This is a genomic window from Pseudomonas sp. OIL-1 (genome assembly GCF_010669185.1).
Lineage (GTDB): Bacteria > Pseudomonadota > Gammaproteobacteria > Pseudomonadales > Pseudomonadaceae > Halopseudomonas > Halopseudomonas profundi.
In genome coordinates this window covers 3,387,410-3,501,810 of the sequence record NZ_CP048629.1, presented here as the reverse complement: position 1 = coordinate 3,501,810, position 114,401 = coordinate 3,387,410, and the positions used below count along the sequence as shown (strand labels likewise).

At 57.3% G+C, this 114,401-nt stretch carries 109 protein-coding genes (2 of these 109 running past the window's edge); 79 read left to right on the top strand and 30 right to left on the bottom strand.

Annotation, left to right across the window (positions count from 1 at the left end; translation table 11 throughout):
• From G3M63_RS16245 to G3M63_RS16235, 3 genes are all read left to right on the top strand, one after another.
• On the top strand, positions 1-188 hold the final stretch of the coding sequence (locus G3M63_RS16245) for a L,D-transpeptidase (RefSeq protein ID WP_150298969.1). Its footprint begins 298 nt before the window's first position; 188 of the gene's 486 nt are visible here — the last part of the coding sequence; the start codon falls outside the window, past its left edge; its stop codon occupies positions 186-188.
• A gap of 76 nt (positions 189-264) precedes the next feature.
• Positions 265-1,251: a beta-N-acetylhexosaminidase gene (gene nagZ / locus G3M63_RS16240; protein ID WP_150299335.1), complete on the top strand. Its 987-nt coding sequence runs from the start codon at positions 265-267 to the stop codon at positions 1,249-1,251.
• The gene (locus tag G3M63_RS16235) at positions 1,251-1,991 is read left to right on the top strand and encodes an S-methyl-5'-thioinosine phosphorylase (RefSeq protein WP_150298968.1); all 741 of its coding nucleotides are present in this window, start codon (positions 1,251-1,253) and stop codon (positions 1,989-1,991) included. The genes nagZ and G3M63_RS16235 overlap by 1 nt, the downstream gene beginning before the upstream one ends.
• A gap of 922 nt (positions 1,992-2,913) precedes the next feature.
• On the opposite strand, the gene G3M63_RS16230 is transcribed toward G3M63_RS16235, so the two are convergent.
• Together G3M63_RS16230 and mfd are read right to left on the bottom strand one after the other, a co-directional pair.
• Positions 2,914-3,468 carry a CsiV family protein gene (locus G3M63_RS16230; RefSeq protein WP_150298967.1) on the bottom strand — a complete coding sequence of 185 codons (555 nt, stop codon included), beginning with the start codon at positions 3,466-3,468 and terminating at the stop codon, positions 2,914-2,916.
• A complete protein-coding gene (gene mfd / locus G3M63_RS16225; protein ID WP_150298966.1) occupies positions 3,465-6,950 on the bottom strand; it encodes a transcription-repair coupling factor in 3,486 nt (1,161 codons plus the stop codon). Before mfd ends, G3M63_RS16230 begins: the two co-directional genes overlap by 4 nt.
• A gap of 163 nt (positions 6,951-7,113) precedes the next feature.
• On the opposite strand from mfd, the gene G3M63_RS16220 reads away from it, so the two are divergent.
• From G3M63_RS16220 to sthA, 10 genes are all read left to right on the top strand, one after another.
• Positions 7,114-8,559 (top strand): glyceraldehyde-3-phosphate dehydrogenase, encoded by a 1,446-nt coding sequence (locus G3M63_RS16220; protein ID WP_150298965.1) that lies wholly within the window; start codon positions 7,114-7,116, stop codon positions 8,557-8,559.
• A 364-nt stretch (positions 8,560-8,923) separates the two neighbouring features.
• Complete coding sequence (locus tag G3M63_RS16215; protein WP_150298964.1) at positions 8,924-10,261, top strand: Na(+)-translocating NADH-quinone reductase subunit A; 1,338 nt, start codon at positions 8,924-8,926, stop codon at positions 10,259-10,261.
• Positions 10,262-10,264: 3 nt separating this feature from the next.
• Entirely contained in the window at positions 10,265-11,479 is a 1,215-nt protein-coding gene (locus G3M63_RS16210) for an NADH:ubiquinone reductase (Na(+)-transporting) subunit B (RefSeq protein WP_150298963.1), read from the top strand.
• The gene (locus G3M63_RS16205; RefSeq protein ID WP_150298962.1) at positions 11,469-12,245 is read left to right on the top strand and encodes a Na(+)-translocating NADH-quinone reductase subunit C; all 777 of its coding nucleotides are present in this window, start codon (positions 11,469-11,471) and stop codon (positions 12,243-12,245) included. Before G3M63_RS16210 ends, G3M63_RS16205 begins: the two co-directional genes overlap by 11 nt.
• A 1-nt stretch (position 12,246) precedes the next feature.
• Positions 12,247-12,918, top strand: coding sequence for an NADH:ubiquinone reductase (Na(+)-transporting) subunit D (locus tag G3M63_RS16200; protein WP_150298961.1), 672 nt, complete (start codon positions 12,247-12,249; stop codon positions 12,916-12,918).
• A gap of 6 nt (positions 12,919-12,924) precedes the next feature.
• Positions 12,925-13,533, top strand: a complete 609-nt coding sequence (gene nqrE, locus G3M63_RS16195) for an NADH:ubiquinone reductase (Na(+)-transporting) subunit E (protein WP_150299334.1) — start codon at positions 12,925-12,927, stop codon at positions 13,531-13,533.
• Between the two features lie 15 nt (positions 13,534-13,548).
• A complete protein-coding gene (nqrF, locus tag G3M63_RS16190; protein WP_150298960.1) occupies positions 13,549-14,772 on the top strand; it encodes an NADH:ubiquinone reductase (Na(+)-transporting) subunit F in 1,224 nt (407 codons plus the stop codon).
• A gap of 1 nt (position 14,773) precedes the next feature.
• On the top strand, positions 14,774-15,796 hold the full coding sequence (locus tag G3M63_RS16185; RefSeq protein ID WP_163983780.1) for an FAD:protein FMN transferase: 1,023 nt from the start codon (positions 14,774-14,776) through the stop codon (positions 15,794-15,796).
• A gap of 3 nt (positions 15,797-15,799) precedes the next feature.
• Entirely contained in the window at positions 15,800-16,033 is a 234-nt protein-coding gene (nqrM, locus tag G3M63_RS16180; protein WP_150298958.1) for a (Na+)-NQR maturation NqrM, read from the top strand.
• A 54-nt stretch (positions 16,034-16,087) separates the two neighbouring features.
• On the top strand, positions 16,088-17,485 hold the full coding sequence (gene sthA, locus G3M63_RS16175) for a Si-specific NAD(P)(+) transhydrogenase (RefSeq protein ID WP_150298957.1): 1,398 nt from the start codon (positions 16,088-16,090) through the stop codon (positions 17,483-17,485).
• 36 nt (positions 17,486-17,521) lie between these two features.
• Here the strand turns inward: sthA and G3M63_RS16170 are convergent, their stop codons facing one another.
• From G3M63_RS16170 to G3M63_RS16160, 3 genes are read right to left on the bottom strand one after another with little or no spacing between them, the layout of a single operon-like run.
• On the bottom strand, positions 17,522-18,250 hold the full coding sequence (locus tag G3M63_RS16170) for a glycerophosphodiester phosphodiesterase family protein (protein ID WP_163983779.1): 729 nt from the start codon (positions 18,248-18,250) through the stop codon (positions 17,522-17,524).
• Positions 18,251-18,254: 4 nt separating this feature from the next.
• Positions 18,255-18,554: a phosphodiesterase gene (locus G3M63_RS16165; RefSeq protein ID WP_306110140.1), complete on the bottom strand. Its 300-nt coding sequence runs from the start codon at positions 18,552-18,554 to the stop codon at positions 18,255-18,257.
• Positions 18,551-19,132: a PilZ domain-containing protein gene (locus tag G3M63_RS16160; RefSeq protein WP_150298955.1), complete on the bottom strand. Its 582-nt coding sequence runs from the start codon at positions 19,130-19,132 to the stop codon at positions 18,551-18,553. Before G3M63_RS16160 ends, G3M63_RS16165 begins: the two co-directional genes overlap by 4 nt.
• 94 nt (positions 19,133-19,226) lie before the next feature.
• On the opposite strand from G3M63_RS16160, the gene G3M63_RS16155 reads away from it, so the two are divergent.
• Positions 19,227-20,471 carry a lipoprotein-releasing ABC transporter permease subunit gene (locus tag G3M63_RS16155; RefSeq protein WP_150298954.1) on the top strand — a complete coding sequence of 415 codons (1,245 nt, stop codon included), beginning with the start codon at positions 19,227-19,229 and terminating at the stop codon, positions 20,469-20,471.
• Positions 20,464-21,150 (top strand): lipoprotein-releasing ABC transporter ATP-binding protein LolD, encoded by a 687-nt coding sequence (gene lolD, locus G3M63_RS16150; protein WP_150298953.1) that lies wholly within the window; start codon positions 20,464-20,466, stop codon positions 21,148-21,150. Before G3M63_RS16155 ends, lolD begins: the two co-directional genes overlap by 8 nt.
• A 327-nt stretch (positions 21,151-21,477) precedes the next feature.
• On the opposite strand, the gene G3M63_RS16145 is transcribed toward lolD, so the two are convergent.
• Positions 21,478-22,002, bottom strand: a complete 525-nt coding sequence (locus tag G3M63_RS16145; RefSeq protein ID WP_150298952.1) for a DUF2062 domain-containing protein — start codon at positions 22,000-22,002, stop codon at positions 21,478-21,480.
• Positions 22,003-22,101: 99 nt separating this feature from the next.
• Between G3M63_RS16145 and G3M63_RS16140 the strand changes: the two genes are divergently transcribed.
• From G3M63_RS16140 to murB, 8 genes are all read left to right on the top strand, one after another.
• Positions 22,102-24,354 (top strand): DNA internalization-related competence protein ComEC/Rec2, encoded by a 2,253-nt coding sequence (locus tag G3M63_RS16140; protein WP_163983778.1) that lies wholly within the window; start codon positions 22,102-22,104, stop codon positions 24,352-24,354.
• 80 nt (positions 24,355-24,434) lie between these two features.
• Positions 24,435-25,109, top strand: a complete 675-nt coding sequence (locus G3M63_RS16135) for a MotA/TolQ/ExbB proton channel family protein (protein ID WP_150298950.1) — start codon at positions 24,435-24,437, stop codon at positions 25,107-25,109.
• A gap of 2 nt (positions 25,110-25,111) precedes the next feature.
• Positions 25,112-25,543, top strand: a complete 432-nt coding sequence (locus G3M63_RS16130) for a biopolymer transporter ExbD (RefSeq protein WP_150298949.1) — start codon at positions 25,112-25,114, stop codon at positions 25,541-25,543.
• A 5-nt stretch (positions 25,544-25,548) separates the two neighbouring features.
• On the top strand, positions 25,549-26,547 hold the full coding sequence (gene lpxK / locus G3M63_RS16125; RefSeq protein WP_163984310.1) for a tetraacyldisaccharide 4'-kinase: 999 nt from the start codon (positions 25,549-25,551) through the stop codon (positions 26,545-26,547).
• A 20-nt stretch (positions 26,548-26,567) separates the two neighbouring features.
• A complete protein-coding gene (locus tag G3M63_RS16120; protein WP_150298948.1) occupies positions 26,568-26,753 on the top strand; it encodes a Trm112 family protein in 186 nt (61 codons plus the stop codon).
• Between the two features lies 1 nt (position 26,754).
• Positions 26,755-27,513 (top strand): 3-deoxy-manno-octulosonate cytidylyltransferase, encoded by a 759-nt coding sequence (kdsB, locus tag G3M63_RS16115; protein ID WP_371923472.1) that lies wholly within the window; start codon positions 26,755-26,757, stop codon positions 27,511-27,513.
• The gene (locus G3M63_RS16110; RefSeq protein WP_163983777.1) at positions 27,513-27,995 is read left to right on the top strand and encodes a low molecular weight protein-tyrosine-phosphatase; all 483 of its coding nucleotides are present in this window, start codon (positions 27,513-27,515) and stop codon (positions 27,993-27,995) included. The genes kdsB and G3M63_RS16110 overlap by 1 nt, the downstream gene beginning before the upstream one ends.
• Positions 27,995-29,035 carry a UDP-N-acetylmuramate dehydrogenase gene (gene murB, locus G3M63_RS16105; RefSeq protein WP_371923590.1) on the top strand — a complete coding sequence of 347 codons (1,041 nt, stop codon included), beginning with the start codon at positions 27,995-27,997 and terminating at the stop codon, positions 29,033-29,035. The genes G3M63_RS16110 and murB overlap by 1 nt, the downstream gene beginning before the upstream one ends.
• Positions 29,036-29,598: 563 nt before the next feature.
• On the opposite strand, the gene rne is transcribed toward murB, so the two are convergent.
• On the bottom strand, positions 29,599-32,985 hold the full coding sequence (rne, locus tag G3M63_RS16100) for a ribonuclease E (RefSeq protein ID WP_163983775.1): 3,387 nt from the start codon (positions 32,983-32,985) through the stop codon (positions 29,599-29,601).
• Between the two features lie 537 nt (positions 32,986-33,522).
• On the opposite strand from rne, the gene rluC reads away from it, so the two are divergent.
• The 3 genes from rluC to sppA are packed head-to-tail and all read left to right on the top strand — an operon-like array spanning position 33,523 to position 36,189.
• On the top strand, positions 33,523-34,500 hold the full coding sequence (rluC, locus tag G3M63_RS16095; protein ID WP_163983774.1) for a 23S rRNA pseudouridine(955/2504/2580) synthase RluC: 978 nt from the start codon (positions 33,523-33,525) through the stop codon (positions 34,498-34,500).
• Positions 34,493-35,176 (top strand): HAD-IA family hydrolase, encoded by a 684-nt coding sequence (locus G3M63_RS16090; RefSeq protein ID WP_163983773.1) that lies wholly within the window; start codon positions 34,493-34,495, stop codon positions 35,174-35,176. Before rluC ends, G3M63_RS16090 begins: the two co-directional genes overlap by 8 nt.
• 2 nt (positions 35,177-35,178) lie before the next feature.
• On the top strand, positions 35,179-36,189 hold the full coding sequence (sppA, locus tag G3M63_RS16085; protein ID WP_371923470.1) for a signal peptide peptidase SppA: 1,011 nt from the start codon (positions 35,179-35,181) through the stop codon (positions 36,187-36,189).
• A 9-nt stretch (positions 36,190-36,198) separates the two neighbouring features.
• Here sppA and G3M63_RS16080 read toward each other — a convergent pair whose 3' ends face one another.
• Positions 36,199-36,777 (bottom strand): nucleoside triphosphate pyrophosphatase, encoded by a 579-nt coding sequence (locus G3M63_RS16080; protein ID WP_150298942.1) that lies wholly within the window; start codon positions 36,775-36,777, stop codon positions 36,199-36,201.
• Positions 36,778-36,967: 190 nt separating this feature from the next.
• On the opposite strand from G3M63_RS16080, the gene G3M63_RS16075 reads away from it, so the two are divergent.
• The 16 genes from G3M63_RS16075 (at position 36,968) to G3M63_RS16000 (ending at position 54,731) form a co-directional block, all read left to right on the top strand.
• Positions 36,968-37,489 carry a YceD family protein gene (locus G3M63_RS16075; RefSeq protein ID WP_163983772.1) on the top strand — a complete coding sequence of 174 codons (522 nt, stop codon included), beginning with the start codon at positions 36,968-36,970 and terminating at the stop codon, positions 37,487-37,489.
• Between the two features lie 19 nt (positions 37,490-37,508).
• Complete coding sequence (gene rpmF / locus G3M63_RS16070; RefSeq protein WP_150298940.1) at positions 37,509-37,691, top strand: 50S ribosomal protein L32; 183 nt, start codon at positions 37,509-37,511, stop codon at positions 37,689-37,691.
• Positions 37,692-37,756: 65 nt separating this feature from the next.
• The gene (gene plsX, locus G3M63_RS16065; protein ID WP_371923469.1) at positions 37,757-38,767 is read left to right on the top strand and encodes a phosphate acyltransferase PlsX; all 1,011 of its coding nucleotides are present in this window, start codon (positions 37,757-37,759) and stop codon (positions 38,765-38,767) included.
• A 79-nt stretch (positions 38,768-38,846) separates the two neighbouring features.
• Positions 38,847-39,794: an ACP S-malonyltransferase gene (gene fabD, locus G3M63_RS16060; RefSeq protein WP_163983771.1), complete on the top strand. Its 948-nt coding sequence runs from the start codon at positions 38,847-38,849 to the stop codon at positions 39,792-39,794.
• Positions 39,795-39,796: 2 nt separating this feature from the next.
• Positions 39,797-40,540 (top strand): 3-oxoacyl-ACP reductase FabG, encoded by a 744-nt coding sequence (gene fabG / locus G3M63_RS16055; RefSeq protein ID WP_163983770.1) that lies wholly within the window; start codon positions 39,797-39,799, stop codon positions 40,538-40,540.
• Positions 40,541-40,732: 192 nt separating this feature from the next.
• Entirely contained in the window at positions 40,733-40,969 is a 237-nt protein-coding gene (gene acpP, locus G3M63_RS16050; RefSeq protein ID WP_150298936.1) for an acyl carrier protein, read from the top strand.
• Positions 40,970-41,164: 195 nt separating this feature from the next.
• Positions 41,165-42,406, top strand: coding sequence for a beta-ketoacyl-ACP synthase II (gene fabF, locus G3M63_RS16045; RefSeq protein ID WP_163983769.1), 1,242 nt, complete (start codon positions 41,165-41,167; stop codon positions 42,404-42,406).
• 8 nt (positions 42,407-42,414) lie between these two features.
• The gene (gene pabC / locus G3M63_RS16040) at positions 42,415-43,239 is read left to right on the top strand and encodes an aminodeoxychorismate lyase (protein ID WP_163983768.1); all 825 of its coding nucleotides are present in this window, start codon (positions 42,415-42,417) and stop codon (positions 43,237-43,239) included.
• Positions 43,236-44,312 (top strand): endolytic transglycosylase MltG, encoded by a 1,077-nt coding sequence (gene mltG / locus G3M63_RS16035; protein ID WP_163983767.1) that lies wholly within the window; start codon positions 43,236-43,238, stop codon positions 44,310-44,312. The genes pabC and mltG overlap by 4 nt, the downstream gene beginning before the upstream one ends.
• 143 nt (positions 44,313-44,455) lie before the next feature.
• Entirely contained in the window at positions 44,456-45,082 is a 627-nt protein-coding gene (gene tmk / locus G3M63_RS16030) for a dTMP kinase (RefSeq protein WP_163983766.1), read from the top strand.
• A gap of 263 nt (positions 45,083-45,345) precedes the next feature.
• The gene (locus G3M63_RS16025) at positions 45,346-47,097 is read left to right on the top strand and encodes a hypothetical protein (RefSeq protein ID WP_163983765.1); all 1,752 of its coding nucleotides are present in this window, start codon (positions 45,346-45,348) and stop codon (positions 47,095-47,097) included.
• A gap of 4 nt (positions 47,098-47,101) precedes the next feature.
• Positions 47,102-49,159 carry a tyrosine-type recombinase/integrase gene (locus tag G3M63_RS16020; protein ID WP_163983764.1) on the top strand — a complete coding sequence of 686 codons (2,058 nt, stop codon included), beginning with the start codon at positions 47,102-47,104 and terminating at the stop codon, positions 49,157-49,159.
• Positions 49,149-50,126 (top strand): hypothetical protein, encoded by a 978-nt coding sequence (locus tag G3M63_RS16015; protein ID WP_163983763.1) that lies wholly within the window; start codon positions 49,149-49,151, stop codon positions 50,124-50,126. The genes G3M63_RS16020 and G3M63_RS16015 overlap by 11 nt, the downstream gene beginning before the upstream one ends.
• 2 nt (positions 50,127-50,128) lie before the next feature.
• The gene (locus G3M63_RS16010; protein WP_218573623.1) at positions 50,129-51,436 is read left to right on the top strand and encodes a site-specific integrase; all 1,308 of its coding nucleotides are present in this window, start codon (positions 50,129-50,131) and stop codon (positions 51,434-51,436) included.
• Between the two features lie 80 nt (positions 51,437-51,516).
• The gene (locus G3M63_RS16005; RefSeq protein ID WP_163981504.1) at positions 51,517-51,771 is read left to right on the top strand and encodes a BPSL0761 family protein; all 255 of its coding nucleotides are present in this window, start codon (positions 51,517-51,519) and stop codon (positions 51,769-51,771) included.
• Positions 51,772-51,914: 143 nt separating this feature from the next.
• Positions 51,915-54,731 carry a DNA methyltransferase gene (locus G3M63_RS16000; protein ID WP_218573622.1) on the top strand — a complete coding sequence of 939 codons (2,817 nt, stop codon included), beginning with the start codon at positions 51,915-51,917 and terminating at the stop codon, positions 54,729-54,731.
• A 797-nt stretch (positions 54,732-55,528) separates the two neighbouring features.
• Here the strand turns inward: G3M63_RS16000 and G3M63_RS15995 are convergent.
• Genes G3M63_RS15995 through G3M63_RS15985 form a run of 3 tightly spaced genes read right to left on the bottom strand, consistent with a single transcriptional unit; the run spans position 55,529 to position 57,630 of the window.
• Positions 55,529-56,515, bottom strand: coding sequence for a hypothetical protein (locus G3M63_RS15995; RefSeq protein WP_163983762.1), 987 nt, complete (start codon positions 56,513-56,515; stop codon positions 55,529-55,531).
• The gene (locus tag G3M63_RS15990; protein WP_163983761.1) at positions 56,493-56,849 is read right to left on the bottom strand and encodes a MazG nucleotide pyrophosphohydrolase domain-containing protein; all 357 of its coding nucleotides are present in this window, start codon (positions 56,847-56,849) and stop codon (positions 56,493-56,495) included. The genes G3M63_RS15995 and G3M63_RS15990 overlap by 23 nt, the downstream gene beginning before the upstream one ends.
• A gap of 1 nt (position 56,850) precedes the next feature.
• A complete protein-coding gene (locus tag G3M63_RS15985; protein ID WP_163983760.1) occupies positions 56,851-57,630 on the bottom strand; it encodes a hypothetical protein in 780 nt (259 codons plus the stop codon).
• Positions 57,631-57,978: 348 nt separating this feature from the next.
• Here G3M63_RS15985 and tmk (G3M63_RS15980) point away from each other — a divergent pair, with 348 nt between their 5' ends.
• The 6 genes from tmk (G3M63_RS15980) (at position 57,979) to G3M63_RS15955 (ending at position 63,031) form a co-directional block, all read left to right on the top strand.
• A complete protein-coding gene (gene tmk, locus G3M63_RS15980) occupies positions 57,979-58,605 on the top strand; it encodes a dTMP kinase (protein WP_163983759.1) in 627 nt (208 codons plus the stop codon).
• The gene (locus G3M63_RS15975; RefSeq protein ID WP_371923467.1) at positions 58,598-59,593 is read left to right on the top strand and encodes a DNA polymerase III subunit delta'; all 996 of its coding nucleotides are present in this window, start codon (positions 58,598-58,600) and stop codon (positions 59,591-59,593) included. Before tmk (G3M63_RS15980) ends, G3M63_RS15975 begins: the two co-directional genes overlap by 8 nt.
• Positions 59,594-59,680: 87 nt before the next feature.
• Positions 59,681-60,034, top strand: coding sequence for a PilZ domain-containing protein (locus G3M63_RS15970; protein ID WP_150298932.1), 354 nt, complete (start codon positions 59,681-59,683; stop codon positions 60,032-60,034).
• 2 nt (positions 60,035-60,036) lie between these two features.
• Positions 60,037-60,813: a TatD family hydrolase gene (locus G3M63_RS15965; RefSeq protein WP_150298931.1), complete on the top strand. Its 777-nt coding sequence runs from the start codon at positions 60,037-60,039 to the stop codon at positions 60,811-60,813.
• Between the two features lie 375 nt (positions 60,814-61,188).
• On the top strand, positions 61,189-61,833 hold the full coding sequence (locus tag G3M63_RS15960; RefSeq protein ID WP_150298930.1) for a TetR/AcrR family transcriptional regulator: 645 nt from the start codon (positions 61,189-61,191) through the stop codon (positions 61,831-61,833).
• A gap of 208 nt (positions 61,834-62,041) precedes the next feature.
• Complete coding sequence (locus G3M63_RS15955; RefSeq protein WP_178101067.1) at positions 62,042-63,031, top strand: amidohydrolase family protein; 990 nt, start codon at positions 62,042-62,044, stop codon at positions 63,029-63,031.
• Positions 63,032-63,081: 50 nt separating this feature from the next.
• Here G3M63_RS15955 and G3M63_RS15950 read toward each other — a convergent pair whose 3' ends face one another.
• Positions 63,082-64,758 (bottom strand): carboxylesterase/lipase family protein, encoded by a 1,677-nt coding sequence (locus G3M63_RS15950; RefSeq protein ID WP_163983758.1) that lies wholly within the window; start codon positions 64,756-64,758, stop codon positions 63,082-63,084.
• A gap of 227 nt (positions 64,759-64,985) precedes the next feature.
• Here G3M63_RS15950 and G3M63_RS15945 point away from each other — a divergent pair, with 227 nt between their 5' ends.
• The 6 genes from G3M63_RS15945 to rmuC all read left to right on the top strand — a co-directional run bounded on the left by G3M63_RS15945 (position 64,986) and on the right by rmuC (position 72,146).
• Entirely contained in the window at positions 64,986-65,885 is a 900-nt protein-coding gene (locus G3M63_RS15945; protein WP_163983757.1) for a radical SAM protein, read from the top strand.
• 278 nt (positions 65,886-66,163) lie between these two features.
• Entirely contained in the window at positions 66,164-66,748 is a 585-nt protein-coding gene (locus G3M63_RS15940; RefSeq protein ID WP_163983756.1) for a DUF4823 domain-containing protein, read from the top strand.
• A 14-nt stretch (positions 66,749-66,762) separates the two neighbouring features.
• Entirely contained in the window at positions 66,763-67,356 is a 594-nt protein-coding gene (locus G3M63_RS15935; RefSeq protein ID WP_163983755.1) for a DUF1285 domain-containing protein, read from the top strand.
• 244 nt (positions 67,357-67,600) lie between these two features.
• Complete coding sequence (locus tag G3M63_RS15930; RefSeq protein WP_150298925.1) at positions 67,601-69,754, top strand: adenosylcobalamin-dependent ribonucleoside-diphosphate reductase; 2,154 nt, start codon at positions 67,601-67,603, stop codon at positions 69,752-69,754.
• A 50-nt stretch (positions 69,755-69,804) separates the two neighbouring features.
• Complete coding sequence (locus tag G3M63_RS15925) at positions 69,805-70,506, top strand: NrdJb (protein WP_150298924.1); 702 nt, start codon at positions 69,805-69,807, stop codon at positions 70,504-70,506.
• Between the two features lie 86 nt (positions 70,507-70,592).
• Positions 70,593-72,146, top strand: a complete 1,554-nt coding sequence (gene rmuC, locus G3M63_RS15920; protein WP_163983754.1) for a DNA recombination protein RmuC — start codon at positions 70,593-70,595, stop codon at positions 72,144-72,146.
• A 198-nt stretch (positions 72,147-72,344) separates the two neighbouring features.
• On the opposite strand, the gene rnk is transcribed toward rmuC, so the two are convergent.
• Entirely contained in the window at positions 72,345-72,752 is a 408-nt protein-coding gene (gene rnk / locus G3M63_RS15915; protein ID WP_150298922.1) for a nucleoside diphosphate kinase regulator, read from the bottom strand.
• Positions 72,753-73,146: 394 nt separating this feature from the next.
• On the opposite strand from rnk, the gene G3M63_RS15910 reads away from it, so the two are divergent.
• From G3M63_RS15910 to G3M63_RS15880, 7 genes are all read left to right on the top strand, one after another.
• On the top strand, positions 73,147-73,392 hold the full coding sequence (locus tag G3M63_RS15910; RefSeq protein WP_150298921.1) for an acyl carrier protein: 246 nt from the start codon (positions 73,147-73,149) through the stop codon (positions 73,390-73,392).
• Positions 73,393-73,512: 120 nt separating this feature from the next.
• The gene (locus G3M63_RS15905; protein WP_163983753.1) at positions 73,513-74,862 is read left to right on the top strand and encodes a TAXI family TRAP transporter solute-binding subunit; all 1,350 of its coding nucleotides are present in this window, start codon (positions 73,513-73,515) and stop codon (positions 74,860-74,862) included.
• A gap of 85 nt (positions 74,863-74,947) precedes the next feature.
• Positions 74,948-75,865, top strand: a complete 918-nt coding sequence (locus G3M63_RS15900) for a MoxR family ATPase (protein ID WP_150298919.1) — start codon at positions 74,948-74,950, stop codon at positions 75,863-75,865.
• A complete protein-coding gene (locus G3M63_RS15895; protein WP_163983752.1) occupies positions 75,835-76,824 on the top strand; it encodes a DUF58 domain-containing protein in 990 nt (329 codons plus the stop codon). Before G3M63_RS15900 ends, G3M63_RS15895 begins: the two co-directional genes overlap by 31 nt.
• Positions 76,821-78,845, top strand: coding sequence for a DUF3488 and transglutaminase-like domain-containing protein (locus tag G3M63_RS15890; RefSeq protein ID WP_163983751.1), 2,025 nt, complete (start codon positions 76,821-76,823; stop codon positions 78,843-78,845). The genes G3M63_RS15895 and G3M63_RS15890 overlap by 4 nt, the downstream gene beginning before the upstream one ends.
• Positions 78,846-78,892: 47 nt before the next feature.
• Entirely contained in the window at positions 78,893-79,360 is a 468-nt protein-coding gene (locus tag G3M63_RS15885) for a DUF3429 domain-containing protein (RefSeq protein WP_150298916.1), read from the top strand.
• Positions 79,361-79,448: 88 nt separating this feature from the next.
• Positions 79,449-80,177 carry a YebC/PmpR family DNA-binding transcriptional regulator gene (locus tag G3M63_RS15880; protein WP_150298915.1) on the top strand — a complete coding sequence of 243 codons (729 nt, stop codon included), beginning with the start codon at positions 79,449-79,451 and terminating at the stop codon, positions 80,175-80,177.
• A gap of 394 nt (positions 80,178-80,571) precedes the next feature.
• Here G3M63_RS15880 and G3M63_RS15875 read toward each other — a convergent pair whose 3' ends face one another.
• The 4 genes from G3M63_RS15875 to G3M63_RS15860 all read right to left on the bottom strand — a co-directional run bounded on the left by G3M63_RS15875 (position 80,572) and on the right by G3M63_RS15860 (position 82,441).
• Positions 80,572-80,913, bottom strand: coding sequence for a zinc ribbon domain-containing protein YjdM (locus G3M63_RS15875; RefSeq protein ID WP_163983750.1), 342 nt, complete (start codon positions 80,911-80,913; stop codon positions 80,572-80,574).
• A gap of 122 nt (positions 80,914-81,035) precedes the next feature.
• Complete coding sequence (locus G3M63_RS15870) at positions 81,036-81,620, bottom strand: extensin family protein (RefSeq protein WP_256669845.1); 585 nt, start codon at positions 81,618-81,620, stop codon at positions 81,036-81,038.
• Between the two features lie 145 nt (positions 81,621-81,765).
• Entirely contained in the window at positions 81,766-82,158 is a 393-nt protein-coding gene (locus G3M63_RS15865) for a hypothetical protein (protein WP_163983749.1), read from the bottom strand.
• Positions 82,159-82,234: 76 nt separating this feature from the next.
• Positions 82,235-82,441 (bottom strand): DUF3185 family protein, encoded by a 207-nt coding sequence (locus tag G3M63_RS15860; RefSeq protein WP_150298912.1) that lies wholly within the window; start codon positions 82,439-82,441, stop codon positions 82,235-82,237.
• Positions 82,442-82,675: 234 nt separating this feature from the next.
• On the opposite strand from G3M63_RS15860, the gene G3M63_RS15855 reads away from it, so the two are divergent.
• Both G3M63_RS15855 and G3M63_RS15850 read left to right on the top strand, forming a co-directional pair.
• Positions 82,676-83,842 (top strand): hypothetical protein, encoded by a 1,167-nt coding sequence (locus G3M63_RS15855; protein WP_163983748.1) that lies wholly within the window; start codon positions 82,676-82,678, stop codon positions 83,840-83,842.
• Positions 83,843-84,119: 277 nt separating this feature from the next.
• Complete coding sequence (locus G3M63_RS15850) at positions 84,120-85,040, top strand: DUF389 domain-containing protein (protein ID WP_163983747.1); 921 nt, start codon at positions 84,120-84,122, stop codon at positions 85,038-85,040.
• 90 nt (positions 85,041-85,130) lie between these two features.
• Here the strand turns inward: G3M63_RS15850 and G3M63_RS15845 are convergent, their stop codons facing one another.
• The 8 genes from G3M63_RS15845 to G3M63_RS15810 all read right to left on the bottom strand — a co-directional run bounded on the left by G3M63_RS15845 (position 85,131) and on the right by G3M63_RS15810 (position 92,320).
• Positions 85,131-85,616 (bottom strand): SgcJ/EcaC family oxidoreductase, encoded by a 486-nt coding sequence (locus G3M63_RS15845; RefSeq protein ID WP_150298909.1) that lies wholly within the window; start codon positions 85,614-85,616, stop codon positions 85,131-85,133.
• Between the two features lie 203 nt (positions 85,617-85,819).
• Complete coding sequence (locus G3M63_RS15840) at positions 85,820-86,122, bottom strand: hypothetical protein (protein WP_150298908.1); 303 nt, start codon at positions 86,120-86,122, stop codon at positions 85,820-85,822.
• A 59-nt stretch (positions 86,123-86,181) separates the two neighbouring features.
• A complete protein-coding gene (locus G3M63_RS15835) occupies positions 86,182-86,502 on the bottom strand; it encodes a DUF2845 domain-containing protein (RefSeq protein WP_163983746.1) in 321 nt (106 codons plus the stop codon).
• Positions 86,503-86,532: 30 nt separating this feature from the next.
• The gene (locus tag G3M63_RS15830) at positions 86,533-87,033 is read right to left on the bottom strand and encodes a pilin (RefSeq protein ID WP_150298906.1); all 501 of its coding nucleotides are present in this window, start codon (positions 87,031-87,033) and stop codon (positions 86,533-86,535) included.
• Positions 87,030-87,878: a hypothetical protein gene (locus G3M63_RS15825; protein WP_163983745.1), complete on the bottom strand. Its 849-nt coding sequence runs from the start codon at positions 87,876-87,878 to the stop codon at positions 87,030-87,032. Before G3M63_RS15825 ends, G3M63_RS15830 begins: the two co-directional genes overlap by 4 nt.
• Before the next feature lie 262 nt (positions 87,879-88,140).
• Positions 88,141-88,392, bottom strand: a complete 252-nt coding sequence (locus G3M63_RS15820) for a YgdI/YgdR family lipoprotein (RefSeq protein ID WP_256669844.1) — start codon at positions 88,390-88,392, stop codon at positions 88,141-88,143.
• Positions 88,393-88,517: 125 nt separating this feature from the next.
• Entirely contained in the window at positions 88,518-91,112 is a 2,595-nt protein-coding gene (acnB, locus tag G3M63_RS15815) for a bifunctional aconitate hydratase 2/2-methylisocitrate dehydratase (RefSeq protein ID WP_150299324.1), read from the bottom strand.
• A 347-nt stretch (positions 91,113-91,459) separates the two neighbouring features.
• The gene (locus G3M63_RS15810; RefSeq protein ID WP_163983744.1) at positions 91,460-92,320 is read right to left on the bottom strand and encodes a universal stress protein; all 861 of its coding nucleotides are present in this window, start codon (positions 92,318-92,320) and stop codon (positions 91,460-91,462) included.
• A gap of 328 nt (positions 92,321-92,648) precedes the next feature.
• Between G3M63_RS15810 and G3M63_RS15805 the strand changes: the two genes are divergently transcribed.
• The 3 genes from G3M63_RS15805 to G3M63_RS15795 all read left to right on the top strand — a co-directional run bounded on the left by G3M63_RS15805 (position 92,649) and on the right by G3M63_RS15795 (position 96,046).
• The gene (locus tag G3M63_RS15805; RefSeq protein ID WP_256669843.1) at positions 92,649-93,227 is read left to right on the top strand and encodes a tRNA-(ms[2]io[6]A)-hydroxylase; all 579 of its coding nucleotides are present in this window, start codon (positions 92,649-92,651) and stop codon (positions 93,225-93,227) included.
• A gap of 397 nt (positions 93,228-93,624) precedes the next feature.
• Positions 93,625-94,464 (top strand): ABC transporter substrate-binding protein, encoded by an 840-nt coding sequence (locus G3M63_RS15800; RefSeq protein WP_163983743.1) that lies wholly within the window; start codon positions 93,625-93,627, stop codon positions 94,462-94,464.
• 130 nt (positions 94,465-94,594) lie between these two features.
• On the top strand, positions 94,595-96,046 hold the full coding sequence (locus tag G3M63_RS15795; protein ID WP_256669842.1) for a PLP-dependent aminotransferase family protein: 1,452 nt from the start codon (positions 94,595-94,597) through the stop codon (positions 96,044-96,046).
• 43 nt (positions 96,047-96,089) lie between these two features.
• On the opposite strand, the gene G3M63_RS15790 is transcribed toward G3M63_RS15795, so the two are convergent.
• On the bottom strand, positions 96,090-97,031 hold the full coding sequence (locus G3M63_RS15790; RefSeq protein ID WP_150298901.1) for a LysR family transcriptional regulator: 942 nt from the start codon (positions 97,029-97,031) through the stop codon (positions 96,090-96,092).
• Positions 97,032-97,203: 172 nt separating this feature from the next.
• Here G3M63_RS15790 and G3M63_RS15785 point away from each other — a divergent pair, with 172 nt between their 5' ends.
• A complete protein-coding gene (locus G3M63_RS15785; protein WP_163983742.1) occupies positions 97,204-98,412 on the top strand; it encodes an acyl-CoA dehydrogenase in 1,209 nt (402 codons plus the stop codon).
• Between the two features lie 72 nt (positions 98,413-98,484).
• Here G3M63_RS15785 and G3M63_RS15780 read toward each other — a convergent pair whose 3' ends face one another.
• The 4 genes from G3M63_RS15780 to aat form a co-directional block, all read right to left on the bottom strand.
• Positions 98,485-99,552 (bottom strand): AI-2E family transporter, encoded by a 1,068-nt coding sequence (locus G3M63_RS15780; protein WP_163983741.1) that lies wholly within the window; start codon positions 99,550-99,552, stop codon positions 98,485-98,487.
• 231 nt (positions 99,553-99,783) lie between these two features.
• Complete coding sequence (gene infA, locus G3M63_RS15775) at positions 99,784-100,002, bottom strand: translation initiation factor IF-1 (protein WP_080050557.1); 219 nt, start codon at positions 100,000-100,002, stop codon at positions 99,784-99,786.
• A gap of 217 nt (positions 100,003-100,219) precedes the next feature.
• Positions 100,220-100,927: an arginyltransferase gene (locus tag G3M63_RS15770; RefSeq protein ID WP_150298898.1), complete on the bottom strand. Its 708-nt coding sequence runs from the start codon at positions 100,925-100,927 to the stop codon at positions 100,220-100,222.
• 54 nt (positions 100,928-100,981) lie between these two features.
• Positions 100,982-101,671, bottom strand: coding sequence for a leucyl/phenylalanyl-tRNA--protein transferase (gene aat / locus G3M63_RS15765; protein WP_150298897.1), 690 nt, complete (start codon positions 101,669-101,671; stop codon positions 100,982-100,984).
• A gap of 226 nt (positions 101,672-101,897) precedes the next feature.
• Here aat and G3M63_RS15760 point away from each other — a divergent pair, with 226 nt between their 5' ends.
• From G3M63_RS15760 to G3M63_RS15705, 12 genes are all read left to right on the top strand, one after another.
• Positions 101,898-104,300 carry a DNA translocase FtsK gene (locus tag G3M63_RS15760; protein ID WP_306110139.1) on the top strand — a complete coding sequence of 801 codons (2,403 nt, stop codon included), beginning with the start codon at positions 101,898-101,900 and terminating at the stop codon, positions 104,298-104,300.
• 20 nt (positions 104,301-104,320) lie between these two features.
• Positions 104,321-104,959, top strand: a complete 639-nt coding sequence (gene lolA, locus G3M63_RS15755; RefSeq protein WP_163983739.1) for an outer membrane lipoprotein chaperone LolA — start codon at positions 104,321-104,323, stop codon at positions 104,957-104,959.
• Positions 104,943-106,289, top strand: coding sequence for a replication-associated recombination protein A (locus G3M63_RS15750; protein ID WP_163983738.1), 1,347 nt, complete (start codon positions 104,943-104,945; stop codon positions 106,287-106,289). Before lolA ends, G3M63_RS15750 begins: the two co-directional genes overlap by 17 nt.
• The gene (gene crcB, locus G3M63_RS15745) at positions 106,286-106,657 is read left to right on the top strand and encodes a fluoride efflux transporter CrcB (RefSeq protein WP_150298893.1); all 372 of its coding nucleotides are present in this window, start codon (positions 106,286-106,288) and stop codon (positions 106,655-106,657) included. Before G3M63_RS15750 ends, crcB begins: the two co-directional genes overlap by 4 nt.
• 40 nt (positions 106,658-106,697) lie before the next feature.
• Positions 106,698-107,981, top strand: coding sequence for a serine--tRNA ligase (gene serS / locus G3M63_RS15740; RefSeq protein ID WP_163983737.1), 1,284 nt, complete (start codon positions 106,698-106,700; stop codon positions 107,979-107,981).
• A gap of 98 nt (positions 107,982-108,079) precedes the next feature.
• Positions 108,080-109,492, top strand: coding sequence for a siroheme synthase CysG (cysG, locus tag G3M63_RS15735; protein ID WP_163983736.1), 1,413 nt, complete (start codon positions 108,080-108,082; stop codon positions 109,490-109,492).
• 43 nt (positions 109,493-109,535) lie between these two features.
• Complete coding sequence (gene corA, locus G3M63_RS15730; RefSeq protein ID WP_163983735.1) at positions 109,536-110,600, top strand: magnesium/cobalt transporter CorA; 1,065 nt, start codon at positions 109,536-109,538, stop codon at positions 110,598-110,600.
• A gap of 70 nt (positions 110,601-110,670) precedes the next feature.
• Positions 110,671-111,384 carry a type 1 glutamine amidotransferase gene (locus G3M63_RS15725; RefSeq protein ID WP_163983734.1) on the top strand — a complete coding sequence of 238 codons (714 nt, stop codon included), beginning with the start codon at positions 110,671-110,673 and terminating at the stop codon, positions 111,382-111,384.
• The gene (locus G3M63_RS15720) at positions 111,371-111,892 is read left to right on the top strand and encodes a lipocalin family protein (RefSeq protein WP_218573620.1); all 522 of its coding nucleotides are present in this window, start codon (positions 111,371-111,373) and stop codon (positions 111,890-111,892) included. The genes G3M63_RS15725 and G3M63_RS15720 overlap by 14 nt, the downstream gene beginning before the upstream one ends.
• 180 nt (positions 111,893-112,072) lie before the next feature.
• Positions 112,073-113,746, top strand: a complete 1,674-nt coding sequence (locus G3M63_RS15715) for a carbon starvation protein A (protein WP_163983733.1) — start codon at positions 112,073-112,075, stop codon at positions 113,744-113,746.
• The gene (locus G3M63_RS15710) at positions 113,746-114,027 is read left to right on the top strand and encodes a cory-CC-star protein (protein WP_163983732.1); all 282 of its coding nucleotides are present in this window, start codon (positions 113,746-113,748) and stop codon (positions 114,025-114,027) included. The genes G3M63_RS15715 and G3M63_RS15710 overlap by 1 nt, the downstream gene beginning before the upstream one ends.
• Before the next feature lie 22 nt (positions 114,028-114,049).
• Positions 114,050-114,401, top strand: the 5' portion of a protein-coding gene (locus tag G3M63_RS15705) for an ArsA family ATPase (RefSeq protein WP_163983731.1). 656 nt of this gene lie beyond the right edge of the window; only the first 352 of its 1,008 coding nucleotides appear in the window; its start codon is at positions 114,050-114,052; its stop codon lies beyond the right edge, outside the window.

The window sequence follows — 114,401 nt, the reverse complement described above, 5'->3', positions numbered from 1 at the left end:
AACAGCCTGGTTTCAACCGTGGCGGTACCTGCGACTCTCAGCGACGCTACATTTATCTTCACGGTACCGGCGATGACCAACCCATGGGCGTACCCTTGTCACACGGCTGCGTGCGGCTGCGCAATAGCGATATCATCGAGCTTTTCGACATGACTCCGGTCGGTTGCAAGGTCCAGATTGAAGAATAAGCCCCCGCAGCGTTCTGGTCGCTGCCATCAACCCCTTAGCTAGGCAGGAGTAATAGGATTGAATCAAGGTTCCCTGATGCTGGACGTCGCAGGTACCTGGCTGACTGCAGCCGACCGCGACATACTGAGACAGCCGGAAGTCGGCGGCATCATACTTTTTGCCCGTAATACCGAATCGCCAGTGCAAGTGCGCGAGCTGGTCAGAGCCATTCGTGCGGTGCGTCCGGATATGATCATCGCTATCGATCAGGAAGGCGGGCGGGTACAGCGTTTGCGTAATGGTGTATTGCGACTGCCAGCGTTAGGTGACGTGGCTGCGTTACCAGAACAGCACGCTGAACAGGCAGCCGCCGCAGCGGCCTGGGTCATGGCTACGGAAATGCTTGCGTGCGGAATCGATATCAGTTTCGCTCCGGTGCTTGATCTTGACTACGGGCGCAGCGCGGTTATCGGTAACCGCTCGCTGGGCGGGGATCCGCAGGCGGTAATCCGGTTGGCCACAGCATATATAAGCGGCCTCAGGCAGGCCGGCATGGCGGCGACCGGTAAGCATTTCCCCGGCCATGGGTGGGCTGAAGCCGATTCTCATTTTGCGTTACCGGTCGATGAGCGCTCGGAAGAGGAAATCCGGGCGTCAGATCTGAGACCCTTTGCAGCATTGGCCTCCCAGCTGGACGGAATCATGCCTGCTCACGTCGTGTATCCCGCTGTAGATGAACTACCAGCCGGCTTTTCGCGGCGGTGGCTGCAGGACATTCTGCGCGCCGAGATGGCTTTCGAAGGTGTCATCTTCAGCGATGATCTGACCATGGCTGGCGCCCATGCGGTGGGCGGGATGAGCGAGCGTGTCGATGCGGCGCTGCATTCTGGCTGCGATATGCTGTTGGTATGCAACGATCGTGGCGCTGCCGAGCAGGCGCTGGTATATGCGCAGCAGATTGGCGTACAGCCGCCGGGCAATCTTGAGCGAATGCTCGCTCGTCGACTACCCGGCGTAGAGTACAAATCGTCTCCGATATGGCTGCAGGCAACCAGCTTGCTGAAACGCCTGGAGCTGCTCTGATGGATAGCGTCGCGATCATAGGTGGTACCGGGCTTAGCCAACTGGCTGAGCTGCAGGTAACCGCCGAACTGGATCCATCGACTCCGTTTGGTCGAGCGTCGGGGCCGGTTATAAAAGGCTTGTTGGCTGGCCGCGAAGTGCTGTTTCTGGTTCGTCATGGTAATCCGCATCGTCTGCCGCCTCACAAAATCAATTACCGAGCCAACATCTGGGCCTTGAAAGAGGCGGGTGCCGATGCAGTCATCGCGGTAAACGCTGTCGGCGGCATACACAGTGCGATGGGTTCGGGGCACTTTTGTGTGCCTGACCAGTTGATTGATTACACCTGGGGGCGTGACAGCAGTTTTTTCGAGGTGGATCTCGAGCAGGTCACGCATATCGACTTCAGCTATCCCTACGACGAAAGCCTGCGGAAGAAGCTGGTCGGCGTAATGGCGCGCCAGTCGATTGCTCATAGCCCGCATGGCGTGCACGCGGTGACGCAGGGCCCACGTCTGGAAACCGCAGCGGAGATACGTCGGCTTCAGCGCGATGGCTGCGATATCGTGGGGATGACCGGCATGCCGGAAGCGTCTCTGGCCCGTGAGCTGGGGTTGCCGTATGCCTGTCTCGCGCTGGTCGTCAATCCCGCCGCCGGAACGCATCCGGAGTTGATCAGTATGGAGTCGATGGGGCAGGTGGTGGCCGATGGTATGGAGCAGGTCAAGAATATTCTGACTCGCGTGATCACTGAGGCCTGACTTTTTGTGTGTTCCGAGATAGCTTTCGCGAGAGCCGGGCGATTATGAGTTTGAGTTCGGAGTTCTGAGTTAGCTTCCGCGAGCCGACAGGGCTGCGCTGACGCGCTGCAAGTACGTTCTTGTAAGCTCGGCGATGACATCCCTGTCATCGAACGGTCATCGCAGCCCTGTCGTCTCGCTCCGCCGTGGAGATTCGCGTTGCCAGATGGCCAGTCTAAGTGTTTTCAAACTCTCAGCCGCACCAATGCCTGAACAAGCCCGCCAGCTGTCAGGGTAGAGCAAGTGTTGAAAAACAGGGATGTTTTCACCAAGCCCCAAGGATGGGTTTACGGCGTCTTGCGAAATCCTGGTAGCTGGCGGGCGATTGGACCCTGCCTATCAGCGCAGCTTTCAAGAGTTCGTAAACGAACCAGGGTGACGTGGAAGTCACTGTCGAGTGGCTAAGTGGAGTTGGGCTCCGCGAGCCGGCAGGGCTGCGCTGACACGCTGCAAGTACGTCCCTGTAAGCTCGGTGATGACATCCCTGTCATCGAACGGTCATCGCAACCCTGTCGCCTCGCTCTGCCGTGAAGATTTGAGTCGCTGGGCAGAAACCCAGAAAAGGGTTTTGAACTCTGCCTCACACCGACGCGAGATCAAGCCCGCCAGCTGTCAGGGTGGAGCAAGTGTTGAAAACAGGGATGTTTTCATCAAGCCCCCATGGATGGGTTGACGGCGTCTTGCGTAGCCCTGGCAGCTGGCGGGCGATTGACTTCGGAATGAATCGGTGAGGGGCTGCGGGCAATCCCCCCTAACAACCCCCCTTTGCAAAGGGGGGAACCAGGCTGTGCTGTCAGGTAGTTTGATGTTTGGGTCATGCTGAGTCTAATCAGACTTACCGCAACATGCCCATTGCTTGCTGGTTAGCAACTTCAGATCGGGCCTAGCGGCTAACGATAATCAGCATCCCCAGGCTTTGGTGATCCAGGTAATGAACCTCGTCAGGGCGCAGGCGGCGGCTCTGTTGCAGGCGTTCGCTGACCGGTTGACTGTCCGTCGAACTTGTTTCGTGGTTGACCCAGAAAGCGACGTCGGCCTCCAGAGTGTTAGCGCGGCTCAGGCTGACGACGCCCTGTACCGGATAAAGATCGAAGCCGGTCAGGTCGTCGCCCTTGGTCACCGCTACAGGCGTGCCGGCTGGCTGGGTCCAGGCTTTGTGAAACAGAATCCTGGAGCCCTGGGCGGACAGTTTTCGCGCCTCGTTGGCCAGGCGATGGCGGGACTCGTCGATAGGGCGCACATTGCTGCGGGTGGTGCTGTCCAGTTCTGCGGCGTCCGATTTCCAGTCCAGCTCGGGTCCGGGGCCCTCGACGATGCCGCTGCCAGGCTGAGTAAATAACACGACTTCGACGATGTAATCCTGCGCGCTGGCCAGCGATGTCACGCTGAACAGCAGCAGGAACAGCAGAGCATGCAGGGGAGAGGCGGGTCTGGTCATTTGCGTTTTCCTTTGGCTTGCGGTTCGGCTGGCGGTTTCTCAAGCCGTTCAATAAGCGCTTCGACTGTGTTGAGCCGCAGCTCAGCGTTGGCCATTGGCGCGCTGAAGCGAAACATTGTCGCGCCTTCCAGTCGATATCGCTGCGGATTGTCCTGTATCAGGCGCACCAGCACCAGTGGATCAACTGAGGTTTCGGCCGCAAATTCGAGCCTGCCGTGCTCCGCGCCCACATCTACCTTGCAGATGCCTAGCGGCTCGCAGCGCAGTTTGAGCGAGGTTATCCGGAACAGGCTCTTGACCGGGGCAGGCAGCAGGCCGAAGCGATCTATCATTTCTACTTGCAGATCGCGTAATGCGTCTTCGTCGTTGGCATTGGCGATGCGTTTGTAGAGAATCAATCGCGCGTGAACGTCAGGCAGGTAATCGTCCGGTATCAGCGCCGGGAGACGCAAATTTATATCCGGTCCGCCACCGAGCGGTTGCTCCAGCGAGGGTTCCTTGCCGTTCTGGATTGCCTTGACTGCGCGTTCCAGCATATCCATGTAGAGCGTGAAGCCAACCGCTTGGATCTGGCCGCTTTGCCCGTCACCAAGCAGTTCACCTGCGCCGCGTATTTCCAGGTCATGGGTTGCCAGGGTGAAGCCGGCACCCAGATCCTGAGCCATGGCAATGGCCTCCAGACGCTTCTCCGCATCGCCAGTGACTTTCCTGCCGGCGGGGGTGAGCAGGTAGGCGTAGGCCTGGTGATGGCTGCGGCCGACGCGGCCACGCAACTGATGCAGTTGCGCCAGGCCGAATTTGTCCGCGCGTTCGATGATGATTGTATTGGCGCTGGGGACGTCGATACCGGTCTCGATGATGGTCGTCGTGACGAGGATGTTGAAGCGGCGGTGATAGAAATCGCGCATCACCTGCTCCAACGCACGCTCCGGCATCTGGCCATGGCTCACGCCAATACGCGCTTCAGGCACCAGCTCAGCCAGGTCGGCAGCGCATTTCTCGATGGTCTGCACTTCGTTGTGCAGATAGTAGATCTGCCCACCACGCAGCAGTTCGCGGAGGATCGCCTCCTTGAGCACGGCTGGCTGTTGCTGCATGACGAAGGTCTTTACAGACAAACGGCGTGCTGGTGGCGTAGCAATGATCGACAGGTCCCGCATGCCGGACATGGCCATGTTCAGCGTACGCGGGATCGGGGTGGCTGTGAGGGTCAGGATGTCCACTTCGCTGCGCAGCTTCTTGAGTCTTTCCTTCTGGCGCACACCGAAGCGGTGCTCTTCATCAATAATCACCAGACCCAGATCCTTGAACCTGATGTCTTCCTGCAGCAGCTTGTGCGTGCCGATCATGATGTCGACCTTGCCTTCGCCGAGTTCGGCGACCGCTGACTTCATCTCCTTCGCGGACTTGAAACGCGACATGACCTCGACCTTGACGGGCCAGTCGGCGAAGCGGTCGCTGAAGCTGTTGAAATGTTGCTGAGCCAGCAGCGTTGTGGGTACCAGCACCGCTACCTGTTTGCCGCTATGTACCGCAACAAACGCAGCCCGCATGGCGACTTCGGTCTTGCCGAAGCCGACGTCGCCGCAGACCAGGCGATCCATTGGCTGGCCGCCGGTCATATCACTGATGACGGCCTCGATGGCCGCCTGCTGATCAGCGGTTTCCTCAAACGGGAAGGTGTCAGCGAACGCCTCATAGTCATGCTCTGGCTCGCTGAAACTGAAGCCCTTGCGCGCTGCCCGTCGAGCGTAGACATCGAGCAATTCGGCCGCTACATCACGTACCTGCTCGGCCGCCTTGCGTTTGGATTTTTGCCATTGCTCGGAACCCAGCCGATGCAGCGGTGCGTTCTCGTCTTCGGAGCCGGTATAGCGGGCAATCAGGTGCAGGTTCGATACCGGCACATACAGCGTCGCTTCGTCGGCGTAGAGCAGCTTGAGAAACTCGGCTTCCTGATCCTCAACCGTCAGGTTGACCAGGCCGCAATAGCGTCCGACACCGTGATCGATATGCACCACCGGAGCGCCTTCGCGCAGCTCGGTGAGGTTGCGGATGACCGCGTCACCCAGGTCGGTAACTTTGCCACGACGCCTGCGCTGCATGACACGTTTGCCGAACAGCTGCGTTTCGGATATCAGCGCGACTGCAGGAGCATCGACGACGAGCCCCTGATCAACCGGCGCTACGATGATGCCGATTACGCTCCCCGCTTGAACGAACCCATGCCAGGTTTCGAACTGTTCCGGTTTGATGTCGATGCGAGACAGTAGCTCAAGCAGCGCTTCACGGCGCCCGGCGGAATCGGCAGCGAACAATACGCGGCCAGAGAAGCCGTTCAGGAAGGTTTCCAGCTCTGCCAGGGGGCGCTCGCGTTTGTTGTCCAGCGGCAACTCCGGTGGCGGCTGACAGGGCAGGTTGCTGCGTCCGGCGCCGGGTTCCAGCTCTTCGGTGTGGCAGACAACCCGGGGATAACCTTTAACCTGGGCGAAGCAGTCTTCTACGGTGAGAAACAGCTCAGCGGGCGGAAGCAGAGGTCGGGTCGGATCCAGGCTCTGATCCTGATGGCGTACGCGTACGTCATTCCAGAACTGCTCGGCGCTCGCTTCGATGCCCGGCTCGCTAAACAGCAGGGTGTTCTCGGGCAGATAGTCGAACAGTGTGCCGAGTTCTTCGAAGAACAGCGGCAGATAATATTCGATGCCTGGCGGGATCAAGCCTTCGGACATGTCCTGGTACAGCGGCACCTTGCGATGATCAATTTCGAAGCGTTCACGAAAGCGTGCGCGAAAGCCGGTGAGGGCAGACTTGTCCAGCGGGAATTCGCGGGCTGGAAGCAGGTGGATCCGCTCCACCTTGTCGATCGAGCGCTGGGTTTCCGGATCGAAGGTGCGAAGCGTCTCGATTTCGTCGTCGAACAGGTCAATTCGGTAGGGCAGTTTGCTGCCCATCGGAAACAGATCCAGCAGTGCACCGCGCACAGCGTAGTCGCCGTGCTCGTAAACTGTGTCCACACAGCGGTAACCGGCTGCATCAAGGTTCATGCGCATGCGATCGATATCGAGCTGCTGGCCGGTTTCCATCATCAGCACCGAGCCGCCCAGGAACGGACGCGGCGGAATGCGGTGGAGCAGGGTAGTCATGGGGACGACGAGAATCCCCTGATTGACCTGCGGCAGTTGATAAAGGGTTTTCAGACGCTGGGAAATAATGTCCTGGTGCGGCGAGAAGCGATCATAGGGCAGGGTTTCCCAGTCAGGAAAAGTGAGTACCGGCAAATGGGGCGCAAAGAAACGCAGCTCACGGTCGAGGCGATCCGCCATTGCCGTATCGCGCGTTATCACCAGGCTCAGGCCCTGGTGCCGGCTCGCTGCTTCTGCAATGGCCAGCGCGCGCGCTGCGCCGTCCAGCCGGCCCCATGCAACTTTGCCACTATTAACGTTGAACTTTTCGAGGGGTAATATCGTCTGACTGCCGGGCATGCTTGGGGTCCATCAGGAAAAGCGCTAGTGTAACGCCGTCTGGTACGGTCTGTCCGACATGGTCTGCCCTGTCTCCGGCTTTTTCCAAGGATGATTGCCTCTCCTGCCCGCTAAACGCATAATATTGGCCCTCTTTAGCTCCCAAGACCTGGAAGGAAACGCCGTGACTCAAGCCCAATACGATCAATGCCTGGAAGCCTGGACTGAACGAGAAGCAACCGCTGAGGCGATGATTCCGCTGATCGGTCGGCTGTACCGCGAGAACAACGTGGTCACCTCAATCTATGGCCGGGGTCTGGTGAACCGGTCTGTTATCAGCCTGCTCAAATCCCACCGTTTCGCCCGCCAGATTGATGATACAGAGCTATCGGTCCACGACACCTTCCCTGTCATCAAGGCCCTGCTGGATCTGGATCTGGGGCCGGCTTCGATTGACCTTGGCCGACTGGTAAACAAATTCCGTGACGCTGGCGGCGATAACCTGGAAGCTTTTCTGAAGGATGAGCTGGCTGCGGTAATCGGTAAGAAAGGCGAGCGGCGTGAAGGGCGCGATGTCGTGCTGTATGGTTTCGGTCGTATCGGTCGCCTGCTCGCACGCATCATGGTCGAAAAGACCGGCGCTGGGGACGGCCTGCGTCTGCGTGCGATCGTCGTGCGCAAAGGCGCCGCCAACGATCTGGCCAAGCGCGCCAGTCTGCTGCGCCGCGATTCAGTCCACGGTTCCTTTCAGGGCACCATCACCATTGATGAAGAGAGCAACACGCTCACCGCCAACGGCAACGTCATCCAGATCATTTATGCCAGCGATCCGAGCAGCGTCGTCTATACCCAGTACGGCATCAAGGACGCCATCGTTGTCGACAATACCGGCGTGTGGCGTGACGAAGCAGGTCTGTCGCAGCACCTGAAGTGCCCGGGTGTATCCCAGGTCGTGCTGACCGCGCCGGGCAAAGGCGATCTGAAGAATATTGTTCATGGTATCAACCATGCCGCAATCACGCCTGAAGACAAGATCATTTCGGCTGCGTCCTGTACCACCAACGCCATCGTGCCGGTGCTCAAGGCAATCAATGACAAGTACGGCATTGAGAATGGTCACGTCGAGACTGTGCATTCCTACACCAATGACCAGAACCTGATCGACAACTTCCATAAAGGCAATCGCCGTGGCCGTAGCGCCGCGTTGAACATGGTCATCACCGAAACAGGTGCCGCCAAGGCCGTGGCCAAGGCGCTACCCGAGCTGTCAGGCAAGCTCTCCGGTAATGCGATCCGGGTGCCGACGCCGAATGTTTCCATGGCGATCCTGAACCTGAATCTGAAAAGCAGTACCGATCGTGACGAGGTGAATGATTACCTGCGTTACATGGCGTTGCACTCCGACCTGCACAAGCAGATTGACTTCACCAACTCTCAGGAAGTGGTTTCGACCGACTTCGTGGGCTCGCGTCACGCAGGGGTAGTGGATGCTGAAGCAACCATCTGCAATGACAATCGTGTGATTCTGTATGTCTGGTATGACAACGAATTCGGATACAGCTGTCAGGTTGTGCGGATTCTGGAAGATATGGCCAATGTGAATCCCCCGGCATTTCCGTCGAAGGGTTAAATATCGGCTAGACAGAAAAGGCGCTTCGGCGCCTTTTTTGTTGCTCATTTTCAAGTGCCGTCCACACCATGTCATCCGAATGGCGCCGTGCTGTAGCGGCTCTGTCTTGATGGCGTCCGAGCCTTCTGCAGCAACCCAAATGCGACTGATTGTCACTGCGCCCGGATGAAGCAGATACCCCGAAATATTCAAGTGCTTGAGTAGCTTTGGTTAGGCAGGATCTTTATACTTAGCGGGATTTTTGGTGGGGGTTTGCTGCCGTCTTGCTTTGATTCCGCGTCTGTCTTCAGCGCCATATCGTCGGGTTTCCCGGTTCGGTAGCGGCACACCCTTATAGATTCCAACCAGTGATTAGGCTATTCGTATGATAAAAATCAAACGGGGCTTGGACTTGCCAATCACCGGGTCGCCCGAGCAACGTATTGACGATGCCCGTCAGGTACGTAGCGTGGCCGTAATCGGCTTCGACTACCACGGTATGAAACCTACCATGGAAGTACAATTGGGTGACCGGGTCAGATTGGGACAGATCCTGTTCAGTGACAAGAAAACACCTGGAGTGGTGTATACCGCTCCTGCCAGCGGCGTCATAAGCGCCATCAATCGTGGCGAGAAGCGTGTTTTGCAGTCTGTCGTGATCGATGTAGAAGGCGATGACGCCGTCGAGTTCGATGCGCACGAAGCCGCAGCCCTGGGCACCCTTGATGGCGAAAAGGTTCGTCAACAGCTGATCAATTCAGGCATGTGGACAGCCCTGCGGACGCGACCTTACAGCAAGGTCCCCGAAGTGGACGCAACGCCCAGTTCGATTTTTGTCACAGCCGTCGACACCCATCCTCTGTCAGCCGATCCGGCTGTCGTGCTTGCCGATCAGGCTGAAGCCTTCGAAAACGGTCTCAAGGTGCTTTCCCGGATTGCGCGCGTCTGGCTGTGCAAGGCCGGCGATGCATCGATCCCCGGCGAAAATGTTGAAGGTGTCCGCACAGAGAGCTTTGCCGGGCCGCATCCGGCGGGCCTTCCCGGTACGCATATCCACATGCTTGATCCGGTCAGCGAGAATCGCCAGGTCTGGCATATCAATTACCAGGACGTGATCGCGGTCGGCAAGCTGTTTACTGAAGGCCGACTCTGGACTGAGCGTGTTATCGCGTTGGGCGGCCCTCAGGTAGAAACCCCGCGTCTGCTGAAAACCCGTCTGGGGGCGAACCTTGACGAGCTGACCGCTGGTGAGCTCAAACCCGGCGCTAATCGCGTTATTTCGGGTTCGGTGTTTGGCGGTCGTCATGCGCGTGGCCCGGTCAGTTATCTCGGTCGTTACCATCTGCAGGCATCCGTGCTGCTGGAAGGCACTGATCGGCAGATGCTGCATTACTTGCGTGCCGGTAGTGACAAGCACTCTGTGATGAACATCTTTTTGTCCAAGCTCAGCCCGTCGAAGCTGTTCGACATGACTACCACCACCAATGGCAGTCCCCGCGCCATGATCCCGGTGGGCAACTATGAACAGGTCATGCCGCTGGATGTCCTGCCGACCCAGCTGTTACGTGCACTGATCGTAGGGGACACAGAAGTCGCCCAGCAGCTCGGTTGTCTGGAGCTGGATGAAGAAGATCTGGCGCTGTGCAGTTACGTGTGTGCCGGTAAGTACGAATACGGCCCGATTCTGCGGGACAACCTAACCCGCATCGAAAAGGAGGGTTAAGCCATGGGTCTTCGTGCATTGCTCGACAAGATCGAGCATAACTTCGAAAAGGGCGGCAAACACGAGAAGTACTACGCGCTGTATGAAGCGGTGGATACTTTCCTGTATCGCCCGGGTAGCGTTACCCGGACAACTTCTCATGTGCGTGACGGTCTCGACCTCAAGCGCATGATGATCACCGTCTGGCTGTGTACTTTCCCGGCGATGTTCTACGGGATGTATAACGTCGGCTTTCAGGCCAACAGCATTTATGCTGAAAACCCTGAAATGCTCGGTATGCAGGATAGCTGGCGCATTGCGCTGATCCAGCTGTTCGCCGGATTCGACCCGGCCAGCCTGTGGGACAACTTCGTGCATGGTGCGGCGTACTTCCTGCCTGTGTATGCGGTGACCTTTATAGTCGGTGGCTTCTGGGAAGTCGTATTTGCCTCTGTCCGCAAGCATGAGGTCAACGAAGGCTTCTTCGTCACATCGGTCCTGTTCGCTCTGATTCTGCCACCGGATATCCCGCTGTGGCAGGTTGCGCTGGGCATCAGCTTCGGTGTGGTTATCGGCAAGGAAGTGTTTGGCGGAACCGGCAAGAACTTCCTCAACCCTGCGTTGACCGGTCGCGCTTTCCTGTTCTTTGCGTACCCTGCGGAAATTTCCGGTGATGCGGTATGGACTGCGGTTGATGGCTATGCCAGCGCCACTGCACTGAGCGCCATGGCGATGGGTGGTATAGAAGCAGTCGTTGGCCAGGGCATTACCTGGTGGGATGCATTCCTGGGTGATATCCACGGTTCGATGGGTGAAACCTCGGCTCTGGCCATCTTCATTGGCGGCGCGGTGCTGCTGATGACGCGGATCGCCAGCTTCCGGATCGTCGGTGGTGTGATGCTTGGCATGATCGCGACCAGCATGCTGTTCAACGTGCTGGGCTCGACGACCAACCCGATGTTCGCAATGCCCTGGTACTGGCATCTGGTCACTGGTGGGTTTGCCTTCGGCATGATCTTCATGGCTACCGATCCTGTGTCCGCGTCCATGACCAATACCGGCAAGTGGGTATTCGGTGCCCTGATTGGTTTGATGGTGGTGCTGATTCGGGTAGTGAATCCAGCATTCCCGGAGGGCATGATGCTCGCGATTCTGTTCGCCAACCTCTTTGCTCCCCTGATCGATCACTTCGTCGTTCAGGCCAACATCAAACGGAGGCTTGCACGTAATGTCCAGTAAAAAAGAATCCGTCAGCCGTACCATTATCGTCGCGCTGCTGGTCTGTCTGGTGTGCTCGATCGTGGTGTCGGTCGCCGCAGTGTCGCTCAAGCCTGTGCAGGTAAAAAACCAGTTGCTCGACAAACAGCGCAACATTCTGCTGATCGCCGGTCTGCTGGAAGAAGGGCCGAGCGTGGCTGAACAGTTCGAGCAGGTCACTGCGCGTCTGGTTGACCTGCGTACCGGTGAGTTCAGCGATGCCCAGGAGCCTTTGACGTACGATCAGCAAGCCGCTGCACGGGATCCGAATCTGTCGCGGGCGCTGGAAGCACATGAGGATGTCGCCAGCATCCGTCGTCGCGAGCATTACGCTACGGTGTACATGATCGAGAACGAAGACGGCATCGAAACCATGATCCTGCCAATCCATGGCTATGGTCTTTGGTCCACTCTATACGGGTTCCTTGCACTGGAGGGCGACCTGAACACCATCCGCGGTCTGGGTTTCTATCAGCATGGTGAAACCCCCGGGCTAGGTGGCGAGGTGGACAACCCCCGTTGGCGCGAGCTGTGGAAAGGCAACGTCGTATATAACGAGGAAGGCGAGGTCGGCGTACAGGTAGTCAAGGGTACCGTCGATGGCAGCGATCCGCGTCGTCAGTACAAGGTTGACGGTCTGGCAGGCGCCACGCTGACCAGTCGCGGCGTCGAGAATCTGGTTCGGTTCTGGATGGGCGACACCGGTTTCCGTTCCTTCTTGCAAAACCTGAAAGCAGGGGAGGCATGACATGGCTAATGTAAGTGCCAAAGGGGTCCTTTTCGATCCTGTATTCAAGAACAACCCGATCGCACTTCAGATCCTGGGTATCTGTTCGGCTCTGGCCGTCACCACCAGCCTCAACGTGACACTGGTCATGTGTCTGGCGTTGACGTCGGTAGTGGCGCTGTCCAATACCTTCATCTCGGTGATCCGGTCGCAGATTCCCGGCTCGATCCGGATGATCGTACAGATGGTGATCATTGCGTCGCTGGTTATCGTGGTAGACCAGGTATTGAAGGCTTATGCCTTTAATATCAGCAAGCAGCTGTCGGTGTTTGTTGGTCTGATCATCACCAACTGTATCGTCATGGGCCGTGCCGAAGCGTTCGCCATGCAGAATCCGCCCCACCTCAGTTTCCTGGATGGTCTGGGTAACGGGTTGGGCTACAGCTTCATCCTGATCGTGGTTGCGACCATCCGTGAGCTGCTTGGCGCTGGCAAATTGATGGGCTATGAAATCCTGCCGGTCATCAGCGAAGGCGGCTGGTACCAGCCCAACGGCTTGTTGCTCCTGCCACCGTCGGCATTCTTTATCATCGGCTTGATTATCTGGGGGTTGCGTAGCTGGAAGACTGAGCAGGTTGAAGCGAAGGATTACCCGATGGCACCGCAGTCCCGTGCCGTGAAGGAGGCTATGTAAATCATGATTGAACATTACATTAGCCTCGCAGTACGGGCCATTTTTGTTGAAAACATGGCCCTCGCGTTCTTCCTCGGGATGTGTACCTTTATCGCCATTTCCAAGAAGGTGCAGACGGCGATTGGTCTGGGTATCGCGGTGATCGTCGTATTGACGATCACGGTTCCGGCGAACAACCTGATCTATACCTATCTGCTCAAGGATGGCGCATTGGCCTGGGCGGGCCTGCCCAACGTCGATCTCAGCTTCCTGGGTCTGCTGAGTTACATCGGCGTAATCGCCGCGATCGTGCAGATCATGGAAATGCTGCTCGACAAGTTCGTCCCTGCGCTCTACAACGCCCTGGGCGTGTTTCTGCCACTGATCACGGTTAACTGCGCGATCATGGGTGCTGCACTGTTCATGGTCGAGCGGGATTACGCCTTTGGTGAAAGTGTTGTGTATGGCTTTGGCTCGGGAACCGGCTGGGCGCTGGCGATCGTTGCGTTGGCGGGTATCCGCGAGAAGCTCAAGTACAGCGATGTTCCGGACGGTCTCCGTGGTCTGGGCATAACATTCATCGCCGTGGGTCTGATGTCCCTCGGTTTCATGTCGTTTTCCGGCGTGCAACTGTAAAGAGGAGCTGAACTGATGGAGATGGAAATTTATCTCGGCGTAGGGATGTTCACAGCCATCGTATTGACCCTGGTGACTGTCATCCTGATCGCGCGCTCAAAGCTGGTCAGCAGCGGTGATGTCAGCATCGAGATCAACGGCGAGCGCACCGTGACTGTCGCGGCAGGTGACAAGCTGCTGAATACGCTGTCGTCCAACGGCATTTTCCTTTCGTCTGCTTGTGGCGGTGGCGGCACCTGCGCTCAGTGCAAATGTATCGTTGAAAGCGGCGGCGGCGAAATGTTGCCCACCGAAGAAACGCATTTCACCAAGCGCGAAGCAAAGGAAGGCTGGCGTCTTTCCTGCCAGACCCCAGTCAAGCAGGACATGAAGATTGAGGTCCCGGAGGAAGTGTTCGGGGTCAAGAAGTGGGAATGTACGGTTGAATCGAACCCCAACGTCGCGACCTTCATCAAGGAACTGACGTTGAAGTTGCCTGAAGGCGAGAACGTCGACTTCCGCGCAGGCGGCTATGTGCAGCTGGAATGCCCGCCGCACACCGTGAACTACAAAGATTTCGACATCCAGCCGGAATTCCGCGGCGACTGGGACAAATTCAATCTGTGGAAATTCGTTTCCAAGGTGGATGAGACCGTTATCCGCGCGTACTCCATGGCGAACTATCCGGAAGAAAGGGGCCTGGTCAAATTCAACATCCGTGTGGCGTCGCCGCCCCCCGGACGTGATGAGTTGCCACCTGGCAAGATGTCTTCCTGGGTGTTCGGTCTGAAGCCCGGCGACAAAGTCACCGTTTATGGTCCGTTCGGTGAATTCTTTGCCAAGGATACCGAAGCCGAAATGGTCTTCATTGGCGGTGGTGCAGGTATGGCGCCCATGCGCTCGCATATCTTCGACCAGCTCAAGCGACTGCAGTCCAAGCGCAAGATGTCCTTCTGGTATGGTGCACGCTCGCTGCGCGAAGCTTTCTATGTCGAGGAGTACGACCAACTCGCCGCAGAGAACGAGAATTTCGATTGGCACCTGGCTTTGTCCGATCCGTTGCCGGAAGACAACTGGGAAGGTCCGACCGGGTTCATTCATAACGTGCTCTACGAGAACTACCTCAAGGACCATCCGGCGCCAGAGGATTGCGAGTACTACATGTGTGGACCGCCGATGATGAACGCCTCGGTGATCAAGATGCTGCAAGATCTGGGTGTTGAGCCGGAGAATATCCTGCTCGATGACTTCGGCGGCTAGCATGCTGCATCGCGTCACTCGGCCCGCTTTCGTAGTTGCCCTGGCAGCTACGTTGGCGGGCTGTTTCAATTCTGCAGAAACCGTTTCCGAAGTTTACGGCGGCACCATGGGCAGTACCTATTCGATAAAATGGGTAAGTGCCGAGGAGACGCCTTCGCCGGATGCGTTGCAAGCCAGTATCGAAGCGCTGTTAGCGGAGTTCGATAGCGAGGTGTCGACCTGGCGTGATGATTCGAATCTGGCACGTTTCAACAGTCTTCCGGCGGGTTCCTGCCAGGCTATGCCTGAATCCGTTCTGGAAATGGTGTCTCTGGCTGAAGAACTCCATGAGCAAAGTAACGGTGGTTTCGATATTACTATCGGACCCTTGCTGGAACTTTGGGGGTTTCATGGCGGCCTGGTCGGTCAGTCGGTTCCTGAAGCCGCAGCGCTGACCGAGGTGCTGGAGAAAGTGGGCCAGCAACATCTGCAAACGGTGGACGGCCAGCTATGCAAGAACGCCGATGTACAGGTGGATCTGAGCGCTATGGCGGCCGGTTACGTGGTAGACCGGGTAGTGGAACACCTGGCTGCGCAGGGCATCACAAGTTATATGGTGGAAATCACCGGTGAGCTCAAGGCGGCGGGTCTGAAACCAGGTGGTGTACCCTGGCGGATCGCTATCGAAGAGCCGCGTGATGACAACCGTATCGCGCAGGTGATCCTCCCGCTTGATGGGCACGGGGTTTCTACCTCCGGTGATTACCGCAACTACTTCGAGTTTGAAGGCAAACGGTATTCACACACATTTGATCCGCGTAGCGGGCAACCGGTCATGCATCAGCTGGCCGCAGTAACGGTACTACACCCCGACACGGCTCGTGCTGACGGGTTGTCGACCCTGTTATTGGTCAAGGGGCCGGACCAGGGTTGGCAGTATGCTGTTGAGCAGGATATCGCTGCGTTATTTGTAGTACGCAAGGGGGTGGGCTTCGAATCGCGAAGCACGCCCCGATTCAAGGCCCTCGAACAGGGCAAGGAGTAGAAAATGGTCTGGTTATTAGCATTTCTGTTGATGTGTCTGATCGTGGCTGGCATGGCTGTCGGCGTGATGATGGGCCGCAAGCCAATTGCTGGTTCGTGCGGTGGCATCGGCGCAACAGGTCTGGACTCCAGCTGCTCGATTTGTGGCGGAAACGCCGAAAAGTGTGACGAGAACAGCCTCGACACGAAAAAGAAGCCCAAGGCAAACCTGGCCTACGACGCGACCAAGGTCGAGTAGTTAGCATAGTGGCGCTATGCAAGCATCCGGGTATTGGAACAAGGAATTCGAAGTATGGCCGTATATAACTATGATGTAGTGGTGCTGGGCTCCGGGCCGGCGGGCGAGGGCGCTGCGATGAACGCCGCCAAGCACGGCCGCAAGGTCGCGGTGGTCGAAGCCCACAGCCTGGTGGGGGGCAATTGTACGCATCTGGGCACGATCCCATCCAAGGCACTGCGGTATTCGGTCAAACAGATCATCCATTTCAATACTAACCCGATGTTTCGCGTCATCGGTGATCCGCGCTGGTTTTCCTTCCCTGACGTGCTGAAAAGCGCCGAAAGCGTCATGACCAAGCAGGTCGCCTCGCGCACCAGTTATTACGCCCGCAATCGGGTTGACCTGTTTTTCGGCCGCGGTAGCTTTGCAGACGCCAACACTATCGAGCTGGTTAACGCCCAGGGCGTGGTGGAGCGATTGGCGGCAAAGGAAATCATTGTCGCGACCGGGTCACGGCCTTATCGTCCGGCAGACGTGAACTTCAACCACCCGCGCATTTACGACAGCGATACGATTCTCAAGCTGAACCATACGCCACGGAACCTGATCATCTACGGGGCCGGGGTTATCGGCTGTGAATATGCCTCGATCTTCTGTGGTCTGGGGGTGAAGGTTGATCTGATTGATAATCGTGATCGGCTGCTCAGCTTCCTTGACGATGAAATCTCCGATGCACTGAGTTATCACCTGCGCAACAACGCCGTACTGATTCGTCACAATGAGGAATACGAGAAGATCGAAGGGCTGGATACCCGGGGCGTGGTCCTGCATCTGAAGTCGGGCAAGAAGCTCAAGGCTGACGCATTGCTGTGGTGCAACGGACGTACGGGTAACACCGACGGACTGGGCCTGGAGAATGTCGGGCTGCAGCCTAACGGCCGTGGTCAGCTCAGCGTCGATGAGAACTATCGGACCGAGGTGCCGAACATCTATGCCGTGGGTGACGTTATCGGCTGGCCAAGTCTCGCCAGTGCTGCTTTTGATCAGGGCCGTTCCGCCGCTGGCAATATCGTCAGCAACGACGCCTGGCGATTTGTCGACGATGTGCCGACCGGCATTTATACAATTCCGGAAATCAGCTCGCTGGGCAAGACCGAAAGAGAGTTGACCGGAGAGAAAGTACCCTACGAAATTGGCCAGGCCTTTTTCAAGAACATGGCCCGTGCGCAAATCAGTAGCGAGCCGGTTGGCATGCTCAAACTGTTATTTCACCGTGAAACGCTGGAAGTATTGGGCATCCATTGTTTTGGTGACCAGGCTTCCGAGATCGTTCACATTGGCCAGGCGATCATGAACCAGAAGGGCGAAGCGAACACGATCAAGTACTTCGTCAACACGACTTTCAACTATCCCACCATGGCGGAAGCCTACCGGGTGGCGGCGTTGGATGGTCTGAACCGGTTATTCTGAAGCGAACTCCGCCCGGCATGAGCCGGGCAGTTTTTTTCAGGCTTGCAGGCCAATCGTCTCGACTGCCAGGTGCGGGACATCGGTGATAATGCTGTCAACGCCCATCTCGACCAATCTGTGCATCAGCGCAGGATCATTAACGGTCCACACCGATACGTGCAAGCCTTGGCGCTGCGCGCGACGGACCCGCTGCGGGTTGCATAGCTTCCAGTTCAGCACCAGAAACTGACAGTCATAGCGCAGAGCGCTGCGTATAGGATCAAGCAGGCCATATTCCTCCACCAGGCCGGTCGGCAAGGCAAAACCTGATGTTTTGGCTACCTTGAGCAGCGTGCGGCTGCCAGAAGTAATCACGACCCGGTTTTCCAGCCCGAACTGCTCAACCAGTCGATTGATCACATCCAGCACAATCTGAGACTGACTGATCGATCCTGACTTGACCTCAAGCTGGTAATGCTCGATCTCGGGAAACTCGCGGAACAGCTGTTCTAGGGACGGGATCGCACACGCGCTCGGCCAACCCGGCAGGGCAAACCGGGCATCAAGCTGCATCAGTTCCTCCGCCGTGTGCTGGGCAATTTTGCCCCGCAGGCCGGTGGTGCGCTTAAGCGTGGGATCATGGATGACCATCAACTTACGGTCAGACGACAGGTGCAGATCCAGCTCCATCCGCGTTACGCCTGCATTCAACGCCTGGCGAAAACTTTGAAGAGTGTTTTCCGGGGCTTCGCCTCGGGCGCCGCGGTGGCCGTAGAGAACCGTCATGTGCTCAATTGGCCCGCGGTCGGTGCTGATGAACGCTATGTACGACGGTGCTTGCTTCGAAGTACACGCTGAAGCCCTGGTAGTCCCAGCGACTGATAGGCGGCTCGCCAATAGCTGGATGACGTACCGCAGGCTCGCCGTGGCGCTGGATCACAGATGCAGCTGACAGGCCGCGCCGAGGTAGTTCGTTCGAGACAGCGGAGCTGTGCTGTTGCCCAACGGGAATGGTTAAAATATCGGCCCATGCCACGGGCGTGGTAAGGGCGAGAGAGCAAGCGAGCAATCGGGCGTTCAGAATCTTCATGGTTGAGTCCTTTCGGTTTTCGCGGCACGAATCTCCTGTGCCTGCTTCTGCAGAATATGCCTGGCGAGCAGCTGGCGTTCCGGATCGCTTAATGCCTCGAAGCTGACGCCTATGGTCCAGTTACCGGTTGATTCAGCGGGATCGCAGCGTAGCACCCGCGCCGGAATCACCAGGCCGAGGGGTGAGGGCATAAGAACCAGCCTCAAGGCTAGCCAGGTTTCCGGTGCGAGAGGTTCGGTGGCCGCGAAGGACATACCTCCTTCGCTCAAAGTGACCAGCAGCTTGTGGGTCGGCGTATCGGCAGCCTGGCTAACCAGCGTCCTGGCGATCAACTCGATGCGCTTGTTCACAATCTTGAGGTAGGCCGCCAGCGAACGGTCACGTTCACCTATCTGGCGCAGCAGGTGCTGGGATTCCTGTTCCAGGACCTGGAGCTCACTGAGCATGTGAAATTGCGGAGACCCGAATTGCGCATCAGCCAGATCCGGACCACCGATAACCCGATAATCGAGGGCGAGCAGATCCTCGATGCGGTAAAAATCCCTTTTATCTTGAATGCTATCGTCAATCACTTGCATGTCATGGTCCGTTTATCCCAGCTGAATTCAGTGTAACATGTCTCCCCCAATAGCCACTCACGGGTCTATTCCCCCGTCAGGGACCTGATATTTCATGTTCAGACCTTTGCCTTTCTTTATTGGCCTGCGTTATACGCGGGCGAAACGTCGCAACCATTTTATCTCCTTCATATCGCTCATCTCCATGCTGGGTCTGACCCTGGGCGTGCTGGTGATGATTCTTGTCCTGTCGGTGATGAATGGTTTCGATCGAGAGCTGCGCACGCGCATTCTCGGCATGGTGCCACATGCCACCATCAATGGTTATCAGCCGATCGAAGACTGGCGCTCGCTTGCGTCCAAACTTGAAGAACATCCCCAGGTCGAATCCGCCGCGCCTTTTATCCAACTCCAGGGCATGCTCACCCATGACGGCAGCGTGGCCCCGGTACTGGTGAGCGGGATTATTCCCGAAGCCGAACAGCGGGTTTCGATTATCGGCGAACATATGGAAGAGGGCACTCTCGAGGATCTGGCCGACGGTGAATTCGGCATCATCATCGGTGAGCTGACCGCCAACCGTTTCGGCGTGCGGCCTGGCGACAAACTGACCTTCGTGCTTCCGGAAGCCTCGGTGACACCAGCGGGCGTATTTCCCCGGCTCAAGCGTTTCGAGGTCAAGGGCATCTTCAAGGTCGGTGCCGAACTGGATGGTTCCCTCGCCATTATCCATGCCGGGGATGCAGCTCGCCTGAGTCGCTGGCCCTCGGGTCAGATGGAGGGTGTTCGGGTCAAATTGCATGACCTGTTCCAGGCACCCACGGTGTCATGGGAACTGGTGTCCGGCTTGTCGGGCGATTATTACGCGCAGGACTGGACCCGTAGCCACGGCAATCTGTTTGCTGCGATCCGCATGGAGAAAACCATGATTGGTTTGCTGCTCCTGCTGATCGTGGCAGTCGCCGCGTTCAATATCATCTCCACGCTGGTAATGGTTGTCACCGACAAGAAAGCCGATATCGCGATTCTGCGTACGCTGGGCGCTTCGCCGGGCACCATCATGGGCATATTCATGGTGCAGGGGTCGGTAATCGGTGTGGTGGGCACGCTGGTCGGCGGTATTCTTGGCGTTCTGGCTGCGTTGAATGTCTCGGCGCTGGTCGCCGGACTGGAGAAGCTACTGGGCATGCAGTTCCTGAGTTCGGATGTCTACTTCATTAGCTACCTGCCGTCCCAGTTGATCTGGAGCGATGTCGTTCTCATCTGTTCCGCCGCGTTGGGGATGAGTTTTCTGGCAACACTGTATCCGGCATGGCGGGCGTCCCGTACCGAGCCGGCGGAGGCTTTGCGTTATGACTGAAGCAGTTCTGGAATGCCGCGAGCTGAGTAAGGAATACGCCGTCGGGCCCCAGCGCCTGAAGGTACTGGACAGGGTCAACCTCAAGCTGCTGCCCGGCGAGCGGGTAGCGATAGTGGGCAGCTCAGGTTCCGGCAAGACCACCTTGTTGAACATGCTCGGCGGGTTGGACACGCCCAGCGAAGGTGAGGTCTGGTTGGCTGGCCGCCAGATGTCGGCATTGAAAGAATCCGAGCGTGGCCGGTTGCGTAATACCGGCCTGGGTTTTGTTTACCAATTCCACCATTTGCTTGCCGAGTTCACCGCTCTGGAAAACGTGTGCATGCCGCTACTGATTGGCAATATGCCGGTTGCGCAGGCACGTGAGCGGGCCAATGCGATGCTGGCTGGCGTCGGGCTTGCCAAACGGGCAGGCCACAAGCCGGCCGAACTGTCCGGCGGTGAACGTCAGCGGGTTGCGATTGCCAGAGCTTTGATTAACCAGCCGGCATGTGTGTTGCTGGATGAGCCAACCGGCAACCTCGACCACCACACAGCGCGGGGTGTTCAGGAATTGATGCTGGAGTTGAGTCAGCGGCTCAACACCGCATTCATGGTGGTGACTCATGATCTGAGCCTTGCCGGGCAAATGGATCGGGTGCTGACCTTGCAGGAAGGGCATCTGCAAGCACGCCAGGATTGACTCGGCGCTTCCGTGGAACATGTCCGCAATGGAGAACGGCCGCTCAGTGAGCGGCCGTTTTTCGTTGCGTTGAACGGCAGATCAGGAATCTGAAGTGGCCACTGTGAGCTCCGAGCGGCCGAGAATCTAGTTCGAGCTCACCGTAGCGCCTTGTTTGGCTATCTGGTAAGGCGCAAATCAAAGAGACAGCGTCCTACCGAAAGCTGCTGGGCGGCATTCTGTTGGCGCGGCCAATCTGCAGTCCCCCAAGAATTAGATCATGCAGAAGGTGAAGGAATCAGGACGTTACCCGTGCCGGCAGCGGTAGCATCGGCGAATGATAGTCGCTCAGCTTTGACTACGACGTCGCAGTTTGCGTTGTTGCCAGTTGCGGGATACCCATAGTCGCCAATACAACATGGTGGCACCGTAACCTATCAGAGCCAGGATAATGCCAAATAGCATCGATCCGAGCAGTAACGGTTGCCAGATGTGATGGAATTCTGCGCTAAGCCAGGCCAGTGATAGCTCCATGGGCATGGTGCGTTCCGGCGTCCCCAGCAACAGCGTACCCACCTTGTACTGCACGAAGAATATCGGTGGCATGGTGACCGGATTGGTGAGCCAGACCAGGCCAATGGATACCGGAAGGTTGGCGCGTGCGGGGAGTGCAATGGACGCCGACAGCAGCATCTGCATGGGAATCGGCAGCATCGCCACAAACAAACCAATCGACATCGCCCGCGCAACACTGTGGCGGTTGAGATGCCACAGGTTTGCATCATGCAGAAGAGTCCCCATGAAACGAAGCGACTTGCTTCGCTTAATGCGCTCTGGACTTGGCATGTAGCGTTTGAGAAGGCGGCGGGGCATTGCAGACTAGCCAGCAGCTGGAAGTGAATCAATTATGCATGGAATGCCACGGTCAAACTACCGGCTGGCGGCACTTCAGGTGAACAGGATGTTTCCGCCATGGCGTTGTCAGCCGCGCTTTTTGTATTTTTTGTCGGGCTTATCACACCGTTGCTTATGCCGAGCCTGCCTCCCGGCTGGTCGATCGCAGTTGCGCTGCCGGTTATGCTGGGAGCCGCATTGTCTGGCGGCTCCGGTCGGGTACTTGCGGCATTTCTAGCGGGTCTGATCTGGGCCAGCTACTGTCATCATCAGGCGCTTGATCAGCGCCTCGCGCCTGCCCTTGATGGTCAGAAAGTAGTGCTCGAAGGCCGCATCAGCGGACTGCCCGAACCTACGCTCACCGGCTGGCGCTTCGAATTGGCCGATGCGCGACTGGTCGAAACCGGCGAGGCGTTGCCCCTGATTCGCGCGCACTGGTATGGCGGAGAGCCAGTGACAAGCGACCAGCGCTGGCAGTTCGAAGCGAATCTGCGGCGTCCGCGCGGCATGTCCAATCCGGGAGGATTTGATTATGAAGCCTGGCTCTATGCCCAGGAAATCGGTGCCCTGGGCAGTATTCGTCAAGGTCAGTTGCTCGAGCAACCGGCGGTCAGGCTGAACGGGCTGCGTAGTCGTATAAGGCATCGGCTGGACACAACGCTGGGCGCTCAATCGGGCGGGCAGCGTCTGCTGGCGTTGATAGTGGGTGATCGCAGCGTTCTGAGCGCTGACGACTGGACGGTCATGCAGGCGACGGGGACCAGTCACCTGATGGTGATCTCCGGTTTACATGTGGGCATGCTGGCGTCTCTTGCCTTTCTGATCATGGCAGTGCTTGCCCGGTTGCGTCTGTTTCCTGCCAGGTGGCCGCGGTTCTGGTTTGCCGCGCCATTGGCTGTTCTCTTCGCATCCGGCTATGCAGCGCTGGCAGGCTTTGCGGTGCCGACGCAGCGCGCATTGTTGATGATCATGCTGGTTCTGATCGCGCGGTTGCTGTACCGCCAGCCCGGCCCATGGGTAACCTGGCTAGCCGCGCTTTGCGCCGTGGTCATGGTATCGCCTGCAGCCCCGCTCAAGGCTGGATTCTGGTTATCTTTCATGGCAGTGGGTCTGCTTCTCTTCGGCATGAGCGGAAGGCTTGCCGTACGCGGTATCTGGCTGCGCTGGGGCAAGGCGCAGTGGATCATTTTCGTTGGGCTGTGGCCCTGGCTCGTGCTCTGGGCGATGCCTGTGAGCCTGTCGGCGCCGCTGGTAAACGCAGTTGCCATTCCCTGGGTCAGTCTGGTGGTGGTGCCGGCTGCGTTGCTTGGCGCTGTGCTTGAATTGGCGTTTGGCTGGTCCTGGCTGTTATGGGCCGCCGCGCACGCGCTCGATGCATTGTTTGATGGATTGACCTGGGTTGCTGACTTCCAGGCGCCGCTGCGGATGGCTTTTCCGGATTGGCTGGGTTGGTCGGTTGGGGCTATAGGAACGCTCGCCCTGCTCAGCCCTCTGGGCAGGCTACTGCTCCTGCCTGCGGCGCTGTGCCTGGCCGTTCTGCTGATCCCTGGTCGGCCAAGTCCGGAGCAGGGGGCCATCTGGGTAACCGTGCTGGATGTCGGCCAGGGTTCATCGGTCCTCATTCAGACCCGCAATCATGCGCTGCTTTATGATACCGGGGCACGGCTCAGTAGTGGCTTTGACCTCGGCGAAGCTGTGGTTCATCCAGCCCTGGTTTCGTTCGGACTCAGAAAGCTTGATGCCATGCTGCTGAGCCACGCAGATAACGATCACGCAGGTGGCGCACTGGCCATTCAGCGTCTGATGCGCGTAGAACGGGTACTATCGGGCGAGTACGAGCGCCAGGAGGCCGCCTTGAATGCCGAGCAGTGTCGTGCGGGTGACAGCTGGGACTGGGATGGTGTGCATTTTGCTGTTCTGTATGCTGCAGGCGCGCCGGCTGATTCCAACGATCGCTCCTGCGTGCTTAAAGTCACCACGGGTGAGTCCAGCCTGTTGCTCACCGGTGACCTGGGCATGGCCGGGGAGTACGAGCTGTTAGCCGAGGATGTGCAGGCAAGCTTGCTTCTTGCACCCCATCACGGCAGTCGTAGCTCGTCATCCTATGCTTTTATTCGCGCCGTTGCGCCACGCTGGGTGGTGTTCAGCGCGGGCCATGGCAACCGCTTCGGTCATCCTCACCAGAGCGTTGTGCAACGCTACCGCGAACTCGGCGCCGAACCTGTTTATACTGCGACGTCCGCAGCTGTGCGGTTCGTCCTGAATGGAACAGGACAGAGCATGCAGCTGTGGAGCTGGCGTGAGCATTCAAGACGCTTCTGGCATGAATAGTCCAGCACTTGATATCCGCCGGGGCCGCGGTATACGCGGTCTGTGCTAGAGTATTCAACCATTTGGGGGAGGGATCGCTTGTGTGGGAATTGATCAGTGCGGGTGGTTGGCTAATGTTGCCAATTCTGGTGTCATCGGTAATTGCCGTCGCCATTGTAATAGAGCGACTGTGGACGCTGCGCAGCAGCAAGGTCGCACCGCCAAGCCTGCTCGGGCAGGTCTGGCGCTGGGTCAAGGAAGGCCAGCTGGATTCGGTAAAACTGAAGACACTCCGTGCCGACTCACCCCTGGGCGAGGTCCTCGCTGCGGGCCTGGCCAACTCCCGTCATGGCCGGGAGATCATGAAGGAAAGCATCCAGGAATCGGCCGGCAAGGTGATTCACGAGATGGAGCGCTACCTCAGCACGCTTGGCACCATCGCAGCCATTACGCCCTTGCTGGGTCTGCTTGGCACGGTAGTCGGCATGATCGATGTGTTCAGCGCGATCATGGCGCAGGGTACCGGTAATACGGGTGTGCTCGCCGGGGGCATCTCCAAGGCGTTGATGACCACCGCGGCGGGCCTCACCGTAGCAATTCCGGCCCTGTTCTTTCATCGATTTCTGATGCGCCGCATCGATGAATTGGTGATTGCCATGGAGCAGGAAGCCACCAAACTGGTTGAAGTCATCCAGGGTAATCGTGATGTCGATGCGTCGGCGGCCGCCCAGGATGGCGCTCCGTTGCGTCCCGGCAGCGTTCGCAAGGGAGCCTGACCGTGAACTTCCGGCGTACGCGACCCGAGGAGATCAGCGTCAACCTGACTCCACTGATTGACGTAGTGTTTTTGCTGCTGATTTTCTTCATGGTATCGACCACCTTTACCCGGGAAACGCAGTTGGAGCTGGACCTGCCCGAGGCTGCTTCGGGTAATCCGGTCGAAAGCCGCGCGCAGCAGATCGAACTGACGATTTCAGCGACTGGAGAGGTAGCGATCAACGATAAAACGCTGCTGGCTCCGGGACTGGATACCATCAAAGGTGCGCTGCAGCGCGAGTCGGCCGGCGATACCAGCCTGCCCGTTGTGATCACTGCAGACGGTAAGGCATCGCACCAGTCGGTGATTACCGTTATGGACGCGGCAGGGCAGCTGGGCTTCAGCCGCCTGCGACTGACCACCAGCGAGCTGGAGGCGGGCGACGGTCAGTGAAACAGCTGTCGCTCGAACAGTTCATGCTGCGTGCCTGGTATGAAGGGCACGCCTGGCTGAAGCTGCTGCGACCTTTGTCCATGCTATATCGAGCGGTGGCGGTCCGCCGTCGCCGCTCGTATCTCTCTGATCCCGCTGTCAGCTGGAAGCCGCCTGTTCCCCTGATCGTGGTTGGCAATATCACCCTGGGCGGCACCGGCAAGACCCCGATGACTATCTGGTTGATTGAGCATTTCCAGCGCCGGGGGTTTAGCCCCGGCGTCATCAGCCGTGGCTACGGTGCGGCTCCGCCGTCGCTTCCCTGGCTGATCGACGCTGCGCTCGATACGTCCGAGCAGGTCGGGGATGAGCCGCTGCTGGTAGCTCGGCGCTGCAATGTCCCGGTTGTCATCGACCCTGATCGCTCACGCGCGGCCAGGCAATTGTTGGCCCAGCGGAATGTCGACCTGATTATCAGTGATGATGGATTGCAGCACTACCGGATGGGCCGCACGCTTGAGCTGGCGCTGATTGATGCTGCGCGTGGCCTGGGAAATGCGCGGTGTTTGCCGGAAGGCCCCCTGCGCGAACCCGCGGAACGGCTCGATTCCGTCGACTTTGTTATCCGCAACGGCGCCGAGTTCGACCGCCCTGACGGTTTCGCAATGCAACTGCGACCCGCTGCGCTGGTGAATCTGCTTACAGGAGAACGCTGCAGTATCGAAAGCTGGCCGCACGGCAGGGAGATCAGCGCTGTCGCAGGTATCGGTAACCCGAGCCGTTTCTTCGATACCCTGAAAGACCTGTCTTTCAGCCCTCGAGAGTATGCCTTTGGCGATCATGCCGATTACAATGCCGACAGTTTTGCCGGGCTGGATGCAGCCCTGCCGGTAATCATGACCGAAAAAGACGCTGTCAAATGCATCGGTTTTGCACAGGCCAGCTGGTGGTATCTGGCTGTCGACGCCGAGCTGAGCGACGCCTTCGCCGGGGCGCTGGACGCCAGGCTTGGCGCTGCTTATTAACCTTTCCCAGGAGTCGTACCATGGATCCCAAACTGCTTGATATTCTCGCCTGCCCCCTATGCAAGGGTCCGCTGGTCCAGAACAGCGACAAGACCGAGCTTTGGTGTCGCGCTGATGGTCTGGCATTTCCGGTTCGCGACGGTATCCCGGTGATGCTGGAGAGCGAGGCGCGGTCGCTGGACGCAGATGAACGGCTGGATCGCTGATATGTACCACGTCATTATCCCGGCGCGCTATGCGTCCACGCGTTTGCCGGGCAAGCCGCTGCAGGACATTGCCGGCAAACCAATGATTGAGCATGTCTGGAATCAGGCCCGCAAAAGCCAGGCCGAGAGCGTGACAGTGGCGACCGATGATCAACGCATCGCTGAGGCCTGTCGCGGTTTCGGTGCCGACGTGATCATGACCCGCGCTGACCATCCCTCCGGCACCGACCGGCTACAGGAAGTGGTCACTCAGCTTGGCCTGGATGACAATGCCTGTGTGGTGAACGTCCAGGGCGATGAGCCGCTGGTTCCGCCTGCACTGATCGATCAGGTGGCGGGCAATCTGCTTCAGTTTCCTGAGGCAAGTATCGCGACGCTCTCCGAACCGCTCACGGATATCGACACCTTATTCAATCCGAATGCGGTCAAGGTAGTGACTGACATCCGGGGGTTCGCACTGTACTTCAGCAGGGCCCCCATCCCCTGGTGTCGGGATCAGTTTGCAAACAAACCTCAGGCGCTCCCGGAAGGTGTCCCTTTTCAGCGACACATTGGCCTTTATGCCTACAAGGTCAGCTTCCTGCACGACTATGTGGGCTGGCCAGCGAGCCCGCTGGAGACAGCCGAAGCTCTGGAACAGCTGCGCGCGCTCTGGTTCGGTTGCCGGATCCATGTTGCCGAGGCCTGCGAGATTCCCCCGGCTGGAGTCGACACGGCGGCCGACCTGGATCGCGTCCGTGCCGTACTAGGTGCGCTGTAATGCGGGTGTTATTCGTTTGTCTGGGCAATATTTGTCGCTCCCCGTCAGCACAGGGTGTGTTTGAAAAGTTGTTGGCGAGCAGTGAGCTGGGCAGCGATGTCGCGGTGGATTCTGCAGGTACCGCTGACTATCACGTGGGAAAACCGCCGGATCGCCGCGCCATCGCTGCAGCCTCACGTCGCGGCGTGGATATCAGCACATTGAGCGCCAGGGCGGTGGCCGACAGTGATTTTGCTGAGTTTGATCTGATCCTCGCTGCGGACCATAGCAACCTGCAGGAGCTGTTGCGTCGCGCACCAGCAGACTGCGCCGCGAAAATCCGCTTGTTCATGAGTTACGCCCCGAATGACGGCGAGGAAATTCCGGATCCCTATTATGGCGGCGACCAAGGCTTTGAGGGTGTCCTCGACATGCTTGAGCGCGCATCGCAGGGTCTGCTGGCAAGCCTTGGTGAATACTCCTCAGCGACCACGGCCAGCTAATCATGTTTGAAGTGATCGCCAACGCTGACCTGCGTACGCACAATACCTTCGGTATCAGCGAGCGTGCCGAGCGGCTGGCATTTGTGGGTAACGACAGACAATTGCTGGCAGCCTTATCCCTTGCGAACAGGCACGCGTGGCCGGTAACCCTCCTCGGAGGTGGCAGCAACCTGGTGCTGGCCGCACCCGTTCCGGGCCTGGTGCTGGCTATGCGCAGCCGTGGCCGCCGCGTGGTCTCGCGTAGCGGCCAGGATGTGATAGTCGAAGCAGAAGCAGGGGAGAACTGGCATGCGCTGGTCAACTGGTCCCTGGATCTTGGCTTGTGTGGCCTGGAAAACCTTTCTCTCATACCAGGCACTGCTGGCGCCGCGCCGGTACAGAATATTGGCGCCTATGGCGTAGAGTTGGAGGATGTTTTCGAAAGCGTCGAGGTGTATGACAGGCGCACTGCAGTGATCTGCCGGCTTTACCGTGAGCAATGCCGGTTTGCCTACCGCGACAGCCTGTTCAAAAAAGAGCCGGGTCGTTACGTTATCCTGCGACTCCGGCTGCGCCTGTCGTCAGTGCCCCACCCGAAGCTTGAGTACGGACCGCTCGCCAATGCCTGGCGGGCGACTGGTTTGCAGCGCGCCGATGCCCGGGTTGTCGGCGAGCTGGTATGCCAGATTCGTCGTTCCAAACTGCCAGATCCCTCGCAGCTGGCTAACGCGGGTAGTTTCTTCAAGAACCCGCTGGTAACAGCTGAGCAGGCGTTAGCGTTACAGGAACGCTGGCCCGGCTTGCCAAGCTTTATCCAACCGGATGGGCGCTACAAGCTGGCGGCCGGATGGTTGATTGATCAGGCGGGCTGGAAAGGCTACCGCGACGGAGATGCTGGGGTGCACCGGGAGCAGGCATTGGTATTGGTGAATTATGGGCATGCTCGCGGCACGGATATCATGGCGCTGGCGCAGCGAATTCAGACGGATATCCATCAACGTTTTGGCGTGATGTTGGAAATGGAACCGTTGTTGATCGGCCGACGAGAGCTGGAAGCTTAAGGCTGGAAGCTGGAAGCTGGAAGCTGGAAGCTGGAAGGGTGAGATCGGAGTTGTTGGTTGGTTTTTTGGGCTCGTTCGGGCGACGAAAGGGTAGGCCGCCCGCGGTGGGCGAGTGTGTCTCCTGGGTGTGTCGAATGCCTGCTCGACGCTGGGTTTGCACGGAGCCACACATCGACACGCTGCTGGGAGTGGCGATCGTGAGGTTTGTGCGCGCGACGGTTTGCCGTAGAGCAGGCGCTCTACAGCCCCAGGGGGCGCAGCGCTCTGGTAGAGCATAGTTTTACCCGGGAGATTTCACCCCACCTTCGGCGGCGCGCTGTCGCGCCTCAAACATGAGTTGCAATGAGCTGGGAAGCTAACATTTTGCTCTTTTCGTCGCCCGATCGAGCGCAAAGGATCAACCATCAACGCTAACCTAGCCCTTCCAGCTTCCAGCTTCCAGCTTCCAGCCTTAAGCCCTCGGCTCCAAACTAGCCAACTACGCGCAGGGTCGCGGTGGGGCTTAAAAAACGTGGCCACAAAAAAAGGGGATGCCGAAGCATCCCCTTTTTTATGAAGCCCGATTACTGTTTGGGCTCTTCCTGTTGTTGCTCCAGCGCATGGGTGTCCGGATGACCTTCCTTCCCTGTGCCATCGTGCGTCGGCCGCGTTCTGGATGAAGCACGTTCCTCGGCTGCTTCGTCACGCTGCTGGCCCTGGACGTGCGTGTCCGGATGATCCTTTACATCGCTCGGCTCCGGCAGCTCGTCGGTTGTTTCCAGATCGGTCCGATTCAGCACGTCCTGCTGCTGTTCTACCGCATTGGTCGCAGGGTGCGCCTGGCCACCAGTGGCATCATGCGTTGGCTTCGCAGTCTCGGTTGCCGATTCTTCTGGTGTGACAAACTGCTGGCCCAATACATGAGTATCCGGATGTTGATCATCGCCGGTGGCGTTGGCGGAAGCAGGGGCTTCGACGGTCTCGAGTGGCGTGTCGGCCTGCTCTGCTGCAGGTTTTTCAGCTTCGCGAGCCTGCTCTTCGGCAAGACGCTTGGCTTCCTGCTGGCGACGACGGATTTCCCGTGGATCGTTGTAGGCACGGCCGCTTTCAGTCAGCATCGGAGCCGGCTTGGAGACGGGCTCTGGTGCTGCTGCCTTTTCTGGCTCAGTTACCTGCGGTGCCGCAACGGGCTCCGTGACAGCTGTCTCGGCGGGCGATTCAGTCTCCTGTGCCACAGGATCGGCTGCCTGCTCGGCTTTCTCAGGTTCCTCAGCGACGGGCTTCGTCTCGGGTACCGGAGTTTCCATCGCTTCCTCGTTAACCCGGGTAGCCGGGCGATCTGTCTCGGCCGGTGCAGCGACAGCCTCGGGTGCGGCAGGCGTCGGGACGGAGTCAGGCTGAACAGTGGGCGTGCCGTCAGTCTCCTCGTCTGAATCCTGGCGGCTGGACTGGCTGAAGGCTTCCACTGCGTTCTCAATCGATTGCTCGGCGTTGACTGCAGTCTGGTTCAGACCGGTTTCGACAGGCATCTTGACTTGTTCAAGTGGGTTAGCTGTATCAGTTGACTGCGCCTCGTCTTGCGACGCGGGCACCGTTTTCGGCTCCTCACCGATTGACGACGCGATCGCGGCTGTCGCAGCAATGGCTGCCGCCGCCGGCACTACATCGCTGTTCGGGTCAGAGGCGTCCAGGGTGGAGGCAGAAGACTCTGCATCGGTTTGCGCATTGTTCTCTGCGGCAGTCTCGTCCTGAGCGGGGCGGCTGCGACGGTTGTTGCGGCGACGCTGACTGTTACGCGAGCGGCGCTTCGGACGGTCACCCTCGTTACCAGCTTCATCAGCCTGAGCCTCAGCCGTTACCGGCTCTTCTATGGCAGCCGCCGTTTCTTCGTTGCGCTGGGGGCGACGCTCTGCAGGCGCTGCGCTGCGGTTGATTTCGGTATCCTGCTGTGCACGTGGTTCGCTGGCTGTCTCCTGGCTACGGCGACGACGGCGCGTAGTGGTTTCTGCTGGCTTGCTTTCAACCGGGGCAGGCGCCTGCGTAGTGGCGGCCGGTTCTTCGATATTGCGCTCGGCACGCTCCGGTTTGGGCGCACGCTCAGGGCGCGGCGGGCGCGGGGTCTGAGCCTTGTCGCTGCGATCACTGCGCTGACGCCGGTTGCGCGTATTGCTGCGTCCTTCGCTGCTGCGATTATTCTCGCGTGGCTTGCGCTCTGGGGTGGCTGTGGCGGCGGCAGGCTTGCTTTCTTCGGCCGGCTCCTCATCGCTGGCAAACAGACTGACCAGTGATTTGATCAGACCCTTGAAAAGGCCTGGCTGGGTCTCGTGAATCGCCTGGGTGGCTGCAATCGGAGCAACCGGTGTAGGTGCTGGGCGTGAAGGGGAAATGCTCTTCACCGCAGCTTCCTGACGAACAATGGCGCGAGTCTGGCTGACTGGCACGGGCTCCTCGGCGACAATATCTGCGCTCATGGTGTAGCTGGTTTCGCCGTTCAGTACCGATTCGTGATCGTCACGCAGACGCTGAACTTCGAAATGGGGCGTTTCCATGTGCTCGCTGGGCAGAATCAGAACGCGAACCTTGTTCCGGGCTTCGGTCAAGGCCAGTGCTTCGCGCTTTTCGTTGAGCAGGAAAGTGGCGACAGCGATGGGCACGTGTGCCCGTACTTCTGCAGTACGGTCCTTAAGCGCTTCTTCCTCGATCAGGCGGAGCACCGAAAGCGACAGTGATTCGACGTCACGGATGGTGCCGCGGCCATTACAACGCGGGCAGACAATGCCGCTGGTTTCGCCAAGTGACGGGCGCAGACGCTGGCGAGACATCTCCAGCAGACCAAAGCGCGAGATGCGACCCACCTGCACCCGGGCGCGATCAGCCTCCAGGCTTTCGCGCACGCGCTCTTCCACTGCGCGCTGGTTTTTTGCCGGGCTCATGTCGATGAAGTCGATGACGATCAAGCCGCCGATGTCGCGCAGACGCAGCTGGCGAGCGATTTCTTCTGCCGCTTCCAGGTTGGTCTGTAAGGCGGTGTCTTCGATATCAGTACCCTTGGTCGCACGCGCCGAGTTGATATCAATAGATACCAGGGCTTCGGTGTGGTCGATGACTATCGAGCCGCCGGAGGGTAGTTTTACTTCGCGTTCGAAGGCCGTTTCAATTTGGCTTTCAATCTGGAAACGGTTGAACAGCGGCACGCTGTCTTCATACAGTTTGACCTTGGTGGCGTACTGCGGCATCACCTGGCTGATGAAGTTGAGTGCTTCTTCCTTCACCGTTTCGCTGTCGATGAGGACTTCGCCGATGTCCTGGCGCAGGTAGTCGCGGATTGCACGAATAATGACATTGCTTTCCTGATAGATCAGGAACGGAGCGCTACGCTCCGAGGAGGCGGACTTGACGGCTTCCCATAATTGAAGCAGGTAGTCGAGATCCCATTGCAGTTCTTCTGCGCTGCGGCCCAGACCGGCGGTACGCACGATCATGCCCATGTCCGGCGGGACGTTCAGGCTGTTTATGGCCTCGCGCAGTTCGTTGCGCTCTTCGCCTTCAATGCGGCGCGAGATACCACCGGCCCGGGGGTTGTTTGGCATCAGGACCAGATAGCGGCCTGCCAGACTGATGAAACTGGTTAGTGCTGCGCCTTTGTTGCCACGCTCTTCCTTGTCGACCTGGACAATGATTTCCTGGCCTTCCTTGAGCACTTCCTTGATGTTGACGCGGCCTTCAGGCTGTTTGGTGAAGTACTCGCGGGAGATTTCCTTGAGAGGGAGAAAGCCATGGCGCTCCGAGCCGAAATCGACAAAAGCGGCTTCCAGGCTGGGTTCTACTCGAGTGATCCGGCCTTTATAGATGTTGGCTTTCTTCTGTTCGCGTGCGCCGGATTCAATATCCAGGTCGTACAGGCGCTGGCCATCTACCAGGGCTACTCGCAACTCTTCGGGTTGAGTTGCGTTGATCAGCATTCTTTTCATGAAGTACCGTTGTGTTCCAGTGCTTCTCTGGAAAACACGAGTACGGCACCTGCGACTCGTCCGTTAGGTGTCAGGTGTGTTTCTGCTTGGGCCAAACCTTGCCCTTGTTCAGAGTTCATATCGCGCCCGTTGGCGGCGACAGTTGAGTCTGTGGCGAGTACAGCGAAACGATACTTTAGGGAGGAATCAGCCGGACTGGGAACGGGGACACAATGAAATGGCAAGTGTCAGCGCTCGTCACATGATCCTGAAGCTGTGCATCTCCACCTAAACACTTACCCATCTGAATCGGGTGCCGCTCATCGTTTTCCGGAGAGCGGGTTTATATTCTGTTTGCGCATGTGGCAAACAGGGTGTCGATCATAGTGGCCGCCGGCATCTGTTTTGGCCTGGCTAAGCCTCTATCTCGGTATTTCTGGGGAACGTCTGCAGGACGAGTGTTCATCCATCTTCCCCGGCTGCAATAACCGCAGCTCGCCGGACTATATCAGCATTTTTTAAGTGCTTCAATTGCATGAAAAAATGTATCATGCGCGGATGAAAATTCCTGCATCTGAAGCGCCTTCTGCCGTGCAAACCGTGCTGGTTCCCGAGGACCTGGCCGGGCAGCGCATTGACAACTTCCTGCTTACTCGCCTCAAAGGCGCTCCAAGAACCCTGATTTACCGGATTCTCCGTAAGGGGGAAGTGCGGGTGAACAAGGGGCGGATCAAGCCTGACTACCGGTTGAAGGCGGGTGACAGCGTACGGATTCCGCCGGTGCGCCTGCCGGAGCCCAACGAGCCCGCGCTCGTAGGACGCGGCATATTGCAAGCTTTGGAAGCCAGCATTCTGTATGAAGACAAAGCGCTGATTGTCGTCAACAAGCCGGCAGGTCTGGCGGTGCATGGTGGTAGCGGTTTGAATTTTGGCGTGATTGAGGCTATTCGTCAGTTGCGGCCTGAAGCCAGTGGTCAGCTGGAGCTGGTGCACCGGCTGGATCGTGACACCTCCGGCTGCCTGATGATTGCCAAGCGGCGCAGCATGTTGCGCCATTTGCACGCGGCGCTGCGAGGCGACAACGGTAGCGATAGCGTGACCAAGCGATACATTGCGCTGGTGCGTGGCCGCTGGCCGGCCACCACCAAGCGGGTGCACGCTCCGTTGCAGAAAAACAATCTGCGTTCTGGTGAGCGGATGGTTGAGGTAGACGCGGACGGCAAGGAATCCCTGACCGAGTTTCGTGTGCTGCAGCGTTTTGGTGATTTCGCCACGCTGGTCGAGGCGCAGCCTATCACTGGCAGAACGCATCAGATCCGCGTGCATGCCCGCCATGCAGGGCATCCGATAGCCGGCGACCCCAAGTATGGTGATGACGATTTCTCGCAGAAGATAAAAGAGCTGGGTGGTAAACGTTTATTTCTGCACGCAGCCTCGTTGCGTACAGAGCTGCCAGATGGTGCGGTGCTGGAAATCAGTGCTGAACCCGGTCAGATGTGGGACAGCACCCTGGCGCGATTAACCGGCTATGAATGAATTCAATACTCTGATCTTCGATTGGGATGGCACGCTGGTGGATTCGGTCGAGAAAATCGTCGAGGCCATGCAGGTGGCGGCCGATGAAGTGGGTTTGCTTGTTCCGGCTGCCGGGGCTGTGCGCGGCATTATTGGTTTGGGATTGCCCGAGGCCATCGCCACCCTGTACCCCGAGTTGGATGACCCATCGCGGGCTGCGGCTCTCAAGCAAGCATACAGCGACTGCTATATCCGGCTGGAGCTTACTCCTTCGCCTATGTTTGAGGGGGTGATGAATACACTGGATGCGTGCCGGAAGCAGGGTTTCAATCTTGCGGTGGCAACCGGCAAGAGCCGGCGTGGGCTCCAGCGGATTCTCGCACAGCATGGTCTGACGGATTATTTCGATGCCACGCGCTGTGCCGACGAAACGGCCAGCAAGCCGCATCCGTTGATGCTGCGGGAAATATTGGCGCAGCTGGACGTTGCGCCTGAGCAGGCGTTGATGGTTGGCGATAGCGAGTTCGATATGCACATGGCGCGTAATGCCGGCATGGCGGGTGTTGCGGTCAGCTACGGGGCGCAGAGCAGGGAGCAGCTGTTGTGTTGCGACCCGGTGCACTGCATTGATGAGTTTATTGAGTTCCACGGCTGGGTGATGCCGCGTTACGGCGCCCGCCAGACAATCGAGGTATGAGCATGCAAGGGGATGAGTGGACCGAAGGTCCGATGCGCTCCAGGGAGGAGGTTGCAGTGGAGAAAGAAGATCGCAAAGCCTGGCAATTGCTGGACAAAACGCTGCAGGCCTCGGTTCAGGAACAGCGTCGGTCGCGCCGCTGGGGCATCTTCTTCAAGTCGCTGACATTCCTGTATCTACTTGGCGCTTTCCTGATGCTTTCGCCCTGGGGTGGCGGGGACGGTGCCGGTACAACGGAGCCGCATACCGCTGTGGTTGAACTGCGCGGCACTATCGCGGATCTCGAAGAGGCCAGCGCCGACAATCTGGTGACTAGCCTGCGGCGCGCCTTTGAAGACGAGAACACCAAGGGCGTGGTGCTGCGTATCAATAGTCCGGGCGGCAGTCCGGTTCAGTCTGGCTATGTGTACGATGAAATCAAGCGGCTGCGCGGTGAGCATCCGGATATCAAACTCTATGCAGTCATCGCGGATATAGGTGCGTCGGGTGCCTATTACATTGCCGCCGCGGCGGATGAGATATATGCCGACAAGGCCAGCCTGGTCGGCTCAATCGGTGTGACGGCAGCCGGATTTGGTTTTGTTGGCACGCTGGACAAGCTGGGTGTCGAGCGCCGGACGTACGCGGCCGGTGAGCATAAAACCTTTCTTGATCCCTTTCAGCCAGAAAAAGCCGATGAACGCGAGTTCTGGCAATCCGTGCTGAACAATACCCACCAGCAATTTATCGATCAGGTAAAGGCGGGGCGGGGCGATCGGCTCAAGGATCACCCTGATCTCTTCAGTGGTTTGGTGTGGTCTGGCGAACAGGCGCTTGAGTTGGGCTTGATTGATGGGTTGGCCAGTACTTCTAGTGTTGCCCGGGACATCATTGGGGCTGAAGAAACGGTGGACTTTACTCATCGAGAGTCCCCTCTGGCGCGGTTTACCCGGCAGCTCGGCACGAGCATCGGCGCGGCGTTGGCCAGGCAGTTGGAGTTGGCCAGTACTGCGCCGGCTCCAACCCTGCGCTAGCTGTCCTGGTCAGGGAATCTGAATACCTTGCTGCCTGAGCATCTCGCATAGCCTGATCAGGGGAAGACCGATCAGGCTGGTGGGGTCGTCGCCGCGCAGCGCCCTGAACAGACTGATACCCAGTCCCTCCGCTTTGAAGCTGCCCGCGCAATCATATGGTTGTTCGCGGGCCAGGTAGCGTTCAATGCTGGCATCGTCCAGCGTCCGGAACACGACTTCGAACGGCACATAGTCCTGTTGATAGTCGCCCGTGGCGGAGTTGAGCAGACATAGTGATGTGACGAAACGTACAGCTCTGCCGCTGCACTGGCGCAGTTGGGCTGCGGCAGTGGCGTGATCGCCGGGCTTGCTGACTGGATCGTCCCCCAGCAGCAGTACCTGGTCCGAACCGATTATCAGATGATTCGGGAAGCGTTCTGCCAGAGCTCGTGCTTTCTCCAGCGCCAGGCGCAGTGTCAGTTGTTCCGCGGTTTCGTTGGCTTGGGGGTCTTCATTTATATGGGGAGCTGCCCATTCGAAGGGCAGCTGCAAGCGCTGCAGCAGCGCGCGGCGGTATGGGGAGCTGGATGCCAGTACCAGGCCAGGCATTAGGAGTTCCTTTTGCGGTGGAGAAGGGGCAGTGCTGCGGCTATCCTAAGGCAGAATGGACATCGGACGCGATCCAGGAGTCGCTTTGCCTCCCTCTGGGTGGGGCCGCGCTGACACGAGAGCAGACCCTGTGCATATTTCTGCAAATAGTTTTGACAGCGGAGGGCGTGGTCCCTAGAATTGCGCGCTTATGTCAGGACCTATACCCGCACACATTGAGCCGCACAAGCTGATTGACCGCAGCATCGTTCTGGAAGGGACGGTTCCTGCGAGCAAGATGCCGCGTCTGAGCGCCTTACTGGACGCCCCCGCTGAAGATGTACAGGTAAAACTGTCGTTTTCGCGTGACGAACAGGGCGTGCATGCCATGCACGGCCATTATCAGGTCGATGTGGCGCTGATTTGTCAGCGCTGCCTTGAGCAGGTAATGATCCCGCTCGACAGTGAGTGCGACGTGGGTTTTGTAAGCAGTGACGAGGCGGCCAAGAACCTGCCCCGGAACTATGAACCGGTTATCTTGGATGATGAAAAACTCGATCTGCACGCTTTGATCGAAGATGAGCTCTTGCTGGCCCTGCCAGCGGTTCCGATGCATCCAACGGGAACATGTCAGCATCCACCAGGTTATCAGCCCGATATCCCGGAGCCGGAGGAAGAAGCCGAAAAGCCCAACCCTTTCAGCGTGCTGGCCAAGTTGAAACGTGATACCTAAAGCTTAGGAGCTTATAGTCATGGCTGTACAGCAGAACAAAAAGTCTCGTTCCGCGCGTGACATGCGTCGCTCACACGATGCTCTGTCCGCACCGTCCTTGTCTGTTGACAAGACTACTGGTGAGACTCACCTTCGTCACCACGTATCTCCCGATGGCTTCTATCGCGGCCGCCAGGTGATCAACAAGGACAACGACGAGTAAGTCTTGTCCACGTCAATTTGCCCAGGTCCGCTGATAGTACGTTGCGGTCAATGACGACACCTCAAATGACCCTGGCAATTGATGTAATGGGCGGGGACTTCGGTCCCCGTTGCATTATCCCCGCCGTAGCTCGCTCCCTTCGTCAATATCCCGATCTGAATGTTGTGCTGGTTGGTTCTGCCGACCCGGTCCAGCAACTTGCAAAAGAGCATCTGTTGCCGCCACAGCGCGTGCAGTATGTGTTCACCTCCGATGTAGTGCTCTCCACCGATTCGCCCGCCAGCATCCTGCGCGCCAAGCCGGACGCGTCCATGCGTGTGGCGATTGAGCAGGTCCGCGATGGCAAGGCCCAGGCGTGTTTGAGCGCGGGCAATACCGGCGCGCTGATGGTGCTGGCCAGATCCGTGCTGGGCACCCTTGAGGGTATCCAGCGCCCGGCGATCATGGCGGCGCTGCCGGTAGCAGGGCGCTCCTGTTACGTACTTGATCTGGGTGCCAATGTTGATTGCTCCGCCCAGCAGCTATTCGAGTTCGCGGTGATGGGGTCCGAAGCCGTGGCCGAACTTACCGGTATCGATCGCCCACGTATCGGTCTGCTGAACATCGGCGAGGAAATCAACAAGGGAGGTCAGCGCGTCCGGGAGGTGGCAGAAATGCTGCGCGCCTGTCAGGAGCTCAATTACATCGGGCATGTCGAGGGCGACGGCTTGTTCCGCAATCAGGCGGACGTGGTGGTCTGTGACGGATTTGTCGGCAACATAATGCTCAAGAGTTGTGAGGGGCTGGCTGTATATATGCAGAACGAGACGCGTCGCGCGCTGCAGGGCAGTCGTACGCTACGTCTGCTCAGCCCCCTGCTGCGGCGCGTGCTGCGCCCGGTTTATGAGCGCCACGATCCAGCGCGATATAATGGCGCCACGTTACTCGGGTTGTCCGGCGTGGTGGTGAAAAGTCACGGTGCTGCCAGCCAGGCTGGCTTCGAAGCAGCGATTGGCCAAGCGATACTGGCCAGTCAGGCAGGATTGCCGAAACGTATCGCAAAACGGCTGGTCACCTGTAGGCAACCGCGGGTGTGACCTGGTGTTGCTGCGGTGCATCCAAACTGCATTCTGATTCACTCAATCCTTCAATTACTTCAATAACGAGGAAGGCTGCATGACTCAATCCCTCGCATTCGTTTTTCCCGGCCAGGGTTCCCAGGCTTTAGGTATGCTCTCGGAGCTGGCAAAACAGGAGCCGCTGATCGGCGAAACCTTTGCCGAAGCGTCAAGCGCGCTGGGGTACGATCTATGGCAATTGTGCCAGGACGGTCCGGTGGAAGAGCTGAATCGCACTGATCGGACCCAGCCAGCGATTCTGGCCGTTTCAGTCGCCTTGTGGCGTTTGTGGTGTGCGCAGAGCGAAGTGCGTCCGGCGTTTGTCGCAGGGCACAGCCTGGGTGAATATTCAGCATTGGTGGCTGCCGAGGTTATGGGGTTTGCGGACGCGCTGCGGCTGGTCGAACGTCGAGGTCAGCTGATGCAGCAGGCCGTGGCTGAAGGCGAGGGCGGCATGGCGGCGATTCTCGGCCTGGACGATGAAAAAATCATCGAGATCTGTGCCGTCGCTGCTCAAGGCGAGGTGGTCAGCGCGGTTAACTTCAATGCTCCCGGCCAGGTGGTCATCGCAGGTCAGGCGAGTGCTGTGCAGCGGGCCATTGAGGCTTGCAAGGAAGCTGGTGCCAAGCGTGCCATTGCCTTGCCGGTCAGCGTGCCGTCACATTGCGCGCTGATGAAGCCGGCAGCGGAGCAGTTGGCCAAGGACTTTTCCGCTCTGGAGTGGGGCGCACCGACCATTACGTTGGTACAGAATGTCACCGCACGGCCCGCGGCCGACACAGATGCGCTACGCTCGTTGTTGGTGGAGCAGCTGTACAGTCCGGTGCGCTGGGTTGAAAGTATCGAGTATCTGGCGGCGCAAGGCGTTACTGATCTGGTCGAGTGTGGTCCAGGAAAGGTATTGTCCGGGTTGAACAAGCGCTGCGCTAAAGGGGTCAATACCCATCATCTGGATACCATCGACGGCTTCTCCGCCACCCGAGCAACATTCAAACAAGGAGCTTGAGCATGAGTCTGGAAGGAAAGGTAGCGCTGGTCACTGGCGCAAGTCGGGGAATCGGCCAGGCCATTGCCCACGAGCTGGCTGCTCAGGGGGCAGTCGTTGTCGGGACTGCAACCAGCGACCGGGGCGCGGCTGAGATAGCCGAGAAACTTGCCGAAGCAGGGTACAAGGGCACAGGGCTCAAGCTTGATGTACGCGACCCCCAGTCTGTTTCCGATGTGCTTGAGCGCATCACCAACGAATTTGGCGCCCCACTGATTCTCGTCAATAACGCAGGGATCACCAGCGATAACCTGCTGATGCGGATGAAAGAAGAAGAGTGGGAAGACGTCATCAGTACTAACCTGAGTTCGGTGTACCGTCTGTCAAAGGCTGTACTCAGGGGTATGACCAAGGCACGCTGGGGACGTATCATTAACATCAGTTCCGTAGTCAGCGGGATGGGCAACGGCGGACAATCCAACTATGCTGCAGCCAAGGCGGGCATGGAAGGCTTCGCAAGATCACTGGCGCGGGAAGTAGGCTCCAGGTCGATTACCGTTAATTCCGTTGCTCCGGGGTTCATTGATACCGATATGACCCGGGCTCTGAATGAAAATCAGCGATCAGTCATGCTCGAACAGATCCCTCTGGGGCGTCTGGGACAAGCGGAGGAGATTGCAGCAGTGGTGAATTTCCTGGCAGGTGAGCCTGCTGGCTATATCACGGGTGCGACAATTCCGGTCAATGGCGGCATGTTCATGGGCTGAATATCCGGCAAACCCTATCCACTTTCGGGTGGCACGGGTATGCTTTCGCAGTCAAGAATCTCTCGGTGAGGGTCTACCTGGCCGGCACCGTTTACACATAGATGCTTTTGGCGCTTGAAAAATCGCGAATCGTTTCTATAAACTACCCGCAGTCCGGCTTCTCGGAACTGCAAATAGGAGTGAGAACAAGGTATGAGTACCATCGAAGAACGCGTCAAGAAAATCGTTGCCGAACAGCTCGGCGTCAAAGAAGAAGAAGTGACCAACAACGCTTCTTTCGTTGAGGATCTTGGTGCTGACTCCCTCGACACCGTCGAGTTGGTGATGGCTCTCGAAGAAGAGTTCGAGACCGAGATTCCGGATGAAGAAGCCGAGAAGATCACCACTGTCCAGGAAGCTATCAACTACGTGAACTCCAACCAGAAGTAATCGCGTAGCCTGATAAGGGCCAGTAAAAAGCCGCAGTCCTGTTCAAGTACTGCGGCTTTTTAGTATCTGCAGCGAGCGTTTTGTATTCTGGCGTGCTCGCTTGAGTTGCCGTGGTCGCGCATTATGCGACAATACCGCGCTCGCGGGAGGCTATGGCTTCCCCGTGCTTCTCGATAGTTGAATAAGGAGTTTCCTGTGTCGCGCAGACGCGTCGTGGTAACTGGCCTGGGCATGTTGACCCCGCTGGGTAATTCGGTAGAAGGCAGCTGGCAGGCCGCATTGGCGGGCAAGAGCGGTATCGGCCCGATAGAGCACATGGATGTCAGCGCCTTTGGTACGCGCTTCGGCGGCTCCATCAGAGATTTCGATATCGAGCCTTACATGGCCGCCAAGGAGGCGCGCAAGCTCGATCTGTTTATTCAGTACGGCGTTGCAGCGTGCATGCAGGCGTTGAACGACTCGGGAATCGAAGTCACCGATGCAAACCGTGACCGTATTGGTGTGTCCATGGGGTCTGGTATTGGCGGTCTGACTAATATCGAGAAGAACCATGAGCTGTTGATGGCCAGCGGCCCGCGGAGAATTTCTCCGTTCTTCGTCCCCGGATCCATCATCAACATGGTTGCCGGGTATCTATCTATTCAGTACGGATTGCAGGGCCCGAACTATGCCCTGACTACAGCCTGCACCACCGGAAGCCACAGTATCGGTATGGCCGCGCGCAACATCGCCTATGGCGAAGCGGACGTGATGATTGCCGGCGGCTCGGAAATGGCAACCAGTGGTCTTGGGCTCGGTGGCTTCAGTGCCGCGCGCGCGCTGTCCACCCGTAATGACGACCCGCAGGCAGCCAGTCGACCCTGGGACAAAGATCGCGACGGATTCGTCCTGTCCGATGGCGCGGGTGCGGTCGTACTCGAAGAGTATGAGCAGGCCAGGGACCGTGGCGCGACCATCTATGCTGAGTTGATTGGTTTCGGTATGAGTGGGGACGCATATCACATGACCGCGCCGCCTGAAGATGGGCGTGGCGGAGCCAAGTGCATGAACAATGCTTTGCGCGATGCGGGCGTCACGCCAGACCAGGTCGGCTACATCAATGCCCATGGTACCTCCACCATGGCCGGGGACCTGGCTGAAACGCGCGCCGTGAAGACCGTATTTGGCGAGCACGCTTCCAGACTCGCGATCAGCTCCACGAAATCCATGACGGGCCATTTGCTGGGCGCAGCGGGCGCGGTCGAGGCTATCTTCAGCATTCTGGCGCTTCGCGATCAGGTGGCTCCGCCGACAATCAACCTGCACAATCCTGACGAAGGCTGTGATCTCGACTACGTGGCCCTTGAGGCACAAGCACGATCGCTCGATGTCACCGTTTCCAACTCCTTCGGCTTTGGCGGCACCAACGGTAGCCTGGTTTTCCGTCGCCACGCATGAGCCAGTCAATGGCTTGCGATGCCGGTGAGATCTGTCTTGTAAATGGACAGCCCGCGGGCGAGGTATCTGCCCGGGACCGGGGCCTGGCATATGGTGACGGACTGTTCGAGACCATCCGGGTCGCTCAGGGCAGGCTTACTCTGGCGGACTATCATTTCGCCAGACTCGAGCGCGACGCTGCGCGGCTGCGGATCGCGCTTGATCTACCAATGCTTATCACGGAAGCCTCCGATCTGGCGTCACGGCTGGGTGAAGGACTGATCAAGCTGATTATTACGCGGGGGCTCGGCGAGCGGGGTTACGCACCGTCCGACGGGCCGGCCACGCGCATTGTCCTGGGCGCTCAGCTCCCGGATTATCCAGCGGAACGCGAAGAGCAGGGCGTAGTGCTCTACCCCTGTGTTACCCGCCTTGCTCTGCAGCCCGCGCTCGCCGGCATGAAGCACCTCAATCGGCTCGAACAGGTCCTGGCACGTGCAGAGTGGCAAGCGCCTTTTGGCGAGGGCCTGGTCTGCGACATGCTAGGCAAACCGGTGGAATGCACCATGAGCAATCTGTTCTTGCGGCATAAAGGCGAATGGGTAACCCCTGAGGTGATCGAATGCGGCGTCCGAGGGGTGATGCGCGATTATCTGCTTGCGAAACTTGCTGCCCAGGGCGAGCCGGTCAGGCAGCGAGCGGTTGAGCTGCAGGAGCTGCTCGATAGCGACGAGGTTTTTTGCTGCAATAGCGTCTATGGGGTTTGGCCGGTGGTTGGATTGATGGACAAAACCTGGTCGCCAGGACCGTTCACACGCCAGGCGCAAGCATTGGCTAGGCAGGCAATATTGTGAAGTCATTTGTTAGAAAGATTCTTTTACTAATTGTATTTATTGGATTTATTGCCTCAGCGGCTGCTGTCGGTGGATACCTGGTATTACAGGCGACTCTGAACCAGCAACTCAATTTGCAGGTGGTCGATACGCTGGAAGTACAGCCGGGAAGTACGCCAGGCAGGGTGCTGAGCTCGCTGGAGGAGCAAGGCGTTCTCGATCGTTCGGCGTGGATTCGGCGTTACTGGCAATGGCAAATGCCCGACACGGTGCTCCAGGTCGGTGAGTACAGGTTGCAGCCAGGCATGAATGTCCATGATTTACTGGCTCTGCTCCAGAGCGGTGATGTACTGCAGCGCAGTGTCACGCTGGTCGATGGCTGGAACTTCAAGCAGTTTCGCCAGGCGCTGAGCGCAGCCGAGCGGCTGAATCAGACTCTGCCCGATGACCTCGGCGATAAGGCGCTGATGGCTGAGCTCGGACTTGAAGAAGACCACCCTGAAGGGCTGTTTTTTCCTGATACCTACCAGTACACGCTGGGTACGAGCGACAGGGATATCCTGCTGCGTGCGTACGAGCGCATGCAAAAGGTACTGGCAGAGGTCTGGGCGCAGCGCGCAGCAGATCTACCAATCGATACGCCTTATGAAGCGCTGATTCTCGCGTCGATTGTCGAGCGCGAGACGGGCGTCCCCCACGAGCGTGACGAGATTGCCGGCGTGTTTACGCGCCGACTGCAAAAAGGTATGCGCTTGCAGACCGACCCCACCGTCATCTACGGAATGGGTGATGCCTATGCAGGAAAGATCCGTCGCAGCGATCTGCGTGAAGCCACGACATACAATACTTATGTGATCGATGGGTTGCCGCCGACGCCCATTGCCATGCCTGGGCGGGAAGCCTTGCTGGCGGCGGTCAATCCCAAGCCCGGAAGCAGTCTGTACTTTGTTGCACGGGGTGACGGTTCGCATGTGTTCTCCGATACCTTGCAAGAGCATAACCGCGCGGTCCGGCAGTATCAGCTTAACAGGGCGGAGGGGTATCGCTCGAGCCCGGCGCCGGTCAAACCTGACAGCAGCGAGGCACAGCAGTGAGTGGATTATTCGTTACTTTCGAAGGACCGGAAGGCGCCTTGTTTCGGAATCCCTCCTTTCGGAAACATTCTGTCATTATCTCGGAATTAGCGGTATCGTAAACCTACCTGGTGCTGAGCAGCATCATTCGAGACGGGGTAGGTATGAACCAAGGCTGCATGATTGTCATCGACGGGAGCAACGGCGCTGGGAAAACGACGGTGATCGGAGCCATCCGCAGTCACCTAGAACAGCTCAATCGCCAAGCCGTTTTCACACGTGAGCCTGGCGGGACGCTCATCGGCGAGAAAATTAGAGAGATACTCCTGGCGACAGATGCTGGGCAGATGGCTCCGATCACGGAACTAATGCTCTTTGCCGCGGCGCGAGCGCAGCATGTCCGCGAGAAAATAGTACCCGCTCTCCGCGCGGGCAAGGTAGTAGTGTGCGATCGGTTCGATTCCGCGACAATCAGCTTTCAGCATCACGCTCGGGGACTCCCGTTAGAATTAATCACAACGCTGAATGACCTCGCGGTCGAGGGACTCCGGCCAGATCTCACTATCGTTCTCGACCTTGATCCTGAAGTTGGCCTCGCACGCGTGGGCGCCCGCGGCAGCAATCTGGATAGGCTGGAAGAGGAAACGCTTGAGTTTCTGCGGAAAGCTCGGGACGGCTATCTTACCCAGGCCAGGTTGGACCCAGATCGTTTTGCTGTGATTGATGCCTCGCGACCGGTTGACGATGTGATAAGTAAGGTGCTGCAACTCGTCGACCAGCTAACGAAGTAGTCGGCTAAATTCGGGTGAGCTATCTAACCGCCGCTCAAGATGTCGTTTCGGTCACAACGGGAGATGGAAGGGAGGTCTCTTGCAGCTATATTGAACATCCTCGCTTTTCTCACAGCTGCGAGTGTAGCTCTGGCCTCCATTACCTTTTCGTGAGATTTTGTTCTACTCGGTCGTATTCGAAAGCGTACGAGCTCCGCAAGGCCGTTCACGTCTTTCTGGATTTTCTACTGTCCTACGAGCCTGGGGTTCCACCGTCGCTGCGAGTGACCTCCCTTGAAAGAATTTCGACAGAAGTTTTTTATGCGTTCGATCAACACACGAAACGAGTTCGAGCACCCAAAAATTTAGCTTCTCGCCTTCGTGGTGCGCTCACGTCTGTTTCCAGAGACTTTGATGAAGGCATGCCCCTGCTGCTTCTGCCGGCAGTTGGCCTCCTGAATGAAGAAAAACATGAGCCTCTTTCCGAAGCCTGCTTCGAGCAGTTTTCCGAAGCATTAAAGCAGCACATTGATACGCTTAGAGAGAAGCTAGAATATCGAAAGAAGCTCGCTAATGTTAAACATTACACCTTAACAGAACTTGTTTCGATTGAAGGCGCGCCCAGCGTGCCCAAACTGGACGACGACCGCTCTCTTAAAACCTTGTTGATACACGGTCATCCGTTCGAAATTCCTTTTGATGAATTCCGGGCGGCCTACGACTCAATTCGTAGCACCGAAAGGCTGCCGGAAGTGCTATCCGATCCGTGCAAATTGATCTACCGATGCTATATGCGGCGAAACCGACGCAGCAAATCGGGTTACCCAGGCAGCCTCGCTCCGTTAGATAAAGTCTTCGCCAAATATTACCCCACATGTATGGATCAGGCCGCTATCGCTCTTTTTATCGGCTTACAGACCGGATGGAATAAGGAAACGATATTCGCCCTTGATCGCGATAAGCACGAAAATCCACTTGCCGGAATTTTGAATGAAAAAAATGTTCTAATTTTCTCCGAGAAAAATAAGTCCCAGGGACGGGGCAAGCCATTCAAAGAACCTAAAAGGTTTCATGCTGCGAGTTCTAAAGCAGATATATATTCAGCATATAATCTTATCAAGCTGGCGAAAGAGCTATCCGCGCCGATCGCTGATCTGCCTCTAGACAACATCGGACAAGAGTACGAGGTTATTAATCCTCTGTTCTCATGCATCAGGGGGATAAATAAAATGGCGAGACGGCTCAATCCCAACAGACGAAATAATCCGAGCCGGCCTGGTCGTTACACTTCAGTCTCAGTCAAGCCAGTATGGCGCGCGGGAATAGAAGAGTTCTTCGAAAAGAACGAAATATACGAGAATGGAAGCAGACTCGCTCGTGTTGTGGACGTTGGCCAACGCCTACGGCCAACCTGGATACGATTCGTTCGCGACAAGCATGCGATGCCTCTGTCTGTTGTAGCTCTCATTCAAGGTCATGAAAACATCGAGACCACCGACGTACACTACGATGATTCTGGCGTGGCGAGGCGAAAGCGACGTGAACGGCTAAGGGGTGAACTCGAATCCTTGATGGTCCAGCTTCGTCAGAAGAAATTCAAAGGTCTTATTGGCAAGCGGAGTGATACCTCCTTAGATTTTACGTCGCTACGGCTGTTTTCGTTACCTGGTCGAGATCGTGCGCTCTGGGCGTGTTCGGACCCTTACAGACCAGACTGGGAGGGCGCACCTGTACACGCTTCGTCGCAAAAAAAATGCAGTGAAATAGGGATGTGCCTGTTCTGTAGCCAGGTCAGAATATTCGAAGATTCCCTACCATATCTCATGGATAGGCAAGCTACGCTCCAACGAAAGCAGCGGACGAACAGCGATAGCGCAACGGAGTTCACGAGCTACGACGAGTTAGCCATTATCGATTATATCTTCGACGTGTGGGGAAACGATGTCGCTTTGAAATCCGCCGCACGTTACTGGAGAAAAAATCCCGATCTTTTACCCTCGGACATGGCGTCTTTATCTTTGCTATTTGAGGACTGAAAACGTGAACGAGGACGAATATGCCGAACGCGCTGATGATGTGCAGGGAGTGCCGCGAGAATTGGGAACTCAAGAAGCAGCCTCGGCAGCATTCCACGAAATATACGACTTCTCGCACGGTGAAGTCCATGACGGTAGCGGTTCACTTTTGGAGAAAATAAAAGCCGATCCGACCCTTTCATTTCTCACCTCGACGGTATCGAGTTACAGGGACGACCATTGGCGATACGTGACCCGTTCTGGTGAACAGATTGTCGTGCGATTTTCCAGCACTCTCCCCGGCGCGAGGAAGCTTTATAAAGAACTCATCTATCACCTGGTCCCAGAATTTCATCCCTTTGGCCGGGTGAGAAGCTATCGATCTACCGCAACATATGCTCACGCATGTGAGTATCTGGACTGGTACATTTTCAGCGAAAACGGTTTGGAAGCTAACGCCGATAGCATCCAGGTGATCACGGTCTCCATGATAAACAAAGCACTGGACCGCGCACGAGACAAGGGCGTCTATAGGCACTATTCTTTCCTCTATTTCATCATCACTTTCTGGATTTCTTTGTCTGCCCAGAGAATGCTTTCGAAAGAATTAAGACTAGATATCCCTCTGAGCAAAATAGATACGAGGTCTAGGAAGCGCTCTGTCCAACAAAAAATAGCTGCGGAAACGAAAGGTTGGCATCCATTCAGCGAAGGCGAACTATCGAATCTCATCGAGTACGCGCTGTTCTGGACTGAGGAGGCCCTGCCCGAGCTGTTGACCATTCAGGCATACATCAATGAGACTTTAAGTAACCACAAGGCAGGGTTTTTGGTCCGATCTCAGCCAGATATTAAGATGGAATCAGTCTTAGGTAAGAAAGTGAATGGCAAGCTCGTCTGCGGGTACGAAAGTAAGATTCGTAAGAATAAGAAGGTCACAACCAGCGGAAGAGTGCTCTACTACGATTATGTAGAATATCGGTGGAAAAATAGCTACCGCAAGGCGATTGATAACGTCATGCAGGGTGTGCTGGTACTTTGCTCCGTGGTCACTGGACTTCGTTCAAGCGAACTTTCTGAACTAAAGTTTAGCGACGTTCAGCTAAGCGAAGAGGGAGGATACTCACTAAAAGTGGTTCGTTTCAAAACGAGCAGTGACCCGAATTACTTTGGGGACGCCGATGTTATTCCATTACCTGACTTTCTCGGCGAAACCCTTTGCGGTTTAGAGAAGCTGAGGAATGTCAAAGCCCGGATGCGTGGCGGAAGGATCTTCGAATCTGCCATGGGGAAACGTACCGCGACAATCATGGCTCGCTCAATCCAAAAGTCAATGCTCAGGATCGGTGATGCGGTAGGAGTGGACGGCGTCCACCCTCACAGATTTCGAAAAACTATTGCCGAGATGCTCATCAGCCGTTCGGAGCGCAACATCGATCTGATCCGCATGCTCTTTGGCCATCGTAGCTACACCATGACTTTGCGCTACATTGCACGTAACCCTTATATCATTGCGTCGATAGCGGAGACGATAGAAAATCACTATGCGGAAAGCTTTATCGAAATCGTTTCGGCCGTTCAAGGAGGAAGTTATTCCGGAAACGCAGCAGACGCGATTAAAAAAAGCTTCGGAAAAAGACCAGCGCTATTTAAGGGGAAGCTGCTTCGTTTGACGATATCGAACTATATCACTTACCTCCTTCAGGCTGGTGAGCCGGTGTTCATCAAGCGGGCATCTGTTGGTGTTTTTTGTGTGAGCAATGAATTTTATTCAAAAGGCAACCTACCGCCCTGTCGGATCGGTAGGGAAAACTTCGCAGCTGTACTTCGTCCCGATCCCTCTAATTGTAAACTGGACTGCAAACATGTGGTCGTTTTGGCTGAAGCGAGATCGGAAATGCAGAAAAACGTAATTTTCTACCAGAAGCTACTCGCCAGTGACTCTGCAAAGCTAACGACGAAAGCCAGGCGGGAAATTATGCATCAAATCGAAGTGAACGAGCTTCACCTCTCCAATCTGCAAAGGACCAACCGTCCCGGTGCTCTGCGCTCCGCGCGGAGGGAGCCGACCCGTGAGCGCTAATGATACTGAACAGCGATTAATACGGCTGATTGCGGAGCACTATATGGACGCGGGCCATGAAAGGCTAACCATCCAGGAAATCTCCGCCAGGGGAGGCATAACCCGTCAGGCGTTCAACAAGTATTATAAGCATCTCACGCCTTATGTGAAGGGCGCTCTCCCTATTGGTATGTTGGTGCCAGATCCCTCTCCTGAACTGCTTTCAAAATACCAGGATCGCATCACCGTTCTTATGAACGAGATCGCCAACATGCGTCGGAGGCATGTTGAGGAAGTCGATGATGTAAAAAATTCTTATATAACCTCTTTGATGAATAACGATCTTTCTCTGATGGAGGGTGACGAGGTAAGGCAGCAGCTTAGGAAACAGGCTCTGCATGCCGACAAGCTCGTAATGAGTAATAAAGAGCTTCAGTCGAAATTGAATAAAGCTGGTGCTGCTGTTGAGAAGCTGATGCGAGGGGATTCATATAAATCCGGCGAGTACGACACTATAAAACTCAGTCCGAATTTGGATTCTGCCTACAGCGTCTATCTCCAAACGAGTGATTGCGAAAATTTGGAGGATCGCAAGGACGTCGAACTAGACAAGCTCGTCAAAGATATTAACCGAAACCTCTCTTCGGGTGGGGGGCATGTTGTCTTGTTTGTGGATCGTTTTATCGCATGTTTTGATCGCTTCGCATCGTTATATCGGACCTCTCGGAATGGCCCCGTCATTGTTGCCCGTGTCCCGGTTTTCTCTCGTCCGGAACTACAAATGTTCTCCAAGGGCATCGAATCGACCGCTACGAAGGAGATATGGGTCCCATGGTGTTCAAGTGAGTCTGTGATAAGGGCGCAACGGCAGTTCTCGTTTAGAGCTGTTCCAGAGATTGAAAAAGAAGCCGCCGATCGCATGTCGTTTCCATCTCTTGAAGATGGATATGAAGCTGTGTGTCTTTATAAGGTCAGCCAGGGTGACTAATTATGGAAATCGAGCGCAGATTCATTGTTTACTTGGATATCCTTACTGGTCTCGAATCTTCGCACCATGTCTTAATTGTAAAGACAGGAGTTAAGTCAGTCCTTCTCAGTCACCCTAATCTTTTCTTGCATGAGAATGCTAATCGCTCGATGCACACGTCTAATCGCTACTCTTTGCTTATTTCGATGTTTTACAGGTTTTTAAGTCGAGAAAGCAAGTATAAAGGCATCGATGTTAGTCAGTTTGATGTTATCGCTGATAATAATGACATCAAAAGGTGGCAGGTATGCAGGCAAGAGGAGCGCCTGCGAAAACAAAGCGCTAAACCTTCTTCCGCCACCATCTATGACGATGCAAAATTCATACTCTACTACTTCAGTTGGCTTTCGCACGCCGGGTTTGTGACCACGGTTAATGTGAAATCAAAGACGTGGGTAGCAACCGTTAAGTCGGACAGGTTGCTCAATTATACTCGGCCGCAGGAAAGGACGGCCATCGACCATAGGAATATAGAGGTGCTTGATCAGGAGCATAGGCAGGCGCGCCTTCAATACCTAATTACGAACCAAGAGATAAAGTTGTTACTGGGCTCTTATCGCGATGCGGTCTACGTCGCAATGTTCAAGATGGGCTTGGGGACAGCTATGCGGCCCATGGATTTAGTAAAGTTTCCGTATATTGGTCGAGGTAGCAACAAACATATACTCCCCTACAGTGATATGGATATTCTTGCATCGAAGGTTGTGGATTACACGGTTGAAAATAGTAAGGGGGGGAAGACGCGTAAGATAAAAATAAATGTCGCGGATTTGAAGGCTCTTGAAGATGGGTATTTAAGCCAGTGTTATCACGAGCGAGCTCGACTATATGCAAAGCGGTATGGCAAAAAGTGCCCCCCATCGGTTCTGTTTTTGAATAGATTTGGCGTTCCGGTTACTCCAAAGATGATATCTGACGCAACTACATTCGCGAAAAAAAGGGCAATAGAGATTTTTCCGAATTTTCGTGAAGGTGTAAACTTCTACGAGGCGCGGCATTGGTGGCCGACGATGTTTCTGATTCGTTTTTTCGGTGACAGGTTATTATCTGAGTCGGCAGATGCTTTGTATGCAGCCGCTGCCGAAGTTCTAAAAAACCAGATGGGGCATGAGGACATCGCCACTACCTATAGGTTTTACATCGATAAGGCTCGTTTGGTCGCAATGGGGAGTCGAGGGTTTGTGAATGAGATCATTGCAAGCCCAGGCATGAACGTCGAATCATTTATAGATGAAATCGAGGCTCAAGCCGGGGCGCTAATAGGCGCGTAATTCAGTATTAGTGTATTTTTCTCCATGGCGGCGGCTACTTAGGTGAGAGACGTCACGACTAACAATATGAGGAGCCATGCATGACGTTGCCATATGAGCGTACGCGCGCAGTGTTGCAAACACGCGAGTTTCTTCGCAGCCTCGTGCAAAATCCAGCTTTACCGCACGATATTCGCGACAACGCGAAATCGTTATTACGTCATTATCCGGAGAGTCATCATCTCGCGGTTGTAGCAGGCATACACGCGAAGTTGAGTGCACTTTCACTGGACGACGGTGGGCTAGGCCTTCTTCTGATGAACGGGCCCGTTTTTGAGAACCCTCAGGATCCCTGAGCGTGCATGTCGACACGCTGATGAGAGCCAGACGTGGTGAACAGGCATGAGATCAGAATTGACTGTGTACCCAACCCACACGACAATAATCCGCGAGAAGACGGGATGGGGTGCGTTTACCCCTCGGATCAAAAGGGAAAGTCATGCCACTGTCATGGAACGAGATCAGGGATCGCTCAGTCACGTTTGTACGTGAGTGGGAAGGTGAATCATCGGAGCACGCTGAAGCCAAGAGCTTCTGGGACGCATTCTTCCAAGTGTTCGGTGTCAGCCGACGACGGCTGGCATCGTTCGAAAAGCACGTTCAAAAAGCCGATGGTAACCGCGGTTTCATCGACTTGTTCTGGCCCGGCATGATGCTCGCCGAGCATAAGTCCCTGGGTAAGAATCTCGATTCCGCCTACGATCAAGCCACAGACTATTTCCCCGGCTTAAGCGACAGAGAGCTTCCCCGGTACATCATCGTTTCGGACTTTGCCCGTTTCCGCATTCGGAACTTGGATACCGGTGAGAACAATGAGTTTGCGCTGGCCGACTTGCCAAAGAATCTTTCGCTGTTCGGCTTCATCGCGGGTTACGAGACTCGCGAGTACAAAGAGCAAGACCCGGTCAACATCAAGGCTGCGCAGCAGCTAGCCCAGCTGCATGATGCGCTTAAGGACGTAGGATACGAAGGCCACCAGCTAGAGGTATATCTTGTACGCATCCTGTTCTGTCTATTCGCAGATGACACGGGCATCTTCATGCCGCGCAGCGCGTTTGAGGACTTCATCCGAGTGCGCACGTCAGAAGATGGCTCTGACCTAGCGCCGCGGATCAATCAGATATTTCAGACTCTCAATACGCCGCCAGAGAAACGTCTAAGAAACCTGGACGAGCAAATCGCGGCCTTTCCCTACGTGAACGGAGGATTGTTTGAGGAGTATCTGCCGCAAGCGAGCTTTGACCGAGCTATGCGGGAGACGTTACTGGCCTGCTGTGAGCTGGATTGGGGTGGCATCAGCCCGGCGATTTTCGGCTCATTGTTTCAAGGAATCATGGACGCCGATGTTCGACGAAATCTCGGTGCGCACTATACCAGCGAAAAGAATATCCAGAAGGTCATCGGACCGTTGTTCATGGATGAGCTGTGGGTCGAGTTCGAGCGCATAAAGACGCAGAAAACAAAGCTGGTCGCCTTCCACGAAAAGCTGGCCGGCCTCAATTTTTTCGACCCGGCCTGCGGGTGCGGCAACTTTCTGGTAATCAGCTACCGAGAGTTGCGTTTGCTTGAACTGGAGGTGATCAAGCGGCTCCACGGATCGGATCAGCAACAGCTGTCGATGGATGCGGTGGATCAGTATGTGAAAGTCGACGTCGACCAGTTCCACGGTATCGAAATCGAGGAATGGCCAGCCCAGATCGCTCGTGTGGCGATGTGGCTCATGGATCACCAGATGAATGTACTGGTCGGCAAGACCTTCGGCCAGGCCCTTGTTCGTATTCCGCTGGTAAAGTCGGCCAATGTCGTGCATGAAAATGCGCTGCGGCTGGATTGGGAAGAGGTAGTTGTCGCTAAAAAATGTACTTATCTCCTCGGCAATCCTCCGTTTATTGGCCACCAGCGTAGAAAGCCAGAACAGGCAGAGGACATGCATATCATCTGGGGCAAGGAGGGCGACTTCGGCCGCTTGGATTATGTGACCTGCTGGCACAAATGTGCGGTCGAGTACATGCAAACGAACAACAGTATTCGTGCCGCGCTCGTATCGACAAATAGCATCTGCCAAGGAGAGCAAGTATCAACCCTGTGGCCCTGGATGCTAAGCAAGGGAGTAAAGATTCATTTTGCGCACCGAACCTTCGAATGGACCAACGAAGCCAAAGGCGTGGCTGCGGTTCATTGCATCATCGTAGGCTTCGGCTTGTCCGACACAGACCAGCATCAACTGTTCGACTATGGAGCTAACATAAAGGGGGACCCAATCAAAGCAGAAGTTCGCCGAATCAATCCGTATCTCGTTGATGCAGAGGATGTGATTTTGCCGGCTCGATCAAAAAATCCCGGTGATCGCCCTCGTTTGACAAAGGGCTCGCAGCCGACAGACGATGGAAACCTGTTTGTGTCTGAAGAGGCGCGACAAAAGCTGATAGCGCTAGATGAGCGCTACGGCAAGTTGATCCGGCGCTTCGTGGGAGCGGCTGAGCTAACGGAGAACAGTCTGCGGTATTGCCTTTGGCTAGCTGAGTGTCCCCCTCAGGTGCTCAATTCGTTACGCGCTTTGCGTGATAGATTGGAGCGCGTCCGCACCTTTCGGTTGGACAGCCCAACAGTAAGTGTGAACAAGGCGGCGCAGACGCCGTCCTTGTTCACCCAAATACGGCAGCCAACTTCAAGCTACATTGGTCTCCCTCGACATTCTTCGTCGGCTCGGCAATACATCCCCACGGCATACTTTGAAGCAGACGTGATCGCCGGTGACGCGATTCTCGTTTGCGAAAACGCGAGCTTTTCGGATTTCGGGATCCTCAATAGCACTATGTTGAACGCGTGGGCAAGAACAGTAGCCGGGAGGATCAAGAACGACATCAGATTTGAAGCGTCGGTATACAACAACTTTCCTTGGCCAACAGATGCGTCTGACAAGCAGAAGGAAGCAATTTCCGTCGCCGCCCAAAACGTTCTCGTTGCTAGAGCCCAGTTCCCCGACGCGACGCTGGCAGAACTTTACCATCCACTGAACATGCCTCCTGCGCTGTTGAAAGCGCACCAGAAGCTCGACAAATCCGTGGATGCGGCATACGTCCCGAGCGGAGGGAAACGTATTTGGGCGAGTGAAGCTGAGCGCGTTGCGTTTCTGTTCGCCCTGCACCAGCGAATCATTTCAACTTCTCCGCCCGAGAAGCCCAAGGGCCGTAAGAAAAAAATATGCCTGCGGGACCAAAATGCAGTTCATTCCTCCATTGAGCTAGTCGATTGAAGGTTAGAAGAACGTACAAAGCGCAGCCAGGATCTGAAACTTCTGCGCTGCGGGCTGAAGTAGAGCAGCGACTGCAAACGCTTTTCGATGAGCTGCATCTTGACCTTCAAGAGTCAATTGGAGAAATAGAGCAATTGAAGCAACTGGTCGTCGATATGCCTTACTTGCGATCGTTCGTTGAGAGCGAGCTGCCCGCCACCAAGATTCGCAGTTCCCGGCAACTCGGGTGTCTTCGGGCTATTGAAAAGGCATACGCACACCTCTCGCGGGGCTACGAGGGGCCGCTTGCAGCCGATATCAGTTAAATCCTGTGGATGGTACACCACTGTATCGCGCGTCACGCAGGCTGATTGATCATAAAAGGCAGTTCGGATGCAGAGTGATCTCGATCCGATCGGTCACGGCGAGCACGCCTGGCAGTCGCTCGCTTGTTTTATTTCGCGTCGGACTCACTCCGTACTACAACGACCCCTAGCGCATCATCCATTCTCGGGTCGTAATCATCATCAAACATCCGGCGAACGAATCGTTCTCGCTTGATATACGCTAACATTCCTAAAAAGCAAGACCTGCACAGGTGCAGCTCGTACTGTTCACCGGCTTCACGGCCCGCTTTGAGCGTAGCGAATTGGTCCTCTTCAGCTCCAGGAGCGCATTGGCAGACGTCACAAAGGACGCCTCTGGTAGCGCTACTCTCTGTTTTCTGCCCGCTCGGCCTCATGACAAGAATCTCCTTTCCGACTATGAGTCTCATTTTCCCTCCTTGACGTTGAATCGATCAAGAGCAGGGAGGGCGGTCAAGTCTTGGCCCACTGACCGCATGTGAGAAAATCCGTCCCTCGTGAGTGATAATGACACTTCATCCTATTGATGCACCCCGCAGAACGGTCCGTGAGATAATGAGGATTGGCAATCAAGTCGCGACAAATCCCGAGCTGCACATTTTCTGGCAGAGCGCCATTCCAGCCCCTCAACGATTTCCCGGACACGATGAACTTTCGCTTTGGATGTCTTGCCGCGAACTCTACCGTGGCGGCTATCCGTTGCGAGAGCAAATCATTTGTCGAAGGATATATAAGACGCTTGTTGAGGTTATAAAAGCCCGACGACAGATCGATATAGCTGATATCTACGTTTGCGATTTGATCGAAAAACTCCGGAAAAATAGAGTCGTCGAGCTCCGCCGAACCAGTTGCTAACGAAAGCCGGATTGAGGATTCGATATCAAGGTGCGCAAGTTGGCCTGCCCATTCGCTCAACTTCTCCATAGCTAAACCCGCATGTCGCGTGAATCGCGGATCGATGGCAAGATTGAAGAGGTAGCCATGGGCAGCGTGCAACTGAACGTGTCTAAAACCTGCTCTGGCGGCCAGAGTTGTTCCTAAGGCAAGGCTATCGAAAGCATTTACGACGTCTTTCTCAGATATAGCTGCCGCTGTTTCGCGGTAAGCTTTGAGATTTTGGTCAATCGAAGTGGCTAAAAATCTCTGCATACCCTTGTAGCCTGACCAGCAAGAGGCTAGCTGAATCCCCGCTAACGCACCTTCTCCAGATATCGTATCAGCGAGAATGCGCCAGGCCGCACGGTCTGAAATGACGCTGCAAAAAGAATTGGTACCAGTTCCGTCGGGCAAAACCACGTTTCCGACTATCGCACAATAAAGCCCGCCACCGCTTCTTTCGCGATAGAATTCTATACAGCGCGTGTCCGGAGTCTGGTTGGTTGAAAAACCCGTGTTTACCGGCAAGAAGAAGAGTTTTCTATTGCTTCCGAAGTGAGGCATATCGCAATTCGTTCCTTTGCATCTTCTTCAAAAGCTGTTCTTCCAAGTCGACGTTCAAAATAACAGCGAGCCGCATGATGTAGATCAAGGTATCGGCTAGCTCTTCTCCAAGTTGGCGTTTTGCGGAGGCTGTGTCTAGCTCATAATCTCTTGGACGGTCGAGTTTGATGTTTAGCTTTTTAACTATATTTGCGAACTCGCCTATCTCGCCTAAAAGGCCGACGAGGTCTTTCGATAGCTGCGCATAGGCCTCCTTTTCACTATCAAACGACACGGGGAAACCATGGCGAGCGTCCATCTCGATCTGTTTTTCTATGATCGTTCTCAAATCCATGTCAGATTCTCCTTTGTTTGGAAAGTGCCATAACTACTGGGACGAGCATCGCTGATATTAAATTGATAGCAAGCGCGACTGCGATTTCCACAAAATCCTTTACTACGGCAGCGAGCGAAAGACTGTTTATCAGGATGGTTAAGAGTAAGCAAATGTTGATCCACCTTTGCCGGTGTTGTATTTCTCGCAACACTGTCACCATAGCATCAGGAAGAATCTTGTAAGACTCTGCTTCTTCGCTCTCGACACGTGGATCGTCCTTGATTTCCTTGTAGCTTTTCACTAACTGATGGCGTATGGGCCAAATTCGTGTCTGAAAACCGTGTTGTCCGCTATATGGTGTCTTAGCTTCGCTAGCCAGTAACGAAAAGTCGATCTTGGCGATTGGCTCTCCGATCGGCAAGGTTATATATTTGTCACTGGTATTCTGAGTAACGATACCCAAGTTTCCACGGAAGCCTGGGTCCGCATACGTGCTCACAGGGGTGAGGCCAATGCTAAACAGAGAGCCCTTGCTACTAACCCTCGCAATTACATCATTCGGTATGGCGAGCTCCTCCTGTGTAATGAGGACGACTCTATGTCCAGGTTTGATTAATACCTGTCGCGATCCTCTTTTAGTAGGTAACTCTATAGGGGAATCCGATTCAGTTAGATCGTAATAAACGTTGCCCATCCGTAGTTCGTAACAAGCTGGCCCTATTTGGTTTCGCGATCCTTTAACGATCAAGCTACCAGAATCCATCCGAGCTCCGATTTCCGTATCTGCTAGTGTCGTCATTATTTCTCCAAGCGCCTCGTCGAAGCTAAATTTGATAGTTGACTCGACGTGCCGATTCCTCGGGGTCGAGCACAGATTTCTTTCACCGGATGATGATAGGGCATCTGCCGTCAGAGAGCGTCCTCTTTTGATCCGGTTGACATGAGCGTGGGCACGGGGCTTTGAGGTGGCCACTCCAAAGCTCTTTTTAGTTTACAATACGCATCTCCGAGCGAAGGTCTAAGCTAGGTTTACATTTTTTGTTTCATCTTTTCTAGCGTGGCTCCTCGATGGGTAATGGCGTTGTGCAGACGCTTCGGTTTTCGACGGGTAGGACGTGCTCATGCAATCCAACGGCGTATTGAGTGTATGTTGACGAAAAAGCGCGTTCCGAAATTTGGCGCCGGCAAGTCGACCAACCTGAAGGTGTTCGCCCAGGCACTGGCTGACGCGGGCTGCCAGGCACTGTTGACCCGCGAACCAGGCGGTACCCCAGTGGCCGAGCGGATCCGTGAGGTTTTACTCAGTCAGCACGACGAGCTGATGGATGCGGACGCCGAACTGCTGCTTATGTTTGCCGCACGCGCGCAGCATCTCAATACCTTGATCAAGCCGGCACTGGCACAGGGTCGGGTAGTCATCAGTGATCGTTTCACCGATGCTACCTACGCCTATCAGGGCGGCGGGCGCGGGATCGACCCGCTGCGTATCGCCGCGCTGGAGAACTGGGTTCAGGGGCCGGTACGGCCGGACCTGGTAGTGGTATTCGACGTGCCAGTCGAGTTGGGCATGGCACGTGCCCGTGCGCGGAGCCAGCTCGACCGCTTCGAACAGGAGCAAACCACTTTCTTCGAAGCCGTGCGCGCTACCTATCTGCAACGCGCCAGTGAAAATCCGCAACGCTACCGGGTGATCGATGCCAGTGGCAGCCTCGAACAGGTGCGCCTGGCCATGCAGCCAGTTATCGAAGACGTGCTGGAGCGCTGGCGTGCTTGATTTGGCTCTGTTGCCATGTCCCTGGCATATGTCCTTATGGACCGCATTGGCTGACCAATCGCAGCATGCTCACGCGTACCTGTTCGCCGGGCTACCGGGTGTTGGCAAACGCCGCTTTGCTTCGGCGTTCAGTGCCTTTTTGTTGTGTACCGATCCGCAACGCGGCATGGCATGCGAACGTTGCCGCAGCTGCCTGTTGCGCAAGGCCGGCACCCATCCGGACAGTCTGCTTATCGCGCCGGAAGAAGAGGGCAAGGCGATACGCGTCGACGCCATTCGCCAGTTGGGTGATTTCATTGCGCAAACGGCCCAGCAGGGCGGACGCAAGGTAGTGATCCTGCATCCTGCCGAGGCAATGAACCTGAACGCAGCAAACGCCCTCCTGAAGTCCCTGGAAGAGCCTAATCGAGACACCTTTCTGTTACTGGTGAGCGACCAGCCGAGCCGGCTTTTGCCGACAATACGCAGCCGCTGCCGGGTGCAAACCTTGAACACGCCGGTTCTGACTGAAGCGCTTGGCTGGCTGGCCCAGGAGCTCTCCGATCTTTCGCCTGAGCAGCACGCAGCGCTCCTGCTGATGGCTGGGGGCGCGCCATTGCGCGCAGTGGGGCTGCATCAGATGGACGCGCTCACGCTACGCAAGCTGGTAGTCGATGGCATCAAGGAGCTGCTCAAGAACCAGTGCTCCGCTTCACAGCTTGCAGAGCGATGGAATAACGTGCCGCTGGAGTTGCTGGTCGACTGGTTTTGCAGCTGGACGCTGGACCTGCTCAAACTCAAAACCGGAGCGGAGGAATGCGTCGCCAACAATGACATGGACAAGGTCCTCGGTTACATGGCTCAGCGGCTGGATGTGCGACTGCTGATGGACTGGCAAGCCTGGTTATTTGATCATCGTGGGAAGATCCTCGGTAAGGCTAACCTCAACCGCGTTCTGTTTGTCGAATCGTTGCTGATACAGTGGAAACAGCTGGCTGAAAGGCGTTAACCTGATTACGCAACGCTTGAGGGCTGTCTTTGCGCTGTGACGGTGCGTTGATAGACCCTGGCCAATATACAAAGGACTGAGTGAATTATGAGCAATCCGAGCGCGGGGCCACGCAACGGTATTCTTTCGCTGACGATCAAGGACAAGTCGGTGCTTTATGCCGCCTACATGCCGTTTGTGAAGCACGGCGGGCTGTTTATCCCGACCAACAAGTCTTACCGTCCGGGCGACGAGGTGTTCATGCTGCTGAACCTGATGGACGAGCCAGAAAAGATCCCGGTTGCCGGCAAGGTTGTCTGGGTCACATCCAAGGGCGCGCAAGGTAATCGCGCCGCGGGGATAGGCGTCCAGTTCAGCGACCAGGACAACACCGCCCGGAGCAAGATCGAAACCTACCTCGCCGGTGCGCTCAAGTCCGACCGGCCCACCCATACGATGTAACCATGCTGATAGATTCTCACTGCCATCTTGATCGACTCGATCTGACTGCCCATGAGGGCTCCCTTGATGCCGCGCTGAATGCAGCGCGTGCCCGCGGTGTTGGCAAATTTCTCTGCATAGGCGTGGATGCTGACAACGCGCCTGTGGTCAAAGGTCTCGCTGAAGCGCACGCCGATGTCTATTGCAGTGTCGGTATTCACCCGCTGGATTTGACTCGCGAAAAGCCGACCGATCTTGCATGGCTTGTGCAGGCGGTAAACCATCCGCGTTGTGTGGCTATCGGCGAAACGGGTCTCGATTACCATTACGAACCGGATATGGCTGAGCAACAGCAGACCTCGTTCCGGGTGCATTTGCAGGCCGCGCAGCAAACTGGCAAACCGGTCATTATCCATACCCGCTCGGCACGCGCAGACACCCTGGCCCTGCTTGACGAAGCGGATCTCCCGCAGACCGGCGTGCTGCACTGTTTCACCGAAGACTGGGATATGGCCAAGGCTGCGCTGGATATGGGCTATTACATCTCGCTCTCGGGTATCGTCACCTTCCGCAATGCAGAAGCTCTGCGTGATGTGGCAAGACGCATTCCCGCCGACCGATTGCTGGTCGAAACGGATTCGCCTTATCTCGCTCCGGTACCACACAGGGGCAAGCCGAATGAGCCACAGTTCGTATGTGAGGTGGCCGCTTTCCTGTCCGAGCTAAGGGGTGAATCCCTCGAGTCGCTCTGGGAGAACACCACGGCGAATTTCCACCGATTGTTTCCCGACGCCGTCTAGCTCGCCAGCACACAGCGAACGCTGGTCAAAAAAAACCCGAATCCTGGGGGATGGATTCGGGTCAAGACCATTAGGAGTGTTGCAAGGCCAGGTCTGGACCTGACCGTACAGAACGTCATTGGGGGAAATGCCGTCCTGTTAGCCTTGAGTATTGATCATATCGCCGAACTTTCCAGCGGTTTTGCAGCACTTTATAAACTGATTCGGAATAGTTGCCCACGCGTCTTATCGTGAACCGTTGTTATCTCTGCTTCAGGGAGGCGTTCTCCTCGTCACCCATGCGAACCTTGCGGTCAGGTTTGAACCAAATATGTCCATCCAGTCATAAAGTTGGCATAATGCCGTTAAACGACGTTAGGGAAGCGGGTGCGCCGAATGCAAAAAGAATCCAGAAAGGTCCGCGAGTTCCGCAGAAGAGAGCAGGAAATACTTGATACGTCTCTGCGACTGTTTCTCGAGCAGGGCGAGGACAGCGTTACGGTCGAAATGATTGCGGACGAGGTCGGTATTGGCAAAGGGACCATCTACAAGCACTTCAAATCAAAGGCGGAAATATACCTGCGCCTGATGCTTGACTATGAACGTGAGCTGGCGGTTCTGCTGCATTCCGAAACCATTGAACGTGATAAAGAGGCACTGGCCCGCGAGTATTTTGCGTTCCGCATGAGCGACCCGGACCGGTACCGCTTGTTTGATCGCCTGGAAGAGAAAGTCGTCAAGGCCAGCCAGATGCCCGAGATGATCGGGCAGCTCCATCAGATTCGTGCATCGAACTTCAACAACCTTACCGGCGTCATCAAGGAGCGGATCGACGACGGCAAACTTGAAGACGTGCCCCCCTATTTTCACTATTGCGCCGCCTGGGCGCTGGTGCATGGTGCTATGTCGATGTATCACTCTCCATTCTGGCAAGAGGTCATCGAGGACAAGGAGGGGTACATGCAGTTTCTCACGGATATCGGCGTACGCATGGGCAACCGCTCCAAGCGGCGCAAGGATGAAGACACCGTTACTCCCTGATTTGCCTCGCACACTGTGAACTCGCTCTGCTCTGCGGGGTCTTTTACATGCCGTTGTGTTGCCGGCTGACGCAGCGCCTCCGGGCGTGCGGAGCCTTGCCAGCAGAATGATCAGGCGGCTCCTGCGCACCGCCGTTCTCGGCATGACGCATCCAGTATGTCCTCAGGAGAGTCCCTTGCTCGCTTTACGTTATTTGGTACCCGCCGCCATGGCGGTTCTGTTGATGTCCCAAGCCCACGCACGTGATTACGTCTATTCCGATGCGCATCTGCATTTTGTGGATTTTTTCCAGGAGAGCGAGGGCATACAGGAGCTGCTCCGGCAAATGGATGAGCACAACATCGAGCACGTGATGTTCTCCGGCATTCCGGTAGCCAAGAAGTGGCACGAGAACGAGCCGAAACGTCCACGCTACTACGCGGGTGACGATGCAGGGGCCTACTGGTATAGCGCGACCGATGCCATCATCGCCCATGCCATGCAGCAACTGCCGGAAGACCAGCGGCAGCGGTTTCATCCTTTCCTGTCTGGCCTCAACCCCAACGACAAGAATTCCGATGAGCATCTTCGGCGGATGCTAGAGATGTATCCGGGTATCTGGCAGGGGATAGGCGAGGTCTTCACGCGTCATGATGACCTGACCGCACTGACCCACGGCGATGCGCCGCGTGCCAATAGCGAGGCCATGACCCGCGTCTATTATCTGGCGGAGGAGTTTGATCTGCCGGTGATGGTGCATAGCAATATTACATCAAAAAGAGAGCGTAACCCTCTGTATTTAAAGGAGTTTGAGGGGCCGCTAGGTAAGCACCCACAGGTCCGCTTCATCTGGGCGCACGCCGGCACCAGCGCCGAGATTCATCGGCGCCAGGATAGCCTCGACTTTATCTATCCAACGCTCGAACGCATGCTTGAGGTGTATCCCAATCTGTATATTGATCTGTCGTGGAGCTTACTGGATATCTACCTTCTCGATGAGGAAGGGAAGGCGGATCCGAAGTGGGTGAAGCTGGTGGAAGCCTATCCGGATCGGTTCATGATCGGTTCCGACGTCGTCGGTAAATTCAATAGTTTAGGTAGCAATATCAAGGCGTTTGATCCCTTCCTTGATGCGCTTTCAGAGGATGCGGCGCGGAAGGTAGCGCGGGATAATTTTCTGGCAGTGTTGCCGAAAGGCGTGAGGATGTCGGCGCAATAAGCTGGTTAACCGGAACTGAGACGTTCTCAGTCCCGGCGATTCAGGAACGCTTATTGGACGGGCGGCGGATTCCAGGAATTACATTGGTGGGTTGAGCTGAACTCACTCTTGGCCACAGCAACAGGCGTTGGTGCGTCAAGCCTTAGTATCTCGCCGTCAGCGGTGAGCCTCGGCCATTCCACTGCTTCAGCCGCTCCGTCAGTGCCATTGGGTCCAATAGCCGGGTCGTCGCCGTATTTGGCGAAGTTGGTCCAGTATTGCGCCATATGCTCGGCCAGCGTGAGCTGGTCTGGGCCGGCACCGCGCTCCGTCAGGGTTTCCTCAGAGCTCAACACGTATTGGATCTCGAACGAGTGGGCTGCGCCAAGAGGGAATGGAGCGTTTATGTCTTCCAGTGCATTTGGCGCATTCCTGTCATTGAACCAGTAGCCCCAAGTGTCCACTTGCCCCTCCAGTAGTTCCCATTGCGCATCGTTGGGACAGTTGAACCGCCAATCCGTACCAATTGCCGTGTAGGCGTTGATATAGGCCAGCGGAGTCGCTTGCTGCCTGGCAAGGTAGGTGTCTGCGATTTGCTTCGCGTCCAGCCGAGGATCCTCGGCTAGGAGTTCGGTTACTGCTGCATCGTACCCGGCGGCTGTGCTCAGATCTTTCCCTTCTCCAAGAGCCAGTAGGGTAAACAATGCACCCTCATCACGGTTACTACCCATTATCACCGGCACCTTGTTGAACTCGCCCGTAGCCAGTGCCTGGTTAATAGAAATAGGTAGAACCTCCGTGCCCGTGACCGGCAGGATGTTGCCTGGCTGAGCCTCGAGAATCTTCTCTACCGATAAGGTCCGTAGGCATGTGAGCAATTGATCCTGGTTTTCGTCTGCGCATTCGGTGGCGGCGATGGTTGGCTCGCCGAACAACGTTTGGCCGCCAGGGATCGGGACCCCGTTAAACGAGGCGTCAGTCAATGGCACCTGGTTCCCGTTATAAGAACCGCTCTGCACAATAGCCTTATGGAAAAGCCCTTCGGCGCCCGGCGACGCCAGTTGGCTCATGACGCTGTGCCCGCCTGCGGATTCGCCGAAGATTGTCACGTTGTCCGCATCCCCGTCGAATTTGCCGATATTGTCTTTTACCCACTGCAGCGCCAGTTGCTGGTCTTGCAGACCGAAGTTGCTGTCACCAAGGCTTGAGTGCGGGAGAAAACCCAGTGCGCCCAGACGATAATTCAACGTAACCACGACCACGCCTTTTTCAACTAGCCGCTGCGGATCGTAGCTCTCACCGCCTGATCCATAGATGAAGGCCCCGCCGTGAATCCACACCATGACCGGGTATGCGCCAGGTTCTTCCGGGGCGTAGACGTTGAGGAACAGGCAATCTTCCTCGACGCTGGCCTTACCGAAGGCGCTATCATTCTGCGGGCAGTTACTGCCGAAATCGGTGCTCAGTTTTACCGGCGTCGAATGCGCTTCAGGCGATTCGGGAGCCGCAAAACGCTCCGCGATCCCGTATCGAATGCCGCGATAGGTGCGCATCCCGTTATCAACAATCCCGATGTAATCGCCTTGTAGAGTGGATACCTGCAGAGGGTCAGGAGATTCTTTCCTGTCATCGTCGCTGCTGCCACCGCCACTGGATAAACAACCGCTCAGGCTGGCGGCTATTACCATCGCGGACAGGGTTGAAAGCAGGAACTTGGGGGAGGTTTTATTTATTGTTGTCAGCGTCATTTTTCTAATTATCCGTAACGTAGATGGGGTTGAGCCAGAAGTAAAAATCGTCCCGATTCACGATGAACGATAAATTAATCGACAAAGGGGCGCTAAACCCATTCGGGTGAATGACGGATATCACGGGGCGTGGCATGGCGAACGGCCACAGGGACGGCCGCACGGGCCAGCCATCCCAATCGGTGGCGGCTTCGTTTAGACTGGCGCTCTGTTGAATAGCCTTCGGAGTGAGCGTGTCCCATTCGTTTCCCATCGATTACATCGAGCCCGTCTTTCGTCCGCCAAGCGAAGCGCATTCGTTGATATTGCCGGTCACCAACGGTTGTTCATGGAACAAGTGCACCTTTTGCGAGATGTACACCGCTCCTCAGAAGAAATTCCGCGCGCGGGACGAGCCGCAGGTGCTGGATGAGATCCGCCGCTGCGGTGAGCAATTGATCGTGCAGCGCGTATTTCTGGCTGATGGCGACGCGATGATATTGCCGACGCGTCGGTTGCTGACGATCCTGCAGGCCATTCGCGAGCACATGCCGACGGTGGAGCGGGTCACCTCCTATTGCCTGCCGCGCAATCTCAAGCGCAAATCCGTTGAGGAGCTCAAGGAGTTGCGTGATGCTGGTCTCGCCATGCTGTATGTCGGCGCAGAGTCCGGTGACGATGAAGTCCTGGCGCGGGTGAACAAGGGCGAGACTGGCCAATCGACCGAGGAGGCTCTGTTGAAAGCCGGCGCGGCTGGCCTGCAGCGCTCGGTAATGATTCTCAACGGGTTGGGCGGACAGAGTCTGAGCGCGCAGCACGCGCTGAACTCGGCGCGCTTGATGAACGCTACCCAGCCAGAATTCCTGTCCACGTTGGTGGTCAGCTTTCCGCAGGGCATGGACCGCTACCGCGAACAGTTCCCTGATTTCCAACCCTTGGAGCAGACAGGCCTGTTTCAGGAAATCGAACAGTTTCTGGACGCGCTTGAGCTTGAAAATACCGTATTTCGAAGTGACCACGCTTCGAATTATCTGGTGCTCAAAGGTGAGCTTGGTGCCGACAAGGCACGTATGCTGCTGCAGGTACGCACGGCCATCAGTCAACCGGCCAACGCCGGGTTACGACCGGAATGGATGCGTGCGCTTTGATGTAATAGGCGCATCGAGTAGGTATCGAAACCCTGAATCCCCCTAGCCCCCTTTTCCAAAGGGGGAATCGTACGTGCGGGGCATGGCGAATGTCTGCTGTTCTGATAGATGGCTATTGCTTGAGATATAAACCAAAAGCCACTCGGGCCAGTTCCCCCTTTGGAAAAGGGGGTTAGGGGGTTAGGGGGATTGGGTTTTTGAGCTTTGGCTCATTAAAGAATATCTGGACTCATTCCGAGACCCGAGATCTGGGTGTTCAACATACAGGGAGAGACAGCATGCGGTGGATGACGTTGTTGCTGGGATTGACGGTGCTGGGCGGCTGCATGAAGCCTTCTGATATGCGTGAAAGCGCGCGGTATTATCTCGACGATGCTGGATTGACGAACAACTACCGCATCACCCGGAGTGCTACCTGGACGCTTCAGCCCGATTCCAGCCTGTATATCGCGCAGGGCCATTTTGTACCGGTGGGCCATCCCTATTCGCGACCCAACGTCGTGGCTGAGGAAGCCTTTGCTGCGGCGGTTCAGCTCTTTCCACTGGTGCAGCGGGCGCACCAGCCAGCGGGGCTGGATGAGGCGCTGGGTCAGGCGCAGGCCAATCGTGCCGATTATCTGCTTTACACGCGCTTTGCCAGTGCGCAGGGTGGCGATACAGAGAGGTCGCAGGGTCAGTGGGGCGAGGTGGGCATCGATGAGGCCAAGCTGCAACTCATACTGATGGAAACATCCACCCGTCGCGTTGTCGATTTTGTAACGATCGAAACCAGGGGCGGCTTTCTGCAATTTTTCAAGGCCAAGCCGTCGACACTGCTCCGCCCGCCGTTGGAGGATTACACCCGTCGACTGTTGGGCCGATAACCTGAGGTAAGAGCATGGCCAGTGATAAACCCACTGCGGAATCCATTCTGCAGAGTATCCCGGAACCTGAGCAAAGTACGCCTCGCCGCGGGCCCGCCCCGGTGCATTTGTGGAACCCGCCGGTGAGCGGCGAACTGGATATGCGTATTGCCCGTGACGGCACCTGGATTCACGAGGGTACCGCTATCACCCGCAAACCGCTGGCTCAGCTGTTCGCAGGCATCCTGCGCTTCGACGACGACCAGCGTTACTATCTGGTAACCCCGGTCGAGCGCTGGGCTATCCAGGTTGAGGACGCCCCCTTTGTAGCCGTTGCACTGGAGGTCGGAGGCGAGGGCAGGGAGCAGGTGCTCAGATTCACCACCAGTCTTGATGATAGCGTCGAAGCCGGACCGGACAACCCCATTCGTGTCGTTGTCGACCCGGAGACGCAGGAGCCTTCACCCTACGTGCGAGTACGCGCGAATCTCGAAGCGCTGATCAATCGCAATGTGTTTTACGAGCTGGCTGAGCGCGCCGTGGAGCATGAGGTCGACGGCAAGACCTGTTTCGGCATCTGGAGCAAGGGCACATTCTTCCCCATCGACGGCACGCACGTCGCCCACTGACGCCAGTCATCGGTTGGCGCTGGCGACCCGCTGGCGCGAATCCCAGTCAGGACGCGGCTCCCCGGCTGTCAATATCCTGAAGCGGCAAAAATCAAATTAAACCAGTTGCCCGAATCCATATGTGGGGCTAGGATTGCGCTTTATGCACTACAAGTAGTGTTTTTCGTTTCCGGAGGCCCCTTGACAGCAAGTTGTTGTTCAGGTGGGTTTTTTCCGGCGTAGCCTAGCGTTTCGGGAGAAAGCAATGAGTCAAACAGCCAAGGTGCAGCGTCTGCATAACGTCGTCACAAGTATCGCTTTGCAGCCTGCCTCAGAGGATATCTGGGATACCAAGTACCGACTCAAGACCAAGGATGGGTCAGCTATCGACAAGACCGTAGACGAGAGTTTCCAGCGCGTAGCGCGGGCACTGTCTGATGTCGAAGCTCCCGAACTGCGTGAAGAGTGGTACGACAAGTTTCTGTGGGCCCTGCGTCATGGTGCCATTCCCGCCGGGCGGATCACCTCCAACGCCGGTGCGCTGGAACACAAGCCGGCGACCTCGACCATCAACTGCACCGTGTCGGCGACGATCGGCGATTCGATGGACGACATCCTGTCCAAGCTGCATGAAGCCGGGCTGACGCTGAAAGCCGGTTGCGGTATCGGTTATGAGTTCTCCACGCTGCGTCCTCGCGGTGCGTACGTGTCGGGCGCCGGCGCCTATACCTCCGGCCCGCTGTCGTTCATGGATATCTACGACAAGATGTGCTTCACCGTGTCGTCCGCCGGTGGCCGTCGTGGCGCCCAGATGGCGACCTTCGATGTGGGCCATCCGGACGTTACCGATTTCATCCGCGCCAAGCGCGAGGGCGGCCGGCTGCGTCAGTTCAATCTGTCGCTGCTGATCACCGAAGACTTCATGAAGGCGGTCGCAGCCGATGAAGACTGGAAATTGTCCTTCCCGCTGACCCAGGCTGAAGTCGACGTAGACGGCATCGACCTGAAGAACGAAGAGCAGGTGGTGTGGCGCAACGTGCCAGCCAACGATCGTTACCTGACCCGTGCCGACGGCAAGGTGGCGTGCCGTGTGTCCAAGGTCATGCGCGCCAAGCGGATCTGGGACATGATCATGACCTCGACCTACGACTTCGCCGAGCCTGGCTTCATTCTCATCGACCGTGTCAATGAGATGAACAACAACTGGTTCTGCGAGGAAATCCGCGCGACCAATCCCTGTGGCGAGCAACCTTTGCCGCCCTACGGTGCGTGCCTGCTGGGCTCAATCAACCTGACACTGTTCGTACGCGACCCTTTCACCGAGAAGGCGCGCTTTGATTGGGACGAGTACCGCAAGGTAGTCGATATCTTTACTCGCATGCTGGACAACGTGGTGGAAATCAACGGCTTGCCACTGGAAGAACAGCGCAACGAGATCTACCGCAAGCGTCGCCACGGTATGGGCTTCCTCGGTCTGGGTTCGACCATGACCATGCTGTGCATGAAATACGGTTCGCCCAAGTCGCTGGCGTTCACCGAGCAGGTATCCAAGGAAATGGCCATCCAGGGCTGGCGCACAGGGCTGCAGCTCAGCGAAGAGAAGGGCGCTGCGCCGTTGATGGACGAAGAGTTCATTGTCACCGAAGCCATGCTCGCCAAGCGTCCGGAAATGCGCAAGGACGGTCTCAAGGCAGGGCAGAAAGTCGCCGGCAAGCTGTTGTGGGCGAAATACAGCCGCTATATGCAACAGGTCGCCGCTGAAGATCCGGAGCTGGTTGCCGCCCTGGCCGAGAAAGGCTCGCGTTTTACGCACCACAGCTCGATCGCGCCCACGGGTACCATTTCGCTGTCACTGGCGAACAACGCCTCCAACGGTATCGAGCCGAGCTTTGCCCATCACTATTTCCGCAACGTGATCCGCGAAGGCAAGAAGTCAAAGGAAAAGGTCGACGTGTTCAGCTTCGAGCTGCTGGCTTATCGGCATTTCGTTAATCCCGAAGCACTGCCGAGCATGGAAGCGGGCACGCGCAATCTGCCCGAATATTTCATCGCAGCGGATGACGTCAAGCCGACCGAGCACGTTGATGTCCAGGCTGCGGCGCAGAAGTGGATCGACTCGTCGATCTCCAAGACCGCGAACGTACCGACTGATTATCCTTATGAGGATTTCAAGGATATCTACCGGTACGCTTACGAGAAGGGTCTGAAAGGCTGCACGACGTTCCGCTTCAACCCGGAAGCCTTCCAGGGCGTGTTGGTTAAAGAGCAGGATCTGGCCAACACCACCTACCGTTTCAAGCTGGAAGACGGCACTTTTATCGAAGCCAAGGGCGGAGATGAAATCGAGTACGATGGCGAGTTGCACAGCGCCGCCAATCTGTATGATGCCCTCAAGGAAGGCTATTACGGCAAGTTCTGAACCCAAGATATGATTGAGCCCCGTCGCGGCGGGGCGAGGAAGAATTTAACATGGCATTGAAAATCAGCAGCAAGATTGTCGACTACTCCGTGGTCAAGCCGGACGACGCCGTCAAGGAAAAAGAAGCCCAGGCGCCCGTGGTCAAACTGGAGGAGATGCACGAGAAGCTCAAGCGTCCGGAGTTCCTCGAGGGCTCTACCTACAAGATCAAGACGCCGACATCCGAGCATGCGATCTACGTCACCATCAATGACGTGATCCTCAATCACGGCAGCGATCACGAAACGCGTCGGCCCTTCGAGATCTTCATTAACTCGAAGAACATGGAGCACTATCAGTGGATTTCGGCCCTGACGCTGATTATCTCTGCCGTGTTCCGCAAGGGTGGTGACTGCACCTTCCTGGTTGAAGAGCTGCGCAGCGTATTCGATCCCAAGGGCGGGTACATGAAGCGCGGTGGGCGCTGGATGCCGTCGCTGGTGGCGGAGATTGGCGAAGTGCTCGATCAGCATCTCAAGCGCATCGGTATGATTCAGGATGAAATGGACGACCATCAGCGTGCCTATCTCGAGCAGAAACGCGCGGAGTTCATGGGCGTTTCGGCGCAAAGCCAGGCGTCAGCCGAATGTGACGACAGCACCGAGGTCTATCCACCCGGCGCGCAGATGTGCGCCAAGTGCCATACGCAGGCCGCTGTCCTGATGGATGGCTGCATGACCTGCCTGAGCTGTGGCGATAGCAAGTGCGGTTGAGTTTGATCTCTCGCAGTGTGTGACCAGAGCCCCTTTCGAGGGGCTTTGTTGCATCTGCATGCTGGGTTGATAAAAGGAGGAGTGTAATGAGTCCGAGTGATTTTGCAGCATTGATGCCAGGCGTGTTGCTCGCGGCCTTGCTCGGCTGGGGCCTGACCATCTGGGTGATGCTGCGGCGTCAGGCGGACTATCAGGCTGATATGAACGCCCAGCGCGAACGCTATCAACAACTACAGAACGAGGCGCATCAACAGCTGGCGCGACAGGGCGCGTTGGACGCGAGGGTGGAACACATCCAGGACACCCTGGATGTTCTACGCGACCAACATGCCGAGGTTTGCAAGCGACTGAGCGACGCTGAGCAACAATGTCACCACTGGCAGGTGCAAGCCGAACGGGCGCAAACGCTCAGCACCGAGCAGGTCCGTCAGCTGACTGAACTGCGCGAGGAGCGCGAAGCACTCAATGCCAGGCTGCTGGATCTGCAGGTCACCCACGAACAGCTGAATGTCGAGCACTCCACGCTGTTGAGTACGCTGGAGCAACGCCAGCAACATTTCACTGAACAGCAACAGCTGCTCAAGGACAGCCGCGACCAGCTCAAGCTGGAATTCGAGCAGCTTGCCAGCCGTATCTTCGAAGCCAAGGGCCAGGCGTTCTCTCAACACAGCCAGCAATCGCTGGATGCCTTGCTCAAGCCGTTCCGTGAACAGATCGATCAGTTTCGTAGCAAGGTCGAGGATATTCATCACAAGGATACCCAGCAGCAGGCAGCGCTGGCCCAGGAACTTCAGCACCTGAAGGAATTGAACCGCCAGATTACCCAGGAGGCCCACGATCTTAGTACGGCATTGCGCGGGCAGAAAAAGACGCAGGGCAACTGGGGTGAGCTGATTCTGGAAAACGTGCTGGAGCGTTCCGGTTTGCGTCAGGGGCAGGACTTCAAGCGCGAAGTGAGCATGAACAACAGTGAAGGCAAGCGCCAGCGTCCGGACGTATTGGTCTATCTGCCGCAGGACAAGCATCTGATCATTGATGCCAAGGTCTCGCTGAATGCCTATACCCGTTATATCAACAGCGAAGACGAGGCTGAGCGGCGCATCGCCCTGGCCGAACACGTGCAGGCCATCGGTGAGCGTATCCGTGAGCTATCGGACCGGCATTATTTCGAACTGCCGGGTCTCAATGCACCGGAGATGGTGTTCATGTTCATTCCCATTGAGTCGGCCTTTGTCGAAGCATTGAAGGCTGACGAGACGCTGTTTCAGAAGGCCATCGAACAGAACGTTCTGGTCGCGACACCGACCACATTGCTCACCAGTCTGAATATCGTGCGTCAGCTCTGGCGTTTCGAAGATCAGAACCGCCACACCGCTGAGCTGGCAGACCGTGCGGGCAAGGTGTATGACAAGTTGCGTACTTTCCTGGGGAGCATGGACGGTATTGGCAAGAGTCTCGAACGCGCAACCGAAGCCTACCAGCGAGCCTGCGATCAGCTTGTCAGTGGGCGTGGTAACCTGGTTAAACAGGTGAGTGATTTCAAGGGCTTGGGCGTATCAGTTAAAGCTGAATTGGATGAAGGTTGGACGGATCGGGCGGGTCTCGAGTTGACTCGCGAATCGCCGGCTTCGACGGATTAGAGGCGGGCTGGAGGCCGGAAGCTAAAGGCCAACCCTATCGGCGTATCCGAACGTGGCCCGAGGCGCACCCCTGGGGGGGTAGCGCGCCTGCGCTACGCAGGGGTTCTGAGGCTGAAGGCTGAAGGCTGGAAGGTGGCGATGGGAGTGGGCTGGTAGGATTTGGTATGCGAAAGGCCCGGATTGACCGGGCCTTGGGTGTTACAGGTGAAAGTCGCCGCTGGCTTCAGGCTGGTAAAGAATGTCGATGATTTTGAGCTTCTGCGGTCGGCCATTGGGCCCTGTGCAGGAAATGCTCTGTCCTTTTTTCAGGCCAAGCAGGGCGATGCCTACCGGTGCCAGCACGGAAATGGTGCCGGGACGGCCGGCCTGTGCCGGATAGACCAGGGTCAGGACGAATTCGCGCTCGCTCGCCTCGTCAACGAAGCGTACGGTGGAATTCATGGTGACCACATCTGCGGCAATGCGCTTGTGACTGACTACTCTCGCTCGTAGCATCTCGCCTTCGAGGGCTTCGAGCAGATCAATAGGCGCATCCATGGTCGCTAGCAACTCGTCCAGTCGCTGGATATCCAGTTTTGTCATCACAATTGCGGGTGATTTGTTCATGGCGAACGGCAGAACTCCTTGTCAGGAATGATTATTTGTATCGGGTAAGACTTGAAAGCGCGAGCAGGCTAGCCCGGACACGGCACAAATGCCGAAGAGGCGCAGTTAACGACTCCTGACTGAGCTTATAGAAGCGACTTCAGATCCGGTAATAGCAACGCAGGTGGCTAGTTCAAGTGCCTGTGAAGCGAAAGGCCGGTAGAACACCGGCACCCCTCGACACTACCAGAACCGGGCAAGGTTGCAAGGCGTGGTTGTGGCAAAAGATAACCGGAGCAGGGTTTGTTGGGCTGTAAAAGCAGTCAACACGACGGCGACCTCTGGTAGCTATCGCGGATTTTTGTCAGAATCCGCGCTCTTCGGGATAAGCCCGATGTAACCGGGGGATACGTGAGTGAACCGATTTGCCGAGATCCAGGCATTGCTGCGCCGTAGTCTGCAACTCGATGATGATGTTGTTCTGGACGCAGATACCGAGCTGCTGGGGGGATTGCCAGAATTCGACTCGATGGCGGTCGTGGTCATTCTGGGCGAGATCGAGAATACCTTTGGCATCCAGATTGCCGATGACGAAATCGAAGGCGAGGCGTTTGCGTCGGTTGGTTCGTTGCACGAATTTGTGTCGGCACGCCTCGACTGAGCGGGCGCAAATAACGGTTTGAGCGTGGCCCAGGCGATTTCGGGGTGCCGGACTGCTATTCGCCGTTACGCCAGGGTGCGGTTAGACTGAGTGCATCGTCTAACGCGCCGGAGTGGGTAATTGAACGTCTTCAAACAGGCCACGGTATTCGTTCGCGCAAACCTATGGATTCTCCCTTTGGCTGCGGTAGTGATCTGGATACTCTTTCGTTTCCTGGATCCTGCACCGCCACGCACTGTCGGCATGATGACGGGCATCGAGAGCGGTGGCTATCATCAGTTTGGCCTGAAGCTGAAGGAGCGTTTAGCGAGCGAAGGTCTGACCCTTGAGCTGTATCCCAGCCGTGGCAGTGTCGACAATCTTCATCGACTTACCGATGGCTCGGGTGAGGTTCAGCTCGGGTTGATTCAGAGCGGAACCACTTCTTTGCTCGAGCGCCAGCAGCTGCGCCGTCTGCGTGGCCTGGCTGCGCTCTATCATGAGCCTCTGTGGCTGTTTCAGCGTGGCGATACTGATATTCGGCGGCTCACCGATCTATATGATCTGAGGGTCTCGGTTGGCACGGAGGGTAGCGGTACCTGGTCGGTGGTCCGTAGCCTGTTCGGCCAGGTCGGTAATCAGCGGGCGCTGGAACTGCTCGAGACCGGCACCTGGCAAGCGTCAGGCAGTAATGCAAGTGTTCGCGGCTTGCTTGAGGGCGAACTGGATGCGGCCTTCCTTGTTCTCCCGGTGGGCAACAACCTGTTGAACGCGCTGATTTCAGAGCCGGAGGTCCGGCTGGTGAACCTCGCCCAGACCGAAGCCCTGGCGTCGCGGTTATCCTTCCTCGAACATATCGTCTTGCCTGAAGGATTGCTTGACCTGTCCGGCAACGTGCCGCCGGAAGATTCCGCACTGCTTTCGCCTGTCGCCACGCTGGTCGCCAATGACGCATTCCACCCTGCACTGACGTCGCTGGTCCTCGAAGCCTCCCGTGAGGTACTGCGTGAAGGCAATCTCCTGGACGCACCCAATGCCTTCCCGGCAGCGGTGCCGATGGAGCTAGAACTCACCGGTGAAGCCGAGTACTACCACCGCGAGGGCGTGCCGTTTCTGCAACGTTACCTGCCGTTCTGGATCGCCTCCATTGCTGACCGCTACGTTGTTCTGCTTATTCCGTTCATTGTGATCATGTTGCCCCTGTTACGCAGCATGGGACCCATCTATACCTGGCGCATGCGTGCACGTGTATTCAAATGGTACGAACACCTGCGCCGTGTCGACCGGCTGATAATCAACGGTCAGATCAAGGGCGTTATCGACAGAGAAATTGCCGGTTTGCACGATCTGGAGGGCGATCTGAGCCGGGTCGAAGTGCCGCTGTCCTACGCCCATGAGCTGTACAGTCTGCATTTGCACGTACGCTATATGATCAGCCGCCTCGAAGCGATGAGGGCACCGCCGGACCAGCAGGACGCTGCGCACTCCTAGTCGGGCCCGCGAGAGCCCGGATCAAGGCTTTGCGCCGCGCATGGCAGGCTCTACCATGGAAGACAGGACAGATACGAGGTGAACGATGAGGGATGTATTGAATGGCGCGCTGCATGCGGTTGATCAGGTTCTGCTGGGTAAGCAGCACGCAGTGAAGTTGGCGGTCGCATGTATCCTCGCGCGGGGACACCTGCTGATCGAGGATCTGCCCGGGATGGGCAAGACTACCTTGTCACAAGCGCTGGCCCGGGTGATGGGGCTCAGTTATCAGCGCATTCAGTTCACCAGTGATCTGCTCCCGGGCGACATCCTCGGCACCTCGGTGTTTGACCGCAACAGCGCTGAATTCGTGTTTCATCCCGGGCCTATTTTCGCCGAGCTGATTCTGGCTGACGAAATTAACCGCGCCACGCCCAAGAGTCAGAGTGCTTTGCTGGAGGCCATGGAAGAAGGGCAGGTCACGGTTGATGGCGCGACCCGTCCGCTGCCTGATCCATTCTTTGTCATCGCGACACAGAACCCGGTGTCGCAAAGCGGCACCTTTGCCTTGCCCGAGTCCCAGCTGGACCGCTTTCTGATGCGCCTGTCGCTCGGTTATCCATCAATGGCTGCCGAAAAGGCGCTATTGCTCCGCGAGGGCCGGCGCGCCCGGCTCGACAACATTGAACCCGCGCTAACCCGAGATCAGCTGCATAGGTTGCAGCAGGCGGTGCCTGAGATCACCGCCAGTGAGCCGATCATTGATTACATTCTGCGACTGGTAAATCGCACCCGCGAGAGTCAGGTGTGCGCCTGGGGTTTATCGCCGCGCGCCAGCCTGGGGCTGCTTGCCGCGGCACGCGCCTGGGCCATGCTGGAACACCGCGGTTATGTCATTCCAGAGGATGTACAGGCGGTGTTGCCAGCGGTGGTAAGCCACCGTCTACGCGCCAGCGACGATCCTGCCGGCCATGGGGGCGGCGGGCTTGCACAATGGTTGCTCAACGGGGTGCCTGCAGTGTGATCGGGCGCCTTGGAGGGCAGGCCAGTGGCGCCTTTGCACGTTGGCTGAACAGGCGGATTCCGCCAGCCAGCCAGGTGCAGCTGAACCACCGGCGCATTTTCATTCTGCCCAGCCGCGCGGGATTGGGCCTGATGCTGCTGTTGCTGATCATGCTCATTGGCGCGATCAACTACCAGAACAGCCTGATATACGCGGTCACCTTTGTGCTCGCCAGCCTGTTCTGGGTCAGTCTGTATCACACCTATCGCAATCTCTCCGGACTGCAGCTGCACGGCACGGGCAGCCGTCCGGTCTTCGCCGGTGAATCAGCCCCCTTCGACCTGACCCTGCGAGCGCTGGACCGCGAGCATCAATCGGTGCGTCTGCGTTGGCCTGACCAAACGCCGCAGCAGGTAGACATTGGCAAGAACGAGGACGTGCAGGTAACGCTTTATCATGCAGTGCGGAAGCGCGGCTGGTTCAAGCCAGGCCGCCTGCGCATCGAGACACGCTATCCGCTCGGCTGGTTTGTGGCATGGAGTCTGGTGGATCTGGATCTGCAGGCGTTGGTGTATCCCAGGCCTGTGGACGCGCCCTTGCCAAGTGCCGGGCGCAGCGGTGAAGGCGAGGGTGACCAGCCGCATGGCGAAGGCGTGGATGATTTCCAGGGTTTGCGCGCCTATCAGCCCGGCGACTCGCGAAGACGTCTGGATTGGCGCGCCTGGTCAAGAGGACAGGGGTTGCACAGCAAGGTATTTGCTGAGCCGCTACAGAACAGCGTGTGGCTTGATCTTGATGCCGCGCCAGGGACGGACCTAGAGCAGCGTCTGGGCTGCCTGGCCGGCTGGGTATTGCAGCTCGAGCAGACCGGTCAGCCCTATGGCTTGAAGCTCCCGGGCGAGCAGCTTGGTCCGGGTGTCGGTGATGCACACCGTGACGCCTGTCTGCGTGCTGTGGCCTTGTATGGAGCGGCGAGATGACTACAGCTGGACTGATTCCGCGCAACAGTCTTGCCTGGCTGTTGACCGCGCAGGTTGTGGTGCTGCTGCCGCACCTGCCACGTCTACCGGTCTGGGTCGCCGTGCTCTGGATGGTGTGCGCATTGTGGCGGGTGCAGATCCAGCGCATGCGCTGGGGGTATCCCGGCATAGTGACCAAGGCGCTGGCCATTCTGGTAAGTGTGGCCGGGGTCTATGTGTCGCAGGGCACGCTGATCGGCCTCGATTCCGCGGTCCTGCTGCTGTTGCTGTTGTTCATGCTCAAGCTCCTGGAAATGCGCGATCCGCGCGATGCCCTGGTGGTGATCTATCTGGGCTTTTTTCTGATTGCGACAGCCTTTCTGTTCAACCAGAGCATGCTGCTGGCGCTGTATCAGTGCGTCTCCATGCTGGTGCTGATTGCGGCTCTGGTAGGCTTGCAGCAAACGTCCGGACGCAACGATCCGGGCCGTGCCTTTCGCACGGGTGCAGTACTGTTGGCGCAGGCCATTCCCTTGATGCTGGTACTGTTCTTTCTGTTTCCACGAATAGGGCCGCTGTGGGCGGTCAACTCCCCCGGTCAGCAAGCCACCACAGGGCTGTCGGCGAGCATGGCACCCGGCGATGTGGCCAATCTTGCGCAGTCGGGGGAGCTGGCTTTCAGAGTCAATTTCGAAGGGCCGATTCCGCAGCATGATCAGCTGTACTGGCGGGCCATGACATTGAGTCAGTTTGATGGTCGCCGCTGGAGCCATACGGCGGTGTCTTCTGGTGGCCCGCCGGGCGAGTTACAGGTTGATGGGCCATCGATCAGCTATCGCGTGGTGACCGGCGCCAGTCATCAGCCCTGGCTGTTCAGTCTGCGCGGGGCCAGCTCGACCACGGATGAGCTGGTTCTGACCCGGGATTTCATGCTCCGAGCCAGACGCCCGATCAGCCAGACCACGGCGTACACCGCAACGTCCTGGCCGGACAGTCTGCTCGACCCGCAAGGGCTGGACGCGTTGCAACAGCGCTTATATCTGGCGCTGCCCGAGGGCAGCGATCCGCGGACCCGTGAATGGGCCCGGACGCTGCGGCGGCAATACCCGGATGATGCGGAGCTGATTCAGGCCATGCTGCAGCATTTCAATCGCGAGCCATATCATTACACCCTGCGCCCCGATACGCTGGGCCAGCACACCAATGATGAATTCCTGTTCGATACGCGGCGTGGATTCTGCGCGCATTTCGCTGGCGCCATGACCTTTGCGTTGCGGGCTGCGGGGGTACCGTCACGTATCGTGGCCGGTTATCAGGGAGGCGAACTCAACCCGCGCGGAAATCATGTGCTGGTGCATCAGTTCGATGCCCACGCCTGGGTCGAAGCCTGGTTGCCGGGTCGCGGCTGGATTTCAGTTGACCCTACCTTTCAGGTGGCGCCCGAGCGCATCGAGCGAGGCCTGCAGGAAGCGCTGCGGGGGGAGGGTAGCTTCCTGCAGGATTCGCCGCTGTCCGGTGCGCGCTATCGCAATATTGGCTGGATAAACACTATCCGGCTGGCCTGGGATGACGTGAACTATCGCTGGCAGCTGCATGTGCTGGGTTATGAGAGCGAGCGGCAACTGAGTTTCTTCCGGCGCTGGTTTGGTACCGCCGACTGGCAGCGCATCGGCGTGATTGCGCTGATTGCCGCAGGATTGGTCATGCTGCCGCTGGCGCTCTGGACGTTGCGCCCGCAAAAGCGGTCTAATGACCCTCGCAAGCGTGTCTGGGACAAGCTGAACCGCCGACTGGTCAGGCTCAGGCTGCAGGCACGAGATGGAGAGGGACCTCGTCACTGGCAGGCGCGGCTGGTCGCGGCGCTGCCCGAGCAACAGCCCGAACTTGATGCCTTCTTCGACGAGTATGTACGGCAGGCTTACATGCACACCGTCCCGGTCGACGACAGGGCCAGCGTCTCCGCGCTCCGATCCAGGCTAGGCGCGCTGCTGCGTCGCTTGCCACGCAAGCGCCGTCCCGGGCCGGTCACATTGGTGGAATAATCGAATGGGCCGGGTTCGACGCTTAATCAGAGAATAACGGAGCCTTCATGCATCCTTTCAGCGCCATCCGTCCCCCAAAGTTAGCCGTTGGGTTGGGCTTCATCGGGCTGGTCCCGTTTATTACCGGTTCGCTTGGGATCTGGGTGACGCCCGAGGCCTGGCGCGAGCGCGTCCTTGAAGAGTTGCTGGCGTATGCTGCGATCGTGATGGCCTTCATGGGCGCAATCCATTGGGGGCTGGCCATGCGCGCGGAAGAGTCCAGTGAGAAAGCCCCGGTCCAGCTGGGATTGTCGGTCATTCCGCCGCTGCTTGGCTGGCTGGGCCTGAGCTTGCCGGTTCATTTTGCTGTGCCGATCTTCCTGATTGCCTTCGGTGCGCTGTATTTTGCCGATATCTGGGCCGTCAAGCAGGGACTGGCTCCCGTGTGGTACCCGGCGCTGCGCAAGCCGCTGAGTATTGTGGTGATCATGTTCCTGTTGATCGCCTGGCTGGCCACAGTCACCCCATTGCTTTGAGTTTCGGCTCAGGCCGCCGTGGCAATGGATCTGCCGCGAATCTGAGCGTAAAATCCTCGGCTTTCTGACAACTTACAGGACAGCACCCATGGGCCGCGCTTATCAGAACCGCAAAGAATCAATGGCCAAAACGGCTGATGCTAAAACCAAGGTCTACAGCAAGTACGCTCGCGAGATCTACGTTTGCGCCAAGTCGGGCGGTGTTGACCCCACGGGCAACCTGACGTTGCGCGGGCTGATCGAGCGGGCCAAGAAAGACCAGGTACCTGGACACGTGATAGACAAGGCCATCGACAAGGCCAAGGGCGGCGGCGGTGAAGATTTCGCGGTTGCTCGGTATGAGGGTTTCGGTCCGGGTAACTGTATGGTTATCGTCGACTGCCTGACAGACAACCCCAACCGCACCATCTCTGATGTTCGCAACTGCTTCACCAAGACCAAGAGCAAGCTGGGCACCGGCGGCAGCGTCAGCCATATGTTTGATCACTGCGCCATTCTGGCCTTTGCCGGCGATGACGAAGAGGCAGTGCTTGAGGCGCTGATGATGGCTGACGTGGACGTGAGCGATATCGAGAACGAGAGCGGCACCATCACCGTATTTACCCCCCATACGGAATACGCCAAGGCCAGGCAGGCGCTGGTCGAGACGATGGGAGAGATTGATTTTGCGGTGGACGAGATTCAGTTCCTGCCGCAAACCATGACCGAAGTCAGCGGTGATGATGTGCCGATGTTTGAAAAATTCATCGACATGCTCAACGACGTGGAAGATGTGCAGAACATCTACCATAACGCTGAGGTGAAGCTGGAAGCTTAAGGCTGGAAGGGTCAGGCCGGGGTTGTTGATGGTTTCTGGGGCTCGTTTGAGCGATGAAAGCGCAGTAGCTGGAAGATCGCTATCCAGTGTGTGGTTTTCCGGGGGGGCCGGGCATCAGCTCGTAGCCAGCTAGCCGACGACGCCGGGGTTGCGGTAAGCCTCGCCATCGAGTCAGGTCGCGGCCCGTGGCGCTCGACAGCTGCAAGTCTTATGGAGGGCCGGGGTCCATCCCGGCCAGCGGAGTTGCTGGCAGCTTTGCTTTGTCGAAATGGAACTCGACATCCCATCATTACGCGTTGTTGAGATGTCCAACAACCCCAAACTCTCCCTTCCAGCTTCCAGCTTCCAGCTTCCAGCTTCCAGCTTCCAGCTTCCAGCCATGCCGTTCGGCCTGTCAGCTCCTCTTGACGAATTCCGACTTCAGCTTCATCGCGCCGATGCCATCGATCTTGCAATCGATGTCGTGATCGCCATCCACCAGGCGGATGTTCTTGACCTTGGTGCCGACCTTTACCACCAGCGACGATCCCTTGATCTTCAGGTCCTTGATCACCGTAACGCTATCGCCGTCCTGCAGAACGTTGCCGTTGGCGTCCTTGATGATGCGGTCGTCGTTGCTGGCTTCGCTGCTGCCGTCCTGGGCCCATTCGTGGGCGCATTCCGGGCACAGGTACATGGCGCCGTCTTCGTAGGTGTATTCGGAGCCGCAGGAGGGGCAGGGGGGAAGTGTGCTCATGACCAGAACCTTGTCTTTGTGGGGCTGCCTCGCCCGGGGGCGAGAATCAGCGCCGAATGATGCCAGCCGTGACCGGTAGTGTCCATGCGACACGGGGCTGCATGCTCGGGCCTGCTAGGGCCCTAGCGGCAAAAACCGAACCCGCTGCCATCGAAATGGAAGTGGTTTTCGTGGGGCTGGTTATAGTCCGGGCCCAGCACAGTCCCGAAATAACTGCAGGCGGCATCGTGTACGTCACGCAGAAAATCAGCCTTGCGCGGCGCGGAACTGCTATCCCAGTGCCGGAGTACCGATATTCGGTCGCCGTCCTCCAGCCTGAAGGTGGCCACGTCGAGCGCATTGGCGGTGGCATGCTGACTCCGACGCCCACTGTTCCGGTTATAGATATTTCGACAGGCGAAGCTGCCAAAGTGCTCAATGCGTGTGATGGGGCTGCCCAGCTGCTGCTGTGCCAGTGGCTGGAGTTTCTGGCGTTCGAACATTACCCAGGCCACCGCAAGTGGGCAGGTAACAGTAAACGGGGAGTTGTAGGTGCTCTGTGAGCGGCTGATGCGCACGACATTGGTTAGCGGACAGCCTTCGACCGGGGTGTAGTCTTCCAGCGGGAGATAGTCCAGAGAGCCTTCTGGAGCGGTCTCAAGTACAGCTCGGCATAGCTCTGGATCGTCACTGATTCGCGAAAGCTTCCACTTGCTGATCGGGGTCATCGGATGGCTGATTTCCAGGGGTCTCCATGGATTCCATTCTGGCGGCAGCTGGTCCCATGGCCTGGTGAGAAAGATGCCTACGCCTATCGCTAGCAGCAGGAGCCATTTAATCAACCGGACAGCAATAGGTTTCAAACTCCCTCCGCTATGGTGACTCGTTACAAGGTGTCAGCTGGGCCGAAGGCAACTCAGCAAGCGGTTTGAAACCGATCCGTTGTGCTTCAGGTAAATCCCGCTGGGAGATTGCAAACACAGCGATGCTGCCGTCTGGTGCGCCGCATTGGGCGATGCGCATCATGCCGTCGTGACCACAGCTGGCATCGGACACGCTCACGCCGGATTCCACAAGCTGTAAGGCCAGCGTCGCAGCAGTCGAGCCTGAATCGCCGCACTGCACCGCGCCGGTGGGTTTATAAACCTGGATCGTTCGCGGGGCAGGAGGCGGCTCAACCTGGGCATCAGGCAGGCGAGAATCGTTACTGCAACTCGCCACGAGCAGTGCAGCGGGAAGGCAAATCCAGGCAGTGGTTTTCTTCATCAAAAATACCGGCATAAATGAAGTGGACGGTTTTATACCAACCCGGACAGGTGGCCGGCGTTGGCAGGAACCATGTTTAACGATTGCGCAGCAGCGCCAGAATGGCACCAGCAACGATAGCCATGCAGCCGACAATCAAATACCACATGGTGCCTTCGGTGAAGCGACCCGTGAAGGTTTCCGCCACCTGATCACCCAGCGACTGGGACGACTGCCAACCGAAGTACAGAAGAACCAGCCCCAGAGCGAGCAGCACGATGCCAATTATTTTTTGCGTTGCCATTCTTGTTCTCAATGTAGGTCCTGGAAGCGGACAACCCACTTATAGCCGTTTACGCGTTGCGATACCACTGCGCTATGGGGAAATCCGCTCGGCCAGACTGCTTGAACTCATAGTGCGGACCCTCGTCATAAGATTATGAACAACAAGGGAAACCCGACCGTTGATCGCCAGATCGCAGGGCGGGTTCAGCAGGGAGTCGTTCTGTATTTCACCCTACCCATCGAGGAGTCAGCCATGTCTGAGAGAATTTCCCGAGAAACCCTGAATGAGCTGATAAAGATGGAGAAGCAGACATGCCTTTCCCTCTATATGCCTACCCACCGCAGTTTTCCGGAACGGGAGCAGGACCCCATCCGCTACAAGAACATGCTGCGAGAGCTACGCGAGCGGCTGCAAGCGCAGCACCCCGAGGCTGATGCCGCTGCGCTGATGAAGCCCTTCGAGGCGTTGCTTGATGACCACGACTTCTGGATCTATCAGCGCGACGGAATCGCCGTTTTGTGCGGTGAAAACTTCTTCAGGGTTTTCTCGCTGCAACAGACGGTGCCGGAATACGTGATAGTCAATTCGCATCCGTACCTGAAGCCACTACTGCGCATCGTACAGTCCACCGATCGCTATCAGGTGCTGTGTCTGGCGCGGGACAAGGTTCGCTTGTTCGAAGGCAATAGCGACGTGCTTGATGAGGTAGAGCTGGTCCCGGAAGTACCTCGAAACCTGGATAAGGCCCTCGGCAGTGAACTGACGGAAAAAGACCAGTCGGGCCATCCCGGTGGTTATAGCTCGGCGGGCGAGCGGGGTGACCCGCAAATGCACGAAGCCGGTGGTCCTGACAAGCAGGCTGAAATAGATCACGATCGGGATCGTTTCTTCCGGGTGGTCGACCGGGCGATCCTGGATCACTATTCGCGTCCCTCTGGTTTGCCTTTGATACTGGCCGGGCTGCCAGAGAACCAGTCGTTTTTCCGGGCGCAGAGCCACAACCCGAAAATACTCAAGGAGGGCATCAACCTCGGACAGGGCTCACTCGACGTCCGCGCACTGCAACAACGCAGCAGCGAGCTGATGGAGCGTCGCAACAGCGAGCGTTTGAGCGGCATCCTCGAGCAGTACGCGACATCGAAACCGCAGAACCAGGCCACTGACGATCTACGTGAAATCGGCAGTGCAGCCGCCCAGGGAAAGGTGGGTACGTTACTGGTCGAGGCAGACCGCGAGGTACCCGGCCAGGTTGACCGCGATACCGGTGCGGTATTGCTCGATGAAACCGGTGACCGTACTGCAACGGATGTATTGGATGAGCTGATTCTGCTGGTACTCGAACGCGGGGGCGATGTAGATGTGGTTCCGGCGGAACGCATGCCGGGTCGCAGCGGTGCAGCGGCAATCTACAGGTTCTAAAATCACTCGCCAGGACGGGCGGGGAGCGAAGCTGCCCCTTGCCCGGTCTTCCGCCCATCAGTTCGGCACCCGACTCGATTGTATCCGGCGGCAGGATTGCCGCGTGCCAGATTACCTTGCGCTGGTGACGCCCCGCTATTGGCCAACCAGCCCGCGCTGGCTATCGATCTGTTACTCCGCCGGCTCTGTCGGCGGAACTAACCCGCTGCTTTCGGCTCCTCTTTAAAAGCCTCGTTGCGCTTGGACAACAGAGGCAGCTATTGAGGGGGTAGCGCTTATGCCGCGCGCGATAAAAATCAGCCTTTCGTCGGACAAGAGCGAAGCACTGATCGGCCGCCTGTCGGCCATTGACGGCGTCGTCAGTATCGATCTGCAGCGCGGCGCATCGGTTAAACCTGAGGGCGACGTGGTGTCGGTTGCGGTGGTGAACCAGCGCATGCGGGCTGTACTGAACATCCTCGATGAGATGGATATCACCCGTCAGGGCAGCTTGCAGATGAGTTCACTCACCAGCGTCGTCAGCCCCGGCAATCAGGAGATGCTGAACGGCGAGTCGGACGAGACGGTCTGGGACGAAATGGCGTTCATGCTGCGTTCCGACACCAATCTGTCGATTAACTACGTCCTGGCTATGGCACTCGCCGGAGCCATTGCAGCAGGTGGTTTATGGACCGATACGCTACATGTAGTGATCGGAGCAATGCTGATCGCACCGGCCTTCGAGCCGCTCGCGCGCCTGCCGTTTGGGCTGGTATCGGGCATCCGCGAACTGGTGCCATCCGGGCTCAAGTCGGTGGTGGTCGGCAATCTGATGATGATCATTGGCGCAGCGTTTTCAACACTGGTTCTTGAATGGTGGAATCCGGGCGCATCGCTTTCATTCATGAAGAATCACTGGGTCGGCTTCTGGAGCAGTATCACCTTCACCAGCCTGTGGGTGTCCGGGTTCGGTGGGATCGCAGGTGCTGTAGTCATCAGTGCCCAGAAATCAGTGCTGACTACAGGCGTCATGGTCACTCTGGCACTGATTCCGAGCATGGCTCTGGTCGGGATGGGGCTGGTTGCCGGTGATTTGGGCTTGATGGGCATGGCAGCGCTGCGCTGGCTGCTCGATGCGCTTCTGGTCATGATCATGTGCGCAGCGGTTTTCGGTCTCAAGCATCGTTTTCTCCACCGAAGCCGCGAAGCCAGTAGCTGAAGCAAGACCGCGCGGGCCGGGGAGAATGCGCATACGACAGGCTGCGAGCAGGATGGGCAGGGAGGAAACCGGCTCCTTGCCCAGTCGTATCTACTCAGGCATTTTCGAGGAATGGTGGCTGGTAATCAGCCATTGCGAACCGTTCCAGCGGTAGGTGAAGCTGTAGCGGCCGCGCACTACGGTCCCGGTGTCGGCGAAGGCGAAGCTATAAAGACCCGCATCAACCGCCATATTGCAGCCAATTTCGATACTGCTCAGATCAATCGAGCCACTCGGACGGTCCTGCATGAAGTGCTGAAAGTAGTCTGCTTTTTCCGCTGCAGCCAGGCGTGGCTGGTTGGATACTGTCGGTAGCAGGATGGAGTCGTTGGCATAAAGATCGACAACCTGCTGTGGGTCGCCGGTCTGCAGGGCAGCATTCCAATCCTGGAATAGCGCTGCGATTTCGGCTTTGGTGGTCGCTTTACAATTCTCGGTCCGTTCATGCGAGATCGGCCCGGCATTGGGTGTCATGTCCTGGTTCGCACAACCGGCGAGAAGGGCGAGGGTTACGGCGGACATCAGAGCTGGCTTCATTCGGTACTCCACTGAAAGAATGAATACGAGGTATGGATGAAGTGCGGAGTCCGGTTCCGGGTATATTTCCTGACGGGATCTTAGCAGAGCCTGAAGTTGGAAGCCTCTGTTTCAGGCTTTTCAGAGCGATAGCGGGTGGAAGCATGATTAGCCGGTGCGAGCGCACCGGCCCGATGGACGTGCCAGGTCATGTTAAAACGGGCCTAGAGTACCTCCACCTTGATCGCACCGGCGCCCATTCCTAGTTCGGTCAGGCACCGTTGTTCCACTTCGGACATGCCCCCATCGTTCAGCTCGCGCGGGATGAGGATCAGTGTCGGCTTGCGCTTGAGGAAGCCGAAGGCGCCTATCTTGTGCAGGCCGTCCCTCAGACAATCTTCCGCCGGCTTGAAGGTGCCGACAAGTAAACGTCTGGTTGAGTAGGGGGCGGCGGGTCGAACCGTCATATTCTGTCCTTCTGTGGCCAACTCCATTCTGTCGCGGTAAATGCTTACTTCGATATGCATGGGGTTACCTCCCTGTCATCTGGGTTGCTGTTTCAAGTGCTGCCCGGGCTGGTTCCGGTTCAATTGCTAATACGCTCGCCACGTTCAATGCTTGCAACTTCGCCCTGTTCGAACTGCACATGGATCATGAACCGGCCAGGTCCCAGATTGTAGGTCCACTCTTCGACGCTGATGCAAGCCTGCTTCTTTCGTTTGATGACGACAGGCTCGCGGCAATGGGAATCGCGCATCGAGGGCTCGCCGCATTTATGCAATATCGCTGCCTTGGAATCCTGAACACTGGCGATTCCCCGGTCGCATCTGAATGACTGCGCCTGAGCATTCCCGACAGCCAGTAGCAGGGGAATAACCAGGGCGAGTACGAAATATTCTCTATTCATGGGTAAGTCCGTTTATAGGCCATGCGACGGTCATGAGGCCGGTGATCCAGCTCTCGCGCGACAAGCGGCAGGCAGAAAATTGTTGTCCAGATCGGTATTGTTCGACCCGATTGCTTCCATTCCGGTCACCGGGGCGTCGTAGCCACACAGCCAGCTGATCGGGCTTGCCGGGCTGCCGCTGACTACTGCTGGCCTGAACGTGAGCGTCTTGCCTTGCAGTGGCCGGGACGCCTTGTTGCCCAGCATCACATGCAGCGCACCACCAGCCACGGTTACCCCGGTGACTCGATTGCCGATCAGCAGCGTCGGGGCGGGAAGCCCTGCGGCGGCATTGTCAGCGGGAAACTCAAGATGCTCGACGTAGTAATTATTGATGTTCTGGCGAACCGTAGCAGCCATCGTCAACGCTTCGGTCACTTCGCTGCGCTGGATATAGACCTGATAAGAGGGCAATGCCATCGACGCCAGGATGCCGATTATGGATACCACCACCATCAGCTCGATCAGAGTGAATCCCTTCGTGTCCTTCATACGCTTTCCCCAAGAAAGAAGATCGGCGAGTAGACGCCGGCTACGAAACTGAAAATAGCCGCAATGATGATCACCGATACCATTACCGACAGAACACGCATCTGCTTTTCGCAGGATGCGGTCAGATGCGTTCCGGTCTGGCGGATCAGGTCCTGTACTTCCCGTCCGAGATCCATGCCAGATGCTGTAACGCCGGCAAGGTGAGTAGTCAGTTCGGATTGTTCCGCGGCTCGGTAGCCTGAACACATGGAGACGGGGAAGGCTGCTATTTCGAGAATCCTGGCATACGCACGCCGGGTTCGGGGTGGAGTAAGCAAGCGATAACTCAAGCTTTGCTGCAGCCGGAGCTGGTAGCGAAACAGCGCCCGCAACCGGTAGCCAATAACCAGCACACCGAGCAGCAGCGCCAAAATCAAGAGTGAAAAGATGACCCAATGTCCCTGATACGCCGATAGTGCCGGTGGGGTGGGTACGGGCATGCTTTGTAGTACATCCAGAAATGCCGGCGCGACTTTCAGTTGGTACAGGGAGCTGGTAACGAAAAAGACGAAGGTAACATAGCCCAGGTAAATCATGACTCGCTTGAATTGGAGCGGTTCGCTCAGAGCGTCGGAGAAATCGACCTGGCCATAGGTCTGCAGGGCGCTGTGGGCCAAGCGGGTATCAGATGCCTGCTTGAGTTCCTGTAACAGGCGATAGGGCAAGGTGTCGGTGGTTCGTGCGGTGCCGTAGAACTGGCCTCCGGCGTCGCTTTCAGCGCGTTCAATGCATTGTCTGAGATTGTCGCCCGGTCTGTACTGATTGTGGCTGCGCCTGCAGATGTAATGAAACCTGCGCCATTCCATTGTTTGCCTTCCCTGTCGATGACCCGTTTCGCCGGCGGTGGCCGCTGCTGCATACGCCGTGCCCGGCCATAGTGCCAGCGTTGACTGCGAAACTGAATCCACCGTGCTCCGTTTTGTGGCGGTATTCCGTAACGTAGAAATGCCGGAGCGTGAGGCTGGCGGAAAAACAGGAGGAGGGACAGAGAACAGGAGGAGAGAGAGAAACCGAGGGGGGGAAGAGGTGCGGTCAATCGAAAAGCCGGACAGGAGTCCGGCCAGTATCTTAACGTTCCTTGATTTCGCTTACTTCAGACTGTGGGATCTGGTTGTAGCGTCCATCCTTGTCCTCGTATTCGATCAAGCCGGTATCCTCATCAATCTCCGGCTTGTTCTCGGCTTCGATCAGGCGCCCGTCATGGGTGCTGATGATGTGCTCGTTTGCACAGCCGGCCAGTGTCAGCAAACCGAAGGCGCAAAGGATGGCGAAAAGCCCTTTCTTCATGGGTGTTTCCTCGTGATAAATGGTTACAGCCATCAGACTCACACACCTGAGCAACGTTCCGTTTGTTGCAAGAGAGGCACCGAACTGCGCAGCAATCGAGTTGCTTCCCGAAGACGCAAAAAACCCCGCCGGAGCGGGGTTTCTGTCGTGCTTGATGCTTAGACCTGGGCGACCGGGATGGACGCTGCGGCCTTCTGGTACGAGGCGATTTCATTGAAGTTCATGTAGCGATAGATATCGCCGGCCATGCTGTTGATTTGCGCAGCATAGCCCATGTATTCCTCAACGCTCGGCAGACGACCCAGGATCGCAGCAACCGAAGCCAGCTCGGCGGAGGCCAGGAATACGTCGGCACCATCACCCAGACGGTTCGGGAAGTTCCGTGTGGAGGTGGAGACCGCAGTAGACTTGGCCGCGATGCGCGCCTGGTTACCCATGCACAGCGAACAGCCCGGCATTTCCATGCGCGCGCCAGCCTTGCCGTAGATACCGTAGTAGCCTTCTTCGGTAAGCTGGAACTGATCCATCTTGGTCGGCGGAGCCAGCCACAGACGGGTCGGCAGGGTACCCTTGTTCTTCTCCAGCAGCTTGCCGGCCGCGCGGAAGTGGCCGATGTTGGTCATGCAGGAACCGATGAAGACCTCATCGATCTTCTGACCGGCAACCTCGGACAGCAGACGGGCATCGTCCGGATCGTTAGGCGCACACAGCACTGGCTCTTTAACGTCAGCCAGATCGATTTCGATCACGGCAGCGTATTCAGCGTCAGCGTCGGCCTTCATCAATTGCGGATCAGCCAACCATGCTTCCATGGCCTGGGCGCGACGTTCCAGCGTACGGGCGTCTTCATAACCCTCGGCAATCATCCAGCGCAGCAGGACGATGTTGGATTTCAGGTACTCGGCAATCGACTCTTCGCTCAGCTTGATGGTACAGCCGGCAGCGGAACGCTCGGCAGAGGCGTCAGACAGCTCGAACGCTTGCTCGGTAGTCAGGTTGTCCAGACCTTCGATTTCGAGAATGCGACCAGAGAAGACGTTCTTCTTGCCTTTCTTCTCAACGGTCAGATGACCTTCCTGGATCGCATAGTAGGGGATGGCATGGACCAGATCACGCAGGGTGATGCCGGGCTGCATTTCGCCCTTGAAGCGCACCAGTACGGATTCGGGCATATCCAGCGGCATCACGCCAGTCGCTGCGGCGAAGGCAACCAGACCAGAACCGGCCGGGAACGAGATACCCATCGGGAAACGCGTGTGCGAATCGCCACCGGTACCGACGGTATCAGGTAGCAGCATGCGGTTCAGCCAGCTGTGGATGATCCCGTCACCCGGACGCAGTGCAACACCGCCACGGTTATGGATGAAGTCAGGCAGCGTGTGGTGAGTGGTGACATCGATCGGCTTCGGATAGGCCGCAGTGTGGCAGAACGACTGCATAACCAGATCAGCCGAGAAGCCCAGGCAAGCCAGATCCTTCAGCTCGTCGCGGGTCATCGGACCAGTGGTGTCCTGAGAGCCGACAGTGGTCATTTTGGGTTCGCAGTAGGTGCCAGGGCGAACGCCTTCAACACCACATGCCTTGCCGACCATTTTCTGCGCCAGGGTGAAGCCCTTGGTGCTTGCAGCTGGCTGTTCAGGCTTGCGGAACAGATCAGAGTGACCCAGACCCAGCTCGGTGCGGGCCTTCTCGGTCAGGCCACGGCCGATGATCAGCGGAATACGGCCGCCAGCGCGTACTTCGTCCAACAGAACCTGAGTTTTCAGTTCGAAGGTAGTGATGACTTCATCAGTGCCGTGCTTGCATACCTTGCCTTCGTATACGTACACATCGATCACGTCGCCGGTGTTGATGTCGGAGACATCGAATTCGATGGGCAGGGCGCCGGCATCTTCCATGGTGTTATAGAAGATGGGAGCGATCTTGTTGCCGAAGCAGAAGCCGCCGGCACGCTTGTTCGGCACGTAGGGAACGTCGTCACCGAAGAACCACAGCACCGAGTTGGTGGCCGATTTGCGCGAGGAACCAGTACCGACCACATCGCCGACGTAGGCGACCGGGAAGCCCTTGGACTTCACTTCTTCGATCATTTTGAGCGGGCCAACCACACCAGGCTCGTCGGGTTCGATACCGTCGCGAGCCATCTTCAGCATAGCCAGCGCGTGCAGCGGGATGTCCGGACGTGACCAGGCATCAGGGGCAGGTGAGAGGTCGTCAGTGTTGGTTTCGCCGGGCACCTTGAAGACGCTCAGGCTGACCTTGTCGGCAACGGCAGGGCGGTTGGTGAACCACTCGGCATCAGCCCAGGACTGCAGTACGCCCTTGGCGTGCTCGTTGCCTTGCTTGGCGCGGTCGGCAACATCGTGGAAGGCATCAAACATCAACAGGGTGTGCTTGAGCTCCTTGGCAGCGGTGGCTGCCAGCTCCTCGTTATCGAGCAGCTCAACCAGAGTCGCGATGTTGTAGCCGCCCTGCATGGTGCCAAGTAGCTCAACGGCGCGCAGCTTGGTCAGCAGTGGAGAGTCAGCTTCGCCCTTGGCAACGGCGGACAGGAAGCCAGCCTTGACGTAGGCAGCTTCATCGACCCCTGGAGGTACGCGGTTGGTCAGCAGGTCGAGCAGGAATTCTTCTTCACCAGCGGGCGGGTTCTTCAGCAAATCAACCAGGCCAGCGGTTTGTTCGGCGTTAAGCGGCTGAGGCACGATGCCCTGGGCGGCGCGCTCTTCAACATGTTTGCGATAGGCTTCAAGCACAGTTATTACCCTCATCAGTCTGTTCCGTTTGTAACGGAACGGTCATCCTCACGGACCATGACGCCGGATCTGAGGTTGGGTGCAAGCGCAGGCCCGATCTGGTGGGGGCAACCTGGTAACTGGGTTGGCAGATACAATATGGTTGCGGGCAAACGCCTGTCACACTCCCTAACGGCGCGCCGATTCTACAGTAAGCCTTGTCTAAAGTTAAGCTGCGGTGCGGATAGACCGCGGGATGAGAATCCTTCGATCAACCGGCCGAGATTCTGGCGTGTTCTGGCTGTTCGATGTTGTGACGGCCAGGCGTGAGATGGGCAGGGCAGGGTCAACAGACCCTGCCACTCAGCTTATTTCTCCAACAGGTTTTCCAGATGGGTGAGCATGTCTTCGGGTTTGAGTACCAGTACATCGCTATGCAACTGATCGAGCACGACTTCGGCCGTGTTGCCGATCAAGGCTCCGGAAATACCCTTGCGCGCTACGGTGCCGATCACGGTAACGCTGGCACCGAGCTGCTTGGCCATTCTCGGAATCAAGCTGTCGGCGGGCCCTTCGTCAATGTGTAGCTGGGAGGGATTCAAGCCGTATTGGTTGACGTACTTGGCGGCTTCTTCGGTGTACTGCTGCGCGATATCCTCGCGCAGCTGGTATACCGGGTTGGCGGCTGACAACATCGGCGCCGGGTGGGCGCTGGCCAGGTGGACTTCCCCGTTGATCATCTCCGCGATATCAGCGGCATGGCTGACGATGGTGTCATGCAGCACATGATGTTGATCGTCGTGGTTGCCCAGATCGACCGCAGCCAGGACTTTGCCACCCATCCAGGAATCAGCGCTTTTCACCATCAATACCGGGGCCGGGCAATAGCGCAACAGTTTCCAGTCATCCGGCGTTAGCAGGGCTTTCTTCAGCGCGCTGTCGGGCAGATGCTGCTTGATGACCAGCCCACACCCCTCGCGTCGCTGCACCTGCACGACGGTGTCGGTCATGCTGTTATGCCAGGCCTGTGTATGGGAGACAGCCAGACCCTCGCTGCGAAGATCCGTGCTGAGCGTTTCCAGCAGCGGCGTGTAATCCTGCCGGTTTTCGCATACCAGCAAATGCAGTTCGGCCTCGATGACGCCGGCGATCAATTTACCGCGTGTCAGCGCGAGGTGTTCTGTCTGGCTCGGATCAATGACGACCAGAATACGTTTAATGGCTTGCATGGTGCTCCCTGTTTTTCCAAGCATATCGCTGATCAGAAATTCGCTGAAAACTGTAAAGCTCGACCTGTCAGGGCCAAAGCCCCGCGCATAATACTTATATAGCACTCAATCCGAGCCGGGGCCCGGTCTGCTTGTGCCTTCGATGGCAAGTCTGCGCATTTTTTCAGCGCCTTCCTGGGTGTTACTTGTTCAATGTAGTCTGCTTTGAACGAAGCGGTGTTGATTTGCGTCAACGTAGCATTGGTGCCACCGGCGACGCTGCCCGTATAATTCGCGGATCAGTATTCGTTCACATATAAGAGTTTTCATGACCCTTCCGGAAGAACTAATGGCTTTTCTGCCGTGCCCGACACCCTCCGCATGGATCGCCCAGGCGCTCAAGCACCCCGAAGAGCTATTGATCGATCATGCCAACTGCGAGAAAAAAGCGGCCTCGACCGCATTGAATCTGATGTTCCGCTATATCGACAAGCCGGAGCTGCTGCAGAAAATGTCGCGCCTGGCGCGGGAAGAGTTGCGCCATTTCGAGCAGGTTACCGCGTTGATGACCAAGCGGGGTGTCATCTACCGCGGCTTGTCGGCCAGCCAGTATGCGCAACGCTTGCGCGGTCATGTGCGGACCACCGAGCCAGGACGTCTGATCGATACCCTGATCATCGGTGCCTTTATAGAGGCGCGGTCCTGTGAGCGCTTCGCCTGTCTGGCACCGCACCTGGATAGCGAATTGTCCGATTTTTACCGCTCGCTTCTGAAATCCGAGGCTCGCCATTATCAGGATTACCTGACCCTGGCCCGCCAATATGCTGATGGTCCCATCGATGAACGTATCGCGTTTTTCGCCGGGATCGAAGCTCAAGCAGTCGCGCAGCCCGATACTGAATTTCGCTTTCATAGCGGAGCGGTCTAGGGTCTGTTGCCGTTTCATCGCGGCCGCGACGGAGGCCCGTTTAGTGCAGAACAAGGCGCGAGGAGTGTAATTTGTTCAACACATCCATGTGTTTCACCCCTTCGGGGCTTACGCGCAAAAACGCTCCAGGCGTTTTTGTGGTGGTTCCAAATGAGCGACGAGTAACGCAGTGCTGCGCTAAACGGGCCTCGTCCCTTCGGGTGGGGCCGCCTAGGTTGCGTGGCAAATGACGCCATGCGGCGTTGCGGGACTTGGCAAGCGAACAACCATTACTTGCGTCCCGCGCCTTGCGGAACGCCGCCCGGCCTGCCGCCATTTGACACAGCAACGCGGCTCGCGATGAAACGGCAACAGACCCTAGGGTGTGTGGGCGACCACGAGATTCAAAGGAGACAATATGAAGCGATGGGCGAAATCTTCCCTGGCGGCGATGATGCTGCTTGGCACAGGCCACGCGTATTCGGCGGAGGGTGCGTGCGAGCGTATCGTGGTGACTGGAAACCCGCAGTATCCCCCGGTCCTCTGGGTCGACCCTGAGGATGAAGACAAACTGATCGGCGCTGGCGTCGAGCTATTGGAGCTGGCGCTTGAAGGCACGGGGATAGCGATTGAAGTGATGAACACCGGGCCCTGGTCGCGGGCTCAGGAAGAGGCGCGCAGTGGTCGTGTAGACATGCTGGCCGGCGCATTTCTTACGCCCGAACGCCTGGCGTTCATGGACTATGTTTATCCGTCCTATGTGGAAATTCCCAGCGTTCTGTTTGTGCGCAAGGGGCAGGCGTTTCCGTACGGTGGTTGGGATGACCTGCAGAGCAAGCGCGGCAGTACGCTGGTCGATAACAGCTTCGGTTCGGCTTTCGATACCTACGCGAAAAATCATCTTGATATCGAACGGGTACCTTCGGTCGAGCAATCCTTCAAGTCGCTGCTGAGCGACCGCGCGGACTATGTCGTCTACGAGCGATACCAGGGCTTGGCGGTGGCGGAGAAGCTGGGTATTACCGACGAACTGGATGTGCTGGAAGGCTCGCTGATCAACGAGAATCTGTACTACACCGTCTCGCACAATTCTGCCTGCAATTCGCCTGCGCTTCGTTCGGCCCTGGCGTTGGGGATGCACAAGGTAGTCAATCAGGGTGAGCCGCGGCGCCTGTTGGAAAAATATCGAAACCAGTGGGCGAGCCAGTTCATGCCTGAAAAGACCGAAGGCGAGCCAGGTCCTGGAGTGAGCGAGTAATACGATACAGTTTTTGCGTACGTGCTCAGGACCATAACAGATGCGGAAATGATACCCTGTGACGGTTCAATACATGGCCGGTGGTAGCAGCGTCTGCGCTGGCCTGAAAGCGGCGTCGGGGAGGCGGCTCATGTCGGTACCTTTGTATCAGCGTATAGCGCAGCAGCTCGCTGAAGACATCGTCAAAGGGTTCTATCAGCCCGGCGAGCGAGTGCCCTCGGTACGCAAGCTCAGTACGCAGAAGGGTGTGAGTCATGCCACGGTGCTTCAGGCCTACGCGACACTCGAGGATCAAGGCCTGATCCGGGCGCGCCCGCAGTCAGGATTCTACGTGCACCGTTCGCCGGCGCTGACCGCGCCTACACCTGCGATGTCCCGAATCGAGTCACCGCATGCGGTGACTCGCAGCGGTATCATTGCGGAAATTCTTCGCCAGTCACGTCGAACCGGCGTGATTCCGCTTGGCGCCGCCGTGCCCTCCAGCGAATACCTCCCGTTGCGTGCCTTGCACCAGCAAATGAGCAAGGTTACCCGCTTCCATGGGCAGAGCGCGTTCAGCTATTCGTTCAGCCCGGGATACGAGCCTTTGCGCCGGCAGGTAGCCATGCGCATGCGCGACGCTGGCGCTGTGGTCGATCCTGCTCAGGTCGTCATCACTAACGGATGTGTCGAGGCTTTGCAGCTCTGTCTGCGCACCATCACCAGGCCGGGGGATCTGATTGCCAGTGAATCGCCAAGCTACTACGGCTTGGTGCAGCTATGTGAGCTGCTCGGCTTGAAGGTAATTGAAATCCCCACCGACCCCGAGTCAGGCCTGAGTCTGGAAGCGCTGGAAGAGGCTGCCCAGCGGTGGCCAATCAAGGCACTGGTGCTGACCAGCCGTGCCGGCAATCCGATGGGCGCGACCATGCCTGAACATCGCCAGCGGGCGCTGGTGGGGATGATGGCGCAACGCAATATCCGCATCATCGAAGATGATGTGTATGGTGAACTGATGTTCGATCATGGTCAGTCGCGGGCGCTAAAAGCCTTTGATCGTTCGGATACAGTGATGTACTGCTCGAGCTTTTCAAAAACCATTTCGCCCGGCTTGAGAACAGGCTGGGTGATCGCCGGCCCGCAGCAGGACGCTATCGAGAAACTGCAAACATTCACGACGCTGTCTGCCTGCAGCGTCAGCCAGATGGCGGTGTCAGCCTACCTGGAAAACGGTGGCTACGACCGCCACCTGCGGCATGTACGGCAGGAGTATCGCAAGAATCTGAGCTGCTTCCAATTGGCGGTTCAGCAGTACTTCCCGCTGGGCACGCACATTTCACGGCCAAGGGGCGGGTTCATCCTCTGGGTGAGCATGCCGGCACAGGTCGATGCGCAGATTCTTTTCAACCAGGCTCTGGAGCAGAACATCAGTATCGCGCCCGGTCTGGTCTTCAGTAATACCGATCAGTTTAATCATTGTTTACGACTGAACTGCGGGATCCCGTGGGATCAGGAGACTGAGCGAGCAGTGATGACGCTGGGGAAGCTGGCCGCTCAACAGCTGTTGTATCAGCAATCTGCAGCGGGGGAGGCGGTGGCTTGACGGGTGCACCGCCCCTGTTATTCAGACGTGATCCGTTGAGCGACTAGCAGGCCACAATTTCTTCGCGCTCTTTCGAGTCTCTGCGCTCAAGCTGCTGACTTAACTCAATTATTTGCTCTCGCATCCAGCGGTTTGCCGGGTCCTGATCGGTGCTTTCGTGCCAGAACAAATGGCTTTCGATCGCTGGAACATCACTGATCGGCAGTGCCGTCCAGTGCAGGTTATGGCGACGCGCGAAGCGCTCGGAAACGGTCATCACCATATCGGTGGACTCGAGTACCAGAGGTGCCATCTGGTAGTGCTGCGAACGCAGCACCACGCGCCGCTGAAGTCCCATCTTGCCCAGGGCCAGATCGACATGACCCAGCCCATTGCGCCGGCTGGAGATGTGAATATGTGACTGGGCAAGATAATCGTCGAGGGTCAGCTTCGCCTTGCTGGCCAACGCGTGTCCTTTGCGCATGACACACACGTAGCGGTCTTCGAACAGTTTGACGTGGCGTACCTGGGTGTCGGTATTCAGCGGTGCATCGATGGCGAAATCCAGCCGCCCGGCGGCCAGTTCCTTGGTTGTCTCGCGACGCTTGGTCAGGAAACTGTCGATATTGACGTTAGGCGCAAGCCGGCAGATGCGTGACGCAAGGTGCGGCAGAATCACCGCTTCCGACAGATCGGTCATGCTGATGCGGAATGTCTTGGTGGCCTGGTCGGGGTTGAAGCTCCGGCTTTCCTGAACCGATACACGCAGCAATTGCAGCGCATGACGAACCGGGGTGATGATGTTCTGCGCCATCGGCGTGGGTACCATACCCTGAGCGGTGCGCACGAACAGTGGATCATTGAAGGTTTCACGGAGCCGGGCCAGCGCGTTGCTCACTGCTGGCTGGGTAATGCCGACGATCTGGCCGGCGCGGGTCAGGTTGGCTTCGGTGTAAATGGCGTCAAATACAATGAACAGATTCAGATCGACTTTACCGAGGTTCATCGCAATTAATCCTTTCGTCGGTATGCCTCGAATCCGAGACACGAGTGCTTGTTAGATTCGCAAGAGTATATATTGATTATATGAATGTTAATACACGCCGGAAATGCCTTCGATAAATTCGGATTTCTCATCTAGCATCGTCTTGTCATCAACAACACACAGGCGAAGAGCTATGGATTTCGGATACTCCCCCAAGGTCAAGGAACTGCGTGAGCGCGTAGACGCCTTTATGCAGGAACATGTTTTCCCCGCCGAATCGGTCTTTCATCAGCAGGTCAATGAAGGCGACCGCTGGCAGCCGACCGCCATTGTCGAGGAACTGAAAAAGAAGGCAAGGGCCGAGGGATTGTGGAACCTCTTTCTTCCGGAGTCCGAGCTGGGTGCGGGCCTCACCAACCTCGAGTACGCTCCGCTGGCTGAGCTGATGGGGCGTTCCGGGCTGGCTTCCGAGGCATTCAACTGCAGCGCGCCGGATACCGGCAACATGGAAACCATCGTGCGCTACGGTAGCGAAGAGCATAAAGAAAAGTGGCTCAAGCCATTGCTCGAAGGCGAAATCCGTTCGTGCTTCGGTATGACCGAGCCGGGCGTAGCGTCATCCGATGCGACCAACATGCAGGCCAATGCTCACCGCGAAGGTGATGAATGGGTCATCAATGGCCGTAAGTGGTGGACATCCGGCGCCTGCGATCCGCGTTGCAAGATCATGATTTTCATGGGGTTGACCAACCCCGATGCGCCGCGTCACCAACAGCATTCGATGATCCTGGTGCCGATGGATACACCCGGCGTGAAAGTCATTCGCCCGTTGCCGGTATTCGGCTATGACGACGCGCCCCATGGCCATGCGGAAGTCGTTCTGGATAACGTGCGCGTGCCGTACAGCAACGTGCTGCTCGGTGAAGGACGCGGTTTCGAAATCGCCCAGGGTCGTCTTGGGCCTGGACGTATTCACCACTGCATGCGCTCCATCGGTGCCGCCGAACGCGCTCTGGAATTGATGTGTCGCCGCTCTGTTGAGCGGGAAGCCTTTGGCAAGCGTCTGGCGCAATTGGGCGGCAATATCGACCTGATCGCCGAATCGCGCATCGAGATCAATCAGGCCCGTCTGCTGACCCTCAATGCTGCCTACATGATGGATACGGTTGGTAACAAGGTCGCCAAAAGCGAGATTGCCCAGATCAAGGTTGTAGCACCTAACGTAGCGCTGAGAGTGATCGACCGGGCGATCCAGATGCACGGCGGTGCGGGCGTCTCCGAAGACACGCCATTGGCACATATGTACGCCATGCAGCGCACACTGCGTCTGGCTGATGGCCCGGACGAAGTGCATCGTGCGTCTATTGGCAAGGTGGAACTGGGCAAATACATGGCCCGTTAATACGGCTTGATGTGGTCCTGCAGCAGTCAGCAGCCCGCGTATATCGCGGGCTGCTCTGTTTTCAGTCGGACGTCAGTCGATCCCTTGATCCTCGGCGTGATCACCGAGCATATCCTGCACATAAAGCATGTTGATGAGCACCATGCCGGCGGCAGCAAGCGGGGTGGCCAGGATCAGCCCGATCGTACCAGCCAGCAGGCCGAACAGTATCTGGATGCTGATGGTAAGAGCCGGTGGCATCTCCACGATGCGGTGTTGCAGCCAGGGCGTTAGCCCCCAGCTCTCAATGGCCTGGATACCCATATACAACGCTATGACCCAGAGAACGGTTTCCGTGCCCTCGAGCGAGGCAAGCAGTATCGCGGGAATGATTGCGAGGATGGGGCCAATGTTGGGGATAAACGAGAGCAGGCCAGCTATCAGGCCGAGTACCAATGCCAGCTCTATTCCGATGAGCCACAATCCGATTGTGGTAAATACGCCGATTACCAGCATTTCCAGCAGCTTGGCGATCAGCCAGGATTGCAATGTGGAGCCTGTTTCAAGCAACACCTGTTTGGCGCGGGGGCGATAGCCACGCGGAATGAGCTTGAGGAAGCCGCCGACGTACGAGCCAGGGCTGATGCTCAGACAGATCCCCAGTATGAAAGCGATGGCGAAGCTGCTGAATGCGCCGGTGATCGATGACAGGACGCCCGTCACTACGCTGAAAATCCCGGTGCTTTGTTCTACCGCCTGCTCCAGGCGTTCGCGTTGTTCCAGAACGAACTTCATCCAGGTGGAATCTTCTGCCCGCGCCCGCCATTGCTCGATCGCTCGCGGAAGGTTGTCGGCAAGGGATTCAAACTGTGCGCTGATGCTTGGAGCGAGCAGGATCACTGCTGCGCCCAGCACGATGATCAGTACAACGAAAAAAAGCAGCAGCGAAATACTATAGGGCATGCCTGTCTTGTCGGTAACCCATTGGGCTACGCCATTAAACAGCACGCCAAACAAAATCGAAGCGAAGATCAGGAGCAGAAATTCAAAAGCGAGCCATGAAATGATGCAGAACAGAACGACCAACGCCAGAACGCTGGCCTGGACCATGGCTCGAGTCGCAACGGTGCGGAGGGAATTAGGGTCACCTTTATCTGTCATTCAGAACTCCAGGCTGGCCGCGCGGGCAGGCGCGGGTCTACTCGTAATAGCTGCTGTGAAGCGACTGGCTGGCGGGGTGGGAGCGGCCATCGCCAGGCTTGCGTTTATCAGCAGTTAAGACTGTAGGCCAGGAGCATCGTTCAGCCACGCAACAACGCCATCCGAAGTACCATCGGATGGAGTAATCGAAGGAATTGGCGTTGTCGTGGGTATTGGCGGGTCGGCCCGGTATTAACGAGCGCGGTAGGTAATGCGGCCCTTGGTCAGGTCGTACGGAGTCAATTCGACACGGACCTTGTCGCCGGTCAGGATGCGGATATAGTTCTTGCGCATCTTGCCTGAAATATGGGCAGTCACGACGTGGCCGTTTTCCAGTTCAACGCGGAACATGGTGTTAGGCAGGGTGTCGATGATGGTGCCTTCCATTTCAATACTGTCTTCTTTCGCCATTAAGCAAAGGCCTCTCAATTTCGGTTCATTAAGCGGGCCATTAAAATCATGCCCGCAAAAAAGGTGAGCAATTGTGCCCTAAAACGGCCCGACAGCCAAGTTCGGCGCCCAAATATATGACGGAGACGCGCGGCTTCGGTTCGCAACTGCCTGGAAAAAATGCGCGGGGGCGGGTCGGAAGGGTTTGCTGCGGCGTTGTCAGCGAAATCATGTCAGCTTAGTTGACGGCAACCCAGCGCTGATTGACCAGCATCTCGATGGGGCGGTATTCGGTTTTGTAGTTCATTTTCTTGCAGTTCTTGATCCAGTATCCCAGATACACTGCGCGCAGGTTGCACCGGCGGGCTTCTTCGATCTGCCAGAGGATCGCATAACGGCCCAGGCTACGCCGGTGCTCGTCCGGATCATAAAACGTGTAAACCGCAGACAGGCCATTGATCATCTGATCGGTAACCGCCACCGCCAGCAATTTCCCCTCCAGGCGGAACTCGTAAAAGATACTGAATGGCCACTTGCGTACCAGAAACGAGCTGAACTGTTCGCGACTGGGTGGATACATATCGCCATCAGCATGGCGGGCTTCGATATAGCGTGCATACAGCGCATAGATTTCTTCAGTTGTCTCGGGAATGGTGCCGGTCACTACCAGATCGCGATTGCGCTTGAGAATACGTTTCTGGGCCGAGCTGGGTGAAAAAGCCTCAACGGGCAGGCGGGCGGCGATACAGGCGGAACACGCGCGGCAATGTGGCCGGTACAGGTGATCTCCGCTGCGTCTGAAGCCCAGCTCGGACAGCCGACTGTAGGTCACCGTATCGATCGGTTTCTGCGGGTCCAGAAACAGGGTAGTAGCCTGCTCCTCCGGCAGATAGCTGCAGGCGTGGGGTTGTGTTGCGTAGAATTTTAGATGTGACAGATCAGTCATGGTCGTGGCTTCGATACGCTTTTCTCAGGAGTATAGGACGGTACTTCAGGCCCATCAAAGAAACCGCCAGCAGTCAGGCGTGCCGTCAGCACAGAGCCGTGTGAGCAGGGATCTGAACTCACGTCGAGAAATGCTTTCTGCGCCAAAACTGAACAGGTGGTCAGTGGGCATCTGGCAATCGATGAGCTCGAAATCACATTCGTCAAGCCACTCCACCAGGCGGATGAAACCGGTCTTGGATGCGTTTGTCCGGCGGCTGAACATGGATTCGCCGAAAAATACCTTGCCCAGTGCGACGCCATATAACCCGCCAACCAGCTGCGCCCCATCCCATACTTCCACGGAATGGGCGATGCCGCGTTTATGCAGTTCACAATACGCTGTCTGCATGTCCGATGTGATCCAGGTTGAATCAGTGTAGTCCCTGGGTTCTGCGCACGCCGCCATGACTGCCGGAAAATCCTGGTCCAGGGTGACCTTGAATGGCGTGTGCCGGAGAAATTTGCGCATGCTGCGTGAAACATGCAGTTTTTCCGGGCGTAGTATTGTCCTCGGGTCGGGGCTCCACCACAGCAGAGGTTGGCCCTCCTGATACCAGGGGAAGATCCCGAGCCGATAAGCGCGTTCGAGGCGGGCAGGGGAGAGGTCGCCGCCTACCGCCAGCAACCCGTTGGGGTCCGCCAGTGCGTGTTCTGTAGAGGGGAAGTCCAGGCTGTGTGGGCTCAGCCAGCTAATTTGGCTCATGGCGTCTCACCGACTTGTTGATACATAAGACCTTTCATCAGCAAGATGATATAAGTTATTGTCTCAATTAAAGATAGTGCTTACAGAGTACTGAACGCAAATGTGCAGGCGAGCTCTGCTCGACTACGCAAAATGCAGGCAAGCCTGCCTCCGACCGCCGGCGGTTGTGAATTTAGCCGTGGTAGGCCGTACAATAGCGCCCTGAACAATGACGGAAGCCAGAACGTTGAAGGATACCCGATCCCAGAAAGCAGCCCATCTAGCGGTGCGCGAACAGCTGAGTCTGCGGCTTCGCGAAGGCGCGTTGCTGGCTATGATCGCCCTGTGTCTGTACCTGTGCATGGCGCTATTTACCTACGATCTCAGTGATCCCGGCTGGACGCACAGCGGCAACGTATCGCAGGTGCAAAACGCCGGTGGGCAGATGGGCGCCTGGATCGCCGATGTATTGCTGCTCGCGCTGGGTTATCTGGCATTTCTGTTTCCAGTGATCGTTGCAGTCAAAGTCTGGCAGATGTTCCGCCGGCGGCACCAGCCATTCATCTGGAACGGCTGGTTATTTTCCTGGCGTCTGATCGGCTTCTTTCTGACCCTGTTCGCCGGCACTGCGCTGGCAGCGCTGCATGGTTCAGCGCCGGCCAGCTTTCCTGATGGCGCGGGCGCGGGTGGCATATTGGGTCAGTTATTGAAGGATCTGGCGCATCCAGTACTCAACCTGCATGGCAGCACGCTGGCGTTTCTGACCCTGTTCCTGTTCGGTATAACCGTATTTACCAATCTGTCCTGGTTCAAGGTCATGGACCTGACCGGACGGATCACCCTGGACCTGCTCGACCTGGTCAAGCGTGCATGGAGCGGCTGGCATTCGCGGCGTGCTGCTGACCGGTCCGAACGTGAAGAGCCGGTGCGCCCTGCGCGCGCTCCTGCGCCCAGACGCGAGCCGTCGATATCCAGCGAGGACAAGCAGCGTGCCGAGGATCTGCGCGCCGAGCGCCAGCAGTCGCTTGAGCGTCATGTTGCGTCGCAGCAGAGCCGCCAGCCACCGGAAATCGTACCCCCGGAGAAGAAGCCGGTGGAGCCGAGCAGTCGCTTGCAGAAAGAAAAACAGTCAAAGCTCACCTTCGACAGCGTCGAGCCCGGCTCGCTGCCGCCCATCTCCTTGCTCGATGCGCCAAGCAAGAAAACCAAGGGTTTCTCTGCCGAATCGCTTGAGGGTATGTCGCGCTTGCTTGAGCTGAAACTCAAGGACTTCGGCGTTGAGGCCGAGGTGGAAAAGGTTCAGCCGGGTCCGGTCATTACCCGTTTTGAAATTCAGCCTGCCGCCGGGGTCAAGGTCAGCAAGATTTCCAACCTGGCCAAGGACCTGGCGCGCTCGCTGGCGGTTATCAGTGTTCGCGTCGTTGAAGTGATTCCGGGCAAGACCACTGTCGGTATCGAGATTCCCAACGAAGACCGCGAGATCGTGCGCCTCTCCGAAGTGTTGCAGACGCGGGAGTTCGACGAGGCCCATTCGCCGGTCACCCTGGCGCTGGGGCACGATATCGGCGGCAATCCGGTAATGGCCGATCTGGCCAAGATGCCGCACCTGTTGGTGGCGGGTACCACCGGTTCGGGTAAGTCTGTCGGCGTTAACGCGATGCTCTTGAGCATCCTGTTCAAGTCTCAACCCGATGAGGTGAGACTGATCATGATCGACCCGAAAATGCTCGAGCTGTCGATCTATGAAGGCATTCCGCATCTGCTCGCGCCCGTCGTAACCGACATGAAAGAGGCGGCCAATGCGCTGCGCTGGTGCGTGGCTGAAATGGAGCGACGTTACAAGCTGATGGCAGCGATGGGCGTGCGTAACCTGGCGGGTTTCAACCGCAAGGTGAAGGACGCGCAGAAAGCCGGCACGCCCTTGACCGACCCGCTATACCGTCGCGAGTCCATGGATGACGAGGCGCCCGAGCTCGAGTCCCTGCCGACCATCGTCGTGGTGATCGACGAGTTCGCCGACATGATGATGATCGTCGGCAAGAAGGTTGAAGAGCTGATCGCGCGGATCGCACAGAAGGCGCGTGCAGCGGGGATCCATCTCATTCTGGCGACCCAGCGGCCCTCGGTGGACGTGATTACCGGCCTGATCAAGGCCAACATTCCTACCCGTATGGCGTTCCAGGTATCGAGCAAGATCGATTCGCGCACCATTCTTGATCAGGGCGGGGCGGAGCAGCTGCTCGGTCACGGTGACATGCTGTATATGCCGCCGGGCACCAGCCTTCCGGTGCGCGTGCATGGGGCCTTCGTGTCCGATGAAGAGGTGCATCGTCTGGTTGATGAATGGAAGCTGCGCGGCGAGCCGGATTATATTCAGGACATCCTTGATGGTGTCGACGATGGCGGTGCTGGCGCCTTTGACAGTGGCGGTGCCGGCGACGACAGCGAGACCGATGCGCTGTACGACGACGCCGTTCGCTTCGTTACCGAAAGCCGCCGCGCCTCGATTTCAGCAGTACAGCGCAAACTCAAGATAGGGTATAACCGCGCTGCCAGGATGATTGAAACCATGGAAATGGCTGGCGTTGTAACACCGATGAATACCAACGGCTCGCGCGAGGTGATCGCGCCGCCGCCCGTGCGCGATTAAAGCGGAGATACCCCCTAATCATGATCAAGAACCTGTTGCGCTCGACCTTGTCTGCGCTTTGTCTCGTCAGCCTGCCGTTCACGGCAGCAGCCCAGGGGCAGGGTGAAGCTGCGGAACGGCTCAATGAATTGCTTTCGGCCGCCAGGACCATTACTGCTGATTTTTCGCAGATGACGCTCAGCTCCAACGGCGCCAGCATGCAGGAGACCCAGGGCACGCTGGAGGTCAAGCGTCCCGGCATGTTCCGCTGGCATACCAATCCGCCGCTGGAGCAGGAGCTTGTCTCGGACGGCAAGAAAATATGGCTGTATGACCCGGACCTCGAGCAGGTCACCATTCAACAGCTGGACCAACGCATGTCGCATACGCCGGCGCTGTTGCTTTCCGGCGATGTCAGCACCATCGAACAGAGCTTCAGCATCAGCTGGAACCAGGGCGGCACGGTCGAAGACTTCGTGCTTGAGCCGAAGGACAATGAATCGATGTTCGACAATCTGCGCCTGTCGTTCCGCGATGGTGTACTGAACGACATGCAGATGAGCGACCCGGTTGGGCAGCGCACCAATATCCTGTTCCAGAACGTGGTATTGAATCCGCCGCTACCCGATAGCCGATTCACCTTCGAGATTCCTCAAGGAGCCGATGTCATCAGTGAATAGCAAGGGGCTGTTTGACGACCGGGCACCTCACCAGCCGTTGGCCGCGCGCATGCGTCCGGCCAGCCTGGACGAGTACGCCGGTCAGTCCCATTTGCTCGGCCCGGGTCGGCCGCTGCGGGTTGCGCTGGAGCAGGGCGCTCTGCATTCGATGATCTTCTGGGGGCCGCCCGGTGTCGGCAAGACGACCCTGGCGAAACTGCTCGCTACCTTGACCGACGCCCATTTTGTGACCATTTCGGCGGTCCTTGCCGGGGTGAAGGATATTCGTCAGGCAGTCGAAACTGCACGGCAGCAGGCAGCGCAAAACGGCCGGCAAACCATCCTCTTCGTCGATGAAGTACACCGCTTCAACAAATCCCAGCAGGACGCCTTCCTGCCTTACGTGGAAGACGGCACGCTGTTGTTCATCGGAGCAACGACCGAAAATCCCTCCTTCGAGCTGAACAACGCCTTGCTCTCGCGGGCAAGGGTGTATGTCCTGAAGTCGCTGGATGATGAAGCATTAAGTGATTTGCTCGACCGCGCGCTGAATGACGCACGCGGACTGGGTGAGCACAAGCTGTCCATCAGCGATGAGGCGCGCACGATATTGCTCGGCGCCGCTGACGGTGATGCACGCCGTCTGTTGAACCTGCTGGAAATCGCTGCTGATCTGGTGCCGGATAGCGGCACCATCGAAACCACTCTGGTCAGCGATCTGCTCAACGACACGCGCCGGCGCTTCGACAAGGGCGGTGAAGCCTTCTACGACCAGATATCCGCACTACACAAATCGGTACGCGGCTCCAATCCTGACGCTTCGTTGTACTGGTTCGCGCGGATGATTGATGGCGGCTGTGATCCGTTATATATCGCCAGGCGCGTCGTACGCATGGCCAGCGAAGAAGTAGGCAATGCAGATCCGCGCGCATTGGAGCTGTGCCTGAACGCCTGGAATGTACAGGAACGCCTGGGCAGCCCGGAGGGTGAGTTGGCCGTCGCCCAGGCGATTGTCTATCTCGCCTGCGCGCCCAAGAGCAACGCGGTGTACACGGCCTACAACGCGGCGATGAAGGATGTTGCCAGCCAGCCTTCACACGAACCGCCGCTGCACCTGCGCAATGCGCCGACCAAGATGATGAAGGAGTTGGGTTACAGTCAGGGCTATCGATACGCTCATGACGAGCCCGGCGCCTATGCCGCCGGTGAAGATTATTTCCCGGACGAACTCGAACCGCGCCAGTACTATCACCCGGTCAATCGCGGGCTCGAATCCAAGATATCCCAGAAGCTGGATCACCTGCGCCAGCTGGATGAGCAGAGCACAGTTAAACGGAGAAACGATCGGTGATAAGGACTATCGCGGTGATCGCACTCGGCGGTTCTCTGGGAGCGCTAGCGCGATTTGGCCTGACGCAATGGATTGCTGCGAACTGGTCGCGATCCTTTCCGCTTGCCACCTTCGCCGTTAACCTGATTGGTTGCCTGATCATCGGTATACTCTACGGCCTGTGGTTGCACCGGCCGGAGTTTTCGCCATTGCTGCGCCAGGGGCTGTTTATTGGCTTCCTCGGTGCGTTCACCACGTTTTCCACGTTCTCGCTGGATACCCTGCGGTTGCTTGAGAACGGCGAGAGCCTGACGGCTCTTCTATATATCCTGCTCAGCGTGTGCATCTGTCTGATCGCCACCTGGGCCGGCCTGTCGTTGACCCGATGATGCGCCAGGCTGCCACCTAAAAACCAATAAGTGATGACCCATGCTTGATCCGAAACTGGTCCGTAGTCAAACCCAGCAGATCGCTGAACGCCTCGCCACCCGCGGTTTCGAACTCGATGTCGCTGCGCTGGAATCTCTGGAATCACGCCGCAAAACGGTGCAGACGCGCACCGAAACGCTGCAGGCAGAGCGTAACAGCCGTTCCAAATCGATCGGCCAGGCCAAGGCGCGTGGCGAAGACATCAAGCCGTTGCTGGCTGACGTCGATCGCATGGGTGAAGAGCTTGCTGCTGCAAAGCAGGAGCTGGATGCCGTTCAGGCGGAAATGGACGCACTGTTCCTGATCATGCCTAACCTGCCCGACGAAAGCGTGCCGGTCGGCAAGGACGAAGAGGACAACCTCGAGGTGCGCCGCTGGGGCACGCCGCGCGCGTTCGATTTCGAGGTTCAGGACCACGTCGCGCTGGGCGAACGGTACGGTTATCTTGATTTTGAAACGGCTGCCAAGCTGTCCGGCGCGCGGTTTGCGCTCATGCGCGGCCCTATCGCGCGGCTGCACCGCGCGCTGGCCCAGTTCATGCTGGATCTACACATCAATGAACATGGCTATGAAGAAGTCTATACACCGTATCTGGTGCAGGCCGATGCGCTGCTGGGTACAGGCCAGCTGCCCAAGTTCGAGGAAGATCTGTTCAAGGTGCCGCGTGGGGATGATCAGCGGGACCTGTATCTGATCCCGACTGCCGAGGTGTCGCTGACCAACATGGTCAGTGGCGAGATTCTCAGCGCGGAACAGCTGCCGATGAAACTGACCGCGCATACGCCGTGTTTTCGTAGTGAAGCCGGTTCCGCCGGGCGCGATACCCGCGGCATGATCCGCCAGCATCAGTTCGACAAGGTGGAAATGGTGCAGATAGTACGCCCGGACGCGTCCATGCAGGCCCTGGAAGAGCTGACCGGACACGCCGAAGATATTCTGCAGCGTCTTGAGCTGCCGTACCGGACCCTGGCGCTCTGTACCGGTGACATGGGCTTCGGCGCCGTCAAAACCTATGACCTGGAAGTCTGGATCCCCAGCCAGGGCAAGTACCGCGAAATTTCCTCCTGTTCCAGCTGCGCTGACTTCCAGGCCCGTCGTATGCAGACGCGCTGGCGCAACCCGGAAACCGGCAAACCGGAACTGGTACATACCTTGAATGGTTCCGGTCTGGCAGTGGGGCGCACGCTGGTCGCAGTGCTGGAAAACTATCAGCAGGCTGATGGCAGCATAGTCATACCCAAAGCGCTGCAGCCATACATGGGCGGCATCGAGCAGATCGGCTAGGCATCAGTTTCTCGCAGTTGGGCGACAACGCTCGCTGCGAGGCTGGCAGCACGCCTATGTACGTTGCGCGTGCCGTCATCAATAACCCAGAGGTTGCCATGGATTACCTTCCCCTTTTTCACAACCTGCAAGGACGTCTGGTGCTTGTGGTCGGCGGGGGCGAGATTGCCCTGCGCAAGTCGCGGCTTTTATGCGAAGCAGGCGCTGTGTTGCGTGTGGTTGCCTCGCGCGTTGAGGCACAGCTCAAGGAGCTGGTCGATCAGTCTGGCGGCGAATGTTTCGAGCGTCCGTATCAGCAGGCCGACCTTGATGGCGTGCAGCTGGTGGTTGCGGCAACAGATGATTCCCCGCTCAATGCCAAGGTTTCAGCCGATGCGCAGGCGCGTAGTCTGCCGGTGAATGTGGTCGATGCGCCGGAACTCTGTTCGGTTATCTTCCCGGCTATCGTCGACCGTTCGCCGCTGGTGATTGCGATTTCCAGCGGCAGCCACGCGCCGGTCCTGTCGCGGCTGACACGAGCACGCATCGAAACCCTGTTTCCCCATAGCTATGGAAAATTGGCGCAATTGGCCAAACGCTTTCGCGGGCGTGTGAAGGGGGCATTTCCACAGATCAATCAGCGCCGGGTGTTCTGGGAGAACGTGTTTCAGGGCGATATTGCCGAGCGGGTGTTCGCCGGTCAGGAGCGAGAGGCTGAGGCCCTGCTTGAACGTCAGCTTGGGGCTCAGGCCGGACAAAGCTACACCGGCGAGGTGTATCTGGTTGGCGCTGGGCCAGGCGACCCGGATTTGCTGACTTTCCGCGCGCTGCGGTTGATGCAGCAGGCCGATGTCGTGCTGCATGACCGTCTGGTACCGGACGCGATCATCGATTTGTGCCGGCGCGACGCCGAACGCATCTATGTCGGCAAGGCGCGTGCGAATCATGCGGTGCCGCAGGAGCAGATCAACCAGATGCTGGTGCGCCTGGCGAAGGAGGGCAAGCGAGTATTGCGCCTCAAAGGGGGCGATCCCTTCATCTTCGGGCGCGGCGGGGAAGAAATTCAGGAATTGACGGCCAATGGCGTTCCTTTTCAGGTCGTGCCTGGTATCACTGCGGCCAGCGGTTGTTCTACCTACGCCGGTATTCCGCTGACGCATCGGGATTTTGCCCAATCGGTACGCTTCATCACCGGCCATCTCAAGGATGGTTCGACCAACCTGCCGTGGGCTGATCTGGTCGCGCCGGGCCAGACGCTGGTGTTCTATATGGGCCTGGTAGGGCTGCCGGAAATCTGCCAGCGCCTGATCGAACATGGTCGAGGCGCTGAGACGCCGATGGCGCTGATCCAGCAGGGCACCACCATGAACCAGAAAGTGCTGATCGGTACGCTTGGAAGCATGCCGGCGTTGGTGCACAACACCGAAATTCACCCGCCGACCTTGCTTATCGTAGGCGAGGTGGTGAGCCTGCATGAGCGCCTCAAGTGGTTCGAACCGGGCGAGCAGGGCCAATCGCAGGGCGTACTCTAGGGTTATAGGGGCTGGTGCCGTTTCGAATTCCAAAGGAGAGGACATGGCTCGCAAGATCGTGGTCAAGCGCGGCCGCAAGGTGGGCGCAGCGCCGGGCACATTGGTGCACATCGGCAAGGCGTATAACGGTGCGACGCCAGTCAGGGTGATTGATTATGACCAGGATCATCTGGCGGACGACACGCTCACTGACCTGGATGAGCTGAGCCAGTACAAGGACGGCGACCGCGTCTCCTGGCTCAACGTCGATGGAGTGAACCAGCCGGAGCTTATCGATGCGATCGGCCAGACCTTCGAACTGCATCCTCTTGTTCTGGAAGACATCCTCAACACCGACCAGCGCCCGAAGGTCGAGAATTACGACGGTTACCTTTATATCGTGTTGCGAATGCTGCGATTTGATACCGAACGCCAGCAGATCCATTCCGAGCAGCTCAGCCTGGTGCTGGGCGACGGCTACGTGATTTCACTGCAGGAACATCCTGGCGATGTATTCGACGCGGTGCGCGAGCGGCTCCGCACCGGCCGACGCATCCGCTTCATGCGCGCCGACTATCTCGCCTACGCCTTGCTCGATGCCGTAGTGGACCACTATTTCGTGCTGCTGGAGCACCTCGGTGATCAGATCGAAGCTCTGGAAGACGAACTGATTGATAACCCGACCCCGGCGACCCTCAGCAGGATTCACCATTTCAAGCGTGAGATGCTGCTCCTGCGCAAATCAATCTGGCCTCTACGCGAGGTTCTTTCGAGGCTTTCACGCGACGAAAATCCTCTGATCAACGCCGAAACGAAGCTCTTTCTGCGGGACGTGTACGATCACGCTGTGCATGTGATTGATACGGTAGACACGCTGCGTGAGCTCCTGATCGGCATGCTCGATCTCTATCTGTCCAGCGTCAGCAATCGTATGAACGAAGTGATGAAGGTGCTGACCATATTTGCCACCTTGTTCATGCCGCTAACCTTCATTGCAGGTGTTTACGGGATGAATTTCGACGTTATGCCGGAGCTTCGCTGGGTCTACGGCTATCCGGCGGTGTTGGGACTGATGTTGGTCCTGGTGATCGGGCTGGTGATTTTCTTTCGTAAACGGCATTGGCTGTAAAACTCACCGCGCCCCCGCGTTAACAACTATGCTGGGGCAAGCGTTACGGACGTTAATACCGGGAGTGCATATGCGCGCGCACTATCTACAACACGCAGATTTCGAGGGACCAGGTTCCATCGAGACATGGCTTCAGCAACAGGGTTATGGCATTACCTCAACCCATCTGTATTCCCGGGACCTGTTGCCAAAGCTCAACGAACTTGATCTTCTGATCATCATGGGCGGCCCCATGAGCGTGAATGACGAGAGCATTTATCCCTGGCTGACCATCGAAAAGCAGTTCATTCGCGATGCTATCGAGGCCGGTATTCCGGTACTTGGCGTATGCCTTGGCGCTCAATTGATTGCCGATGTCATGGGTTCCCGGATATTCCCGGCCAGCCAGCGTGAGATTGGCTGGTATCCGGTTCAGGGAATTCAGCATGACAACCCGGGGTGCTTTCAGCTCCCAGAGGAGCTCAGGGTTCTGCACTGGCATGGCGAAACCTTCGATCTACCGGTTGGCGCAGTACGTCTGGCCAGCAGTCCTGCCTGCGAGAACCAGGCCTTTCAGCTGGGCGACAGGGTAATCGGTCTGCAATTTCACCTTGAAGCCACTACCCGGTTGGTCAACGCCTTCGTCAGCGAAGATGCCGATACGCTGGCGAATGGTGGCACCTTTGTGCAAAGCGCAGCCGAGATCTGCGCCGTTTCGGCGGAGCAACTGGAAGCGACACAGTCAGTGATGACTCGAATTCTTGAATTCCTGCATAGAGAGGATCACAACAATGATGTGTCGTAACGGACTGGTTGCATTGGGCGTTTCAACGCTGGTTGGCTGTGTGAGTCTGCCAGACAAGGTTGTGCCGGTGGAAAACTTCAAGATAGACCGTTATCTGGGGACCTGGTACGAAATTGCCCGCCTGGACCATTCCTTCGAACGCGGATTGAGCAAGGTGACAGCGGAGTACAGTCTGCGGGAAGACGGCGGTATACGCGTTCTGAACCGCGGCTATTCCGAAGAAGAGGGCGAATGGAGCGAAGCTGAAGGCAAGGGCTACTTCGTTTATTCCGAGGATATCGGTCACCTCAAGGTCTCGTTCTTCGGCCCGTTTTACAGTTCCTACGCCATCTTCGAGCTCGACAAGGAGGATTACCAGTATGCCTGGGTGGCCGGCAATAACACCGATTATCTCTGGCTGCTGGCACGTGAGCCGCAGGTGAGTGATGAACTGATCGAAGCGTTCGAATCGCGGGCTGACGAGCTTGGCTTCGCCACGGAGGAGCTGATTTACGTCGAGCACGATTAGCCTGTCTTGATCCTGAGGCGCTTTCGGGCTGGGCTGATGGCTGAATAATGACTATATTAAGTGGGTTTCGGGCCTGCCCGGAATCTGTTTGATGCTAAGGAAGCCTCTGAAACATTGCACCGGCGCTGGTAACGGGTGTGATAGAGCAGAAATCCTCTAACAATAACCAAGGAGCACTACATGAGTGCCGCGATTCTGTTGGCGATCGGCCTGGTCCTTATGGCCCTGGGGTATTTCATCTACTCCAAATTCATTGCTGAGAAAATCTACCGTCTGGATCCCGATTACCGAACCCCCGCCAATGAGTTTGAGGACGGCATCGACTTCGTTCCGACCAATAAATTCGTCCTCTGGGGTCATCATTTCACCTCTGTAGCGGGCGCCGCGCCAATTGTCGGGCCGGCCATTGCGGTGATCTGGGGCTGGGCACCGGCGTTTGCCTGGGTAGTGTTCGGCACTATCTTCTTCGCCGGGGTGCATGACACTGGCGCCATCTGGGCAAGCGTTCGTAACAAGGCCCGATCGGTCGGCTCGCTTACCGGAGATGTGGTCGGCAAGCGCGCCCGCAGCATCTTCATGATCGTCATCTTTCTGGTGCTGTTGATGGTGAACGCGGTGTTCGCTGTGGTGATTGCGAATCTGATGATGAGTTTCCCGACGGCGGTGGTGCCGGTCTGGGGGGCGATCATCGTGGCACTGATCATCGGCCAGCTGATCTACCGTCGCATTCTCTCGCTGCCTGTTGTCTCGGTCATCGGGGTTGCGGCGCTCTACGCAATGATCTGGATCGGACCCTCCGTACCCTTGCAGATGCCCGCTGAAGTGGCGGGGATGTCCGGCAACGCCATGTGGATCCTGTTGCTGTTCCTGTATGCCGCCATCGCATCAGTGCTGCCGGTATGGGTGCTGCTGCAGCCGCGGGATTACATCAACGGCCTGCAGCTATTTGTCGGCCTGATCGTTCTGTATGGCGCGATCCTCCTGCTCAATCCGACCATGATTGCGCCGATGCTGAACATTGACGTGCCAGCGGGTACGCCTTCGATGGTGCCGCTGCTGTTTGTCACCATCGCCTGTGGCGCCATTTCCGGCTTCCATGGTCTGGTGTCTTCGGGCACCACGTCCAAGCAGCTGAACCGGGAAACGGACGCGCGCTTTGTTGGTTACTTCGGTGCCATTGGCGAAGGCGGGCTGGCACTCGCGGCGATCCTGGTCGCTTCAGCTGGTTTTGCCAGCCTCGCTGACTGGCAGGCGATGTACAGTGCCTTCGGTCAGGGCGGCGTTAAAGCCTTCGTTGAAGGCGGCGCGTTCATCATTCATAACGGTCTGGGTGTACCCGAGGTCACCGCAGCGACGTTGCTGACCGTAATGGCAGCGCTGTTCGCCGGTACCACCATGGACACCGGCCTGCGCCTGCAGCGTTATATCTTCCAGGAGTGGGGCGAGATTTATAAGCAGGAGTGGATGACCAAGCCGCTGCCGGCCACCTTGCTGGCCGTGGGCACCTGTCTGCTGCTTGCATTCGGCGCAGGTGGAGCGGATGGCTCCGGCGGGATGATCATCTGGCCACTGTTTGGTACCACTAACCAGCTACTGGCCGGTCTCACCCTGCTGGTGATCACCGTCATGCTGGTACATCTGCGTCGCCCCATGTGGTTTACATTGGCGCCGCTGTGCTTCCTGCTGGTGATGACAGTCGTTGCGCTGTTGTTCCAGTTGCGGACCTTCTACGAAACAGGGAACTGGTTCCTGCTCGGGCTGGATATTGTCGTGCTGGTCGCCGCGGTTCTGGTGGCGCTGGAGTGCGCCGCTGCATTGAAGCGTCACCGTGCCCTGGCAGCATCGGAAAGCTGATGTCCAGCAAGACGCCATCTGAATGGCGCGCCTGGTTAGGCCAGGCGCGCTTTTTTCTGGAAGAGGTTTACAGCACCCGTTATCGCGGCGCGATTGCCCGCGCCAGGCGCGACGAGGATGATCTGTTCATGCTCCTTGTGTTTGCCGAGATGATGGGTGTTCCCAATCCCGCGGCCTATTACACGCTTGAGCTGCAGCCGCTGTTGCTTGAGCGCTTCCATGACTGGCACAAGCGCCAGGGTATGGAACATTCCCCGCTGGATCATTTCCGCTGTTGCTGATCTGTTGCCGCAAGGAACGACTATGTTTGATTTGTTAGATCGCCGCCTGGTCTGGGTCGGCGGTAAAGGTGGCGTGGGCAAAACCACGGTGTCGGCTGCGCTGGCGGTATTGGCCGCTCGTCGGGGCAAGCGTTGCCTGATCGTTTCCACTGATCCTGCGCACAGCCTTGGCGACGTATTCGCCAGGCAACTGGACGATACACCGCGTCGCCTGCTGCCTAATCTGGATGCCATGGAAATTGATCCGGATATCGAGGTCGAGGCGCATCTCGCGCGGGTCACGGCGCAGATGCGCGGCTTCGCTGCGCCGGAAATGATGGACGAGCTCAAGCGTCAGATGCAATTGACCCGCCAGTCCCCGGGTGCGCAAGAGG

What these genes read in the sequence shown, in the direction of transcription:
- nagZ (WP_150299335.1), top strand. Translation starts at nt 265, where the DNA reads ATGCTGGACGTCGCAGGTACCTGGCTGACTGCAGCCGACCGCGACATA.
- G3M63_RS16235 (WP_150298968.1), top strand. Translation starts at nt 1,251, where the DNA reads ATGGATAGCGTCGCGATCATAGGTGGTACCGGGCTTAGCCAACTGGCT.
- G3M63_RS16230 (WP_150298967.1), bottom strand. Translation starts at nt 3,468, where the DNA reads ATGACCAGACCCGCCTCTCCCCTGCATGCTCTGCTGTTCCTGCTGCTG.
- mfd (WP_150298966.1), bottom strand. Translation starts at nt 6,950, where the DNA reads ATGCCCGGCAGTCAGACGATATTACCCCTCGAAAAGTTCAACGTTAAT.
- G3M63_RS16215 (WP_150298964.1), top strand. Translation starts at nt 8,924, where the DNA reads ATGATAAAAATCAAACGGGGCTTGGACTTGCCAATCACCGGGTCGCCC.
- G3M63_RS16210 (WP_150298963.1), top strand. Translation starts at nt 10,265, where the DNA reads ATGGGTCTTCGTGCATTGCTCGACAAGATCGAGCATAACTTCGAAAAG.
- G3M63_RS16205 (WP_150298962.1), top strand. Translation starts at nt 11,469, where the DNA reads ATGTCCAGTAAAAAAGAATCCGTCAGCCGTACCATTATCGTCGCGCTG.
- G3M63_RS16200 (WP_150298961.1), top strand. Translation starts at nt 12,247, where the DNA reads ATGGCTAATGTAAGTGCCAAAGGGGTCCTTTTCGATCCTGTATTCAAG.
- nqrF (WP_150298960.1), top strand. Translation starts at nt 13,549, where the DNA reads ATGGAGATGGAAATTTATCTCGGCGTAGGGATGTTCACAGCCATCGTA.
- G3M63_RS16185 (WP_163983780.1), top strand. Translation starts at nt 14,774, where the DNA reads ATGCTGCATCGCGTCACTCGGCCCGCTTTCGTAGTTGCCCTGGCAGCT.
- nqrM (WP_150298958.1), top strand. Translation starts at nt 15,800, where the DNA reads ATGGTCTGGTTATTAGCATTTCTGTTGATGTGTCTGATCGTGGCTGGC.
- sthA (WP_150298957.1), top strand. Translation starts at nt 16,088, where the DNA reads ATGGCCGTATATAACTATGATGTAGTGGTGCTGGGCTCCGGGCCGGCG.
- G3M63_RS16170 (WP_163983779.1), bottom strand. Translation starts at nt 18,250, where the DNA reads ATGACGGTTCTCTACGGCCACCGCGGCGCCCGAGGCGAAGCCCCGGAA.
- G3M63_RS16165 (WP_306110140.1), bottom strand. Translation starts at nt 18,554, where the DNA reads ATGAAGATTCTGAACGCCCGATTGCTCGCTTGCTCTCTCGCCCTTACC.
- G3M63_RS16160 (WP_150298955.1), bottom strand. Translation starts at nt 19,132, where the DNA reads ATGCAAGTGATTGACGATAGCATTCAAGATAAAAGGGATTTTTACCGC.
- G3M63_RS16155 (WP_150298954.1), top strand. Translation starts at nt 19,227, where the DNA reads ATGTTCAGACCTTTGCCTTTCTTTATTGGCCTGCGTTATACGCGGGCG.
- lolD (WP_150298953.1), top strand. Translation starts at nt 20,464, where the DNA reads ATGACTGAAGCAGTTCTGGAATGCCGCGAGCTGAGTAAGGAATACGCC.
- G3M63_RS16145 (WP_150298952.1), bottom strand. Translation starts at nt 22,002, where the DNA reads ATGCCCCGCCGCCTTCTCAAACGCTACATGCCAAGTCCAGAGCGCATT.
- G3M63_RS16140 (WP_163983778.1), top strand. Translation starts at nt 22,102, where the DNA reads ATGGCGTTGTCAGCCGCGCTTTTTGTATTTTTTGTCGGGCTTATCACA.
- G3M63_RS16120 (WP_150298948.1), top strand. Translation starts at nt 26,568, where the DNA reads ATGGATCCCAAACTGCTTGATATTCTCGCCTGCCCCCTATGCAAGGGT.
- kdsB (WP_371923472.1), top strand. Translation starts at nt 26,755, where the DNA reads ATGTACCACGTCATTATCCCGGCGCGCTATGCGTCCACGCGTTTGCCG.
- G3M63_RS16110 (WP_163983777.1), top strand. Translation starts at nt 27,513, where the DNA reads ATGCGGGTGTTATTCGTTTGTCTGGGCAATATTTGTCGCTCCCCGTCA.
- rne (WP_163983775.1), bottom strand. Translation starts at nt 32,985, where the DNA reads ATGAAAAGAATGCTGATCAACGCAACTCAACCCGAAGAGTTGCGAGTA.
- rluC (WP_163983774.1), top strand. Translation starts at nt 33,523, where the DNA reads ATGAAAATTCCTGCATCTGAAGCGCCTTCTGCCGTGCAAACCGTGCTG.
- G3M63_RS16090 (WP_163983773.1), top strand. Translation starts at nt 34,493, where the DNA reads ATGAATGAATTCAATACTCTGATCTTCGATTGGGATGGCACGCTGGTG.
- sppA (WP_371923470.1), top strand. Translation starts at nt 35,179, where the DNA reads ATGCAAGGGGATGAGTGGACCGAAGGTCCGATGCGCTCCAGGGAGGAG.
- G3M63_RS16080 (WP_150298942.1), bottom strand. Translation starts at nt 36,777, where the DNA reads ATGCCTGGCCTGGTACTGGCATCCAGCTCCCCATACCGCCGCGCGCTG.
- G3M63_RS16075 (WP_163983772.1), top strand. Translation starts at nt 36,968, where the DNA reads ATGTCAGGACCTATACCCGCACACATTGAGCCGCACAAGCTGATTGAC.
- rpmF (WP_150298940.1), top strand. Translation starts at nt 37,509, where the DNA reads ATGGCTGTACAGCAGAACAAAAAGTCTCGTTCCGCGCGTGACATGCGT.
- plsX (WP_371923469.1), top strand. Translation starts at nt 37,757, where the DNA reads ATGACCCTGGCAATTGATGTAATGGGCGGGGACTTCGGTCCCCGTTGC.
- fabD (WP_163983771.1), top strand. Translation starts at nt 38,847, where the DNA reads ATGACTCAATCCCTCGCATTCGTTTTTCCCGGCCAGGGTTCCCAGGCT.
- fabG (WP_163983770.1), top strand. Translation starts at nt 39,797, where the DNA reads ATGAGTCTGGAAGGAAAGGTAGCGCTGGTCACTGGCGCAAGTCGGGGA.
- acpP (WP_150298936.1), top strand. Translation starts at nt 40,733, where the DNA reads ATGAGTACCATCGAAGAACGCGTCAAGAAAATCGTTGCCGAACAGCTC.
- pabC (WP_163983768.1), top strand. Translation starts at nt 42,415, where the DNA reads ATGGCTTGCGATGCCGGTGAGATCTGTCTTGTAAATGGACAGCCCGCG.
- tmk (WP_163983766.1), top strand. Translation starts at nt 44,456, where the DNA reads ATGAACCAAGGCTGCATGATTGTCATCGACGGGAGCAACGGCGCTGGG.
- G3M63_RS16010 (WP_218573623.1), top strand. Translation starts at nt 50,129, where the DNA reads ATGGAAATCGAGCGCAGATTCATTGTTTACTTGGATATCCTTACTGGT.
- G3M63_RS16005 (WP_163981504.1), top strand. Translation starts at nt 51,517, where the DNA reads ATGACGTTGCCATATGAGCGTACGCGCGCAGTGTTGCAAACACGCGAG.
- G3M63_RS16000 (WP_218573622.1), top strand. Translation starts at nt 51,915, where the DNA reads ATGCCACTGTCATGGAACGAGATCAGGGATCGCTCAGTCACGTTTGTA.
- G3M63_RS15995 (WP_163983762.1), bottom strand. Translation starts at nt 56,515, where the DNA reads ATGCCTCACTTCGGAAGCAATAGAAAACTCTTCTTCTTGCCGGTAAAC.
- G3M63_RS15990 (WP_163983761.1), bottom strand. Translation starts at nt 56,849, where the DNA reads ATGGATTTGAGAACGATCATAGAAAAACAGATCGAGATGGACGCTCGC.
- G3M63_RS15985 (WP_163983760.1), bottom strand. Translation starts at nt 57,630, where the DNA reads ATGACGACACTAGCAGATACGGAAATCGGAGCTCGGATGGATTCTGGT.
- tmk (WP_163983759.1), top strand. Translation starts at nt 57,979, where the DNA reads ATGTTGACGAAAAAGCGCGTTCCGAAATTTGGCGCCGGCAAGTCGACC.
- G3M63_RS15970 (WP_150298932.1), top strand. Translation starts at nt 59,681, where the DNA reads ATGAGCAATCCGAGCGCGGGGCCACGCAACGGTATTCTTTCGCTGACG.
- G3M63_RS15965 (WP_150298931.1), top strand. Translation starts at nt 60,037, where the DNA reads ATGCTGATAGATTCTCACTGCCATCTTGATCGACTCGATCTGACTGCC.
- G3M63_RS15960 (WP_150298930.1), top strand. Translation starts at nt 61,189, where the DNA reads ATGCAAAAAGAATCCAGAAAGGTCCGCGAGTTCCGCAGAAGAGAGCAG.
- G3M63_RS15955 (WP_178101067.1), top strand. Translation starts at nt 62,042, where the DNA reads ATGGCGGTTCTGTTGATGTCCCAAGCCCACGCACGTGATTACGTCTAT.
- G3M63_RS15950 (WP_163983758.1), bottom strand. Translation starts at nt 64,758, where the DNA reads ATGACGCTGACAACAATAAATAAAACCTCCCCCAAGTTCCTGCTTTCA.
- G3M63_RS15940 (WP_163983756.1), top strand. Translation starts at nt 66,164, where the DNA reads ATGCGGTGGATGACGTTGTTGCTGGGATTGACGGTGCTGGGCGGCTGC.
- G3M63_RS15935 (WP_163983755.1), top strand. Translation starts at nt 66,763, where the DNA reads ATGGCCAGTGATAAACCCACTGCGGAATCCATTCTGCAGAGTATCCCG.
- G3M63_RS15930 (WP_150298925.1), top strand. Translation starts at nt 67,601, where the DNA reads ATGAGTCAAACAGCCAAGGTGCAGCGTCTGCATAACGTCGTCACAAGT.
- G3M63_RS15925 (WP_150298924.1), top strand. Translation starts at nt 69,805, where the DNA reads ATGGCATTGAAAATCAGCAGCAAGATTGTCGACTACTCCGTGGTCAAG.
- rmuC (WP_163983754.1), top strand. Translation starts at nt 70,593, where the DNA reads ATGAGTCCGAGTGATTTTGCAGCATTGATGCCAGGCGTGTTGCTCGCG.
- rnk (WP_150298922.1), bottom strand. Translation starts at nt 72,752, where the DNA reads ATGAACAAATCACCCGCAATTGTGATGACAAAACTGGATATCCAGCGA.
- G3M63_RS15900 (WP_150298919.1), top strand. Translation starts at nt 74,948, where the DNA reads ATGAGGGATGTATTGAATGGCGCGCTGCATGCGGTTGATCAGGTTCTG.
- G3M63_RS15895 (WP_163983752.1), top strand. Translation starts at nt 75,835, where the DNA reads ATGGTTGCTCAACGGGGTGCCTGCAGTGTGATCGGGCGCCTTGGAGGG.
- G3M63_RS15890 (WP_163983751.1), top strand. Translation starts at nt 76,821, where the DNA reads ATGACTACAGCTGGACTGATTCCGCGCAACAGTCTTGCCTGGCTGTTG.
- G3M63_RS15885 (WP_150298916.1), top strand. Translation starts at nt 78,893, where the DNA reads ATGCATCCTTTCAGCGCCATCCGTCCCCCAAAGTTAGCCGTTGGGTTG.
- G3M63_RS15880 (WP_150298915.1), top strand. Translation starts at nt 79,449, where the DNA reads ATGGGCCGCGCTTATCAGAACCGCAAAGAATCAATGGCCAAAACGGCT.
- G3M63_RS15875 (WP_163983750.1), bottom strand. Translation starts at nt 80,913, where the DNA reads ATGAGCACACTTCCCCCCTGCCCCTCCTGCGGCTCCGAATACACCTAC.
- G3M63_RS15870 (WP_256669845.1), bottom strand. Translation starts at nt 81,620, where the DNA reads ATGACCCCGATCAGCAAGTGGAAGCTTTCGCGAATCAGTGACGATCCA.
- G3M63_RS15865 (WP_163983749.1), bottom strand. Translation starts at nt 82,158, where the DNA reads ATGAAGAAAACCACTGCCTGGATTTGCCTTCCCGCTGCACTGCTCGTG.
- G3M63_RS15860 (WP_150298912.1), bottom strand. Translation starts at nt 82,441, where the DNA reads ATGGCAACGCAAAAAATAATTGGCATCGTGCTGCTCGCTCTGGGGCTG.
- G3M63_RS15855 (WP_163983748.1), top strand. Translation starts at nt 82,676, where the DNA reads ATGTCTGAGAGAATTTCCCGAGAAACCCTGAATGAGCTGATAAAGATG.
- G3M63_RS15850 (WP_163983747.1), top strand. Translation starts at nt 84,120, where the DNA reads ATGCCGCGCGCGATAAAAATCAGCCTTTCGTCGGACAAGAGCGAAGCA.
- G3M63_RS15845 (WP_150298909.1), bottom strand. Translation starts at nt 85,616, where the DNA reads ATGAAGCCAGCTCTGATGTCCGCCGTAACCCTCGCCCTTCTCGCCGGT.
- G3M63_RS15840 (WP_150298908.1), bottom strand. Translation starts at nt 86,122, where the DNA reads ATGCATATCGAAGTAAGCATTTACCGCGACAGAATGGAGTTGGCCACA.
- G3M63_RS15835 (WP_163983746.1), bottom strand. Translation starts at nt 86,502, where the DNA reads ATGAATAGAGAATATTTCGTACTCGCCCTGGTTATTCCCCTGCTACTG.
- G3M63_RS15830 (WP_150298906.1), bottom strand. Translation starts at nt 87,033, where the DNA reads ATGAAGGACACGAAGGGATTCACTCTGATCGAGCTGATGGTGGTGGTA.
- G3M63_RS15825 (WP_163983745.1), bottom strand. Translation starts at nt 87,878, where the DNA reads ATGGAATGGCGCAGGTTTCATTACATCTGCAGGCGCAGCCACAATCAG.
- G3M63_RS15820 (WP_256669844.1), bottom strand. Translation starts at nt 88,392, where the DNA reads ATGGCTGTAACCATTTATCACGAGGAAACACCCATGAAGAAAGGGCTT.
- G3M63_RS15810 (WP_163983744.1), bottom strand. Translation starts at nt 92,320, where the DNA reads ATGCAAGCCATTAAACGTATTCTGGTCGTCATTGATCCGAGCCAGACA.
- G3M63_RS15805 (WP_256669843.1), top strand. Translation starts at nt 92,649, where the DNA reads ATGGCTTTTCTGCCGTGCCCGACACCCTCCGCATGGATCGCCCAGGCG.
- G3M63_RS15800 (WP_163983743.1), top strand. Translation starts at nt 93,625, where the DNA reads ATGAAGCGATGGGCGAAATCTTCCCTGGCGGCGATGATGCTGCTTGGC.
- G3M63_RS15795 (WP_256669842.1), top strand. Translation starts at nt 94,595, where the DNA reads ATGTCGGTACCTTTGTATCAGCGTATAGCGCAGCAGCTCGCTGAAGAC.
- G3M63_RS15790 (WP_150298901.1), bottom strand. Translation starts at nt 97,031, where the DNA reads ATGAACCTCGGTAAAGTCGATCTGAATCTGTTCATTGTATTTGACGCC.
- G3M63_RS15785 (WP_163983742.1), top strand. Translation starts at nt 97,204, where the DNA reads ATGGATTTCGGATACTCCCCCAAGGTCAAGGAACTGCGTGAGCGCGTA.
- G3M63_RS15780 (WP_163983741.1), bottom strand. Translation starts at nt 99,552, where the DNA reads ATGACAGATAAAGGTGACCCTAATTCCCTCCGCACCGTTGCGACTCGA.
- infA (WP_080050557.1), bottom strand. Translation starts at nt 100,002, where the DNA reads ATGGCGAAAGAAGACAGTATTGAAATGGAAGGCACCATCATCGACACC.
- G3M63_RS15770 (WP_150298898.1), bottom strand. Translation starts at nt 100,927, where the DNA reads ATGACTGATCTGTCACATCTAAAATTCTACGCAACACAACCCCACGCC.
- aat (WP_150298897.1), bottom strand. Translation starts at nt 101,671, where the DNA reads ATGAGCCAAATTAGCTGGCTGAGCCCACACAGCCTGGACTTCCCCTCT.
- lolA (WP_163983739.1), top strand. Translation starts at nt 104,321, where the DNA reads ATGATCAAGAACCTGTTGCGCTCGACCTTGTCTGCGCTTTGTCTCGTC.
- G3M63_RS15750 (WP_163983738.1), top strand. Translation starts at nt 104,943, where the DNA reads ATGTCATCAGTGAATAGCAAGGGGCTGTTTGACGACCGGGCACCTCAC.
- serS (WP_163983737.1), top strand. Translation starts at nt 106,698, where the DNA reads ATGCTTGATCCGAAACTGGTCCGTAGTCAAACCCAGCAGATCGCTGAA.
- cysG (WP_163983736.1), top strand. Translation starts at nt 108,080, where the DNA reads ATGGATTACCTTCCCCTTTTTCACAACCTGCAAGGACGTCTGGTGCTT.
- corA (WP_163983735.1), top strand. Translation starts at nt 109,536, where the DNA reads ATGGCTCGCAAGATCGTGGTCAAGCGCGGCCGCAAGGTGGGCGCAGCG.
- G3M63_RS15725 (WP_163983734.1), top strand. Translation starts at nt 110,671, where the DNA reads ATGCGCGCGCACTATCTACAACACGCAGATTTCGAGGGACCAGGTTCC.
- G3M63_RS15720 (WP_218573620.1), top strand. Translation starts at nt 111,371, where the DNA reads ATGATGTGTCGTAACGGACTGGTTGCATTGGGCGTTTCAACGCTGGTT.
- G3M63_RS15715 (WP_163983733.1), top strand. Translation starts at nt 112,073, where the DNA reads ATGAGTGCCGCGATTCTGTTGGCGATCGGCCTGGTCCTTATGGCCCTG.
- G3M63_RS15710 (WP_163983732.1), top strand. Translation starts at nt 113,746, where the DNA reads ATGTCCAGCAAGACGCCATCTGAATGGCGCGCCTGGTTAGGCCAGGCG.